At 59.3% G+C, this 84,545-nt stretch carries 65 protein-coding genes, 2 tRNA genes, 2 rRNA genes and 1 pseudogene (1 of these 70 only partly in view); 45 read left to right on the top strand and 25 right to left on the bottom strand.

Going from position 1 to position 84,545, the window contains the following annotated elements:
• The first annotated feature begins 51 nt into the window (after positions 1-51).
• From HKK53_RS16770 to HKK53_RS16725, 10 genes are all read left to right on the top strand, one after another.
• Positions 52-128 (top strand) — tRNA-Ile (locus HKK53_RS16770).
• A 34-nt stretch (positions 129-162) separates the two neighbouring features.
• Positions 163-238, top strand: a tRNA-Ala gene (locus HKK53_RS16765).
• Between the two features lie 234 nt (positions 239-472).
• Positions 473-3,362 (top strand): 23S ribosomal RNA (locus tag HKK53_RS16760).
• A 158-nt stretch (positions 3,363-3,520) separates the two neighbouring features.
• Positions 3,521-3,636: ribosomal RNA gene (gene rrf, locus HKK53_RS16755) — 5S ribosomal RNA — on the top strand.
• Positions 3,637-3,792: 156 nt separating this feature from the next.
• Entirely contained in the window at positions 3,793-7,245 is a 3,453-nt protein-coding gene (recC, locus tag HKK53_RS16750; RefSeq protein WP_169371744.1) for an exodeoxyribonuclease V subunit gamma, read from the top strand.
• A complete protein-coding gene (gene recB / locus HKK53_RS16745) occupies positions 7,242-10,931 on the top strand; it encodes an exodeoxyribonuclease V subunit beta (RefSeq protein ID WP_169371743.1) in 3,690 nt (1,229 codons plus the stop codon). The genes recC and recB overlap by 4 nt, the downstream gene beginning before the upstream one ends.
• Positions 10,928-13,036 (top strand): exodeoxyribonuclease V subunit alpha, encoded by a 2,109-nt coding sequence (gene recD, locus HKK53_RS16740; RefSeq protein ID WP_169371742.1) that lies wholly within the window; start codon positions 10,928-10,930, stop codon positions 13,034-13,036. The genes recB and recD overlap by 4 nt, the downstream gene beginning before the upstream one ends.
• A gap of 120 nt (positions 13,037-13,156) precedes the next feature.
• Positions 13,157-13,732, top strand: coding sequence for a YfiR family protein (locus HKK53_RS16735; protein WP_169371741.1), 576 nt, complete (start codon positions 13,157-13,159; stop codon positions 13,730-13,732).
• On the top strand, positions 13,729-14,997 hold the full coding sequence (locus HKK53_RS16730; RefSeq protein ID WP_169371740.1) for a diguanylate cyclase domain-containing protein: 1,269 nt from the start codon (positions 13,729-13,731) through the stop codon (positions 14,995-14,997). Before HKK53_RS16735 ends, HKK53_RS16730 begins: the two co-directional genes overlap by 4 nt.
• Positions 14,998-15,002: 5 nt before the next feature.
• A complete protein-coding gene (locus tag HKK53_RS16725) occupies positions 15,003-15,506 on the top strand; it encodes an OmpA family protein (protein WP_178117456.1) in 504 nt (167 codons plus the stop codon).
• Here the strand turns inward: HKK53_RS16725 and HKK53_RS16720 are convergent.
• Positions 15,503-16,450, bottom strand: coding sequence for a LysR family transcriptional regulator (locus HKK53_RS16720; RefSeq protein WP_169371739.1), 948 nt, complete (start codon positions 16,448-16,450; stop codon positions 15,503-15,505). The genes HKK53_RS16725 and HKK53_RS16720 overlap by 4 nt on opposite strands.
• A gap of 149 nt (positions 16,451-16,599) precedes the next feature.
• Between HKK53_RS16720 and HKK53_RS16715 the strand changes: the two genes are divergently transcribed.
• Positions 16,600-18,126 (top strand): CoA-acylating methylmalonate-semialdehyde dehydrogenase, encoded by a 1,527-nt coding sequence (locus tag HKK53_RS16715; RefSeq protein ID WP_169371738.1) that lies wholly within the window; start codon positions 16,600-16,602, stop codon positions 18,124-18,126.
• Between the two features lie 10 nt (positions 18,127-18,136).
• On the top strand, positions 18,137-19,024 hold the full coding sequence (gene mmsB / locus HKK53_RS16710) for a 3-hydroxyisobutyrate dehydrogenase (RefSeq protein ID WP_169371737.1): 888 nt from the start codon (positions 18,137-18,139) through the stop codon (positions 19,022-19,024).
• Between the two features lie 139 nt (positions 19,025-19,163).
• On the opposite strand, the gene HKK53_RS16705 is transcribed toward mmsB, so the two are convergent.
• Positions 19,164-19,508 (bottom strand): cupin domain-containing protein, encoded by a 345-nt coding sequence (locus HKK53_RS16705; protein WP_008024653.1) that lies wholly within the window; start codon positions 19,506-19,508, stop codon positions 19,164-19,166.
• Between the two features lie 568 nt (positions 19,509-20,076).
• Between HKK53_RS16705 and HKK53_RS16700 the strand changes: the two genes are divergently transcribed.
• From HKK53_RS16700 to rfbA, 5 genes are read left to right on the top strand one after another with little or no spacing between them, the layout of a single operon-like run.
• On the top strand, positions 20,077-21,048 hold the full coding sequence (locus tag HKK53_RS16700; RefSeq protein ID WP_169371736.1) for an acyltransferase: 972 nt from the start codon (positions 20,077-20,079) through the stop codon (positions 21,046-21,048).
• Positions 21,045-22,292, top strand: coding sequence for a hypothetical protein (locus tag HKK53_RS16695; RefSeq protein ID WP_169371735.1), 1,248 nt, complete (start codon positions 21,045-21,047; stop codon positions 22,290-22,292). Before HKK53_RS16700 ends, HKK53_RS16695 begins: the two co-directional genes overlap by 4 nt.
• Positions 22,293-22,314: 22 nt before the next feature.
• A complete protein-coding gene (locus HKK53_RS16690; RefSeq protein ID WP_169371734.1) occupies positions 22,315-24,492 on the top strand; it encodes a prenyltransferase/squalene oxidase repeat-containing protein in 2,178 nt (725 codons plus the stop codon).
• A gap of 49 nt (positions 24,493-24,541) precedes the next feature.
• Positions 24,542-25,624, top strand: coding sequence for a dTDP-glucose 4,6-dehydratase (gene rfbB, locus HKK53_RS16685; protein ID WP_169371733.1), 1,083 nt, complete (start codon positions 24,542-24,544; stop codon positions 25,622-25,624).
• A gap of 43 nt (positions 25,625-25,667) precedes the next feature.
• Positions 25,668-26,591 (top strand): glucose-1-phosphate thymidylyltransferase RfbA, encoded by a 924-nt coding sequence (gene rfbA, locus HKK53_RS16680; RefSeq protein ID WP_169371732.1) that lies wholly within the window; start codon positions 25,668-25,670, stop codon positions 26,589-26,591.
• A gap of 47 nt (positions 26,592-26,638) precedes the next feature.
• On the opposite strand, the gene HKK53_RS16675 is transcribed toward rfbA, so the two are convergent.
• On the bottom strand, positions 26,639-27,784 hold the full coding sequence (locus HKK53_RS16675) for an LLM class flavin-dependent oxidoreductase (RefSeq protein WP_169371731.1): 1,146 nt from the start codon (positions 27,782-27,784) through the stop codon (positions 26,639-26,641).
• A gap of 157 nt (positions 27,785-27,941) precedes the next feature.
• On the opposite strand from HKK53_RS16675, the gene HKK53_RS16670 reads away from it, so the two are divergent.
• The 7 genes from HKK53_RS16670 (at position 27,942) to HKK53_RS16640 (ending at position 37,068) form a co-directional block, all read left to right on the top strand.
• Positions 27,942-28,817, top strand: coding sequence for an NAD(P)-dependent oxidoreductase (locus tag HKK53_RS16670; protein WP_169371730.1), 876 nt, complete (start codon positions 27,942-27,944; stop codon positions 28,815-28,817).
• A 219-nt stretch (positions 28,818-29,036) separates the two neighbouring features.
• Positions 29,037-30,194, top strand: a complete 1,158-nt coding sequence (locus tag HKK53_RS16665) for an acyl-CoA dehydrogenase family protein (protein WP_169371729.1) — start codon at positions 29,037-29,039, stop codon at positions 30,192-30,194.
• Between the two features lie 133 nt (positions 30,195-30,327).
• Positions 30,328-31,431, top strand: coding sequence for an efflux RND transporter periplasmic adaptor subunit (locus HKK53_RS16660; RefSeq protein WP_169371728.1), 1,104 nt, complete (start codon positions 30,328-30,330; stop codon positions 31,429-31,431).
• Positions 31,428-34,502: a MexW/MexI family multidrug efflux RND transporter permease subunit gene (locus HKK53_RS16655; RefSeq protein ID WP_169371727.1), complete on the top strand. Its 3,075-nt coding sequence runs from the start codon at positions 31,428-31,430 to the stop codon at positions 34,500-34,502. The genes HKK53_RS16660 and HKK53_RS16655 overlap by 4 nt, the downstream gene beginning before the upstream one ends.
• Before the next feature lie 9 nt (positions 34,503-34,511).
• Entirely contained in the window at positions 34,512-35,963 is a 1,452-nt protein-coding gene (locus tag HKK53_RS16650) for an efflux transporter outer membrane subunit (protein ID WP_169371726.1), read from the top strand.
• Positions 35,964-36,092: 129 nt separating this feature from the next.
• A complete protein-coding gene (locus HKK53_RS16645; RefSeq protein ID WP_133838436.1) occupies positions 36,093-36,455 on the top strand; it encodes an ArsR/SmtB family transcription factor in 363 nt (120 codons plus the stop codon).
• 82 nt (positions 36,456-36,537) lie between these two features.
• Complete coding sequence (locus HKK53_RS16640; protein ID WP_169371725.1) at positions 36,538-37,068, top strand: chorismate--pyruvate lyase family protein; 531 nt, start codon at positions 36,538-36,540, stop codon at positions 37,066-37,068.
• 137 nt (positions 37,069-37,205) lie between these two features.
• On the opposite strand, the gene HKK53_RS16635 is transcribed toward HKK53_RS16640, so the two are convergent.
• The 5 genes from HKK53_RS16635 to HKK53_RS16615 form a co-directional block, all read right to left on the bottom strand.
• Positions 37,206-37,481, bottom strand: coding sequence for a helix-turn-helix domain-containing protein (locus tag HKK53_RS16635; protein WP_169371724.1), 276 nt, complete (start codon positions 37,479-37,481; stop codon positions 37,206-37,208).
• An 83-nt stretch (positions 37,482-37,564) separates the two neighbouring features.
• Positions 37,565-38,071 (bottom strand): flavin reductase, encoded by a 507-nt coding sequence (locus HKK53_RS16630; RefSeq protein WP_149657701.1) that lies wholly within the window; start codon positions 38,069-38,071, stop codon positions 37,565-37,567.
• A 181-nt stretch (positions 38,072-38,252) separates the two neighbouring features.
• Positions 38,253-38,624 carry a MerR family transcriptional regulator gene (locus HKK53_RS16625; RefSeq protein WP_169371723.1) on the bottom strand — a complete coding sequence of 124 codons (372 nt, stop codon included), beginning with the start codon at positions 38,622-38,624 and terminating at the stop codon, positions 38,253-38,255.
• Between the two features lie 48 nt (positions 38,625-38,672).
• Positions 38,673-39,248 (bottom strand): NAD(P)H-dependent oxidoreductase, encoded by a 576-nt coding sequence (locus HKK53_RS16620; RefSeq protein WP_169371722.1) that lies wholly within the window; start codon positions 39,246-39,248, stop codon positions 38,673-38,675.
• A gap of 45 nt (positions 39,249-39,293) precedes the next feature.
• Entirely contained in the window at positions 39,294-40,178 is an 885-nt protein-coding gene (locus HKK53_RS16615; RefSeq protein ID WP_169371721.1) for a LysR family transcriptional regulator, read from the bottom strand.
• A gap of 201 nt (positions 40,179-40,379) precedes the next feature.
• Between HKK53_RS16615 and HKK53_RS16610 the strand changes: the two genes are divergently transcribed.
• Positions 40,380-41,144, top strand: coding sequence for a sulfite exporter TauE/SafE family protein (locus HKK53_RS16610; RefSeq protein WP_169371720.1), 765 nt, complete (start codon positions 40,380-40,382; stop codon positions 41,142-41,144).
• Here the strand turns inward: HKK53_RS16610 and HKK53_RS16605 are convergent.
• Positions 41,134-41,448 carry a putative quinol monooxygenase gene (locus tag HKK53_RS16605; RefSeq protein WP_169371719.1) on the bottom strand — a complete coding sequence of 105 codons (315 nt, stop codon included), beginning with the start codon at positions 41,446-41,448 and terminating at the stop codon, positions 41,134-41,136. The genes HKK53_RS16610 and HKK53_RS16605 overlap by 11 nt on opposite strands.
• 161 nt (positions 41,449-41,609) lie before the next feature.
• On the opposite strand from HKK53_RS16605, the gene HKK53_RS16600 reads away from it, so the two are divergent.
• From HKK53_RS16600 to HKK53_RS16560, 9 genes are all read left to right on the top strand, one after another.
• Positions 41,610-42,200, top strand: a complete 591-nt coding sequence (locus HKK53_RS16600) for an NAD(P)H-dependent oxidoreductase (protein WP_169371718.1) — start codon at positions 41,610-41,612, stop codon at positions 42,198-42,200.
• A 156-nt stretch (positions 42,201-42,356) separates the two neighbouring features.
• Positions 42,357-43,268, top strand: coding sequence for a LysR family transcriptional regulator (locus HKK53_RS16595; protein ID WP_169371717.1), 912 nt, complete (start codon positions 42,357-42,359; stop codon positions 43,266-43,268).
• Between the two features lie 103 nt (positions 43,269-43,371).
• The gene (locus tag HKK53_RS16590) at positions 43,372-44,265 is read left to right on the top strand and encodes an NAD-dependent epimerase/dehydratase family protein (RefSeq protein WP_169371716.1); all 894 of its coding nucleotides are present in this window, start codon (positions 43,372-43,374) and stop codon (positions 44,263-44,265) included.
• Positions 44,266-44,661: 396 nt separating this feature from the next.
• The gene (locus HKK53_RS16585; protein WP_169371715.1) at positions 44,662-46,383 is read left to right on the top strand and encodes a carbamoyltransferase family protein; all 1,722 of its coding nucleotides are present in this window, start codon (positions 44,662-44,664) and stop codon (positions 46,381-46,383) included.
• A 61-nt stretch (positions 46,384-46,444) separates the two neighbouring features.
• Positions 46,445-47,620, top strand: coding sequence for an MFS transporter (locus tag HKK53_RS16580; protein ID WP_169371714.1), 1,176 nt, complete (start codon positions 46,445-46,447; stop codon positions 47,618-47,620).
• A 1-nt stretch (position 47,621) separates the two neighbouring features.
• Positions 47,622-48,296, top strand: coding sequence for an HAD family hydrolase (locus HKK53_RS16575; RefSeq protein ID WP_237150574.1), 675 nt, complete (start codon positions 47,622-47,624; stop codon positions 48,294-48,296).
• The gene (locus HKK53_RS16570) at positions 48,293-48,931 is read left to right on the top strand and encodes a YdcF family protein (RefSeq protein WP_169371712.1); all 639 of its coding nucleotides are present in this window, start codon (positions 48,293-48,295) and stop codon (positions 48,929-48,931) included. Before HKK53_RS16575 ends, HKK53_RS16570 begins: the two co-directional genes overlap by 4 nt.
• A 15-nt stretch (positions 48,932-48,946) precedes the next feature.
• Positions 48,947-50,404, top strand: a complete 1,458-nt coding sequence (locus tag HKK53_RS16565) for an N-acyl-D-amino-acid deacylase family protein (RefSeq protein WP_169371711.1) — start codon at positions 48,947-48,949, stop codon at positions 50,402-50,404.
• 117 nt (positions 50,405-50,521) lie between these two features.
• Entirely contained in the window at positions 50,522-50,890 is a 369-nt protein-coding gene (locus HKK53_RS16560) for a glyoxalase superfamily protein (protein ID WP_169371710.1), read from the top strand.
• A gap of 3 nt (positions 50,891-50,893) precedes the next feature.
• Here the strand turns inward: HKK53_RS16560 and gliR are convergent, their stop codons facing one another.
• The gene (gene gliR, locus HKK53_RS16555; protein WP_169371709.1) at positions 50,894-51,922 is read right to left on the bottom strand and encodes an AraC family transcriptional regulator GliR; all 1,029 of its coding nucleotides are present in this window, start codon (positions 51,920-51,922) and stop codon (positions 50,894-50,896) included.
• A 210-nt stretch (positions 51,923-52,132) separates the two neighbouring features.
• Between gliR and HKK53_RS16550 the strand changes: the two genes are divergently transcribed.
• The 6 genes from HKK53_RS16550 (at position 52,133) to HKK53_RS16525 (ending at position 61,982) form a co-directional block, all read left to right on the top strand.
• Positions 52,133-53,728: an FAD-binding oxidoreductase gene (locus tag HKK53_RS16550; protein ID WP_169371708.1), complete on the top strand. Its 1,596-nt coding sequence runs from the start codon at positions 52,133-52,135 to the stop codon at positions 53,726-53,728.
• 5 nt (positions 53,729-53,733) lie between these two features.
• Positions 53,734-55,317, top strand: coding sequence for a glycerol-3-phosphate dehydrogenase/oxidase (locus HKK53_RS16545; protein ID WP_169371707.1), 1,584 nt, complete (start codon positions 53,734-53,736; stop codon positions 55,315-55,317).
• 186 nt (positions 55,318-55,503) lie between these two features.
• On the top strand, positions 55,504-57,072 hold the full coding sequence (locus HKK53_RS16540; RefSeq protein ID WP_169371706.1) for an FGGY-family carbohydrate kinase: 1,569 nt from the start codon (positions 55,504-55,506) through the stop codon (positions 57,070-57,072).
• Between the two features lie 196 nt (positions 57,073-57,268).
• Positions 57,269-58,558 carry a phospholipase gene (locus HKK53_RS16535; RefSeq protein WP_169371705.1) on the top strand — a complete coding sequence of 430 codons (1,290 nt, stop codon included), beginning with the start codon at positions 57,269-57,271 and terminating at the stop codon, positions 58,556-58,558.
• Between the two features lie 60 nt (positions 58,559-58,618).
• Positions 58,619-60,574, top strand: coding sequence for a DUF1302 domain-containing protein (locus tag HKK53_RS16530; protein ID WP_169371704.1), 1,956 nt, complete (start codon positions 58,619-58,621; stop codon positions 60,572-60,574).
• A gap of 37 nt (positions 60,575-60,611) precedes the next feature.
• Complete coding sequence (locus tag HKK53_RS16525; RefSeq protein WP_169371703.1) at positions 60,612-61,982, top strand: DUF1329 domain-containing protein; 1,371 nt, start codon at positions 60,612-60,614, stop codon at positions 61,980-61,982.
• 64 nt (positions 61,983-62,046) lie between these two features.
• Here the strand turns inward: HKK53_RS16525 and HKK53_RS16520 are convergent, their stop codons facing one another.
• The 3 genes and pseudogenes from HKK53_RS16520 to HKK53_RS33005 all read right to left on the bottom strand — a co-directional run.
• Positions 62,047-62,511, bottom strand: a complete 465-nt coding sequence (locus tag HKK53_RS16520; RefSeq protein ID WP_237150787.1) for a hypothetical protein — start codon at positions 62,509-62,511, stop codon at positions 62,047-62,049.
• A 262-nt stretch (positions 62,512-62,773) separates the two neighbouring features.
• Complete coding sequence (locus tag HKK53_RS33010; protein ID WP_429528800.1) at positions 62,774-63,478, bottom strand: methyl-accepting chemotaxis protein; 705 nt, start codon at positions 63,476-63,478, stop codon at positions 62,774-62,776.
• 201 nt (positions 63,479-63,679) lie between these two features.
• Positions 63,680-64,558, bottom strand: a pseudogene (locus tag HKK53_RS33005) (methyl-accepting chemotaxis protein); the annotation flags it as partial.
• A gap of 396 nt (positions 64,559-64,954) precedes the next feature.
• Here HKK53_RS33005 and HKK53_RS16510 point away from each other — a divergent pair.
• Positions 64,955-65,626 carry a histidine phosphatase family protein gene (locus HKK53_RS16510; protein WP_169371700.1) on the top strand — a complete coding sequence of 224 codons (672 nt, stop codon included), beginning with the start codon at positions 64,955-64,957 and terminating at the stop codon, positions 65,624-65,626.
• Positions 65,627-65,648: 22 nt separating this feature from the next.
• Positions 65,649-66,482 (top strand): phosphatase PAP2 family protein, encoded by an 834-nt coding sequence (locus HKK53_RS16505; RefSeq protein WP_169371699.1) that lies wholly within the window; start codon positions 65,649-65,651, stop codon positions 66,480-66,482.
• A 216-nt stretch (positions 66,483-66,698) separates the two neighbouring features.
• Here HKK53_RS16505 and HKK53_RS16500 read toward each other — a convergent pair whose 3' ends face one another.
• The 6 genes from HKK53_RS16500 to HKK53_RS16475 form a co-directional block, all read right to left on the bottom strand.
• A complete protein-coding gene (locus HKK53_RS16500; protein WP_169371698.1) occupies positions 66,699-68,138 on the bottom strand; it encodes an ArnT family glycosyltransferase in 1,440 nt (479 codons plus the stop codon).
• A gap of 81 nt (positions 68,139-68,219) precedes the next feature.
• Entirely contained in the window at positions 68,220-68,807 is a 588-nt protein-coding gene (rimJ, locus tag HKK53_RS16495) for a ribosomal protein S5-alanine N-acetyltransferase (RefSeq protein WP_169371697.1), read from the bottom strand.
• 57 nt (positions 68,808-68,864) lie between these two features.
• Positions 68,865-69,887, bottom strand: coding sequence for a sensor histidine kinase (locus tag HKK53_RS16490; protein ID WP_169371696.1), 1,023 nt, complete (start codon positions 69,885-69,887; stop codon positions 68,865-68,867).
• Positions 69,888-69,896: 9 nt separating this feature from the next.
• A complete protein-coding gene (locus HKK53_RS16485) occupies positions 69,897-71,357 on the bottom strand; it encodes an ATPase domain-containing protein (protein ID WP_169371695.1) in 1,461 nt (486 codons plus the stop codon).
• Positions 71,354-71,788, bottom strand: coding sequence for a hypothetical protein (locus HKK53_RS16480; protein ID WP_237150786.1), 435 nt, complete (start codon positions 71,786-71,788; stop codon positions 71,354-71,356). Before HKK53_RS16480 ends, HKK53_RS16485 begins: the two co-directional genes overlap by 4 nt.
• Positions 71,789-72,037: 249 nt before the next feature.
• Positions 72,038-73,444, bottom strand: coding sequence for a DUF2252 domain-containing protein (locus HKK53_RS16475; protein ID WP_169371694.1), 1,407 nt, complete (start codon positions 73,442-73,444; stop codon positions 72,038-72,040).
• Positions 73,445-73,649: 205 nt separating this feature from the next.
• Between HKK53_RS16475 and HKK53_RS16470 the strand changes: the two genes are divergently transcribed.
• Together HKK53_RS16470 and HKK53_RS16465 are read left to right on the top strand one after the other, a co-directional pair.
• On the top strand, positions 73,650-73,901 hold the full coding sequence (locus tag HKK53_RS16470; RefSeq protein WP_169371693.1) for a helix-turn-helix domain-containing protein: 252 nt from the start codon (positions 73,650-73,652) through the stop codon (positions 73,899-73,901).
• Positions 73,898-75,097 carry a type II toxin-antitoxin system HipA family toxin gene (locus HKK53_RS16465; protein WP_169371692.1) on the top strand — a complete coding sequence of 400 codons (1,200 nt, stop codon included), beginning with the start codon at positions 73,898-73,900 and terminating at the stop codon, positions 75,095-75,097. Before HKK53_RS16470 ends, HKK53_RS16465 begins: the two co-directional genes overlap by 4 nt.
• A gap of 69 nt (positions 75,098-75,166) precedes the next feature.
• On the opposite strand, the gene HKK53_RS16460 is transcribed toward HKK53_RS16465, so the two are convergent.
• From HKK53_RS16460 to HKK53_RS16450, 3 genes are all read right to left on the bottom strand, one after another.
• Positions 75,167-75,535 (bottom strand): DUF6124 family protein, encoded by a 369-nt coding sequence (locus HKK53_RS16460; RefSeq protein WP_169371691.1) that lies wholly within the window; start codon positions 75,533-75,535, stop codon positions 75,167-75,169.
• Positions 75,536-75,744: 209 nt separating this feature from the next.
• Positions 75,745-76,206: a cysteine hydrolase family protein gene (locus HKK53_RS16455; protein ID WP_169371689.1), complete on the bottom strand. Its 462-nt coding sequence runs from the start codon at positions 76,204-76,206 to the stop codon at positions 75,745-75,747.
• A gap of 432 nt (positions 76,207-76,638) precedes the next feature.
• Entirely contained in the window at positions 76,639-77,709 is a 1,071-nt protein-coding gene (locus HKK53_RS16450) for a hypothetical protein (RefSeq protein ID WP_169371688.1), read from the bottom strand.
• 171 nt (positions 77,710-77,880) lie between these two features.
• Between HKK53_RS16450 and HKK53_RS16445 the strand changes: the two genes are divergently transcribed.
• Positions 77,881-78,636 (top strand): hypothetical protein, encoded by a 756-nt coding sequence (locus tag HKK53_RS16445; RefSeq protein ID WP_169371686.1) that lies wholly within the window; start codon positions 77,881-77,883, stop codon positions 78,634-78,636.
• Between the two features lie 204 nt (positions 78,637-78,840).
• Here the strand turns inward: HKK53_RS16445 and HKK53_RS16440 are convergent, their stop codons facing one another.
• The 3 genes from HKK53_RS16440 to HKK53_RS16430 all read right to left on the bottom strand — a co-directional run.
• Positions 78,841-79,542, bottom strand: a complete 702-nt coding sequence (locus HKK53_RS16440) for a M48 family metallopeptidase (protein WP_149657669.1) — start codon at positions 79,540-79,542, stop codon at positions 78,841-78,843.
• Complete coding sequence (locus HKK53_RS16435; protein ID WP_169371685.1) at positions 79,539-82,865, bottom strand: type I restriction endonuclease subunit R; 3,327 nt, start codon at positions 82,863-82,865, stop codon at positions 79,539-79,541. Before HKK53_RS16435 ends, HKK53_RS16440 begins: the two co-directional genes overlap by 4 nt.
• Before the next feature lie 77 nt (positions 82,866-82,942).
• Positions 82,943-84,545: the 3' portion of an ATP-binding protein gene (locus HKK53_RS16430; protein ID WP_169371684.1), read on the bottom strand. Its footprint extends 50 nt past the window's final position; 1,603 of the gene's 1,653 nt are visible here — the last part of the coding sequence; the start codon falls outside the window, past its right edge — the gene reads right to left on this strand; it ends in the stop codon at positions 82,943-82,945.

Genomic DNA, 84,545 nt, shown 5'->3' with positions numbered 1-84,545 from the left:
CACGAATTGCTTGATTCATTGAAGAAGACGATAAAGAAGCAGCCCGAAATTGGGTCTGTAGCTCAGTTGGTTAGAGCGCACCCCTGATAAGGGTGAGGTCGGCAGTTCGAATCTGCCCAGACCCACCAATTTTGCTTGTGTGGGAAACGCCTGTAGAAATACGGGGCCATAGCTCAGCTGGGAGAGCGCCTGCCTTGCACGCAGGAGGTCAACGGTTCGATCCCGTTTGGCTCCACCACTACTGCTTCTGTTTGTTGAAAGCTTAGAAATGAGCATTCCACCAAGACGGTGATGAATGTTGATTTCTAGTCTTTGATTAGATCGTTCTTTAAAAATTTGGGTATGTGATAGAAAGATAGACTGAACGTTACTTTCACTGGTAACGGATCAGGCTAAGGTAAAATTTGTGAGTAATTGCGAATTTTCGGCGAATGTCGTCTTCACAGTATAACCAGATTGCTTGGGGTTATATGGTCAAGTGAAGAAGCGCATACGGTGGATGCCTTGGCAGTCAGAGGCGATGAAAGACGTGGTAGCCTGCGAAAAGCTTCGGGGAGTCGGCAAACAGACTTTGATCCGGAGATGTCTGAATGGGGGAACCCACCTAACATAAGTTAGGTATCTTAAGCTGAATACATAGGCTTAAGAAGCGAACCAGGGGAACTGAAACATCTAAGTACCCTGAGGAAAAGAAATCAACCGAGATTCCCTTAGTAGTGGCGAGCGAACGGGGACTAGCCCTTAAGTGGCTTTGAGATTAGCGGAACGCTCTGGAAAGTGCGGCCATAGTGGGTGATAGCCCTGTACGCGAAAATCTCTTAGTCATGAAATCGAGTAGGACGGAGCACGAGAAACTTTGTCTGAATATGGGGGGACCATCCTCCAAGGCTAAATACTACTGACTGACCGATAGTGAACTAGTACCGTGAGGGAAAGGCGAAAAGAACCCCGGAGAGGGGAGTGAAATAGATCCTGAAACCGTATGCGTACAAGCAGTGGGAGCCCACTTTGTTGGGTGACTGCGTACCTTTTGTATAATGGGTCAGCGACTTATTTTCAGTGGCGAGCTTAACCGAATAGGGAGGCGTAGCGAAAGCGAGTCTTAATAGGGCGTCTAGTCGCTGGGAATAGACCCGAAACCGGGCGATCTATCCATGGGCAGGTTGAAGGTTGGGTAACACTAACTGGAGGACCGAACCGACTACCGTTGAAAAGTTAGCGGATGACCTGTGGATCGGAGTGAAAGGCTAATCAAGCTCGGAGATAGCTGGTTCTCCTCGAAAGCTATTTAGGTAGCGCCTCATGTATCACTGTAGGGGGTAGAGCACTGTTTCGGCTAGGGGGTCATCCCGACTTACCAAACCGATGCAAACTCCGAATACCTACAAGTGCCGAGCATGGGAGACACACGGCGGGTGCTAACGTCCGTCGTGAAAAGGGAAACAACCCAGACCGTCAGCTAAGGTCCCAAAGTTATGGTTAAGTGGGAAACGATGTGGGAAGGCTTAGACAGCTAGGAGGTTGGCTTAGAAGCAGCCACCCTTTAAAGAAAGCGTAATAGCTCACTAGTCGAGTCGGCCTGCGCGGAAGATGTAACGGGGCTCAAACCATACACCGAAGCTACGGGTATCACTTAGGTGATGCGGTAGAGGAGCGTTCTGTAAGCCTGTGAAGGTGAGTTGAGAAGCTTGCTGGAGGTATCAGAAGTGCGAATGCTGACATGAGTAACGACAATGGGTGTGAAAACACCCACGCCGAAAGACCAAGGTTTCCTGCGCAACGTTAATCGACGCAGGGTTAGTCGGTCCCTAAGGCGAGGCTGAAAAGCGTAGTCGATGGAAAACAGGTTAATATTCCTGTACTTCTGGTTATTGCGATGGAGGGACGGAGAAGGCTAGGCCAGCTTGGCGTTGGTTGTCCAAGTTTAAGGTGGTAGGCTGGAATCTTAGGTAAATCCGGGATTCTAAGGCCGAGAGCTGATGACGAGTGTTCTTTTAGAACACGAAGTGGTTGATGCCATGCTTCCAAGAAAAGCTTCTAAGCTTCAGGTAACCAGGAACCGTACCCCAAACCGACACAGGTGGTTGGGTAGAGAATACCAAGGCGCTTGAGAGAACTCGGGTGAAGGAACTAGGCAAAATGGCACCGTAACTTCGGGAGAAGGTGCGCCGGTGAGGGTGAAGCATTTACTGCGTAAGCCCATGCCGGTCGAAGATACCAGGCCGCTGCGACTGTTTATTAAAAACACAGCACTCTGCAAACACGAAAGTGGACGTATAGGGTGTGACGCCTGCCCGGTGCCGGAAGGTTAATTGATGGGGTTAGCTAACGCGAAGCTCTTGATCGAAGCCCCGGTAAACGGCGGCCGTAACTATAACGGTCCTAAGGTAGCGAAATTCCTTGTCGGGTAAGTTCCGACCTGCACGAATGGCGTAACGATGGCGGCGCTGTCTCCACCCGAGACTCAGTGAAATTGAAATCGCTGTGAAGATGCAGTGTATCCGCGGCTAGACGGAAAGACCCCGTGAACCTTTACTATAGCTTTGCACTGGACTTTGAATTTGCTTGTGTAGGATAGGTGGGAGGCTTTGAAGCGTGGACGCCAGTTCGCGTGGAGCCAACCTTGAAATACCACCCTGGCAACTTTGAGGTTCTAACTCAGGTCCGTTATCCGGATCGAGGACAGTGTATGGTGGGTAGTTTGACTGGGGCGGTCTCCTCCTAAAGAGTAACGGAGGAGTACGAAGGTGCGCTCAGACCGGTCGGAAATCGGTCGTAGAGTATAAAGGCAAAAGCGCGCTTGACTGCGAGACAGACACGTCGAGCAGGTACGAAAGTAGGTCTTAGTGATCCGGTGGTTCTGTATGGAAGGGCCATCGCTCAACGGATAAAAGGTACTCCGGGGATAACAGGCTGATACCGCCCAAGAGTTCATATCGACGGCGGTGTTTGGCACCTCGATGTCGGCTCATCACATCCTGGGGCTGAAGCCGGTCCCAAGGGTATGGCTGTTCGCCATTTAAAGTGGTACGCGAGCTGGGTTTAGAACGTCGTGAGACAGTTCGGTCCCTATCTGCCGTGGACGTTTGAGATTTGAGAGGGGCTGCTCCTAGTACGAGAGGACCGGAGTGGACGAACCTCTGGTGTTCCGGTTGTCACGCCAGTGGCATTGCCGGGTAGCTATGTTCGGAATAGATAACCGCTGAAAGCATCTAAGCGGGAAACTAGCCTCAAGATGAGATCTCACTGGGACCTTGAGTCCCCTGAAGGGCCGTCGAAGACTACGACGTTGATAGGTTGGGTGTGTAAGCGCTGTGAGGCGTTGAGCTAACCAATACTAATTGCCCGTGAGGCTTGACCATATAACACCCAAGCAATTTGTGAACTCGAGAGAGACCAGATTGCGGTGTGTGAAGACGCAATGAACCGAAAGTTCGCAGCAAAAAAACACACAAATCTATCGCATACCCATTCGCTGGAGCGTGAACCTGAAAAGGCAAACGAGCTGGCTACCGAATTTCTTGACGACCATAGAGCATTGGAACCACCTGATCCCATCCCGAACTCAGCAGTGAAACGATGCATCGCCGATGGTAGTGTGGGGTTTCCCCATGTGAGAGTAGGTCATCGTCAAGATTAAATTCCGAAACCCCTATCTGCGTATGCAGGTAGGGGTTTTGTTTTGCCCGCGAGAAAGTTCGTACAGCATTCTCGGACGGCTCCCGGCTGTCACAGTCTCTCGACAGTGCTAAGGTTCGGCCCTAGCTTTTGCATTTTTCCAAGGAAGCCTTTATGCCGGACGCCGCGTCCCTCAATGCCGGTTTTATGGTGGTTCAAAGCAACAGTTTGGATGAACTGCGTAGCCTGGTGATCAGCGTAATGCGGCACTATCCGCTGGCTCCCTTGGAAAATGAAATAGCGCTGGTGCAGAGCAACGGCATTGCTCAATGGCTGAAGCTCGCGTTGGCCGAAGATCCTGAAGATGACGATATGGGTGGCTGCGGCATCGCAGCTGCCATCGATGTTCAACTGCCTGGCAGCTTCATGTGGCAGCTCTATCGCATGGTCCTGGGTCGTGATGAAATTCCGGTCAAATCCCTGCTAGATAAAGCACCGCTGACCTGGCGTCTGATGCGCCTGCTGCCGCAGCTAATTGACCAGCCACATTTCGAACCCCTGCAGCGTTTTCTTACCCACGACACCGATTTACGCAAACGCTATCAGTTGTCCGAGCGTCTGGCGGATCTGTTCGACCAATACCAGGTGTACCGTGCCGACTGGCTTGAGGATTGGGCGGAAGGCCGGCATCAACTACGAAATGGTCGAGGCGAATCCAAGGCCCTGACCGCGGCCAATTGCTGGCAGGCAGAGCTGTGGCGTGCGCTGCTACTGGATGTTGGCGAGCAAGGCATGGCACAAAGCCGTGCTGGTGTTCACCAACGATTTATCGAGCGCATCAACAGCCTCGACTTGGCGCCTGCCGGATTACCGTCCCGCGTGATCGTTTTCGGGATTTCTTCACTGCCCGCTCAAGCACTGGAAGCACTCGCCGGCCTGGCTCGATTCAGTCAGGTGCTACTTTGTGTTCACAACCCATGTCGTCACCATTGGGCGGACATCGTCGCCGATAAAGACCTGCTACGGCATCAATACAAACGCCAGGCTCGCAAAAGCGGCATGCCGGTTGTCCTTGATCCGCAAACCCTTCACCAGCATGCGCATCCCCTGTTGGCCGCCTGGGGCAAGCAAGGGCGGGATTACATCAGTCTGCTCGATAGCTACGACGATCCCAGCAGCTATCGCTCGGCATTTCGCGACGGTCGCATCGACCTGTTCAGCGATAGCCAACCGCAAAATATGCTCAATCAGTTGCAGGATGACATCCTGGAGCTGCGTCCTTTAAGCGAAACCCGTGAGCATTGGCCTGCCGTCGACCTGCAGAGCGACAAGTCGATCCGTTTTCACATCGCCCATAGTGCTCAGCGGGAAGTGGAAATTCTTCACGATCAACTGCTCGAACGCTTCAGTGCCAATCCAGACTTAAGACCCCGCGACGTGATCGTGATGGTTCCAGATATCGACAGTTACGCTCCGCATATTCGCGCGGTATTTGGCCAGCTGGAGCGCAACGACCCGCGCTTCATCCCCTTCACGCTGGCGGATCAGGGCCAGCGCGGTCGCGACCCGCTGTTGATCGCTGTCGAACACCTGCTCAAGCTGCCGGACAGTCGCTTCCCGGTCAGCGAGATCCTCGATCTGCTGGACGTACCCGCACTCCGTGCCCGGTTCGGCGTGGAAGAACCCGACCTGCCAACCCTGCACCGCTGGATCGAAGGCGCCGGCATCCGTTGGGGAATGAATGCCGAACAACGAGCGGCCCTCGGTCTGCCGCCAGAGCTGGAGCAAAACAGTTGGCGTTTCGGCCTGCGCCGAATGCTGCTCGGTTATGCAGTCGGCAGCGCGAGTGCCTGTGAAGGTATCGAGCCCTATGACGAAATCGGTGGACTGGATGCCGCGCTCATCGGTCCTTTGGTTGCACTGCTGGACGCGTTGGAGATCGCGCATCAGGAGCTCACGCAACCGGCTCCGCCAAAACAGTGGGGAGTTCGGTTGCAAGGGCTGGTTCAGCTGTTTTTCAAGGCCAGCAACGAGCACGACGACTACTTGCTGGCTCAACTCGAAGAGCTGCGTGAAACCTGGCTCGATACCTGCGAGTCGGTGGGATTGCAGGACGAGTTACCGTTGACCGTAGTCCGCGAAGCCTGGCTAGCCGGTCTCGATCAAGGCCGCTTGTCGCAACGCTTTCTGGCTGGCGCAGTCAATTTCTGCACCTTGATGCCGATGCGAGCGATCCCGTTCAAACTGGTTTGCCTTCTGGGCATGAATGACGGGGACTACCCGAGAGCGCAACCGCCGCTGGACTTCGACCTGATGGGCAGTGATTACCGGCCCGGTGATCGTTCCCGGCGTGAAGATGATCGTTATCTGCTGCTGGAAGCGCTGTTGTCCGCCCGCAATCAACTCTATATCAGCTGGGTAGGCCGCAGTATTCGAGATAACAGCGAGCGCCCGGCCTCGGTATTGATTGGGCAGCTGCGCGATCACCTCGCCAGCGGTTGGCGACTGCATGACGAAGCCGATGAGCTGCTTGAAGCGATGACCCAGGAGCACCCCCTGCAACCGTTCAGTGCCCGCTATTTTCACGAAGGCGATGCGTTGTTCAGCTACGCCACTGAATGGCAGGTACTTCATCAAGCCAACGAACAAGTCACTGATATCGAGATTCTGGAACCCTACATTCAGGACGAACCACTGGGCCTCGGACAATTGCAGGACTTCCTGCGCAATCCCGTACGACATTTTTTCAGCCAGCGGCTCAAGGTGTTCTTTGAAGCGGCCGAAGCCCCTCTGGCGGATGAAGAGCCGTTTGTGCTCGATGCGCTGCAACGCTACAGCCTCAGCGACAGTTTGCTTGCGGCGGCACTGAGTCAACTGGATCACTCCGATCAGGCGTTGGAAGCTCACGCCATACGCCTGCAAAACAGTGGCCTGCTACCCATGGCCGGTTTCGGTGAATGCCTGCAACGAGAATTGATCGAACCGCTGCCGGATCTGCTGCAACGTTATCAACAGCTCCTGGCGCTATGGCCGATGCCCTTGACCAGTGCTTTGCCGGTGAATCTGGAATTGCACGACTTGCGCCTTGAAGGCTGGCTCAGTGGCCTGCATCAACGCGCAGATGGGGGCATGCTGTCGGTTACCACGATTCCCAACAGTATCGGTTCGATCAAGACCCGCAAGTGGCATCGCCTGACGCGACCCTGGGTCAATCACCTGGTGGCGTGCGCCAGCGGCCTGGCGATGACCACAGCGTTGGTCGCCAGTGATGACACCCTGCTGCTGGAACCTCTGGAGAAGGGGGCCGCGTTGCAGATCCTCGGTAACCTGTTGCTGGCCTGGCAAACGGGCATGCGCCAACCGCTGCCAATCGCGGTGAAAACCGCCTTCGCCTGGCTCGGTCAGACTGACCCGCTCAAAGCCGAAGCCGCCGCCCGAAAAGCCTACGAAGGCGATGGCCAGACCACCGATGGAGAGCGGCGCGAAAGTCCTGCGCTCGCCCGGCAATTCGCCGACTACGATAGCTTGATCAGCGATGAAACCTTCCCCGGTTGGTGCGACGCTTTGTATCGGCCACTGCTCGAAGCCTCTTGGCGTTCATTGTCCAGCGAAGGCGCGCGCTCATGACCACAAAAACACCGTTGGCCCTGGCCTTTCCCCTACGCGGCAGCCAACTGATCGAAGCCAGTGCCGGGACCGGCAAGACCTTCACCATCTCCGCACTTTATCTGCGTCTGGTGCTGGGGCACGGCGGCGAGTCGACGGGTTTTGGGCGGGAGCTGTTGCCGCCGCAAATCCTCGTTGTGACTTTCACCGATGCCGCCACCAAAGAACTGCGCGAACGAATTCGTACTCGCCTGGCTGAAGCCGCACGTTTTTTTCGCGATGAGATCCCGGCGCCCGATGGTCTGATTGCCGAGTTGCGAGAGCAATTCCTTCCCGAGCAATGGTCTGGTTGCGCAAACCGCCTCGACATTGCCGCTCAATGGATGGACGAAGCGGCGGTCTCGACTATCCACAGTTGGTGCCAGCGCATGCTGCGGGAGCATGCCTTCGACAGTGGCAGCCTGTTTACCCAGACCCTGGAAACCGATCACAGCGATCTGCTGGGCGAAGTCCTGCGCGATTACTGGCGGCTGTTCTGCTACCCGATGCAAGGCGATGCGCTGAACTGGGTGCGTGGCAATTGGGGCGGCCCCGCAGCTTTGCTGCCGCGAGTGCGCGGGTTGTTCGCCAGCGAGCGTGATAGCGTCGAAGGAAAAGAGCCTGCCGAACTGATTGCCGAGTGCCTGCTCGAGCGCCGCTCAGCGTTGCTCGAACTCAAGACGCCCTGGCGCCAATGGGCGGACGAATTGCTTGCTATCTGTCACCAGGGCGCGGCGAGCAAAAGTGTCGACGGCCGCAAGATGCAGGCGCGCTACTTCGAGCCGTGGTTCGAGAAGATCAAGGCCTGGGCTGAAGACGAGGCCCTCGAACAACTGGACATCGGCACCGGCTTCACTCGGCTGACCCCCGACGGCATGGCAGAAGCCTGGAAGGGTGAAGCGCCCCGTCATCCCGGTCTGGATGCGATGCCTGGCCTCAAGGTCAGCCTCGATGGTTTGCCGACGCCTGATGCTGCGGTTCTGCAACACGCTGCTCAGTGGGTCGGCGCACGCTTCGAAGAGGAAAAGCGTCGCCGCGCGGAAATGGGCTTCGATGACATGTTGCTGCGCCTCGATGCCGCCTTGCAGTCCGATGGCGGCGAGCGCCTGGCGACCCTGATTCGCGAACAATTCCCGGTGGCGTTGATCGACGAATTCCAGGACACCGACCCGGTGCAATACCGCATCTTCGAAAGCATCTATCGCATCGAAGATAATAATCCCGAGTGCGGTCTATTTCTGATCGGCGACCCGAAGCAGGCGATCTATGCTTTTCGCGGCGCTGACATCTACACCTATTTGCGCGCCCGCCAGGCCACCACCGGCCGCCTGCATACGCTGGGCACCAACTTCCGTTCCAGCCACGGCATGGTCGACGCGGTAAACCATGTTTTCGCGCGTGCCGAGTCGCGGGAAGCGGGGCGCGGCGCATTCCTCTTTCGCGAGAAAAACGGCGACAACCCGGTACCGTTCCTGCCCGTCGCATCCCAAGGTCGCAAAGAAGTCCTGCAGGTTGAAGGCCAGAGCGTGCCGGCGCTGAACATCTGGCACCTGTCCGCCGATCAACCACTGTCCGGTGTGGTGTACCGACAACAATTGGCCGCTGCTTGCGCCAGTGAAATCACTGCGTTGCTCAACGGCGGGCAACAAGGTCATGCTGGATTCATACAGGACGGTAAGGATTTCCGGGGGCTGCTACCCGCCGATATCGCGATCCTGGTGCGCGACGGCAAAGAGGCGCAGGCCGTACGCGGCGAACTCTCTGCCCGCGGCGTACGCAGCGTTTATCTCTCGGACAAGGACTCGGTGTTCGCCGCCCAGGAAGCGCATGACCTGCTGACCTGGCTCAAGGCCTGCGCCGAGCCGGACGTCGAGCGTCCGCTGCGCGCCGCGCTGGCCTGCATCACGCTTAACCTCTCGCTGGCTGAGCTCGATCAGTTGAATCGGGACGAATTGGCCTGGGAAGCGCGGGTCATGCAGTTTCGCCGTTATCGCGAGATCTGGCGCAAACAAGGCGTGCTGCCGATGCTGCGGCGATTGCTGCATGACTTCCAGTTGCCCCAGGCATTGATCACCCGCAGTGATGGCGAACGTGTCTTGACCAACCTGCTGCACCTGTCCGAGTTGCTGCAACAGGCGGCCGCCGAGCTCGATGGCGAGCAAGCCCTGATCCGGCATTTGTCCGAGCACCTGGCATTGTCCGGGCAGGCGGGTGAAGAACAGATCCTGCGCCTGGAAAGTGACGAGCAACTGGTCAAGGTTGTGACCATCCACAAGTCCAAGGGCCTGGAGTATCCCTTGGTATTTCTGCCTTTCATCTGCTCGGCGAAACCGGTGGATGGCAGTCGTCTACCGCTTCATTACCACGACGCTACGGGCAAGGCTCAGGTGACCTTGAGGCCGACGCCCGAGTTGATCGCCCAGGCCGACGACGAGCGGCTGGCCGAAGATTTGCGCTTGCTCTATGTGGCGCTGACTCGCGCGCAACATGCTTGCTGGCTCGGCGTGACCGATCTCAAGCGCGGCAATAACAACAGCTCGGTGCTGCACTTGTCGGCATTGGGTTATCTGTTGGGCGGCGGTGCGATGTTGGCCGAGTCCGCCGGACTGAAACGTTGGCTTGAAGATCTGCAACAGGATTGTCCGGCGCTGAGCTACGCAGAGATGCCTGAAGCAACCACCGAGCATTACCATCCTCCGCGTAACGAAGCGACCTTGCTCGCACCGTTGGTGCCCAAGCGCAAGGCCAGCGAAAACTGGTGGATTGCCTCCTATAGCGCCTTGCGCATTGGCGACAGCATGAGCGTGGGCACTGACGAGGCGCCGGAAAGCCCGCAGGCGCAAAAGCTCTTCGACGACGAACGGCTTGACCCCGAAGCGCCACGGGAAGTGGTCACTGGTGGCGCAGATATTCACCGATTCCCCCGCGGTCCGAATCCCGGCACCTTTCTCCATGGATTGCTGGAATGGGCCGGTGACGAAGGCTTCAGCGCGACACCGAAAGCCGTGGAAGACGCTGTCGCCCGTCGCTGCAATCGTCGCGGCTGGGAGGGCTGGATCATCACGTTGAGTGACTGGCTGCAGCACCTGCTCAAATCACCGATGCACATCGGCGGCGGTCAGCCACCGGTGGTCTTCGAGCAACTGACCCAATATCGCGTTGAAATGGAGTTCTGGTTCGCCAGCCACAAGGTCGATGTGCTCAAGCTGGATGAACTGGTGCGCCAATACACTCACAAAGGCGTGGCTCGCGTTGCCGCCGAACCGGTGATGCTCAACGGCATGTTCAAAGGTTTTATCGACTTGACGTTCGAACACGACGGTCGCTATTACGTCGCCGACTACAAATCCAACTGGCTCGGCGTCGACGACGCGGCCTACACCGAGCAGGCCATGGAGCAGTCGATCCTCGATAACCGCTACGACCTGCAATACGTGTTGTACCTGCTGGCTTTGCATCGTCAGCTCAAGGCGCGACTGCCTGACTACGATTACGAGCGGCATATTGGTGGCGCGTTGTACCTGTTCCTGCGCGGCACGCGAGCGTCCAGCCAGGGCGTGTATTTCGCCCGTCCACCACGGGAGTTGATCGAGCGTCTGGATCGTCTGTTTCAGGGCAAGCCGGAACCCAAGGCCGCGCCCGCCTGGGAACAGGGAGTACTGCTATGAGCCGCACCTTCGTCGATCTGTTGCCCACATCACTGGCGGCCGAAAGCCTGACGGACCTGGCGCCGCTGACTCGCGCTGATGATCTTTTACTGCTGCTCACCCGTTGGGTCGAACGTGGTTGGCTGCGTGCACTGGACAAGGCCTTCGTCGCGTTTCTCCACGAACTCGCCCCCGATGATGATCCGTTGGTCTTGCTGGCTGCGGCATTGACCAGCCACCAGCTCGGCCACGGTCATGTGTGCCTGGATCTGTTCGAGACACTCAAGGCGCCGGACTTCGCCCTGTCACTGCCGCCAGAAGGTGATGTGCAAAGTGGCGCGATGTTGCTGCCGTCGCAGTTACTTGAAGCACTGGACGGCGCTCACTGGTGCAAGGTGCTGGCGACCAGCAGTCTGGTGGCACTGGCGGTGGATGGTGGTGAGGCGGCTCAGCATCGGCCCCTGGTGCTGTCGGGCAAGCGCCTGTACCTGCGCCGCTATTGGGCTTACGAGCGACGCATCGATAATGCGTTGCGCCAGCGCCTGTCGGAGCACGAGGCAACACCTGCCGATTTGCTCCAGCGCCTGAGCGGCTTGTTCGGCCCCGCCAAGCCTGGCGAGGTGATCGACTGGCAAAAACTCGCCTGTGCCCTGGCCACCCGCAGTGCGTTCAGCATCGTTACCGGCGGGCCGGGGACCGGCAAGACCACCACGGTCGTGCGGTTGCTGGCGCTGCTTCAGGCGCCTGCCGTGGAGGCCGGAAAACCGCTGCGTATTCGTCTGGCCGCGCCTACTGGCAAGGCCGCCGCTAGGCTGACAGAGTCCATCAGCCAGCAAGTGCAAACCTTGACCGTTTCCGAAGCGGTGCGGGCAAAGATCCCGTTCGACGTCACCACCGTGCACCGTCTGCTGGGCAGCCGCCCCGGCACCCGACATTTCCGCCACCACGCCGGTAACCGCTTGCCGCTGGACGTGCTGGTGGTCGATGAAGCATCGATGATCGACCTGGAGATGATGGCTAATTTGCTCGATGCATTGCCTACCCATGCGCGTCTCGTGCTGCTCGGTGACAAGGACCAGTTGGCCTCCGTGGAAGCGGGCGCGGTGCTGGGTGATCTGTGCCGCGATGCCGAGGCCGGTTGGTACAGCCCGCAAACCCGCCAGTGGCTGGAGGTCGTCAGCGGCGAAAGCCTTGAGGCCAGCGGTTTGCACGAGGATACCGAGGGCACTCATCCGTTGGCCCAGCAAGTGGTGATGCTGCGTCACTCCCGTCGATTTGGCGAAGGCAGCGGCATTGGCCAGTTAGCGCGTTGGGTCAATCAACAACACCCCGAAGAAGCGCGCAAGCTTCTGGCCGAACGCAGCTTTAAGGACGTGTTTTCCCTGCCCCTCAAAGGTGAGCAGGACAAAGCGCTAGAGCGTTTGCTGCTCGATGGTCACAACGACGGCCCACAAGGTTATCGGCATTACCTGAGTCTGCTGCGCAATCAGCGGCCACCGCTGCACAGTACGCTCGATGATCCACGCTGGACCGAGTGGGCGCGGCAAGTGCTGAACGCTTTCGATACCTTCCAGTTATTGTGCGCCGTACGAAAAGGGCCTTGGGGCGTTGAGGGCTTGAATCAGCGCGTGACCGACGCCTTGCTCAAGGCCCGGCTGATCGACAGCGATCAGCAATGGTACGAAGGTCGGCCGGTGTTGATGACTCGCAACGACTACGGCCTGGGCCTGATGAATGGCGACATCGGTATTGCGCTCAAACTGCCGGAACGCGACGGCCTCGAGGCCGGCAAGCACGTATTGCGTGTTGCGTTCCCGCGCAACGACGGTCAGGGCGGCGTGCGATTTGTGCTGCCGAGCCGGCTCAACGATGTCGAGACGGTGTACGCGATGACCGTACATAAATCCCAAGGCTCGGAATTTGCCCACACGGCGTTGATTCTGCCCGACGTCTTGAACCCGGTCCTGACCAAGGAGTTGATCTACACCGGAATCACCCGGGCCAAGGACTGGTTCACCTTGATCGAACCCCGTGCCGGGGTGTTTGAAGAGGCGGTGCAGCGCAAAGTGAAACGCTTGAGCGGGCTGATGCTGGAGCTGGAGGAGGGCGTTGAGTTTAGCCTTTAATATGCCAATCGGTTGACGACGTAAATATGTCCGAAGTGCCGTGTTCTGCGGCCTCGCGGGCATTTCGGTGCTGTGCTATCGTTGCGGCATCATTCCGTTACGACCGAAGAGAATCCCTGCATGAAGTTGGCTGTCCGGGCGACAGAGAGCGTTACTGGCTGCAAGCGAATATTGCTTGTTGGCCTGCTCTGTTTGCTGACCGGCATCGCGTTCGCACAACCCGAAGCCGCCGTCAGCATGGCCGATCAACGAGCCAAAGCGGTGACCCAGGTGGTGCTCGGGATCCTCAGTTATGCCCGCTGGCCGGTGGAGCCTGCACAGCTGCGCCTGTGTGTGGTAGGCCCGACCGAATACACCGACGATCTGGTCAAGGGCTCGACCCAGGCCACCGGTCGCCCTGTCACGGTCCGACGGCTACTGGCTGACAACCCGGCGATTGTCGGTGAGTGCGATGCGGTCTACATCGGTAAATTGACCGCCGAGGAGCGCAGCCGCCTGTTCGCTTCGCTGATTGGCCAACCGGTGTTGAGCATCAGCGAAGGCAGCGATCAGTGCACCGTCGGCAGCCTTTTCTGCCTGCGGGTCAGCGACGATCAAGTGTCCTTCGAGGTCAACCTCGACTCCGTCGCCCGCAGTGGCGTGCGCATTCACCCCAGCGTGTTGCAGTTGTCGCGCCGCAAGCCGGCGGCGCCATGAGTCTATTCGAATCAAAAAATCGTCCCACGTTGCGTTCGGTCATCGGTCGCGGCCATTTGATCGTCGCACTGGTGGGCGTGACCATGGCCAGCGTGTCGCTGACGTTGCTCGGGGTTCTGGCGTTGCGGGTGTATGCCGACCACAACCTGCACCTGATCGCGCGCTCGATCAACTACACCGTGGAAGCCGCGGTGGTGTTCAATGACAAGGCGGCCGCGACGGAAGCGTTGGCGTTGATCGCGTCTACCGAAGAAGTGGCCGATGCCCAGGTTCTCGACAAGCAGGGTGTGGTGCTCGCCCGTTGGCAGCGACCGGAAACCGGGTTGTTTTCCGATCTTGAAGCGCAGATCGCCAAGGCTTTCCTGGAAAAACCCATCAGCATGCCGATCGTCCATCAGGGCCAGGCAATCGGCAGCATCGAGCTTACCGGTCACGGTGGCAGCCTGATGCGCTTCTTGCTCAGTGGTCTGATGGGGATCGTGGTGTGCACGGCAGTCAGTGCCTGGGTCGCGCTGTACCTGGCGCGCCGGCAGCTTCGCGGCATCACCGGTCCGTTGCGCAGCTTGGCGTTCGTGGCTCACGCCGCCCGCAGCGAACGCGCGTTCGACCAGCGCGTACCGCCCGCAGACATCGCCGAACTGGACGACTTCGGCAACGACTTCAATGCACTGCTCGATGAACTCGAATCCTGGCAGACCCACCTGCAAAGCGAGAACGAAACCCTGGCCCACCAGGCCAGCCACGACAGCCTCACCGGGTTGCCGAACCGGGCGTTTTTCGAAGGTCGATTGATTCGTGCGTTGCGCAATGCCAACAAACTCAACGAACGCGTGGCGGTGTTGTTTCTCGACAGCGACCGGTTCAAGGAGATCAACGACAATTTCGGCCATGCCGCCGGCGATGCCGTGCTGGTAGCGGTGGCGACGCGGGTTCGTGCGCAATTGCGCGAAGAGGACCTGGTGGCGCGTCTGGGCGGCGATGAGTTTGCCGTGCTGCTGACGCCGTTGCACAAGACCGAAGATGCCGAGCGGATCGCCGACAAAATCCTTGCCAGCATGGAAGTGCCGATCACCCTGCCGGGCAACACGACGGTGTTGACCTCACTCAGTATCGGCATCGCCGTCTATCCCGATCATGGCGCCACGCCCGGCGCTCTGCTTAACGCTGCCGATGCGGCGATGTACCAAGCCAAGCGCCTGTCCCGAGGCGCACAGCAAACGGCCGGGTCGGAGCATCCGGTCGCCCACATTCAAACCAGGAACTAATTTCCGTGTTCTCAATCCCCCAGCGTTCCCTGCGATTTTTCACCATCACCCTGTTCATGGCTGTATTGGCATTGACGGGGTGCCAGACCGTACCGCAAAAAGGCCTGACCCCGGCGCAGATCACCGTGCTCAAGCAACAAGGCTTCGAGTTGACCGACGAGGGCTGGGCCTTTGGGTTGTCCGGCAAAGTGCTGTTTGGCAGCGATGTCGAAAGCCTGAACGCGCAAAGCACCGAAATCGTCCAGCGCATCGGCAAGGCCCTGACGAGTGTCGGGATCGAGCGGGTACGGGTCGATGGCCACACCGATGGTTCGGGTAAAGAGTCCTACAACCAACAGCTGTCCCTGCGTCGGGCGAAAAGCGTCGGCAAGGTGCTGACGGCTGTCGGGATGAAAGAAGAGAACATCAAGCTGCAAGGGCTTGGCAGCAAAGAGCCGGTAGCGTCCAACGACACACCGGCTGGCCGTACCGAGAATCGTCGAGTCTCGATTGTGGTGAGCGCCGACTAATCGGCAAACACCATCTCCCGGGTTTCCCCCATCAAAAGATTCTGATTCTGCTCAGTCACTTCGCGGATGTAATCCCACAATAGGGTGATCCGCTTGAGCTTGCGCAGGTCCTCCCGGCAGTACATCCAGAACTGTCGGGTGATGTTGATCTCGGCCGGCAATACCGGCAGCAACCGTGGGTCCTGCGCCGCCAGGAAGCACGGCAGAATCGCCAGCGATCGCCCTTGCTGCGCCGCCACGAATTGCGCGATCACGCTGGTGCTGCGCAAGTTGGCGCTGGCGCCGGGCAATACGTTCGCCAGGTACAGCAGCTCCGAGCTGAACGCCAGGTCATCGACATAACTTATGAATGAATGTTTAGCCAGGTCGGCCGGGCGGCGGATCGGTGGGTGTTTGTCCAGATAGTCCTGGGTCGCGTACAGCTGCAATTTGTAGTCGCAGAGTTTGCAGCAGACGTACGGCCCGTGTTCCGGGCGTTCCAGGGCAATGACGATATCGGCCTCGCGCTTGGACAGGCTGATGAAGTGCGGCAGCGGCAGAATGTCCACCGAGATCGCCGGGTAGGCGTCGACGAAGTGGCTCAATTGCGGGGTGATGAAGAAACTGCCGAAGCCTTCGGTGCAGCCCATGCGCACATGCCCGGACAGCGCCACGCCGGAGCCGGAAACTTGCTCGCAGGCCATGTGCAGCGTGCTTTCAATCGACTCCGCATAACCCAATAAACGCTGGCCTTCGGCGGTCAGGACGAAACCGCTGGTCCGGGACTTTTCGAACAGTAATGTACCAAGCGCCGCTTCCAGCGAACTGATGCGCCGTGACACGGTGGTGTAGTCCACCGCCAGGCGCTTGGCCGCGGTGCTGGCCTTGCGGGTGCGGGCGACTTCGAGGAAAAACTTGAGGTCATCCCAGTTCAGCGAACCTAAGGACGTGATGTTTTTTTGCATGTTGGACCGGCTTTTATGTGCGTTCTTATTAGAAGTTTGCACATCTATACTCCAAAAACAGTCCGACAACCAATTCGCGACACACGCCTCATCTCAAGGCGACATACCCGCCTTGGCTCCCTGCATAACAATAAGTATTGGAGACCAGCATGAACGCATCGCTCACGCCCAACGAAACCACCGTCCAGACCGTCAAGCTGTTGATCAACGGCGAGTGGGTCGAGTCCCAGACCACCGAGTGGCACGACATCGTCAACCCGGCGACCCAGCAAGTGCTGGCCAAGGTTCCGTTTGCTACCGCGCAAGAAGTCGACGCCGCCATCAGTGCCGCTCATAGCGCCTTCCAGACCTGGAAGCTGACGCCGATCGGTGCGCGGATGCGCATCATGCTCAAGCTCCAGGCGCTGATTCGCGAACACTCCAAACGCATCGCCGTGGTCCTGAGCGCCGAGCAAGGCAAAACCATTGCCGACGCTGAGGGCGATATTTTCCGTGGCCTGGAAGTGGTCGAGCACGCGTGCTCCATCGGCACACTGCAGATGGGCGAATTTGCCGAAAACGTTGCGGGCGGCGTCGACACTTACACCCTGCGTCAGCCGATCGGCGTCTGCGCCGGCATCACCCCGTTCAACTTCCCGGCAATGATTCCGTTGTGGATGTTCCCGATGGCCATCGCCTGCGGCAACACCTTCGTGCTCAAGCCGTCCGAACAGGATCCGCTGTCAACCATGCTGCTGGTGGAACTGGCGATCGAGGCTGGCGTACCGGCGGGCGTGCTCAACGTCGTTCACGGTGGCAAAGATGTGGTTGATGCGCTGTGCACCCACAAAGACATCAAGGCCGTTTCCTTCGTCGGTTCGACCGCCGTCGGTACTCACGTCTACGACCTGGCTGGCAAACACGGCAAGCGCGTGCAATCGATGATGGGCGCCAAGAACCATGCCGTGGTGCTGCCGGATGCCAATCGCGAACAAACCCTCAATGCTTTGGTCGGTGCCGGTTTCGGTGCCGCCGGTCAGCGTTGCATGGCCACTTCGGTGGTGGTGTTGGTGGGCGCGTCCAAGCAATGGCTGCCTGATCTGAAAGCGCTGGCGCAGAAACTCAAGGTGAACGCGGGTAGCGAAGCGGGTACCGATGTCGGCCCGGTGATTTCGAAAAAGGCCAAGGCGCGGATTCTTGATCTGATCGAAAGCGGCATCAAGGAAGGCGCCAAGCTGGAGCTCGATGGTCGCGAGATCAGCGTTCCGGGCTTCGAGAAGGGCAACTTTGTCGGCCCGACCCTGTTCTCTGGCGTGACCACCGAGATGCAGATCTACACCCAGGAAATCTTCGGCCCGGTGCTGGTGGTGTTGGAAGTCGACACCCTCGATCAGGCGATTGCCCTGGTCAACGCCAACCCGTTCGGTAACGGTACGGGTCTGTTCACCCAGAGCGGTGCTGCGGCGCGTAAATTCCAGAATGAAATCGATGTCGGCCAGGTCGGGATCAACATCCCGATTCCGGTGCCGGTCCCGTTCTTCAGCTTCACCGGTTCCCGTGGTTCGAAACTCGGCGACCTTGGTCCGTATGGCAAGCAAGTGGTGCAGTTCTACACTCAGACCAAGACGGTCACCAGTCGCTGGTTCGATGACGACAGCGTCAACGACGGTGTGAACACCACCATCAACTTGCGTTAAGGAGCCAGGCATGAAAATCGCTTTTATCGGTCTCGGCAACATGGGCGCGCCGATGGCGCGCAACCTGATCAAGGCTGGCCATTCGCTGAACCTGGTCGATCTGAACAAGACTGTTCTGGCCGAGCTGGAGCAACTGGGCGGCAGCATCAGCGCTTCGGCGCGTGAAGCGGCGCAGGGTGCAGAACTGGTGATCACCATGCTGCCAGCCGCTGTGCATGTGCGTAGCGTCTGGCTCGGTGAGGACGGTGTGCTCGCCGGTATCGGCCAGGGTGTGCCGGCCGTTGATTGCAGCACGATCGATCCGCAGACCGCTCGTGACGTAGCCGCGGCCGCCGCCAAGCAAGGCGTGGCCATGGCGGATGCGCCGGTGTCCGGCGGCACGGGTGGCGCAGCGGCCGGGACGCTGACCTTTATGGTCGGCGCCACCCCTGAGCTGTTCGCCACCCTGCAACCGGTGTTGGCGCAGATGGGCCGCAACATCGTCCATTGCGGCGAAGTCGGTACAGGGCAGATCGCCAAGATCTGCAACAACCTGTTGTTGGCGATCTCGATGGTCGGCGTCAGTGAAGCCATGGCGTTGGGCGATGCGTTGGGGATCGACACCGGCGTATTGGCCGGGATCATCAACAGCTCGACCGGGCGTTGCTGGAGTTCGGAGATGTACAACCCGTGGCCGGGCATCGTCGAAACGGCGCCGGCCTCGCGCGGTTATACCGGCGGTTTCGGTGCCGAACTGATGCTCAAGGATCTGGGGCTGGCCACGGAAGCGGCTCGTCAGGCGCACCAACCAGTGGTGCTCGGCGCGGTGGCCCAGCAGTTGTATCAGGCGATGAGTCAGCGCGGGGAGGGTGGCAAGGACTTCTCGGCGATCATCAATAGCTATCGCAAACCTCAATAAGAGGTTTTTCCGGGGGCTGCGTCGGGCAGATCCCCGGTTTTTTATTCGGTGAAAAAAGATCGCAGCCTTCGGCAACTCCTACACGGGAATTTTTACACCCTGTAGGCGCTGCCGAAGGCTGCGATCTTTTGCTTTTTCATCAGGCAAACACAAAATACTTACGCACTGTCTCGACCACTTCCCACGTGCCTTTCATCCCCGGCTCGATGACGAAGATATCCCCGGCGCGCAGGTGGATCGGCTCCTTGCCTTCGGGGGTGATGATGCAGTAGCCCTCGCGGAAATCGCAGTATTCCCACTTCACGTATTCCACATACCACTTGCCCGGCGTGCAGATCCAGGTGCCCATGATCTTGCTGCCGTCTTCGCTGGTGTAGGCATTGAGGTTGACGGTGTGCGGGTCGCCTTCGAGTTTTTCCCATTTGCAGGCGTCGAGGACGGGCAACGGGTGGGTATCGCGAAGGACGGTGATAGGTGCGGACATGACAGCTCCAGGCGAATGACAGGTTTGAAAAGCCACCCTATCGTTCGGCGGCCGCGGCTGGATGTCTGGCTTCGACATCCAGTTACCTGTTAGCGCTGGACACATTCAATAACGCAGGCACTACGAGTTGCACCAATTCTGTGCATATATGACGTAACGGTTACAGCATTGCACCATAAAAGTTCAATATTTTTTTAGACTCAAACGAGATAACCAGTCGGACACCTATTGCAAAACAAAATCGTCTGTACTATAACATTCGTACTAAAGGACATTCCCCCTCAATGGAGTTACATCGTAGTCACGGACTGACTTAATTCAGCAAGCTCTCGTTAATTTCTGACTTGGCCCCGGCACAAGCGTGGACATTTATCTGTCGTTTATGGAAAGCGATGAATTAATGGAACAGTCAGTTAATAAGGTGGCGCAGACGCAACGTCATGCGTACCTAGAGAAGTTTGATTAATCACTAACTAGTTAACAGTTGTGCATAGGCTGACTCAGTCAGCGGGGTTTTTTGCGCGCTGAATTTATTATGTTCCCGGCATCAATGGAATGAGGCTTTATTGTGGACGATATTAATCTGATCGAAGTTTTAACGGCGATTGATTCCGCCAGCGACTTGGGGCGACATGTCTGGATTCGGGCGGCCTGCCGCCTGGAAAGTGCGGAATTGGGCGATGACATTTTTGTCGGGTTCAAGTCGGATTTGCGGCATGTCAGCATCGGCAAGTCGAGCATGCTGGCGACCGGTGTGCAGTGCCTGGGAACGCCTGAGTCCCCGGTTCTGGTCGGCGAGAATGCCTGGCTCGGCGCCAAGGTCACCGTGAGTGCTGGCGTCACCATCGGTGCCGGGGCCGTGATTGCGGCGGGCGCTCTGGTGACCTCGGACATCGCGCCGGACGCCATTGCCGTGGGTCGCCCGGCACGGGTGATCGGCTATCGCAACGTGATCGAGGACGGCACGCCGAGCCCGGCTCATGTGCTGGCCAAAGTGCGGGATAGAGCCCGCCAGGGCTTGCCCTCGCTGATCGACAAAGCGTCGCTGTCCGTGGCCCGGCTCAAGGCGTTGAACCCGGACACCATCACTTGGGACATCAGCGAAGACGCCTTGATTGACGCCGAATTACGTGGCGGCGCGTCGGTGGAAATCGCCCGGGACTGCATCCTTATCGGGCGCAGTCAACGTCAGGGCGGCCTGTCCCAACAAGGCGGCATTGAGCTGGGCACCGGTGCCACGCTGGGTGAAGGCGTGGTGATCGAGGCCGCCGGTGGCGTCACGATCGGAGACTTCACCGAGGTCGGCGCCGGGGTCACGATTGTCGCTTCAACTCATGATTATTCGTTTCGTTCACTGCCTTGGGAGGAAGCTCCGGTCAGGATCGGAAGTCGTTGCATTATTGGCGAAGGTGCCATCTTGGTAGGTCCACTGAATATTGGTGAAGGTGCCGTAATTAAGCCCTATTCCGTGGTTATAAGGGATGTATTGGAAAACACTGTGGTTCATGGCGTTGTTCAACTAATGGAGATTCAAGAATGATTTTATTTGCCCCTAATCCAACCGGTTCCGGTCATAACATGCGCGCGCTGTCCATCGCTCAGGCGATTAAAAAGCAAACGCCGGATATGCCGCTGACGGTAGCACTGGCTTCCTTGCAGCCAACGTTTACACCGCTGTTTGAAAAGGCCGGTGTCGAGGTTGTGGATATTGCCGGCCGGTTGGTCGACTACTCGAAAAAGAGCAACTTGTCGAAAGAACTGGACTGGGCCAATTACATTGGCGGCTATATCGCCAATACGTTCTTGTCCGGCGAGCGAATTCTGTCTTACCTGGCGCTGATCACCGAGTACAAACCTTCGGTGCTGGTATCTGACTACAACATGGCCGCCTGCCTGGCCGCCATTTTCAGCGGCACGCCGCTGGTGTTTGTCACCGAACGCTATGACTTCACCCTCTGCCAACTGGAAGACCATGACCTGGCCGACGGTGGCTTCGAGGTCAATGCGCTGGAAATGGCCCGTGCCCGTGCGGCATTGCACAGCCAGTTCAGCTGGATGATCAACCAAAGCCAACTGGTCTTGACCGATAAACCATATGTGGCGTCCCTCGATCAGGGCACTCCGGTTGCCGAAGCCCTGAGCAACGGCAAGGCTCACTTTGTCGGGCCGATGATTCGCGAGTACGTGCAAAGTGGCCTGGATGTACGTGCCGAACTGAACATCGGCGATTCGCCGTTTATCGTTGCGTCCATCAGCGGCACCACGATGTTCTCGCAAAACAAGGATGCGCTGCTCGCCGCCTACCTGGACAGTTTCAAGACCCTGCGCGAACGCAATCCGGAACTGAAAATGGTGTTGCTGGGACGTCAGGACATCGCGGCCCAGGACGGCGTGATTTGTGTGCCGTACTACCCGGACTGGATGGGCTTGCTGCATGAGGCCAGTCTGCTGATTTCGGCGCCGGGCTGGATCACCGTGACAGAAATTGCCGCGTTGAAGATTCCGACCTTGTTTGTGTTGCCGTCCAAATCGGAATACCACGAACTCGAAGCCTTGCGTCGTCTGGAAATGCTCGGTTTCGCGACGCACCTGGGCCACGACCAGCACCGCATCGTTGAACTGGTCCAGGCCGAGCTCGATAAAGACCCTCAGGCCCTGAACTATTTTGCGCCGCATCAGCAGGTTGCCTCGCCGGATGGCGAAGGTGCCGCACGCGCCGCCAGCCGTATTATCGAGTTGTGCCAGGGCGTCGTGATGCCGTTGGCTGCAAGCCAGGCCGCTTAACCTCAAGGAAGAGGGATACACCATGTCGCTTCATCCGCAGTTCTTTTTTGATCAAGGTCTCGCCGACCTCGAGCACGGTGGCTATTTTGCAATCACCGATGCCAGTGGGCAGGTCGCCATTTCCAGTGACAAGCAGTTGCAGGATCAAGTTGAGGCGACGCTCTACCACGCCGAGCATGGCGACGAAGCACAACTGCGCTTCGCCCATGACGGGTTGATGGGTTTGTACGATGCCCCGAACGCCGGTTTCCATGAACTGGCCGATCAGTTCTGGACGCCCCACGGCTCGGGACGCTGCCGAACCCTGGCGCTGCAACTGGACGCGCTGAGTGCCTTGCTGGCTTACCAGCGCAGGGCGCCACAGAACACGGCGAACCGCGAGATCATCAGCGCGATGCTGGAAAAGATCGAAGCGCTCTACGCCCGGTCCACTGTCGCGGGCGTCTATAGCAGCGATTGGTCGATGCCACTGGAGGTGGCGACGTCCATTGAGCTGGATATCAGCGCGGCCAATCTGCTCACGCAGATTGGTCACGATCCGTTGGGTCAGGGGCTGGTCGGGCACCTGCAAGTGCATACCGAGAACCTGATCGCACGCATCGCCGGCGGCGACAGTGACTCGTGCGTCGACGTGGACTTGAGCCGCTGCGCCGTGCGTGCGCACATCAGCCTTGCACTGGCGCGACTGGCGAACGTTCGCGACGACAACGCACTGTCGAATCTGGCGCGCTCGTTTCTGCTGCAAACCCTGGCGTTGTTTCGCGATCCGGCCTATGGCGGGTATTGGGACCGGGTCTGCATCAACGGCAAAGTGCGGGTCGACTGGCACACCTCGTACAAAAAACACGAGTCGCCTTTCCCGATCAAAACCGCCTACGACGTCGCGTTGCTGTTGCAAGCGATGCAGGCACTCCCGAACGGTTTCGAAGGGCCTGATCGCACCTCGGTGACAGCGGCGTTGCTGGAGTTTCATGACCACAGCAACGGCGGGCTGTTCCTGGGCAAGGGCTACTTCTGGTCCACCCCCGATGACCCGACCGTGCCGTTTATCCGCCAGTTCTGGGCACCGCCGCGTCAACCGGGGATCTTCAGCATCGGTAACCTGACCTACCTGCCGCTGCACTTGAAGAGCCTGAAAACCCAGTTGGCCGCCGCCCACGCCCTGCAGAACCTTGCGCCACCGACCACCGTGCATCATCACGACGATGCGGCGCTGGTTGCGCAGGAACTGATCGCGATCGATGGCAGCGGCGATGTGCAAGACATCCATCCCGCGGCCGTGCCCGCCATCAATGTGGATCTGAAACGCTATCTGGCCTGGCTGTCCAAGGCCCGCGCCTCCAGCGATACGCCTTACGGGCTGACCGCCGAAACCGCGCCGCTGGGCTTTCGGGCGGACAAGACCTGGCAAGTGTTTTCCGGCTTGCATGTAATCTCGGACCTGCACGCGCTGGGCATTCAGATTGAAAACAAGGCGAGCCTGATCGATTGCATCAAGTCTTCACAAAACACCGACGGCGGCTTCGCCGAACAGCCGGGGCACCTGAGCGATGTGTTCGCCAGTTACTGCGCGGTGTTGTCGTTGCGGGTGCTGGGCGCTCTGCCGAACGATATCGACGGCTGCGTGCGTTACTTGCAAGCGTGCCAGAACCCGGACGGCGGTTTCGGTGATGTGCCGGGTTTTGCCTCCGATATCTGGCACACCAACCTGGCGGTGTTGTCGCTGCATGCGCTCGGCGCCAAGGCCCCGGACGAGCAAGCGGTCCTCGCGTTCGCCTTGCGCTGCCGCACCGCCGACGGTGGATTTGCCAACAAACCGGGTTATCCGCCGGACGCGTTTTCGGTGTACCGCGTGGTGTCGACGCTGTTCATCCTCAACAAGCGCATCGTCGATGCCGGGCAAACCGTGGCCTGGCTGCAAAAACTGCAATTGGCCAATGGTTCGTTCCATTACCGGCCGGGCAAAGCGGTGAGCCTGGTCGGCACGTACATGGCCATTGCGGCGATGTACTTGCTCGATGCCCAACCGGTTTATCTGCAGGAATCGAAAGACTGGATTGCCGCGCATCAAAAACAGGACGGCGGATTCGGCCCGCTCAACTCGACCTCGGCGACCACCGATGAAAGCTTTGTCTGCATCCAGACGCTGCTGATTCTGGAGCAGGGCTTGAGCCAGTACTGGGTGGCTTTGCTCAACTGAGCGAACGTTCAAGGATTGTTCAATCATCAATTGGCCAAGGGAGGCGCTGATGAAAATTTTAGTGACGGGAGGCGCGGGTTTTATTGGCTCGGCCGTCGTGCGATATCTGATTAATGAAACCGACTGCGAAGTCGTCAACGTCGACAAGCTGACCTACGCCGGCAACCTGGATTCGCTGGCCGACGTCGCCGATTCACCGCGGTACTCGTTTTACCAGGTGGATATCCGCAGCAAAAATGCGCTGGACGAGATCTTTGCCGCCCAGCAACCGGATGCCGTGATGCACCTGGCTGCCGAGTCCCACGTCGACCGCTCGATCGAAGGCCCGCAGGCGTTTATCGAAACCAATATCGTCGGCACCTACACCTTGCTCGAAGCGGCGCGAAGCTACTGGAACCGACTGGACGCGCCGCGCCAGGCCGCGTTTCGCTTCCATCACATTTCCACCGATGAAGTGTATGGCGACCTTGAACCCCAGGATCCGGCCTTCACCGAAACCACGGCCTACGCGCCGAGTTCGCCGTATTCCGCGAGCAAGGCCAGCTCCGATCACCTGGTGCGTTCATGGCACCGCACCTTCGGATTGCCGGTGGTGTTGAGCAACTGTTCGAACAATTACGGGCCGTTCCATTTCCCGGAAAAGCTGATTCCCCACGTCATTCTCAACGCGCTGCAAGGCCAGCCGTTGCCGGTGTACGGCGATGGCGCGCAGGTTCGCGACTGGCTGTTTGTCGAGGATCACGCCCGGGCCCTGTATGCCGTGGTCAGTCGCGGTGAGGTCGGGCAGACCTATAACATCGGCGGTCATAACGAGAAGACCAACCTGCAAGTGGTGCACACCTTGTGCGATTTGCTGGAGGAACGTGGTGCGGTCAAACCGGAAGGCGTCGCGCACTTTCGCGACCTGATCACCTTCGTCAAGGATCGCCCCGGCCACGACAAGCGCTACGCGGTCGACGCCGGGAAAATCCACGCCCATTTGGGCTGGACGCCGCAGGAAACCTTCGAGACCGGGATGCGCAAAACCGTCGACTGGTACCTGGAAAACAGCCCTTGGTGGGCGCGGGTCCTGTCGGGCGACTACGCCCTGGAACGCATCGGCGAACACGCCACCGAATCGGTTGAAGCCTGAACATTACCCACTTCAAAAAATCTCTGCTTAAAAGGAAAAAAGCATGGCCAAGTACAAAGGAATTCTGTTGGCGGGCGGCGCCGGTTCGCGTCTGCACCCGATCACCCTGGGCGTGTCCAAACAGTCACTGCCGGTGTATGACAAACCGATGATCTACTACCCGCTGTCAGTGCTGATGCTGGCGGAAATTCGCGAAATCCTGATCATTTCCACCCCGGAAGATTTGCCCGGTTTCCAGCGCATGCTCGGTGACGGTAGTCAGTTGGGCCTGAGCCTGAGCTACGCCGTGCAGCCGACCCCGGATGGCCTGGCGCAAGCCTTCATCATCGGCCGTGAATTCGTTGGCGAAGACAATGTGTGCCTGGTCCTGGGCGACAACATTTTCTACGGCGCCGGTTTCGGTGAAACCCTGGTGCAAGCGGCCAGCCGCGAAGAGGGCGCGACGGTGTTCGGCTATTACGTGGCCGACCCCGAGCGCTTTGGTGTGGTCGAGTTCGATGCCGCCGGCAAGGCCTTGAGCATCTGTGAAAAACCGACTGATCCGAAATCCAATTTCGCCGTCACCGGTCTGTATTTCTACGATAACGAAGTGCTGCAGATTGCGGCTGATATCAAGCCGTCGCCACGGGGCGAGCTGGAGATTACCGACGTCAACAATGTCTACCTGCAACGGGGCAAATTGAATGTCTCGGTGATGGGGCGCGGCATGGCCTGGCTCGACACCGGCACCCATGATGCGTTGCTGGAAGCGGGCAATTTCGTGCATGCCATCGAGAAACGCCAGGGCTTGAAAATCGCCTGCCTGGAAGAGATTGCCTACAACAAGGGCTGGATTGATGACGCGCAGTTGCTGGTGCTGGCCGGCAGCATGAGCAAGACCGGTTACGGTCAATACCTCGCGCGGCTGATTACCGATGATGTGCTGACAGTGATGGATGCGCGTCAGCCATTGCGGGGCGCGGCCTGATTGTCGGCAACGGCCCTCGATTGATCGAGGGCTGTCGCCGGGTAGGTTTATCGACCGGTGACGGTGTCGTGGGACGTGGTTTTCAAACCGGGTCGCCGGTCAAGTTCAAGCATCTGTGTTGAATGCAAATGGGCCAGGCGATTGGCGTGGGTGGGGGCTTCGGCCGCCAGCGGCGAACGGCGTTTGCGGGTTTCTTCGCGCAGTACCGGCAGCACTTCGGCGCCGAACATGTCGAGTTGTTCCAGCACGGTTTTCAATGGAATACCGCCATGGTCGAACAGGAACAATTGGCGCTGGTAGTCGCCGAAATGCTCGCGAAAAGTCAGGGTCTTGTCGATGATTTCCTGAGGGCTGCCCACCGACAACGGGGTCATCTCCATGAACTCTTCGAGGGACGGTCCATGGCCGTACACCGGGGCGTTGTCGAAGTAGGGACGAAACTCGCGTCGCGCATCCTGGGAGTTGCGGCGCATGAAGATATGCCCGCCCAGGCCGACGATGGCTTGCTCGCGCGTGCCGTGGCCGTAGTGGGCAAAGCGTTCCCGGTAAAACTCGACGAGGGCAATGAAGTGTTCGCGGGGCCAGAGGATATGGCTGGCGAAAAAACCGTCGCCGTAATACGCCGCTTGTTCGGCGATTTCCGGGGTGCGGATCGAACCGTGCCAGACGAAGGGCGGCAAGTCATCCAGGGGGCGGGGAATCGAGGTGAAGTTCTTCAGCGGTGTGCGGAAACGACCGCTCCAGTTGAGGTCTTCTTCGCGCCACAGTCTGTGCAGCAGCCGATAGTTTTCCATCGCCAGCGGCAGGCCGTCGGCGATGCTTTTGCCGAACCAGGGGTAGACCGGCGCGGTGTTGCCGCGACCCAGCATCAGGTCCATGCGCCCGCCACAGAGGTTTTGCAGCAGCGAGTACTCTTCGGCCAGGCGTACCGGATCGTTGGTGCTGATGAGGGTGGTGGAGGTCGAGAGAATGATGCGTTGGGTCTTCGCCGCGATGTACGCCAGCAGCGTGGTCGGGGAAGAGGTGATGAACGGCGGATTGTGGTGCTCGCCGGTCGCGAACACATCAAGCCCGATGTCCTCGGCTTTTTGCGCGATTTGCACAGTGGCCTGAATGCGCTGAGATTCACTTGGGGTACTGGCGTTGGTCGGGTCTTGCGTGACGTCGCCAACGGTGTAGATCCCGAATTGCATAAAGCCTCCTTGCCTTGCGTATAGGTATGTTTGAAACCAGTGCTCCGAAGGTTAAATACTCGAGGCACTTGAAATGTACGCCTGTACACGTACAATCGCAATTCTGATTCGCCGTGCAACGGACATTCCGGGCACCTGACACCGACAGGAGCAAGACATGGAACTGGGTTTTATTGGTTTGGGCACGATGGGCGCACCGATGGTGCTGAACCTGCTGAAGGCCGGTCATCAGGTCCGCGTGTGGAATCGCTCGCCAGCGCCGCTGGAAGCATTGGTGCAGGCCGGCGCTCAAGCGGTCGACAGCCCGGCACTGGCGGCGCATTCCGAGGTGTTGATCTCGATGCTGGGCGACGATGCCGCCATTCGCTCCGTGTTCATCGATGCCCAAGCGCTGGATGGCCTGGCGCCGGGCAGCGTCCATGTGAACATGTCCACGGTGTCGGTGGCGCTGGCTAAAGAACTGGCGGCCTTGCACGCCGAGCGCGGAGTGGCTTATGTGTCGGCGCCGGTGCTGGGGCGAGTGGATGTCGCCGCGGCCGGCAATCTGAATATTCTGGTGTCCGGGCCTGCCGATGCGTTGGCGCGGGTGCAGCCGTTGTTCGATGTGTTGGGGCGCAAGACCTGGCCGTTCGGCGAGTGTGCAGAACTGGCGTGCGTTGCCAAGCTCTCGGCCAACCTGATGATTGCTGCGGCGATCGAATCCACGGCCGAGGCCTCGACCCTGGCCAGCGGCTACGGCATCAGCCGTGCAGCCTTCATCGAGATGATCACCTCGACGCTGTTTGCGGTGCCGGTCTACCAGGGTTACGGAAAACTGATGGTCGACAAACAGTTCGAGCCGGCGGGGTTCAAATTGTCCCTGGGCTTGAAGGACATTCGCCTGGTGCTGGAGGCGGGGGAAGCGGCGCAGGTGCCGTTGCCATTTGCCAGTGTGTTGAAGGACAACCTGCTGGATGGAATGGCCCACGGCCAGGGCGATCAGGATTGGGCATCGCTGTCGGAGGTGAGCGCACGACGCGCCGGCGCACGCTAATACCTTAATGTTTAAAAGCCGTAACTTCGCTGCAAGTTCGGATGTTTTTTTTCGCCTTTGATTATTGTCAGCGCTTTCTAAAAAATATGTATTGCTCCTGATAATAACGCTTGCCAATGTACGACTGTAGACGTACATTTTTCACGGGGTTTAATAACAATAAAACGTTGTCTGTTTTTTCGTCTGCTGAATGTTAATAAATAATAGCTAGGAGCCGTTATGAAAAATCTAATGCAATGGAATAACCTTCCCACCGAATCCAATGAATGGCTTGAGAAGGTACGTGCACTGAACCCTTTGATCCTTAAACACCGGGATTACAGTGAGCAGACGAATGCGACTCACAAGGATGTGATGTCTGAGCTTTTCAAGGAAGGCTTTGCCCGGACCTCCGTGTCCAGGGCGTTTGGCGGTTCTCAGGTCGATATCCAGACCACCTCGGCCATGCTGCTGGAGTTTGCCCGGCATGATGCTTCCGTCTCCTGGCAACTGGCCGTGCAAGTGGCGATGGGGCGTCTCTCCGACTATTTGCCGGAACACACCTCCGAAGCCATCTACAGCACCTGCAACGGTTTTGTGATCGGTGCAATCCACTCCGGCGGCGAAGCATTGCCCGTGGGCGACGACTACCTGTTGAGCGGCAAATGGGCCTTCGCCAGCGGCTCGGCCCACGCCGACTGGCTGGTGTGCACCGCCACCGTCAAAGGCCCGGCCGACGGCTCTGCACCAGAGGTGCGGATGTTTTTCGTCCCGGCCAGCCAGTGCAAGATCAACCACACCTGGGACACCCTGGGCATGCGCGGCACCGGCAGCAATCACTTTGAATGTTCACAGGTGCTGGTCAACAAGGCGTTCTCCCTGGACGTCGAAACCCTGAAAAAATCCCCGGAAATTCGCAGCTCCCGCGCTTATGCCACGGGCTACTACGAGTTCGGCACGTTGGCGGCGATGTCCACCGTGCTGGGCGTGGCCCGGGCGGCGGTCGATCACTTTCGCAATGACCGCGCGGTGAATACCGACCCGGGCCTGGAAGGGGTGATTTTCGAGAAGACCGGCCGCGCCATTTCCTCGGTGCACACCGCACAGCTGTTGCTCGAAGACGCTATCTGCCAAGTGATCAACCGCGGTGAAACCATCGGTGAACCGGTGGGCGCGCGCGTCGGCCTGGCCGCTTCGGTCCTCACGGAAAACTCGGTGAATGCGGTCAACCAGATCTACGCGCTGGCCGGTTCCAAAGCCGTTTATAAAACCAGTTTCCTGGAACGTTGCTTCCGCGATATCCATACCGGTTCAAAGCACTTCACCTTGTCGCCTTTGAACTTGCACGGTATCGGCAAACTGTACCTGGATAAATCCAACGTACTGATTGCGGCCTGATCCGCTAATAAACAAGTTCGGCGAGTTATGAGTGATTGATCACAGGGATTAATAACTCGCCGGGTTTGTGTCGCATCTTTTTTCTTAATTCTTCAACTTTTGTGCTCGCAGTAAAGAGTCAAGGGAGTGCCACATGCTTGCTCGAAATATAGTTAAAACGCTGGTCTTTATTATCTTCGTCGTGATCATTTCCAGCGCATTGGGCTGGCGTTTCTGGTCACCGGCTCCGGCGGCTGCCGAGCAACGAATCCCCAGTACCCGGGTCGGTCTGGCCCAGGTCAAGAAACAGCCGTACACCTACTACCTGGAAGCGATCGGCAAGCTCGAAGCGCAGCGCCAGGTATTGGTGTCGGCCGAAGTCAGCGGCAAGGTGGTTGATATCGATTTCGAGTCCGGCGATGAAGTGAAGGCCGGGCAAGTATTGCTGACCCTTAACGATGCTCCCGAACAGGGTGAGTTGGTGCGCTTGAAGGGCGAGTTCGAATCCGCCCGGGCACAATTCGCTCGTGTGCAGGAACTGGCCAAGACTGGTGCCGAAAGCCGCCGTGCCTTCGACAGTGCCCGCGCCCAACTGGATGCCGCCAAAGGTGATATGGAGCGCATGCAGGCGCAGATTGCCCAGCGTCATATCCGTGCACCGTTCGCCGGCACCCTGGGCATTCGCCAGGCGCATCTGGGGCAATACCTTGAAGCCGGCGGCGCTGTCGCGACGCTGACCGACCCGGGTGTGCTGCGGGTCAACTTCACCCTGGCCGAGCGCGATGGTTCCCGCGTGGAACTGGGCCAGACCGTGCAGGCCAAGGTCGATGCCTGGGCCGATGTGAAGTTTCAGGGAAAGATCGTGGCGGTCGATCCGCAGATCAACCAGTCCCACACCATTAACGTCCAGGCGGTGATTACCGACACCAAAAAACTGCTGCGTCCAGGCATGTATGCCCGGGTTTCGGTGACGCTGCCGCAGACCGCGGAATTGCTCATCCCGGAAACCGCCATCACCTACAACGCCTACGGCGAAAGCGTGTTCGCGGTGTACCTCGACGAGGCCGGCGTGACCAAGGTCAAGCGTGAAAGCATCAAGGTCGGTGAGCGTCGCGATGGCTGGGCAGTGGTCAACAAAGGCTTGACCGAAGGCGTGCAAGTGGTGACCTCCGGGCAGTTGAAGCTCCATGACGGCGTGGCGGTGGAAGGTGTTCCGGACACGATTGGTCTTAACCTCGCAACCGGGTCGAAACAATGAAATTTACCGACATCTTTCTACGCCGCCCCGTGCTGGCAGTGGTGGTCAGTACGCTGATCCTGCTGTTCGGTGTGCGCGCGTTAATGAACCTGCCGATCCGCCAGTACCCGATGCTGGAGACGTCGACCATCACGGTCACCACCCAGTACCCCGGCGCCTCGTCGGAACTGATGCAAGGCTTTGTCACCCAGCCGATCAGCCAGGCCGTAGCCTCGGTCGAGGGCATCGACTACCTGTCGTCGTCATCGACCCAGGGTCGCAGCCTGGTCACGATCCGCATGGCCCTCAACAGTGACTCCATCTCGGCGTTGACCGAGGTGATGGCCAAGGTCAATCAGATCAAGTATCGCTTGCCCAAGGATGCCTATGACCCGGTGGTGGAACGCACCTCGGGCGGCTTCACCAGCGTGGCCTACGTGGCGTTTGCCAGTTCCAACCTGACCATCCCGGAGATGTCAGATTACATCTCCCGCGTCGTCGAGCCGATGTTCGCCGGTATCGAAGGCGTGGCGAAAATCAACATCATGGGCGAGCAGAAACTCTCGATGCGCCTGTGGCTCGACCCGCAACGCCTGGCCGGTTACGGCATGACCGGGCAAGACGTTTCGAAAGCCATCGAAGGCAATAACTTCCAGGCCGCACCGGGGCAAGTCAAAGGCCTGTACGTGGTCAGCAACCTGCGGGTCAACACCGACCTCAACAGCGTCGAAGATTTCCGCGACATGGTGCTGCGCAACGACAACGGTCGGATCATTCGAGTCCGCGACGTGGGCACGGTCGAGCTGAATGCGGCCGCGACCGACACCAGCGGTTCGATGAGCGATGTTCCGGCGCTGTTCCTTGGCCTCGACGCGGCACCGACCGGCAACCCGCTGGTGATCGTCAAGCGTGTGCGAGAACTGATCCCGCAGATTCAGGAAACCCTGCCGCCGGGTGTGACCGTACAAATCCCGTTCGAAGTGGCGCACTTCATTCAGTCCTCGATTGACGAAGTGTCGTACACGTTGCTCGAAGCGCTGGTGATTGTGGTGCTGGTGATTTACCTGTGCCTGGGGACGTTCCGCACCGTACTGATTCCGTTAGTGACCATTCCGCTGTCGATGCTCGGCGCGGCGATGTTGATGCAGATGTTCGGTTTCAGTTTGAACCTGCTGACCTTATTGGCGATGGTGTTGGCCATCGGCTTGGTGGTGGACGATGCGATCGTGGTGGTGGAAAACGTCCACCGACACATCGAGGAAGGCAAGACCCCGTTCGATGCCGCGTTGATCGGTGCCCGTGAAGTCGCGGGGCCGGTGGTGGCGATGACGTTTACCCTGGCGGCGGTGTACGCGCCGATCGGCTTGATGGGCGGCCTGACCGGCACGCTGTTCAAGGAGTTCGCGTTGACCCTGGCTGGCGCGGTGGTGATTTCCGGCATCGTCGCGCTGACGTTGTCGCCGATCATGAGTACCCGCCTGCTGGATGCGAAAAGCAGCGAAGGCTTCATGGCCGTCAAGGCCGACCGCTTCTTCCAGTACTTGGCCCGGCGTTACGGCGCGTTGCTCGGCGGTTCGCTGGCTCGACGCTGGATCAGCCTGAGCGTGGCCCTGGTGATCTTTTTCAGCCTGCCGTTCCTGTATCGCTCGGCGCAGACCGAACTGGCACCGCTGGAAGACCAGAACATCCTGCTGACCGCCATCAAGGCGCCGCAGCATGCCAACCTCAACTACCTGGAAGCCTACGCCCACAAACTCTACGAGACGTTCAACGAGATTCCCGAGGGTTACAGCAACTGGGTGGCCAACGGTTCCGACGGGCTGTCCAACAGCGTCGGCGGGATCAACCTGGTGGACTGGGAAAAACGCGGTCGCGACGCCAACACCATTCAGCCCGACTTGCAGGCGAAGGTGAACCAGATCGAAGGCACCAGCATCTTTGTGTTCCAGATGCCGCCATTGCCGGGCTCGACCGGCGGATTGCCGGTGCAAATGGTCATTCGCAGCGATCAGGAATACCTGGCGTTGTTCAACGTGATGGACCAACTCAAGCAGGCGGCCCAGGCCAGTGGCTTGTTTGCGGTGGTGGACAGCGACCTGGACTTCAACAACCCGGTGGTGGAAATCCAGATCGACCGCGCCAAGGCCAACGCCCTGGGCATTCGCATGCAGGACATCGGCGAGACCCTCAACAGCCTGATCGGCGAGAAATACGTCAACCGGTTCTCCTTCCACGGGCGTTCCTATGACGTGATTCCGCAGTCGATTTCCGCCGACCGCCTGACCCCGGAAACCCTCAAGCTGTATTACGTGAAAGACCAGAAGGGCAACCCGGTGCCGCTGTCGACACTGGCCACCCTGAGCATGAAGGTCGAGCCTAACCGCATGACCCAGTTCAACCAGCAGAACTCCGCCACGTTCCAGGCCATTCCGGCACCGGGCGTGACCTTGGGCGATGCCGTGGGCTTCCTGCAAAAACAATCGGAAAACTTCCCGGCCGGCTTCAGTTTCGACTGGCAGTCCGATGCGCGTCAGTACGTGCAGGAAGGCAACAGCCTGGTGTTCACCTTCGGCCTGGCCCTGGTGATCATTTACCTGGTGCTGAGCGTGCAATACGAGAGCTTCCGCGACCCGTTCATCATTTTGATCAGCGTGCCGCTGTCGATCTGCGGGGCCTTGGTGCCGCTGGCGCTGGGCATGACCTCGCTGAACATCTACACCCAGATCGGCTTGATCACCTTGATCGGATTGATCAGTAAGCACGGGATCCTGATGGTCGCGTTCGCCAATGAATTGCAGCGCAAGCAAGGCATGGACCGCGTGCAAGCGATTCAACATGCCGCGCAAGTTCGCCTGCGGCCGATTCTGATGACCACCGCTGCGATGGTGGTGGGCCTGGCGCCGCTGTTGTTCGCCAGCGGAGCCGGTGCCAACAGCCGCTTCGGTCTGGGTCTGGTGATTGTGGTGGGGATGCTGATCGGCACGCTGTTCACGCTGTTCATTCTGCCGTCGGTTTACACCTTGCTGAGCTCGATCAAGCAGCCGGCTCGCGCTGTAGAAACTCACTCGGTCAGTGCGCCGCAACCCATCTGAGGAAGTTGTATGTATCGGATTACACGCTTCATGCTGGCGCCGCTGGCCGCTTCGATCCTGTTGACGGCCGGCTGTGTGAACTACGCCGGGATCGATCATCAGGGCCAGATGCTGTCGATTGACCAGGCGTCCTCGAACAGCCTGAAAGACACGCTGCCGCCCGCCAATTGGCCGCGTACCGATTGGTGGTCGTCCCTCGGCGATCCACGCCTGGGGGCCTTGATCGAAGAGGCTTACGCGAGCAACCCGGATTTGCAGGAGGTCTCGGCGCGGGTCGCCAAGGCCAATGCGTTCCTGGATTTGCGCGATGCCGAGCGCTACCCGGAAATAGACGCCTCGGCGGGTGTCACCCGTGGGCGTCTGTCGAAGTTCGAGGACTACAGTGGCGAAGGCCACAAGTACTTCACGGCGCGCAACCTGGCGGTCAATTTCAACTACAACTTTGACCTGTGGGGCGGGCAGCGCGCGGCCTGGGAATCGGCGCTCAACAGCGCCATGGCGGCGGAAGTCGACCTGCAGTCGTCGAAGCTGATTCTGACGGTCAACGTGGTCAAGGCTTACAACCAGCTGGCTTATGCCTGGCAGGTCTCGGAACTTAATCGCCGAGACCTGGCGCGCTTGAGCAAACTGGTGGAGTTGTCGGACTCACGCTACAACTCGGGGCTGGACAACCTGTCGCAACTGAAACAGGTGCAAAGCCTCAAGGCCCGTTCGGAATCGACCCTGATCGGTGCGCTGGACGATATCGAAATTGCGCGGCTGCAATTGTCCGTGCTGGTGGGCAAGGGCGTTGATCGTGCGCAAGGCATCGAGCGTCCTTCGACCTTGCAAGCCAGCGTGGTGGCGCTGCCCGCGCAACTGCCGGCGCAGTTGCTCGGGCGCCGGCCGGACATCGTCGCGGCGCGCTGGCGGGTGGAGGCCGAGAACAAGAATATCGACGCGGTCAAAACCACGTTTTATCCCAACATCAACCTGGTTGCCGCCGCGGGCACGCATGCCTTGTCCGGTGATGCGATTTTCGCCAGCGTCAGCAAGTTCTGGAACATCGCACCGACAATATCCTTGCCGATTTTCGATGCCGGGCGCTTGCGTTCCGACCTCAAGGCCGGCAACGCCGAGCTGGATGTTTCCATCGCGCACTACAACCAGGTGCTGACGTCGGCGCTGCACGAAGTTGCGATCTCGGTGACGCAATTGCGCTCCTTCGAACAGCAGATCGTGGTGCAACAGGATGCGTGCGCGATTGCCCAGTCCTCCTATGACCTTTCGCAATCGCGCTACAAGGCCGGGGAAGATACGTTCCTCGACGCGCTAAATATCGAGCAACAATTGATTCAGGACGAGATGCGCCTGGCTTACCTCAACAGCAAGCACGTCGACAGTTCGATTTCATTGATGGCAGCGCTTGGCGGCGGCTTCCAGGAGCCTGAATCACCCTTGGCGAAGAACACCGAACAGTAGCGTTCAACGGGCTGTAGCGCCCGGGGCGTTTATCGCGGGAGAAGGGATCTTTGTGTATAGTCTTACTGTTCTCGTATAGACGAATTCACGCATGACTTTTCCCGCCTATATCATCAAAGGTACCTACCTATGAACGTCCCGAATCACCCCAATCAGGACCAGATCTTGTTAGAGAATGTTCTGTCCGCGCTGGGGAGCCCGTTGCGCCTGACCGTGTTGAAGGTGTTGGCCGATGGCCAGGAACATCCCTGTGGCCGGATCCTCAAGGGCGCATCGAAGTCGACCATGACCCACCACTGGCGGGTCTTGCGCGACAGCGGCCTGATTTGGCAACGGCCGTACGGTCGGGAAAACCTCTTGTCCCTGCGCCGCGAGGACATGGACCTGCGGTTTCCCGGGCTGCTCGATTCGCTGCTCACCGCGGTCAAGTTCGATGAACAGACCGTTGATGTCATCAGCAAGCATGAAGTCACTGAAGATGCCGACGCTTGAATGCAGTTGATCCGCCGCACGTGAAGGGCAGGGCCCTTCACGGCAACCAACCGATTCACGATCACCAGGGAGGTGTGTGAGCATGGGAACGAATCATTATTGGTCATCTGGACCGTTGTCGGAGTTGACCGCGCCTGAGCATCACTGGCTGTTTTTGCCCGGCGCGCTGACCCCGCGCTTGAAAGCCATGGGCGACTATTCCATCGAAGTGCTCGAGCAGTCGCATACGCTGCTCAACCATGACGAAGCGGAAGCGCTTGATGTACCGCCGGCGTCCACCGGCTGGGTGCGCGAAGTGGTGATGAAGATCGACGGCGAGGCCTGTGTCACGGCGCGCAGCCTGACCAGTGTGCCGGCCCTGAGCGCCGATTGGGCGGAGTTGAACGGGTACGGTGGCCGACCGCTGGCGGAGATTCTCTACCGCTCCGAGCAGACCCTGCGCGAACCGTTCCAGTGTGCCTTGCTGACCCCCGGCGCGCCGTTGGCGGCGCTGTCCTATCGTTACGCGCCACACGCCAAACGGCTGCTGGCCAGACGCTCACGCTTTACGCGCAACGGCTCGGCCTTGTTGGTCAGCGAGTGTTTTCTGCCGGCGTTCTGGGCGCGGGTCTAGTTCAACATCAGGCTCGGCAACCGAGCTGGAAAAACCACCAAAACATCATCCCCCAAAAGATCATTTCCCGGCCGCTATTCATCGGGCGGCGAACCCTTGGCCGTTGGCCGGCCAAAGGGTTGTCTGCCTGAAAAGTCTCAGAGGCTGATCACCGCTTCAATCTGGCTGATGGCGGGGGTGAGAGCCAGGGCCAGTCTTTCCGCTTTCGACGTCGGGCGCATCGTGTTGCACGAGCGCAGGAACAGCGGGTCATCAAACTTCTTGCGCAAGCGCGCCAACGAACCACTGATTGCCGGTTGTTTGACGTGCAGGCGTTCGGCCGTGCGCGAAACACTTCGCTCGCGAAACAACACCAGGAAAATGATGATCAGGTTCAGGTCCAGATCCGCGAAGTTGTCTTCATTGAATAACATGGTTTCATCCCTGTCATGACCCGGTTGCGGACGAGCTGCCGGCCAGCAAAAACCGGCGGCAGTCACGCAAGTCGGGGCATCGGTTACTGATCGGGGGCCAAGCGCATTTCGTCGTTGAGACGGTAGTAATTGCGATTGAAATAGACCAGGCCTTCCTTGGCTTCGCTGTGTTTGAGTTCGAGGATTTCACAGTAAAAAATGCTGTGGGTGCCGACCTCGTCAATCTTGCTGACGCGGCAGTCCAGATTGACCAGCGCTTCTTCGATGGCCGGCGAGCCGGTGACCAGGGTCTGGCAGTTAACGCTGGAGAAGCGTTCCTGCATGGTCAGCTGACGGTTGGCGAACGCACCGGAGGTGGATTGATGGCCCCCGGTCAGCACGTTCACACAGAGCACGCCGTTGGTTTTGAAATGCTCGTGGTTGGCCGAGGCGCGATTGACGCACACCAGCAGCGTCGGCGGTGAATCCGTCACGCTGCACACGGCAGAAGCGGTGAAGCCGAAACGGCCCGCGGGGCCATCCGTTGTGACGATAGTGACGGCGCTGCCCAGCATCGCCATTGCGTTACGAAACTCCGATGAATCAACCATAGCGTCCCCTTCATTCCTTGTAGGTTATTGGAGCTGATCCGTTCTTCCTTGACCGCTGTCGCTGTGCGAAAACGGCTATCGGACAACACGTTCGCTCCGCAGCTATAGTACGTATGTTGTCGTACCTTGCAAGTTATTCCTTGTGCTTATTTTGCATTGATTAACGTACGGACAATGGCGTTCAAATTCCCTCTAAAGGGCAGTGTTTCCAGGCGTTTTGCAGGCTGTCTTCAAACTCGACCAATTGTGCGTGCCGCTGGGTCAGCGCCGCGATCTGGTCGTGGACCTCGCGCTTCTTGTCCGTGATCGCCTGCTGCGCGTCGGTCCATGCCAGCGGCTGGCCGGATTGGCCGGCGAAAATCGCCTGCAACTCCTTGAGCTTGAAACCCAGTTGCTGGGCGCACTTGATGATGCTCAGCAGATCGACGCTCTGTTGGTCATAAACCCGGTAGTTGCCCTGACGCCTCGCGGGCGGCAACAGGCCGATGGCCTCGTAGTGACGGATGCTCTTGATGGTGGTTCCCGAACGCTGCGCAGCCTGGCCGATGTACATGGAAAGTCCTTTTTTGCCGTGGGTAAACCGGGCCCATTATCGGCAGACTTATTGACTGGCGATAGCCTGGGCTCGCAACAGCCAGGCTTCGCGCTGACCGGCGCTGGAGCCCAGGATCGGGCCGAAGGTGAGCGTGCGCCGGGGTTCTATGCCACAAAACGCCAGGGTGGTTTTACGGATCTGGTGCAGCCCCGGCATGCGATAGACCCAACGGTAATACCAGGGAGGCGTGTCCATCGTCACCAGCAAATGCGCGCTGCGACCGTGCAGGAGTTTGTCGGGAAACGCCTTGCCTGCGCGGTACTTGAAGGCAAATCCGGGCAAGAACACCCGGTCGAAAAAGCCCTTGAGCAACGCCGGAATCCCGCCCCACCAGATCGGATATACCAGCGTCAGGTGTTCGGCCCACAGAATGTCAGCCTGAGCCCGGCGCAGATCGGCTTCCAGCGGTTGGACCTGTTGATAGCCTTCACGCAGCACCGGGTCGAAATCCAGCTGGCCGAGAAACAACTGCCGCACTTCGTGTCCGGCGCGCAACGCCGATTGCGCATACCGCTCGGCAAGCGCGCCGCAAAAGCTGTTGCTCGAAGGATGACCGAGAATCACCAGAATCTTCTTGCCCATCGTCTGCGTCCTTGAAGATCAAACCTCAAGGGTAAAGTCTGCCCCTCAGGGGAGAGTCAAGGCGTGCAGCAAGGCGTTGGCATAACCGGGCAACGCAGCGAAGTCCCGGGCGCACAGCAGCAGTTTGCGCTGGGCCCAGGGCTCGGTGAGGGCGATGCTTTTGAACGATTGATGCGCTGCCCCGCGTTCGACGGCGGCCAAAGGCACGATCGCCAGTCCAGCCCCTCGGGCGACCATGCGCATCACGCCATCGAAGCCGTCGGCGCGGATGCGGATCTGCATCCGCGAACCGGTATGCAGCGCCTGTTCCTCCAGGTAAACCGCCAGCGCGCTGTTGGCACTCAGTCCTACGTAATCGTGGCGCAAGGTGTCGCTGAAACTGACTTCGCCAGCGTCGGCCAAAGGGTGATTGCGGGGCAGGATCAAGACCAGCGGGTCATCGCGAAAGGGCCGGGTTTGCAGGTCGTCGGTGTCTATAGCGTCGGAGACGATACCGAGGTCTGCCGCCCCTTGGCGCACGGCGTGGGTAATGCGGGCACTGGGCAGTTCCTGCAAGTCGATGTCGAGGTTGGGATGCTCGCGCAGAAAGTCCGCAAGCAACTCCGGCAGGTATTCAGTGATCGCCGTGGTGTTGCACAAAAGCCGCACCTGGCCTTTGACCCCTTTGGCGTAGTCGGCGAGATCCTGTTGCATGCGCTCGGCCTGTTGCAGCAGCACCCTGGCGTGTTGCGCCAGTGCCTTGCCGGCGGGCGTGGGCGTGACGCCGCGGCGATTCCTTTGGAGAAACGCGATACCCAGCGAGGCCTCCATGGCGCGGATGCGGGCACTGGCGGCAGCCAGGGACAGATGCGTGCGGCCGGCGCCGGCGGTGATGTTGCCGGTGTCGAGGATGTTCAGGTAAAGGTGCAGGTCGGTGAGGTCGAAGTGCATAGGGATTCCACAAGATCGTTCCCACGTTCCGCGTGGGAATGCCTCACTGGACGCTCCGCATCCGCTTCGGCAAGTGACGCGGTGCGTCACGGGCTGCGTTCCCGCGCAGAGCGTGGGAGCGATCGAGCCTCCGTCATATCAAGAGGCACCCTCAGTATATGGCAGATTTTCAAGCCAACCGTTCAGGCGCAGGATTGCCCCATGAATACTCTCGCCGCGTTCTACCAAAACCTCGGTCTGGCCTTGTCTGTGCTGGTCATCGCCACCTTCCTGCTCGCCGGCATGATCAAGGGCGTGATCGGCCTCGGCCTGCCGACCATCGCCATGGGCTTGCTCGGTCTGGCTATGGCGCCGTCGCAGGCTGCCGCGCTGCTGATCATTCCGGCGACCCTGACCAACGTCTGGCAACTGGCCTTCGGCGGGCATTTGCAAGGACTGATCAAACGCTTGTGGCCGATGCTGCTGGCGATTTTCATCGGCACTGGCGCCGGCACGTTGTGGATCGGCATGGCCGGTGGGCATTGGGTGGTGCGGGGATTGGGGGCGGCGTTGTTGCTGTACGCCTTGAGCGGACTGTTCCTGCCAACGTTGCGCGTGGGCAGTCGCACCGAGCGTTGGCTCGGCCCGGTCTGCGGCGTACTGACGGGAGTCATCACCTCGGCCACCGGCGTGTTTGTGATTCCGGCGGTGCCTTATCTGCAAGCACTGGGCTTGAACAAGGATGAACTGGTGCAGGCGCTGGGGCTGTCGTTCACCGTCTCGACCCTGGCGCTGGCTGCCGGCCTGTTCTGGCGCGGTGCCCTCGGCGGTGGCGAGTTGAGTGCCTCGCTGTTGGCGCTGATCCCGGCGGTGCTCGGCATGTTGCTCGGGCAATGGTTGCGTCAGCGGATCAGCGCCGTGCTATTCAAGCGGGTGTTCTTCATCGGCCTCGGTGTACTCGGCGGCCACTTGCTGATCAGCGGCTAGCCGACGACGGGCTGAGCATGTTGATGGCGCGGATATCGAAATCCCGCTCCAGGTAGTCCATGCGCTGATCGCGGAACTGCTTCATGTGCGGCAGGTTCGAGTGCACGTCCAGATGCGCCTGGGATTCCCAGATTTCATAAAAGATAAACAGCGTCGGGTCCTGCTGGTCGCGCAGCATGTGGTATTCGATGCAACCGGGTTCGGCGCGGCTCGGCTCGACATAGGCGCGAAACAGCGCTTCAAAGGCCTCGGCTTTTTCCGGGCGGGTCTTGGCGTGCAGGATGAAGCCTTGTACATCACTCATCGAAAAAATCCCTCGAATTAACAATCGGCGCAAGTCTATGGCAACAATCGCCTGTCGATTCGTGCGTTTTGGTCAAATGAATTTTGTGAGTTTGGCGCTTATTCCGCGCGAGGCGGATCGTTACTCTGCCGCCATCGAATTCCAACCTTCCGAGACCTCCCATGAAAAAAGTGCTCTTGCTCAATGGCGGCAAAAAGTTCGCCCACTCCGATGGCCGCTACAACGCCACCCTGCACGATGCCGCGCTGAGCGTGCTGGATCGCGGTGGCCTGGACGTGAAGACCACGTTTATCGACGAGGGCTATGACCTCGCGGAAGAAGTCGCCAAGTTTGTCTGGGCCGACGTGATCATTTATCAGATGCCGGGCTGGTGGATGGGCGCGCCGTGGACCGTGAAAAAGTACATCGACGAAGTCTTCACTGAAGGCCACGGCAGCCTCTACGCCAGCGACGGTCGCACCCGTTCCGATGCGTCGCAAAAGTACGGCAGCGGTGGTTTGTTGCAGGGCAAGCAATACATGTTGTCCCTGACCTGGAACGCGCCGCAGCAAGCCTTCGACGACCCGACCGACTTCTTCGAAGCCAAGGGCGTGGACGCGGTGTACTTCCCGTTCCACAAGGCCAACACCTTCCTCGGCATGACCGGTTTGCCGACCTTCCTGTGCGTGGATGTGATGAAACGCCCGGACATCGAAGGGGATGTGAAGCGCTATGAGCAGCATTTGGCTGAGGTGTTTGGCCTGTCTGTTTAAGTTTTCCGGCTACTATCCGTCGCAACGGCGGGAAAGATCGCAGCTCGCGGCAGATCGCGTACACCCGGTGGTTCAGGGGGACGCAATCCTTGTAGGAGCTGCCGAAGGCTGCGATCTTGGCGATTCATGCCACGCCGATTCGCAAAGAGGACCCACGTGAAAGCCAGATCCGATGAATTGCAGATCTTCGTCTGCGTGATTGAATGCGGGTCGATTTCCGCTGCGGCCGAGCAGGTCGGGCAAACGCCTTCGGCAGTCAGCCGCACGTTGTCGCGCCTGGAAGCCAAGCTCGACACCACGCTGATCAACCGCACCACCCGGCGCATGGACCTGACCGAGGAGGGCAAGTATTTCTTCGAACACGCCAAGCTGATTCTCGATCAGATGGACGAACTCGAAGAACGCCTCAACTCCCGCCAGCAAACCCCGTCCGGACGCCTGCGCATCAATGCCGCATCACCGTTCATGCTGCACGCCATCGTGCCGTACATCGATGAGTTCCGCCGGCTCTACCCGGACATCCAGCTCGAACTCAACAGCAACGACCTGATCATTGACCTGCTGGAACAAAGCACCGACATCGCCATCCGCATCGGCGCGCTGGCCGACTCGACCTTGCACGCGCGTTCCCTGGGTTGCAGTCCGCTGCACATCGTCGCCAGCCCGGCGTATCTCGAGCAACACGGCATACCCGTTGCCGTTGCCGAACTCAACGACCACACGCTGCTCGGCTTTACCCAGAATGAAGGCCTCAACCAGTGGCCGCTGCGCCATGTGCACGGTGATCGCTGGCCGATCAATGCGGCGATCAACGCCTCCAGCGGCGAGACCGTGCGGCAGCTGGCGCTGGAAGGCCAAGGCATCGCCTGTCTGTCGGATTTCATGACTCATGCGGACATCCGCGCCGGGCGCCTGAAGGAAGTGCTGGCGGATTTCAACAGCGGTTATCGCCAGCCAATCAACGCCGTGTACTACCGCAACTCGCAACTGGCCCTGCGCATCCAGTGCTTCCTGGACTTCATCCAGAGCAAATTGGCGGTGTATGCGAATTCTGATTTCAAAGGCTGATTCGTGATCCCTGCGCAAGAGTGAATTGGGCCAGCGGGGATTTTTCGACACGGATCGGTCGTTGATACTCGTTGCATCACTTATTCACGCAGGGAGTTTCTCCATGAACGTATTCGTTACCGGCGCTGCCGGTTTTATCGGCGGCTCCATCGCCACGGGTCTGGTCCAGGCCGGCCATCACGTTACCGGTTTGGTACGCAGTGCCGAACAAGCCAATGAACTGACCGCGCTGGGCATTACGCCAGTGATCGGCACCCTCGATGACAGCGCCTTGCTGGCCGAGCAGGCCCGTGCCGCCGACGCCGTGATCAACGCCGCCAGCAGCGACCATCGCGCCGCAGTAGAAGCCCTGCTCGATGCATTGCGCGGTTCCAACAAAGTGTTCCTGCACACCAGCGGTTCGAGCATCGTCGGCGATGCGTCGGGCGGCAAATCCAGCGACGTCATCTACTACGAAGACAGCCTGCCGGCACCCACCGTCGACAAGGCCGCCCGCGTGGCCATCGACAACCTGATCCTCGCCGCCGCGAAGGACGGGGTGAACTCGGCCGTCATCTGCAACACCCTGATCTACGGCCACAGCCTGGGCGTCAAGCGCGACAGCGTGCAGTTGCCGCGCCTGCTCAAACAAGCGCAAAAAAGTGGTGTGGTGCGCCACGTCGGCACTGGCCAGAACATCTGGTCCAACGTGCACATCGAAGACGTCGTAGCGCTGTACCTGCTGGCGCTGACCAACAACGTCCCGGGCACGTTCTACTTCGTCGAAAGCGGCGAGTCTTCGTTCATCGACATGACCACCGCCATGGCACAAGCGCTGAATTTGGGCCAGCCGCAAGATTGGCCGCTCAAGGATGCCGAGGCCGAGTGGGGTTATGAAATGGCCAACTATGGCCTGGGTTCGAACAGCCGGGTGCGCGGCAAACATGCCCGTGAACAGCTGGGCTGGGCGCCGAAACGGACTTCGGTGACCGAGTGGATCCTCCACGAAATGGTCTGATCTAACTGCTGGCTAATACATGGCCCGCCGACGAGCAATACGCTTGTCGGCGGGTTTTTTGTGTCTGGCTAATCAAACTATTTTTCTGCTGCTGAAATCCCCGTAAACAGGGGAGTTCACGAAGGTATTTAATTTTTAGTTTATATCTCATGAGGTCATTCAGATATTTCTTACTAGGCTGTCACCCGGATAAACATAATTAAAGCCAATGGCAATAAATAATCTCTTTGCCTTCTCGTAAAGGCATATCCCGAGCGAATCGTCTGACTTCGCCGCTTCAAAATTTATGACGTTCGGCATTGATGCCTTAATCCGTTCATAAGCCCAGGCTAGAGCGCTGCGCTCATCGAGCGTAGGCACAGTCATCACTGAAATTGGCAAGAACAAGGAGCAGTTATGATCATTTTAGGCATTACTAACAATGATTTGTCGGGCGCCTGCCTGGTACGTGATGGCCTGATTCTTTCGGCGGTCAGTGAAGAGCGATTCACTCGCATAAAAGATCACAAGGTATGGCCGACCAAGTCCATAGAGTTTGTACTTGGCCAGGCGGGGCTATCACTCGAAGATGTCAATTATGTTGCCTATGGATGGAATGCCGGTTTCAGTGCCGATAAACACCTTGAGTTGTACTTTGATCGCATCGTTGAAGAAGTCAGGAATAATCCGCAAGGGCTGGCACAATTCCGACAACGTATAACGGATGAAGTAAAAAACGATAAAGAAAAAAGAACCGAGTTTGACGAATTTATTACCGCCAATGATTTGACCGGCAAGGCTTATTATATTGACCATCATGAATGCCATGCCCTCGGCGCCTATGTCTGCTCACCGTTTGACGAGGCGTTGACCCTGACCTGCGACGGCCGCGGTGATTTCCAGTCCTTGACCGTGACCTGGTACAGCCCCAGCGAAACCAGCGTGTTACAGCGCGAAACCAGCGTCGACAGCTTGGGTTATTTCTACGGTCGGATCACCCACTTGCTCGGTTACAAACCCAATCGACATGAAGGCAAAGTCACGGGCCTCGCTGCCTTTGGCGATCCGCAAAAGCTGCTGGGGGTGATGCAGCAAATGATCCGTTTCGAAGACGGGCGCATCAAGGCCTGCTGCGGCGACCTGTTCCTGCCTTCCTACAACCACTACAGCGAACCGTTGGAAACCCTGTTCGCCCGGGAAACCCCCGAAGACATCGCCGCCGCTGTGCAACGCCACACCGAAGACCTGCTGGTGGCGACGGTTACCCATCACCTCGCGCAAAAAGGCAGCACCAATCTGTGCCTGGCCGGTGGCGTGTTCGGTAATGTGAAACTCAATCAGCGCCTGCGCGAAATTCCCGGGGTGAAAAACGTCTACGTGTTGCCGTGCATGGGCGACGGTGGCCTGGCATTGGCGGCGGCGGTCGGGGCGGCGTACCTGGAAAACGGCACTCGCTTCAAGAACCCGGCGATGACCCTCGGGCCGGAATCGCGCAGTGTTTCGCAGAACATCAACCTGATCACTCGCGACTACCCCGAACTCGGCTACCACACGCCGTCGAACATCATCGAGGTCCTGACCGAGGCGCTGCTGGAGAATCAGGTGCTGGGCATGTTCAAGGGCAAGATGGAATTCGGCCCGCGTTCGCTGTGCAACCGCAGCATCGTCTATCACGCCCAGGATGCCGAGGTGAACGATTGGCTGAACAAGCGCATGCACCGCACCGAATTCATGCCGTTCGGCCCGGTCACGGCCATTGAGCAGGCCGCAGCGTGCTACGTCGGCTGGGATGAGGAGCAGGTCGCGGCAGACACCATGACCATGACCTACGATTGTCATCCGCAGTTTCGCGAGGCCAGCCCAGCGGTGGTGCACATCGACGGCACCGCGCGACCGCAGATCATCCGCCCGCAAGGCGACGGGTTCATGCATCGCCTGTTGAACGCCTGGCATGACAAGACCGGCCAGGCCGCCCTGATCAACACCTCGTTCAACCGGCATGAAGAACCGATAGTGTGTTCATCCCAAGACGCACTGGATGCGTTGAAAGACGGCATGGTCGATCTGGTGGTGATGAGTGAAGCGCTGATTGTCTGGCGCAAAGGCAAAAACAGCTTCACCCAACAACGCTTCGAATAAGGGATCGTTTTCAGGGCTCCAGTGGAGCCCTGCTCTGGAGCATTGAGCGTATGGTTGACGAATGTATTTGATCTTTTTCGGGTTCTTTGCGGCAGAGGGGATTATCTATCCGTTCTGGCCGACCTGGCTGGATTCCCTGGGATTCAGCGCCAGCCAGATAGGCCTGCTGATTGCGGCGGCTTATTGGCCCCAGGTGTTTACCGGGGTATTTATCACTTACGTGGCCGACTGGCGCGTGGACCAACTGCGTCTCGCGGCTTTTCTCGGTTTCTCGGCGGCGTTCTGTACGTTGCTGTTCTATTTCATGCCGGCGCACCTGTGGATATTCGTGTGCCTGAGCGTGCTGTTTGGCGGGCTGTGGATGGTGGTGTTGCCCCTGTCCGAGTCCTATCTGCTCAAGCGTGACAAGCAAGCCTTGCAGAACTACGGCTGGGTGCGGGCGGTGGGTTCTTCGGCCTTTATCCTGACCTCGACCCTCGGCGGTTTGTTGTTCGCGCACTACAGCCAGTCCTGGGTGCCGATCGTGATTGCGGCGAGCATGTTGTTCACCGCGCTGGCGTGTTTGCGCTTGAAGCATCAAGTGTCCAGGGCGCATTTGCAGCCGGCCAGCCGCACGATTAAACGACCGGACTGGAAGGCGCTGTTTGCACATAAAAGTCTGCTGATCGCGATTGCCGCCGCCAGTTTTATCCAACTGAGCCACACCTTGTACTTTTCCACAGCGTCGATTGGCTGGGGCGTGAAAGGCTACTCTTCGGCCTACATCGGCGCGTTCTGGTCGGTGGCGGTGCTGGCGGAAATCACCTATTTCGCGCTCTCCAATAAAGTCCTGTCGTTCTGTTCGCCGTTGTCGATCGTGATCTTTTCCAGCGTCTGTGCAGCGTTACGCTGGGCGTTGTTTTCCAACAGTGATGCGGTGTCGGTAATTCTGCTGGGGCAGTGTCTGCACGCCCTGAGTTTTGCCGCGTATCACTCGGCGATCATGCGGTTTATCCGTGACCATGCGCCGCAAGACATTCAGGTCTTTACTCAGGGCGTCTATTACTCCCTGGCGGTTGCGCTGCCCATGGGCCTGGCCACGCCTTTTGCCGGCTATCTGTACGAAACGCAGCCGCAGTGGTCCTACTACGTGATGGCGCTGTTTGCCTTGATCGGCACAGTGCTGGCGTTTATTGCTCATCAGAAGATGCGAAGTTCAACTCATGACACAACGAACGTTTACAGCCGTCTGCTTTGATATGGATGGCGTGCTTATCCAGTCCCGCGACGTCATCGAATTCGCCTGGACCAGCGTCGCGGGGCGCTACGGCGTGGCCGTGGACCCGGCGTTTATCACCGAACACATTCACGGCCGCCCGGGCGGTCATACCATGCAGGCGCTGTTCGGTCAGTTTGACGAGGAACAGCGCGTGGCGATCAAGCAGGAAGTGGATGCCGTCGAGCAGGTGTCAACCTGTGCGCTGGTGCCGGGAGTGGCCACGTTTATCGCCCAACTGAAGGAGTGCGCGGTGCCCATGGCCCTGGTCACCAGCAGTTGGCGTGCGCGAGTCGACAACGTCTTGCAGCAACATAATCTGACCGCAGTGTTCGACAGCATCATCTGCCGCGACGACGTGCGCAGTGGCAAGCCGGCGCCAGATGCCTATCGTTTGGCGGCGGCACAACTGGAGCGCCAAAGCGATGAATGCCTGGTGTTCGAAGACTCGGTCAGCGGCGTGCAGTCGGCGATCAGCAGCGGTGCGCTGTGTGTCGGCATCGGCGATGATTCGACGTTGACCGATCACGGCGCGGCGCGGGTGTATGCGGATTTCACCGCGCTGCCGGTCGCGCTGACCGATCTGGGGCCTCACGTCTTTGGCAATAGCGGTCTGTTCATCAGTGGGCGGGTTGCCCAGAGGTTCGCCCGCTCATGACGCCGACCCTGCAGCACGCCACTGTCCTGTGGGACTTCCTCGGGGCCGGGCGCCAGCACCAGGCTTGCGAACTGATCGTGGTCTGTGGCTCCTACGATTTGCGGGTTTGCGATTACGCCTGCGAACTGCTGAAAAAAGGCATCGCCCCGCATCTGCTGTTCACCGGCAATACCGGCAACTGGACGAAGCATTTGTGGGAGCGCACCGAAGCCGATATTTTTGCGCAACGGGCCCTGGCGCTTGGGGTGACGACGGATCAATTCACCCTGGAACCGCGCGCCACCAACTTTGCCGAGAACATCGCATTCGCCAAGGCGCTGTTTCCTCAGGTGCGTCGCGCGACGTTCCTGACCAAGCCGAATTCGATCCGCCGTGTGGCCTTGACCTTGCCTGTCCAATGGCCCGAACTGCAGGCTTGGGTGGATGCGCCGTCGTTCAGTTTTCCGGGGGAGATCAGCAACCTGATCGGGGTGCTGGGGCTGATCGACGAAATGGTCGGGGATGTGCACCGCATCATGGTTTACCCTGCGCTGGGCTTCCAGGCCGAGCAGGTGATTCCCGACGAGGTCCAGGTCGCCTGGCGTTACCTGGTGGAGCAAGGGTTCGATCACCATTTGATCAAGGGCAGGAGTTGAGGCCTGGAGACTGACATGCTGTACGACACGCTGATTCGCAACGCCCTGGTTATCGACGGCAGCAACACGCCCGGTTATCCCGCTGACGTGGCGATCCTGAACGGCCGCATCGAGCGCATCGGCGACTTGCACGACGCGCGCGCCGCGGATGAAATTGACGCCGCTGGCCGGGTGCTCGCGCCGGGTTTTATCGATGTGCACACCCACGACGACACCGTGGTGATCCGCCAGCCGCAGATGCTGCCCAAGCTCAGCCAGGGCGTGACCACGGTGATCGTCGGCAACTGCGGGATCAGTGCCTCGCCGGTCAGTTTGCGCGGCGATCCGCCGGACCCGATGAACCTGCTCGGCACACGTGCTGCGTTTGTTTATCCGACGTTCCGCGACTACCGCGCCGCTGTCGAAGCAGCGAACACCACGCTGAATGTGGCGGCGCTGGTTGGCCACACCGCGCTGCGCAGCAATCACCTTGATGACTTGTTTCGTACTGCCACTGCGCAGGAAATCAGCGCGATGCGCGAGCAATTGCGCGAGAGCCTGGAGGCGGGCGCACTGGGGTTATCCACCGGCCTGGCCTATGCCAGCGCGTTTTCGGCGTCCACTGACGAAGTGATGCAACTGACCGAAGAGCTGAGCGCTTTCGGCGCGGTCTACACCACCCATTTGCGCAGTGAATTCGAACCGGTGCTGGAGGCCATGGACGAAGCGTTCCAGATCGGCCGACACGCGAAAGCCCCGGTCATCGTGTCCCACCTCAAATGTGCCGGTGTCGGCAACTGGGGTCGCAGTCCGCAACTGTTGGCGTCCCTTGAGCACGCGGCAAAAACCCATCCGGTGGGCTGCGATTGTTATCCCTACGCGGCGAGTTCCTCGACCCTGGACCTCAAGCAAGTCACCGATGCCCACCGCATCACCATCACCTGGTCCACGCCGCATCCTGAAGTGAGCGGCCGCGATCTGCTCGACATCGCCGCCGAGTGGGGCATGCCACTGCTCGACGCCGCCCGCCGCCTGCAACCGGCCGGTGCGGTGTATTACGGGATGGACGAGGCGGATGTGCGGCGGATCCTCGCCCATCCGTTGTCGATGGTCGGCTCCGACGGATTGCCGGAAGACCCGTTTCCCCATCCGCGTTTGTGGGGCGCATTCCCGCGGGTGCTCGGGCATTTCAGTCGTGATGTCGGACTGTTTGCGCTGCACACCGCCGTGCACAAGATGACCGGGTTGTCGGCGGCGCGTTTCGGCTTGAAGGAACGCGGTGAAATTCGTGAAGGGCATTGGGCGGATCTGGTGTTGTTTGATCCATTGACCATTCGCGACGTGGCGGATTTCCATGACCCGCAGCGGGCGGCGGAAGGGATTGATGGGGTTTGGGTCAATGGTGTGTTGAGTTACAGCGAAGGCCAGGCGAACGGTAAAAGGGAAGGGCGGTTTCTGGCGCGGGAAGGGGATTTGCGCGACGGTTTCCGGTAAACATTCCGAGAGCCGTATCACAGTGATGGCACTGTGCAATTAAAGAATCCTCGCGCCAAGCCGAAGCGCTGACATCCAGCCCAGCTACACTGGGCCTTTTCAACCAGGGAGCAACCCATGAGCTTCGGCAAAACTACACCGATCCTGCGGATTTTCGACGAGCGCAAAGCCGTGGAGTTTTACGTCGACTTCCTGGGCTTCAAGATCGACTGGCAGCATCGTTTCGAAGCCAATTTCCCGTTGTACCTGCAAGTCTCCCGGGGCGAATGCGTGCTGCACCTGTCCGAGCATCATGGCGATGCCACGCCGGGTTCGGCATTGCGCATCGAGACCGATGAACTGGAAGCCTTCCAGCAGCAACTGAGCGCCAAGGACTACACCTACGCCAAACCGCAGATCCAGGCGACGCCATGGGGCAGTCAGGACCTGACCGTGACCGATCCGTTCGGCAATCGGTTGGTGTTTACCAATGCGATTTGTGTGTGAGTTTCAGCCTTCGTCCGGCGCGCGGTGGGTCTGGCGAAACTCGCCGGGCGGCATCCCGCGCCGGCTCTTGAACGTACGGTGAAACGAGCGCGGTTCGGTGAAGCCCAAGTACTGGGCAATGTCCTGAATCGGCAAGGTGCTGTTGAGCAAATAATGCTCGGCCAGCTCCTGGCGCAGGTCATCGAGGATCTGCTGGTAAGACGTGCCAGCCTGATGCAACTGGCGTTGCAGGGTTCGCACAGACACGGCGCACTGCTCGGCCACCTGCTCTTTGCGCGGCAACCCTTCCTTGAGCAACTGGCGCAGGATGCTTTTGACCCGCTGCTCCAGTGACGCGTCCTCCAGCGTGGCCATTAATCCCAGGGCATGTTCTTCCAGGGTGCGCAGCAATTGCGGATCGGCCTGGCGCAACGGCAGCTGCAAATACGGCAACGGCACAATCAGGGCCGAATAAGGCTGGTCGAACAGCACCGGGCAGTCGAAGAACTGTTCATATTGCGCCTGCGTCGTGTCGGCCGGTCGCGAATGTTCGAACCAGACGGCAGCCGGCGACAGCTGGGTATCGGCAATCCAGCGCGCGTATTGCAGCCAGGAACCGAGCACGTTTTCCACCAGGTGCCGGCGGATTCGCGGCCGTTGATGACGGCAGGTCCAGATCAGGTGTACATGGCTGTCCTGCACCTCGGCGCGGCTGACCCCCATGTCCCCCACCAGTTTTTCGAACGGCATGATGCGGCTCATGGCATCGCCCAGGGTCGCGCAGTTCATGGTGATGTAACCCAGCACGCTCCAGGAGTTGGGCAACACAAAACGCGCGGCGTTGAGGCCGAATAACGGATCGCCCGAATGTTCGCAGAAATAATCGAGCAATCGTTCATGGGTTTCGCCCGGCAATCGCAGGCTGTTGTCGCTCAACTGCTGCGCCTGCAACCCGGCCGCCGCCAACGCCGGCTCGATGGCCACGCCCAGTTGTTCGGCATGGCGCACGTATTTGAGCAGCGGAGGGACCGAGGTGAAGCCCAGGGATTGCATGATCGTAGTCCTTTGATCAAAGCCCGCGTGCGCGGATCAATGCGCTGAAAGGTAAGTTGAAACCACAGCTAAAGTAAATGGCTGAGGTTTACGCGACGTTTGACTCAATTGGCTACTCGAACTGGCCGGATGCGACCGTGACACTTTTCGGCAGCTGACTAGTATGGGCTCCTGAAATATCACTGATCAGAACCGCAAAAGGACACACGCATGCGACGCTGGAACGGCTGGGGAGATGCAACCACGGTGGTCGAGCTGCCGGCTCAGGGCGCGGGATTTCTCGCGCAACGGCTCGGTGCCGGTCGCGCGCTGCCCGATGCAACGCTCGAGACGGCATTGGCCCGCGTGCCGGCCTCACGGTTGGCGGAACACCCCTCGTACAGCGTGACGGCGCAGGATCGTCTGTTGCATGCGCGGGGTCAGAGCCTGCCCGACTGGCTGGCGTTGCGTGAAGGGGCGCCGGGGATTTATCCCGACGCCGTGGCCTTCCCCGAAAGCGCGGAACAGATTCGTCAGTTGCTGGCGCTGGCCCAAGCGCAGGACCTGTGCCTGATTCCCTATGGTGGCGGCACCTCGGTGGCCGGGCACATCAATCCACCGAGTTCCACGCGGCCGGTGGTGACGGTGTCCCTGGCGCGCATGAATCGCCTGCTGGACCTCGACGAACAGAGCCTGCTGGCAACCTTCGGGCCGGGCGCGACGGGGCCGCAGGTGGAAAGTCAGCTGCGCGCCCGTGGTTTCACCCTCGGCCATTTCCCGCAGTCGTGGGAACTGTCGACTTTGGGCGGTTGGGTGGCCAGCCGCTCCAGCGGCCAGCAATCGCTGCGTTATGGACGAATCGAGCAATTGTTCGCCGGTGGCACCCTGGAAACCTTTGCCGGACCTTTGGAAATTCCCACGTTCCCGGCCTCGGCCGCCGGTCCCGATCTGCGTGAAGTAGTGCTGGGTTGTGAAGGCCGATTCGGGATCATTTCCGAGGTCAAGGTGCGGGTCAGCGCACTGCCGGCCGATGAGCGTTTCTATGGGGTGTTTCTGCCCGATTGGCCGCAGGCGCTGCGCGCTATCCGCCAGTTGGCCCAGGCCCGCGTGCCGCTGTCGATGCTGCGCTTGTCCAACGCCGTGGAAACTGAAACCCAGTTGGCGCTGGCCGGTCATCCACAGCAGATTGCCTGGCTGGAAAAGTACCTGGCCCTGCGTGGCGCCGGGGTAGGCAAATGCCTGCTGACGTTCGGCGTGACCGGCAATCGCCGGCAAAATGCGCTGTCCCTGAGCCAGGCCCGGCAGCACCTGAAAGCCTTCGGCGGCGTGTTCACCGGCACCTTGCTCGGCAAGAAGTGGGCGCAGAACCGCTTCCGTTTTCCCTACCTGCGCGAGAACCTGTGGAACGCCGGTTACGTGGTCGACACCCTGGAAACCGCCACCGACTGGAGCAACGTCGACAACCTGCTGAGCCTGGTTGAAAACAGCCTGCGCGACGCCTTGGCCGCGGAAGGCGAGAAGGTGCATGTGTTCACGCACCTGTCCCATGTCTATGGCGAAGGGTCGAGCATCTACACCACGTACGTGTTCCGTCCAGCAGCGGACTACGCCGCCACCCTCACTCGCTGGCAGGCGCTCAAACAGGCGGCCAGCCAGACCATCGTCGACAACCACGGCACCATCAGTCACCAACATGGCGTCGGCAAGGACCATGCGCCGTACCTGCTGCGGGAAAAGGGCGCGCTGGCGATGGACACCTTGCACGCGCTGAGCCGGCATTTCGATCCGGCCGGGCGCTTGAACCCCGGCACGCTGTTGCAGGAGTGACGGCCATGAGCCTCGACTGGAACGCGGCGTGGCGCCAGCAGATATTACCGACGCTGGCGGCTGAAACCTGGGACCTGATCGTCATCGGCGGCGGCATCAGCGGCGCCGGCATTCTGCGCGAAGCGGCACGGCGGGGCTGGCGTTGCCTGCTGCTGGAGCAGCGCGATTTTGCCTGGGGCACGTCCAGCCGTTCCTCGAAAATGGTCCATGGCGGCTTGCGTTACATCGCCAAGGGCCAGTGGCGCCTGACCCGCGATTCGGTCCGCGAACGCCAGCGCCTGCTCGACGAAGCGCCGGGCCTGGTGGAGCCGATGAGTTTCCTGATGCCGCATTACCGTGGCGGCTTTCCCGGCCCACGCGTGCTGGACGGTTTGTTGAGCGTCTATGACGCACTGGCCGGGCGACGCAGTCATCGCTTCCATGACCCGCAAGAGCTGGGGTATCTCGCGCCGGGGCTGAAGCAAAATGACCTGCTGGGCGGCACCTGTTTTGTCGATGCCCTGACCGATGACGCGCGCCTGGTGATGCGGGTTTTGGGCGAGGCGCGGGCCGACGGCGCCGTGGTGCTCAACGGCATGCGTGTGCAGCAATTGCTGCGGGAAGAGGGGCGGGTATGCGGGGTTGATGTCGAGGACGGCGAGGGCGGTGCGTCGCTGCGCTTGCGTTGTGCGGTGTTGGCCGTGGCCACTGGCGCCTGGGCCGAACGCTTGCGCCCGTCCGCTGCCCCGCGTCAGTTGCGCCCGTTGCGCGGCAGTCATTTGTTGCTGCCGGGCTGGCGACTGCCCGTGGCGCAGGCCTTCACCTTCCTGCACGAGCGCGACCGTCGGCCGGTGTTTGTTTTCCCTTGGGAAGGCGCCACGGTGGTCGGCACCACGGACCTCGATCACCAGGACGATCTGGACCAGAGCGCGAGCATCAGTGCCGAGGAACTGGACTATCTGCTGGCCGCTTGCGCCCAGCAGTTCCCCGATGCCGGCGTGGTCGCCGCCGATGTGTTGTCGACCTGGTCGGGCGTACGTCCGGTGGTCGGAAGCGCTGCGGGTGAGCACCAGGGCAAACCGTCCAGTGAAACCCGCGAGCATGTGCTGTGGCTGGAACCCGGCTGCGTGACCCTGGCCGGCGGCAAGCTGACGACCTTTCGCCCGCAGGCCATCGAAGTGCTCAAGGCCTGCGCGAGCATGCTCGGGCGCGCCTTCAATGATGACGGCGCGCCGGTGTTTGCCGCCGTGCCGCCACTGGCGATTGCCGGGCTCACTGGCAGCCAATGGCGGCGCCTGGCCGGACGCCATGGCCGTGACCTGCCGAGGCTGGCGCAACTGATCGCCGAATTGGGCCATGACCGCGTTGGCGCCACGGACACCTTGTGGGCGGAACTGGCCTTTGCCTGCGACACGGAAATGGTCCTGCACCTGGATGACCTGCTGCTGCGGCGCACCCGTCTGGGGTTGTTGCTGCCGCATGGCGGCGAGAATTATTTTGCGGCCATACGCCGACTGTGCCAGCCGCGCCTGGGCTGGGACGATGCGCATTGGCAGCAGGAACAACAGCGTTACCAAGCGTTGTGGCAGCGCCATCATGGTTTGCCATAGATCTCGCTTGTCGCCGTTGTAGCAGCCGTAGCAGCTGTCGAGTGAAACGAGGCTGCGTCTGTCCCCGCCCGGACGATTACGAGGACTTCGTCCTCAAACGCTGCCTCGCTCCGCTCGACAGCTGCTACAGGTTTCTAGTGTGTTTTTCAGATTGAAGATAAGCGCCGTCCCATTGAAGAGAGCTCCATGGATAACCACCCGAACAAGCGTTACCTGCTGGCGATCGACAATGGCACCCAGAGCGTGCGTGCGCTGCTCTTCGACTTGCAGGGCAATCTGCTGGGCAAAGGCAAGGTCGAGTTGCAGGCCTATTACTCGACACAACCTGGCTGGGCCGAGCAGGATCCTGAATATTACTGGGCGAAACTGGGGGAGGCCTGTCAGCAGTTATGGCAGCAAACCGGCATTGACCGTGCACAGATTGCCGGCGTGTCCCTGACCACCCAGCGCGGCACCGTGATCAACGTCGATGCCCAGGGCAAGCCGCTGCGCCCGGCGATCCTGTGGCTCGATCAACGCCAGGCCGAAGTCGAAGGCCGGATCAAGGGACCGTGGGGCTGGCTGTTCAAACTGGTCGGCGCGAAAGCTACCGTGGATTATTTTCGCGCGCAGGCCGAGGCCAACTGGATTGCGCGTCACCAGCCTGAAGTGTGGGCGGCGACCGACAAGTTCTTGCTGCTCTCGGGGTTCCTGACCCATCGCCTGTGCGGGCGTTTTGTCGACTCGGTGGGTTGTTGCGTCGGCTACTTGCCGTTCGACTTCAAACGGCTGCGTTGGGCCGCTCGCTCCGACTGGAAATGGCAGGCGCTGGCCGTGCGTCCCGAGCAATTGCCTACGCTGCACAAACCCGGTGAAACCCTGGGCCACATCAGCGCCGAAGCCAGCCGCCACACCGGCATTCCCGAGGGCTTGCCGCTGATCGCCGCCGGTGCTGACAAAGCCTGCGAAGTTGTGGGTTCCGGCGTGGTCGACGCCGACACGGTGTGCCTGTCCTACGGCACCACGGCGACGATCACCAGCACCCGCTCGCGTTACCTGGAAATCGTCCCGTTGATTCCGCCGTACCCGTCTGCGGTGCCGGATCAATACAACTGCGAGGTGATGATTTATCGCGGCTACTGGATGGTCAGCTGGTTCAAGAACGAGTTCGGCCTGCGGGAAATGCAGCAGGCCAAAGCGCAGGGCATTGAGCCCGAGCAGCTGTTTGATGCGCTGGTCAATGCGGTGCCGCCGGGCTCCATGGGACTGATGCTGCAACCCTACTGGTCGCCTGGTATCCGCGAGCCGGGCGTGGAGGCCAAAGGCGCGATGATCGGCTTTGGCGACGTGCATACCCGCGCGCATATTTATCGGGCGATCCTCGAAGGTTTGGCGTATGCCTTGCGCCAGGGTTTGCAGAGTATCGAGCTGCGTTCGAAGGTCTCGATCAAGCGCTTGCGCGTCGCCGGTGGTGGCTCCCAGAGCGATGCGGCGATGCAGCTTACGGCGGACATTTTCGGCCTGCCGGCCGAGCGTCCGCATGTCTACGAAGCGTCCGGTCTGGGCGCGGCCATTTGCTGCGCGGTGGGGCTTGGGTTGTACGCGGATTTTCCTGCGGCGATCGCCGCCATGACCCGGGTCGGCGCGGTGTTCATGCCGCAGCCCGAGGCGCAGCAGGTCTATGAGCGACTGTACAAGGAGGTCTACCTGCGCATGTATCGCCAGCTCAAGCCGTTGTACCAAAGCATTCGCAAAATCACCGGTTACCCGGCCTGACGTTTGCTTCGCGTACAACGCCAATCTTTTGTGTACGACGCCGCTCCGGGCTCGTGAAAACCGTGGGTGAACACACGAGGACGCGCTCTTGGCGTGGCGCTATCGGAGAACTTTTCTGGTGAGATTGGACAGTGTCAGCGGCGGGGTCGGTTGTTAGGCTCAACCCCCACTGCACCTCCAATAAGAACTAGAAGCAATGAAGCTGACATTCCTCCTGCTGCTGTTGTGTGGAACGATCCCGACAGCCTGGGGCTGGTCCAACCATACGGTGGGCAGTTACCTGGCCTTGCAGGATCTGCCGGTTTTGCGCGATGCCTCCCAGGTCGACGTCGAACCGCTGGAGCAGTTTCTCGCCCAGCAATACGACGCCGTGCGCGCATTGCTGGATGAGCAGGAAACGTACGCCCGTCAGCACTTCGCCCAATACCCGTCACGCCCCGACAACCTGCAACTGTCCGACCTGCCGGGGGACAACCTGCGCCACGATTTCCTCACCGCGTTGCGCATCAATCCCCTGATTCATCTGGCCATGGTCATCCAGCCGATGCCGGGCAAGGATTTGCCCGAGCGTGAACACCTCAAGGCCGAGCAGGTGATGGTCGAACAGACCCTCTCGCCATGGAATCGCCAGCGCTTTATCCACGTGGTCGATGGCGAAAAAGTCGCGCCCCTGGCCGTGCTCGCCAGCGCCGCCGATGAACCCGATTACGGCCACGACATCAACCTGTTCAGCGACAACCCGGGCGAGGTCGGCGCGTTGTACGGCTTCGGTCCGCAGCCGTTCGGCGATGCGCGGTTTCAGTACAGCTCCCAGGCGCCGTTCCACATGGGCTTCTTCCATGAAAGCGCGGTGGTGTATGCCGCGGCCGGATTTCTCCAGCGCAGTTGGCCGGACTGGCGCGCCTACCAGTACATGGGCTTGGCGCGACTAGCCTTCGCCAGTGGCCATCCCTACTGGGGTTATCGTTTTCTCGGCTGGGGTCTGCACCACATTCAGGACCTGACCCAGCCTTATCACGCCAAACCGCTGCCCGGCGTCGAGCTGGCCAACCTGCTGCTGCTCGAAGGCAAGGCACTGGCCGGGTATGAGGCCGACAAGCACGCAGCCATCGAGCGAGTCGCCACCCGGCACATGGAAGTGGAGAAATATCAGTCGACCTGGCTGCGTCGCCTGCTACGCGCCGGTCAGCTACATCCGATGCTCCAGGCTTACGCCGACTTTGCACAAGACGCCAGTTACCCGCCGTACTCGGTGGCTTACCTGCGCGACGTCGTGAGTGCCGAATCCGCCGACGCATCCGCCGCCTTTGATGAAGCGATCGGGCAATGGCTGGAGACGGCGCCGATCACCCGCGATTTCAGCGCCGGCAACCAAGTGCAGCGTGAACGTTACGACCATCCGGCCTTGAACCAACAGCTGTTCAAGCTGCTGGGGCATTTCGGCGCGCACAGCCGGATTTATGTCAGTGCGGGCCTGGCGCCGTAGCCATCGCAACAACGTTGGCCGGATACAAAAACAAAAAAAACAGACAAGGAGGAACAGACCATGAGGATTCGATTGCGCCTGTCTGGCGCGGCGCTACCCGGAGTCGGCCTGGCGGGGCTGCTGCAATTGTGCGCGGTCGACGGGGTGCAGGCCGTGGAGTTCAGCGTGCTGGACAAACAGGTCACCGGCTCGTTCGACAGTACCTTGTCCTATGGCCGCTTGTGGCGGGTTCAGGGCCGGGACAAGAGCAACGATGACGTCAACACCAACGACGGCAATCGCAACTTCGATACCGGGCTGGTTTCCGAGGTGTACAAAATCACCTCGGAGCTTGAAGCCAACTATCAGAACTACGGGTTGTTCATGCGCGGCACCGCGTTCTATGACACCCAGTTAATGGACAAGCGCAACGATTACTACCGCAACAACAGCCCGTCGCAACCGAGCCAGAGTTACCCACAGGACGACCGTTTTACCGGCCAGACCCGCGACATCGCCGGCAGCCGGATCGAGATGCTCGACGCCTACGTCCATGGCAGTTGGGACGTTGCCCAGATGCCGGTCACTGCTCGTCTCGGGCGTCAGGTGTTCAACTGGGGCGAGGGGATTTTCTACCGTGGCGGGATCAACACCACCAACCCGGTGGACGCCGCCAAGTACCGATTGCCCGGCGCTGAGGTCAAGGAAGTGCTGGTACCGGTGGAAGCGCTCAGCTTCAACGTCGGCCTGACCGATACCCTGACCATGGAAAGTTTCTACCAGATGAACTGGAAGGAAACCCGCATCGATCCGGTCGGCACCTTCTACTCGCAGACCGACCTGTTCGCCGACGGCGGCAACACCGCCTACAACGACTTCACCGGCACCGCGCTGGACACCCCGGTGCCCGGCTTCGGCAACGTGATCGATCTGTACAGCGCGCTGGGCAACAACCCGCTGCTCAAACAGGCCCTCGGCAGCACCGGGCTGTACGCCAACGGCGTGACCCCGGCCTTCGGCAACACGCTCAAGGTGGCCTCGGTCGGCAAGGATTACAACGCGCGCAACGACGGCCAGTTCGGCTTCGCCTTTCGATACATTGCCGAAGCACTCAACAGCACCGAATTCGGGCTGTACATGGTCAATTACCACGCCAAGGAGCCGACCGTCTCCGCCGATCTCGGGGGTTACAAGGGCATCGACATGAACGCCCTGACCAACCTGTTGACCGGTGTCGCTGGCAGTCAGGCGGGGCAACTGGCCAACGGTCTGGCGACCGCGGATGTGCTGGGCAACATTCAGGCGCACCGGCGCTACGCCGAAGACATCCGCATGTACGGCTTCAGCTTCAACACCACCCTGGGCCAGGCGTCGGTGTTCGGTGAAGTGGCCTATCGGCCGAACCTGCCCATCGGCGTCGCCGCCACCAACGACCTGATCGGCGACCTGGCCAACGGCGCTGCCGCTGCGGCGGCCGGCAAGACCATCAACATCGGCGGGCAGAGCGTCACCCTCGACAGCCAGATCAACAACGGCGAACGGGTGGAAGCGTTCAACACGTCCCTGGGCAGCATCTACAACTTTGGCCCGAGCCTGTCATTCGACTCGATGTTCGGCGTGTTCGAACTGGCGTCCGAGCACCTGCGCGGCAGCAGCCTGCAATACACCGCGTATGACGGCAGCACCCGTTATTACGCCGGCACCGGTAACTATTCCTATGTGTCCGGCGGCGAACGCAGCGACCAGGTCGACCGCAATTCCTACAGCTACACCGCGATGTTCAATGGCACCTGGAACGACGTGTATGCCGGGGTCAACGTTTCGCCCTACGTCGTCTACAAGGACGACTTCAAGGGCAACAGCTACCAGGCCGGCAACACCATCGAGGGCCGCAAGGCCTACACCCTGGGGGTCAAGGCCAACTACCAGAACAAGCTGGAGGCCGAGCTGCAATACACCAATTTCTACGGCGGCGGGCAGGACAACGGTCTTCGCGATCGGGACAACGTCGGCTTCAACCTCAAGTACTTCTTGTGAGTGCCCCTAACCGCGGGTTTTATTTCGGAGAACGTCCATGTTCACACCTCGACTGACCAAGACCACGCTGGCGCTGGTCCTGAGCCTGGCGGCCGGCAGCGCGCTGGCCGCCATCACGCCCCAGCAAGCCCAGCAACTGAAAACCACGCTGACGCCGCTGGGCGCTGAACGTGCAGGTAACGCGGCCGGCACCATTCCGGCGTGGGACGGCGGTATCACCCAGGCTCCGGCGGGCTACAAGCCAGGTCAACATCACCCCGACCCTTACGTGGCGGACAAGCCGCAGTTCACCATCACCAAGGCCAACCTCGAACAGTACAAGGCCCACCTCAGCCCGGGTCAGATGGCGCTGTTCAACAGCTACCCCGATACGTTCCAGATGCCGGTGTACACCAGCCGTCGCTCGGGCTCGGCGCCGCAATGGCTGTATGACAACACCTTCAAAAATGCGACCTCGGCGAAGTTGCTCGACGGCGGCACCGGATTTGCCGATGCCTATGGCGGCGTGCCGTTCCCGGTGCCCAAGGATGGGATCGAGGCGCTGTGGAACCACATCACCCGTTATCGCGGCACCTATGTGGTCCGTCGTGCGTCCGAAGCGCCGGTACAGCGCAACGGCAGCTTCGCGCTGGTGACTTCGCAGCAGGAAGGGCTCTTCAACTATTACCGGCCGGGCGGGCAGTTTGCCGACCTGAAAAACATCCTGTTCTACTACCTGGCGTTCGTGAAAAGCCCGGCCCGGCTGGCCGGCGGCGCAGCGTTGATCCACGAGACCCTCGACCAGCTCAAGGACCCGCGCCAGGCCTGGGTCTACGACGCCGGCCAACGCCGGGTGCGTCGCGCGCCGAACCTGGCGTATGACACGCCAATCGCCTCGTCCGACGGCCTGCGCACGGCGGACGATACCGACCTGTTCAACGGCTCGCCGGACCGCTACGACTGGAAGCTCAAGGGCAAGCAGGAAATCTACATTCCCTACAACAGCTACAAGGTCGGCAGCCCTGATGTGAAGTACGCGCAGTTACTCACACCGGGCCACCTCAACCCGCAATACACCCGTTATGAGCTGCATCGGGTCTGGGTGGTCGAAGGCACACTCAAGCCCGGCTCGCGGCATATCTATTCCAAGCGCGTGCTGTTTCTGGACGAGGACAGCTGGGGCGCCGCGCTGGTCGATCAATATGACGGGCGAGGGGAGCTGTGGCGGGTGTCGATGGCCTACCTGAAAAACTTCTACGACCTGCCCACCACCTGGAGCGCGCTGGACGTCTTCCACGATTTGCAGGCGCGCCGCTACTACGTGCAAAACCTGGACAACGAAGAACCCGCCACCGTGGACTTCACCCAGCCGGTGCCGGAAGACGCGTATTTCATGCCGTCGGCATTGCGTCAGCGCGGGACGCGGTGAGTGGGGCACAATCGCCAGCGGCGCCGTTTTAGCTCAGTAGGGGGATTGGCTCGCGTTGGCGGCGTTACTCCGGCATCGAACGAAGAATGTCCGCCAAATCGCCCCGGGTGATTTGATTGGCTTTTACGGCGGCGGCGATATCTTCCTTGGACAGGGGGAAGCGTTTGAACAGGTCCTTCAACGTATCGGCGTCGATATTCGAGAGCCAAAGCGGATCAATCAAAGCGCCACCGTATTCCGGCTTCATCGGCACTTCTTCGTGGGCGATAACGCCTTTGTGATTCAAATAAACCCAATAACGATCGAATCCTTCGGGGTAGCTTTTATCGTAATAGAGCGTTGTTCCAATGGGCAGCACGTAGTCATGTTCATCGCCGTTGCGCCCTTCGATCAGAAGCGGTTCTGTGGTTTTGATCATGTGCCGGCCATAGGCGCTTGAGACGTTACTCAGTACGACGGCTGCCAGGACGGCGGCGTTTACCAGTACCAACAGGGCCAGGCCCAGGTAGATTCGCTTCTTGGTAGACATTCTGTTTGTCATGTAGCGCCTCGGGATTTTCTTCGAGCTTAGCGCGGGCGGGGTGCTGGGAGGGGAATCAGTTGGGTTTGATGTTGGCGGGTCGGGCCTCTTCGCGGGCAAGCCTTGCTCCTACAGGGGTCCACCATTTGATCGTTCCCACGCTCTGCGTGGGAATGCAGCCCGTGACGCTCCGCGTCACATTCAACAGCGGACGCGGAGCGTCCATTGAGGCATTCCCACGCAGAGCGTGGGAACGATCTGGTCTGAGGTGTCAGACCCGGAAGTGGCTGACCATCTGCTGCAACTGACCACCCAGGCGTGCCAGTTCAACACTGGACGCGGCGGTTTCGTCGCTGGCGGCGGCGGTCTGTTCGGAGACGTCGCGCACGTTGATGATGCTGCGGCTGATCTCTTCGGCCACGGCGCTTTGCTGTTCGGCAGCGGCGGCGATCTGCTGGTTCATCGACTGGATGTTGGACACCGTGCGGGTGATGTTTTCCAGGGACACGCCAGCCTTGCGAGTCAGGGCGACGCTGCTGTCGGTCAGGGCACGGCTGTTGTTCATCACCGCGGACACTTGTTGCGTGCCGTTCTGCAAGCCAGCCACCAGGCCTTCGATTTCCTCGGTGGATTTCTGCGTACGCTGGGCCAGGCCACGGACTTCGTCGGCAACCACGGCAAAACCACGACCGGCTTCACCGGCACGGGCGGCTTCAATCGCGGCGTTGAGTGCCAGCAGGTTGGTCTGTTCGGCCACAGCCTTGATCACGTCCATGACGCTGCCGATCTTGTCGCTTTCCTGTTGCAGCACGCTCATGGCTTCAGTGGAACGCGCCACTTCGGTGGCCAGGCGTTCGATTTGGGCGATGGCTTCGTTGACCACCTTGTCGCCGGCGCGGGCTTCGCCGTCAGCGGCGGCAGCTGCCAGGGATGCTTCTTCGGCGTTGCGCGCGACTTCCTGCACGGTGGCGGTCATCTCGTGCATCGCGGTAGCCACCTGATCGGTTTCGATCTTCTGGCTATTGACCCCGGCGCTGGTTTGTTCGGTCACGGCGGACAACTCTTCGGCGGCGCTGGCAATCTGGGTGACGCCATCGCGGATGCCGCTGATCAAGTCGCGCAGGGTCACGCCCATGCGGCCGATGCCTTGTTGCAACACACCGAGTTCATCGCGGCGGGTGACTTTGACGTCCTGGGACAGATCGCCGCTGGCAATGCGGTCGACCACGGTCATGGTTTCGCGCAGCGGGCCGGTGATCTGACGGGTGATGACCACGGCGGCAATCACGCCCACCAGCAATGCCAGCAAGGTGCTGATCAATTGCAGGGTGCGGGCCTGGGCACTTTCGATGTCACGACGGTCGATCTGGAATTGGTAGAGCTTGTCGCTCAGGTCGACGATGGCGGCGCCCTGCTCGGTCATGTCCTTGCGCACACGCACGGCGTCGGCGGTGGCGGTTTTAAACGCCAGCAAGGCGCTGCGGTAATTGGTCAGTGCGGTGTCCAGCTGACGCAGGGCGTCTTGCTGGGTGTCGGCGAAATGCACGTTCAGTGGCTTCAGGCTGGCGATGGCCGCGTCCAGTTGGCCGACGGCTTTTTGCTCGGTCTCGGCGTTGGTCGTGGCGGTGTAGCCGCGCACTTCGTAGCGGGCCAGCATGAACGCTTCCTTGGCTGCCGTAACGGCCTGGAACTGCTCGAAACGCTGATCGCTCAGGGGCATTTCCTGAACACGCTTGCTGATCGTATTGATCAGCGTGTTGGCGGCTTCGGCATTCGCGCCCATGGCATCGCGGGCGCTGTTACCGGTGCGGTAAGCGCTGCGCATTTCCTTGAGCGAGGCCTGATAAGCAGCGATGACGCCCGCCTGCTCCTTGAGCATTTTCAGGTTGGCGACATTTTTGAAACTGCCCAGCAGCGCGGTTTGTTGCGCCTCAAAACTGTCGAGGGTGGTCTGTACGTTCTGCGCGGCGGTTTCGTCGCCGTTGGTCAGCATGTATTGCAGGCGCACTACCCGCAGTTTGGTCAGGCCGGCATTGAGCTGGGTGATGTCGCTCATCCAGTTGCTGCGGTCGATCAAGCCGCCCAGGCTCGTCCAGCCGGTGATGGCCAGGACGCAGGTCAGTGCCAGGACCAGGCCGAATCCCAGCCCCAGTTTCATATTCACGCTGATGTTGCCGAACCAGCTATTCATCACAATTCCTCCAGGAACGTTGCATTTCTCTATCGTCAGTTGGCTGGAAGATTGTTGTTTTTAGGTGCCAGCAAGGTGTGTTGCAGACCTGTATCGGCAGCAATCCCGAGAGCTGAAAGGATTTTGTCGGACAGAACCTGTAACAAGGTATTGGGTGGGTTTCAGCTTTTTTTCACATGGGTTTCACTCGCCGGGGACGCTTGCCTCTCTACCCTCGCGGCATCGAATGACAGGTGCGGCATGCCGGCGAGGCGGCTTGATGTGGAATTGAGACTGAGTCTATTCGGGATTAAACGCTCGATTGATCTGAGCCGTTTGGCCCGTTATCGCAACACATTGGTGGTGCTCGCCTCGGCGCTGTTGGTCATTCCGCTGACCTTCTGGCTGCTGTCGCCCGCCGCCGTGCCGGACCTGGCCCATGGCAACGTGGCCGGTGCCAAGGCGCTGATGTCCGGCTGGGCCAAGGGCGACATGATCGTGCTGGTGCGCCACGTCGAGCGCTGCGATCACTCCCGGGCGGCGTGCCTGAGCGGCAACGATGGCATCACCGATCGCTCCCGCGGCGTTGCGGTGGCCGTCGGTTCGCATTTCGAACGCCTGGGCCTGGCCAAGGCTGACATCTACAACAGCCCGATGGTGCGCACGGCGCAGACCGCCGGCTACATGTTCAATTCGGTCAGCGCCGGTGAAGACTGGTTGATCAGTTGCAAGGGCAGCATGCTGCGCGACGCCCTGGCGCACAAAGTGCCGGGCCGCAACCTGATCCTGGTGACCCACAGCGAGTGCATGACGGCACTGGAAAAAAGCATGAACGTGTCGACGTCCACCCTGGGTTACGGCGCCTCGCTGTTCGTGTCTACCGAAACACCGCAAGCGCCCACCATTCTCGGTTACATCGAAGCCTCTGACTGGCGTTCGGTGACGACTCGATAATTTCCCTGACTCAGGATTTACGATGCAGACGGCTTCCCCTTCCCGTTTTTACTGGGTGAACTTCGGTATTCCACTGGCCTGCGCGGCGGTAGTGTTCCTGATGTTCGACATGACCAAAATCGACATCGCCTTCAGCAATCTGTTGTTTGACCCGGTCGCCCAGATATTCCCGCTGGACAAGGTGCACTTCTTTGAAAAGCTCACCCACAAATGGGCGCGGATCATTCCGAACTGGACCGCTGAAATCGCGCTGATCGGGGCGATGCTGTCGTTTGTCTGGCCGCTGGTCCATCCACAGAAGCATCCACGACTCGGCGGTTTTCTGCAGCGTAGTAAAGCCGCCCCGGTGCTGCGCTTTGCCAACGAACATCGTCGGGACTTTCTGTTCGTGGTGTTCGCGTTTGCCATTTGCACCGGCGTGATCCATTTCCTCAAGGCCCACACCAGCGTGTATTGCCCGATTGAAACGACCCTCTACGGCGGCAAACTTGCCCACGTGGAGTGGTACAACAACTTCCAGCTGTTCAAGGAGGCGGGCGATGGTCGGTGCTGGCCGGGTGGGCATGCCTCGGGTGGCTTCACCATGCTCGCGTTGTACTTCGTGGCGCGCCGCTACCGCTGGCGCTTTTCGAAAGCCGTGCTGTGGGGCTCGTTGCTGCTTGGCTTCATCTACGGCACCGCGCGGGTCCTGCAGGGCTGGCACTACATGTCCCACACCTTCTGGGCCGGGATCTTTGTGTGGCTGGCGTGTTTGCTGACGGCGCTGGCGTTTTATGGCCGGGCGCGATTGGAGGTGCCGGTGTTGCAAAGGCATGAGCGGGCTGTTCGGGTTACGCAGCCGCAAACCGTCAGCTGACGACTGCCCTGAACGACAAAACCCGCCAGCCTCTGATTGAGGGTGGCGGATTTTTTGTTGTCTGGCTTAGGGGCTGGTGGTGGCTGGGAGATTGCTTTCGCGGGCAAGCCTCGCTCCTACAGGGGGCGAGGTCGATCATAAAAATTGTGTGCGACACAAACCCTGTAGGAGCAAGGCTTGCCCGCGAAGAACGATAACGCGGTCTATCTGACAGACTCACTCCCCGACAAAATAATACGGCTGCCGCCCAACCATCATGATCGTCAGCACCTTCAACGGCGCCACAGGCTCTCCCTCACCAGCCATGACCGCCACATTGCCCGGCGCGGCCTGCAAAAACTCATGCAACTGCGCCTCGGTGTCCAACCCCTTGAGCACGCGCTGGGTATAAAACACGCTGGCGCCGCCCACCCGCTCATCCGCCTGGAACAGCGCCACCTGCTGCCCGTTGGCCTGCAAGGTCTGGATTTGCTCAACCAAAGGCACAAACGACAGCTTGCGATCAGCGTGGGGCAGCAGCCATTGGGCGGTGATCAGGTAGCAGCCAATTACCACGGCCAACATCCCTGCGATCAAACCCTGGCGGTGATGGGCGATGCGGCCGATCAGGCCGGAGTTGCCTTCACGGGTTTTCAACTGTTCGTACAGCACCCGAGCATATTCAGCGGCGATAACGGCGGCGGCTGGCGCCAGGCACATCAGGTACACCGTGCGCTTGCTCGACGCCAGGGTCAGCATCAGGAACTGCGCCAGAATCCACACGCTAAAAAACAGCAAATACCGGTTGGCCATCAGGCTTTTGCGAAAGTGCCACAACCCCAGGTACACCAGAATGTTCCACGGCAGAAACGCCTGGGGCAGTTTGAGCAGGTAGTAATAGAACGGCTCGTAATGCCCGGCCTCGACGAAGGAACCGCTGAAGCGCCCGACACTGTTGGTCAGCAGCACTTCCGTGACAGCGTGAACGCCGCCGCGCTGATACAGCACGACGAGCCAGATCAGCAGCGGAATCAAACCCAGCAGCGTCAACAGGCCAGGACGCAGCCAATCGGCGATCTTCAGACGTTTGTCCATCAGGCTCTCCGCCAGCAGAAACGCGAAGATCACCACCCCCGGCATCGCCAGGCCCAGCACGCCTTTGCTCAGGGTGGCGATGCTGATCCCGGCGATAAACAGCAACCCGTTGCCGACGGTCGATTGCCGTTGCCCCTGGAAAAACGCCAACAGCGCCATGGTCACGCCGAAGGTGAGCAAGCCGTCTTCGCCGACGCCTCGGGTGTTGCTCCAGTAACTGGCCATGGTCGCCAACATGAACCCGGCAGTCCAGGCCACGGCTTTGGGCCGGCCGAACCGGCGCAGCATCGCGTAGAGCACCATCACACTGAACAACCCGGCAAACGCCGACGCCAGCCGCACTGCCCACGGCGTGCCGCCAAAGGCGCGGATCGCCCCGGCATCGAGCCACAGGCTCAGGGGTGGTTTCTCCAGGAAGGGTTCGCCGAACAGGCGCGGGGTCACCCAGTCGTTGTCGACGTGCATCTGCATGGCGATCCCGGCGACCCGGGCTTCGGTAGAGCCTTGCAGTTGATGATTGCCCAGAGCGAAGAAAAACAGCAGGACGGCCAGCAGAAACAGGGAAGAGGCGGCACGCGACATAGGCTTCTGTTACCGGACAAGGGAACGGGAAGCCCGAGCATACGGGGTGAATACTTAACGAATTGTGAACGGATATGACTATTACGCCAGCGGTCGGGACCAGCGCTGTTCCAGGGCTTCAAAGCGCTCGTTGATCAGCGCGGTCAGCACATGATCCTGCCAGCGCCCGGCGATGCTCAGGTAGGCCTTGGCGTAGCCCTCACGCTCAAATCCCAGGCGTTCGAGCAAGCGCGCACTGCGTTCATTGCCCGGGATGTAATTGGCCATGATCCGATGCAGTTGCTGTTCTTCGAACATGTAGCGGATGCCCGCTTCCAGCGCCTCTTGCATCAAGCCCTGGCCCTGATGGGCTTCGTCGATGTGGTAACCGAGATAACAGGCCTGGAATGCCCCGCGGGTGATGCCGCTGAAATTGCAGGCGCCGATCATCTGGCCGTTGTCCGGATCCAGCAGCGCGAAATGCACCGCCAGGCCGGCGGCAAAAGCGCTGGCTTGCACTTCAAGGCGCGGGCGGATGCGTTCAGGGCTGTGGTAATCGGCGGGACGGATCGGTGACCAGCGGGCGAGGTGCCTTTGATTGCGCCGGTAGAAGTCGCTTTCCAGTGTCGCCTGTTCAGGGTCGAGCACCGCCAGCGTCAGGCGTTTGCAGGGCAGGGACAACAGCGGCATAGGGCGCTCCGGTTCGCGGGGATCATCACGCAAGCATTACGTGGCGAGCGGAAAAACTCAAACCACCAGCGGCAATGTCACGATAAAAGTACTGCCCAAGCCATCGCCGTCGCTCATGCCAACCACCTTGCCGCCATGGGCTTCGACCAGTTCGCGAACCACCGTCAGGCCAATGCCCAGACCGGCGCCGTTGAAGCCGATGGCATGCACATCTTGCACAAACGGTTCGAAGATAAACGGCAAGGCCTGGGCGGAAATGCCGATGCCGTCATCGTAGATACTCATCTCCAGCACATCGGCTGTGGCCGTGACCGACAGCGTGACATGACCTCCGGCAGGGGTGTACTTGGCCGCGTTACCCAGAAGATTGCCGAGGATTTGCGTCAGGCGCACCGGGTCGCCGTCCACCGACAGCGCGCACGCGGGCAGTTCGGCGTTGAAGTGCAGGTGACGGGTGTTCATCACCGGGCTGCACACTTCGATGGCGCCCTGGATGATTTCCACCATGTCGACGATTTGGCGATCAAGGCGCAGCTTGCCGGTGCTGGCGCGGGATACGTCGAGCAAGTCGTCCACCAGCCGCGACATGTGCTGCACCTGGCTTTCGATCAGCGCCTGCATGCGTGGCAGCTCGGCGGCGGGCACCCGCACCAGGCGACCAGCGATCATGCTGATGGGCGTCAGCGGGTTGCGCAGTTCATGGGCGACCAAGGTGAGGATGTTGCGTTGCTGCGCCAGCGTGTGTTCCGCCGAGGCTTGCAGGTTTTGCGCGCTGAGGGCGGCGATCACCAATTGTGCATTGGCCTCGCGCATCTCCAGGAACAGCCGTTGCTCTTCTTTCGAGCGCTGGGGTTTTTCCGCATCGGTTTGCGCCAATAGCACCGCCAGCACCAATTGCTGATTGGCTTCGACCAGGTGCTCGATTTGCTGGGCATCCACCAGTCGATTGTTGGTGTCGTTCAGTTCTTTTTGCAGCGCCGTCAGCACCGCACGTGCTTCGACGGTTTTCTGGCCGAGCAGGAACAACTCACGCGCGGCGGTCGCCATCGCTTGTGCGTTCGTGCCAGTGGCCTCAGTCATGGTCCTTGTTTACACCTTGTCCTGGAGGGCGGGCCGACGGGTTGGCCGGCCGCCGAGCAAACCTTCCTGATCCGGCAACATCTCGCCGATCTGCAGGCCGTCATCGTCGATGCGGTACAGGCGCAGCTCATCGGAGTGTGCGCTGGCACGGACCTTGACCACGGCCATGATGCGCAGCAAGCGGCTCTGCACTTCGATGTAGCGCTGGACGATGATCGCGTCGGTGAGGAACGCCGTGCCGTAAGGGCTGAAACGCAGGTCGGTGTAACGGTCTTCCAGCTCCGAGGTCATCAATACGCTGACCCCGGCACTGGTCAGCGCGGTGACCATGCGCGACAGCGACTCGCGAAAATCCTCGCGGAAGGTCGGCGCCAGCGCCAGCTCGAAGCCCGACAGCGAATCGATCACCACGCGAGTGGCTTTGAGTCGGTCGATCTCGCTGAGCAGCAACTGGACGATTTCGTCGATGGACAGGTCCGGCGCGCGGCTGTCGACCAAACCGATCTGGCCGCTCTGGATAAGCCCGGCCAGCGTAGCGTTTTGCGAGTGATTGGGCCGTTGCTCGAACACCGCGATCACGCCGGTCTCGCCATTGCGCGCGCCTTCGGCGAGGAAGGTCGCGGCCAGAATGCTTTTGCCCGAACCCGATGGCCCGGCCACCAGCAACGAATAACCCCGGGGCAGACCGCCACCGAGCATGTCATCGAGCTGCGGCACGCCCATTTTCAGGCGTTTGATCGGGAACTCCAGCGGCGCTTCAATCGGGTTCAGTGGCGCGGGGGCGAAGACCTTGATCCCCGAGGTGGCGATGCGGAAGGTGTGCAGCCCCGGCAAGGTCGGCTGGCCGCGCATCTTCATGATTTCCATCTTGCGCACCATCGAGTTGCGCTCGACGCTTTGGCGCAGCCAGATCAGGCCATCGGCCACGGTGAAAATCGGGTTGGTGTCGGTTTCGGTGAAATATTCGCCAATCAGGAAGGTCGTCGCCTGCCAGGTGGTCATCAACATGCCCAGTTGCTGGATGAACTGCGGCAGGTTGTTGTTCGGGTTGTCTTCGGTCTGGCTGGCCAGCACCACGGAGCGGAACGAGTCGACAAACACCAGCGCCGGGGCGTGGGTTTCGACTTCGCTGACGATGCGGCGCAGGACCTGGTCCAGATCCCCGGCCAGGGTGTCGTCGGCCAGGTTAATGTAGCGGATCGACTGGTTGATCGCTTCGGCATCGAAAAAGTCGAATTGCTGCTGGTAGCGCAGCATCTTCAGCGGCGGCTCGCCCAGTACGGTAAAGAACAACGCCGGGCGTTCAGGCGTTGCCAGGGCAAACATCATCTGATGCGCCAGGGTGGTTTTGCCGCAGCCCGGAGGGCCGGCAATCATGTTGAACGAAAATTCCGGCAAACCTCCGCCCAGCACCTCGTCCAGTCCTGGCACGCCGGTGGCCAGACGGTTGATAGTTACTTTGGTGCTCATGGCGAATTTTCCTGCGAAGGGGTGTCGCTCAAAGAAGGTTCCCACATGCCACGAAGCAAACGTGCGGTGAGCGAAGGCCCGATCAGCGTAGTCAGTAACTCGTAAAACGTGGTCAGCAGCACTTCACCGAAAAACAGTGCATCGACTTCGCTTTGCTCGACGAGTACGGATTTGAGAGCAATCAGATCCAGCGCGGCCTGCACACTGTTATAGGTGCCGGCAAGACGCGGATGAGTGGAGGCGCAGAGGTGGAGGCTGCGACGATAGAGCGCGACAACCCCTTGCTGGCCGATGATGGGCGTGAGGGCTGCGTTCATATCCTGCAAGGTGGTAACGATCGCCTGGGCGATTCCTGCAGTGTCAGCGTTGGGACCAACACGGTGCGCCAGAGAAGCTACGATCTGGCGGCTCTCTTCGCTTAGCGTGGACATGGCTAACTGATATCTGATTGACCGGTGTTGATGGTACACCCTATGGAGGATGGGGAGTGATTTGCATCAAGGGATCGCCCAAAGCCCGGAAACCGGGCGCTCGCACACTTTTCGATCAATCGCCAGGCAAAAAAAAGCCCGCGGGAGGGCGGGCAAACCGTAGTTTCTTGAATGAGCGAGGGCACTGTACCGGTTGGCGCGGGGCGATTGGGTGAAGAAAAATTCATCTGCTAGGGCCCATCGCGCTGTTTATGGCAAATGATCCGCCGCAAAGTCCGCTTCAGAGCGCGCCTGCAAGCGGCCCTTGCGACAGGCCTTCTGAAACAGCTCGAAGTCTTGCTCATTCTGCCGGGTATAGTCTTTGGCATACTTGAGCAGCGCATCGGCCAACGCCTCGCTTTTGCCGATGTAACCGCTGATCTGCGCGGCGTGCCCTGACGATTTGGCGTGAGCCCGGGCCAGGGCGCGGCCACAGGTCCGTGCGTAGGCGGCGAAAGTTTCTGCATCGAACGTCTCGATTTCCGCCGAGACTTTCATGTCCCGCAGTTGGCGCACATAAAAGTGCCGACCACTGGGCCCGGTGGTCCAGCCGAGGAACAGATCGCTGGCCGATTGCATCAAGCGTTGGCCATTCACCACACGCTGACCCTCGTGCTGCACCCGCGGCCGGGTCTTGACGTAACCGGCGAGCACCGAGCGTCGCGCTTCCTTGAATTGCAGGAACAGCGGGTTCTCCTGTTCGTCAGTCAACAGCGCCACCAGGCAACGCGTGCCGACACTGCCCACGCCCACCACTTTGAACGCCATATCGTGGGCATGAAACCGCGACAACAGTTCACGTCGATCCGCTTGCAGGGTGCCTCGGTAGTCGCCCATGAACGTCTCGTAAAGCGGCTTCCAGTCGGAGAGACGCAGCCAGTCATCATCGGCATCCAGCAGCGTGGTGTTTTTATGCAGGTGGAAGATTTCCGGCAAGTCATCGCGAATCGTCAGACGGCCATGGGCGTCACGCTCACAGATTTTCGGCAGCAACTCGGCGTGGGTGCGTCGCTCGGCTTTCTCGAGGGCCCGCTCCACATGTTCCAGCGTGGCTTTGCTCGCTTGCTCCAGCAAATCGTCGTAGCGGATGGACTCGTACCAGGTCTCCATGGCGCTCTGTTCGGCGCACTCGACCATGGTTTTTTGATAGGCCGCGACCACCTGGCGGCAGACCTCTTCCTCGACTGTCTCGCCGTGCCGCAGGTCCTTCGCCGCTATCAGGAAACTCGCCACCAACCTCTTGAGGTCCCACTCCCAAGGCCCGGGGTGCGCTTCGTCGAAGTCATTGAGGCTGAACAGCAGATTACGTTCGGGCGTGGCGAAACCGCCGAAGTTCATCAAATGACTGTCGCCGCAAATGGGCGATATCAGCCCCATGCTGGACGTGCCAGCCAGGTCATGGGCCTGGAGCAGGGCGTTGCCACGATAAAACGTGAAAGGAGAGACCAGCATCCGGCCGTAGCGCAACTCGACCAGCGACTTTATACGGCCCTCGCTGGACGCCTTGATCAGTGGCAGCGGGTCGCGGTCGATGTTGCCGAGGGACGACTGGGTGTTGCGGGGGCAGGTCTTACGAGCATCCTTGCCTTGCTTCAGGCGGTTTTTGAGGGAGGTCATGGGGGCTCGACTAGTGGGTTTTTGGAGGCGGCGAGATGAGTGTAGAAGGGCGCTCGGGTTCAGGTGTTGTGTTCATGGGACAAAAAGCTTTGCTTTGAGAGGGTTGTATTGGTGTTGATTGGGGAATATTTAAATGACCCTCGCGGGGGCCGCACTTATGTTACGTATATGCTACATTTAGTTGTAAATGTCACGGTAACGGAACATGGACTACCACTTATTGATTTTGCGACTTGCTGCTCAGATACGCGAAAAGCGTATGAATCGCGGCCTGACGCAGGCAAATCTCGCCGAACTCGCCGGGCTGACTCGCCAAAAGGTCATTGCTGTGGAGAAGGGCAGTCCTTCCATAGGGATGATCGCCTACGCGCGAGTTTTGGGCGCTCTGGATTGTGAGCTGGCTGTCATCCCGGCAGCCATGCCGACACTTGAAGAGCTTGGAGATTTGTTCGAATGAAAATGACTTCTCTCAAAGTCAGCACGCCTGAGGGCAGCAGCGGCAGCATTCTGACAAGCCGCGAGGATTTCATTTTCCGCTATCACGACGATGCATTTCCCAACATGGCCATCAGCCTGTCGATGCCCGTTCGAGCTGACGAGTTTCGTCGCCGAGACCTGCACCCGATCTTTCAGATGAATCTGCCGGAAGGGTATGTGCTGGAACAATTGCGTAATCGTCTGGCTAAAACCGTAAACGTCGATCCGATGTTGCTGCTGGCTCTTTCTGGTAGCAGCTCGCCTATTGGCAGGGTTCAGGTGCGTTCCGAAGCGGTCGATGTTTTGCTTGGCGGACAGCGATTTCCAGGTGAAAAACTCGAAGAGATCCTGAGCTGGGATGGGACGGAAGATATCTTCGCCGGCCTTCTTGATCGCTACATCCTGCGGGCTGGTATTTCGGGTGTTCAGCCCAAGGTACTGGTGCCGGAGCAGCAGGAAACCGAGTTGCCAAGGGTGACCTCGAAAACCTCGGACTTAATCATAAAAAGTGGTCGGGACGAGTTCCCCGGACTGGCGATCAATGAGTTCCTGTGCATGTCCATCGCCAAGGACGCCGGCATTCCCGTGCCAGAGTTTTACCTCTCTGATAACACCAGGCTGTTTGTCATGCGTCGCTTTGACCGAGACGAGCAGCTCAATCCAATTGGCTTTGAAGACATGGCGGCGCTGATGGGGCTTTCGGCTGATCAGAAGTACAGCAAAAGTTATGCGGCAATTGCTAAAGCAATCCGGTTGTTTTGTCCGGCGCAGCATCATCGATCCTCGCTTGATCAACTCTTCGATAGCGTGGCCCTGAGTTGCATCATTGGAAACGGTGATGCTCATTTGAAGAATTTCGGTTTGCTCTATTCGGATCCTACGCAACGCGATGCGCGGCTGGCGCCGGCTTACGACATCGTCAATACCACGGCTTACATCCCCGAGGATGTTCTGGCATTGGATCTGGCGGGTAACAAGTCAATGTTTGCCTCGCGCCAAGGGCTACTGGAGTTCGCACAGAGTTGTGAGGTTGAACGACCCAAAGAACGTATTCAGCGGTTGCTTACTTCTCTTGAGCGAGTGCTTGAGCGTTATCCTCAGCATAGGGATCAGGCACCCCACGTAGTGAGTGCCATTCAACAGTCAGCTGCGCCCTTTGCTTTGACTTTTGGGTAGTTTTGATCCCAAAGCCGTGGAAGCGGCAGCAGTAAAAAAGGACGACCTCGGTGAGGCCGCCCACTCAGTTCAGACCGGTTTGATCCTGGATTCACGCGAGCTGATATTTTTCAGCGCTTGATTGACCAGCAACTCGGTCAAAACAGCCAGCCGCTGAATCGCCAATGCCTTGTTGCGATGGGGACCTTCGAGCTGAGCGACCAGATCGGTGGACATGGCCTTCACAGAGGCCAGGTTTTGACTGGCGTAAGCGAGCAGGGTAGGTGCGTCGATGTCCGGGTTAACAGCGAAAATACTTCCTGTTGGAACAGATCGTTTCGGGTCGCGCAGGCGAGCGCTGACGCGGCGTTCAATTTCTTCAGACATCTGGGTCAGATCGAGAGCGTCCGATATTGGAGGGTTCGGATTTTTAATCAAGGTCAGGCGGGGCTTTTTCATGGAAGAACTCCGGAAGGTTGGGGGTCCCTACGCTTTACGGCTTGTCAAAACCGTTCGCCGGGTTGCAACACAAATGGGAGGTTATCTACTCGGATCGTTACTCGATACTTCATGGAGTTCGACAGAACTCGAGGGAAATGTCCTAGGACGTGGTGAGTAGATCCCATCCTCAGTGGTGGAAAAGCAGCCCGATGGCAACTCGACGTTGACTACAACTCACTCGATTTCACCGTGTGCCCGAAATGATGCTCCCAAAGCCGCGCCCCTAACCCACCCGTCCGGTCCAGCGACGACCCCATCGTCAAATCCGTAATCAATGTCGGCTGCAACCCCGCATCGAACAACGCAAACCCCGCCGCCAGGCAACAGGTATCGGTTTGTAATCCACAGACCAATACCCGATCCACTTTCAGGCTTTTCAAATACTCGATGGTTTCCGGTGACGGCGCATAACCGTGTTTGATGAAAATGCGATCAGCCTGGATCAGGCTGTCGTCGTCCGGTGCCGGGTGCCAGCCGAGTTGTTTCTGGAACGGGGTTCTGGATTCGTCGTGGCGTTCGACGGTGGCGACGCTGGGCAAGGTGCCGATGAGTGTCTGGATGCCGTCGATGAGCCATTGGGGTGGGGCGAAACTGGGTTGGACGTCGATGATGAGGAGGGCTTGTTGCATTGGCTTCTCCGAGGGGGCGGCGGTGATGGTTTGTCATACCCCAGATGCAACAAAACCCGCGCTTGGCGGGTTTTGGTTTGCTTCGTTTGGTGGGCCGGGGTGAGCTGAAATGATTTGCTAAACCTATGAAAAATATGAAGTTGGTTAGTTGAGCTTTCTTCGTGGAATACTATTTGGAATGCGCTGCACAGGATTGAGGCGGAATGCTGAAGCGTGTTCCTCCTGAGTCAATTGCCAGGAGTCATTCCGCTGTGGCCAATCACGTGGTTGTCAGCCCCTTTTTCTTTCCTGTGTTGGATGAGGATAGGGTACAGGTATCAGCTTTAAATGAAGGGACCTAATTGGCTTTGATTACTCATCGTTAGCATCCGGGTACTAAGAGTACAGGTGCGTGGTTGAGCAGTATCTTGTACTTGTACCCTGCTCGGCGGACTATGTGGGCTTGAAAACGGCGAAAAATTCCTTGAAGCCCTTTGTGGTTAATGTGTTATGTATGCGTGGCAATCCTGTTTCATCTAAAGGGGCGGTTCCTTTGCCATTTCGGCTTCTCTCGTGCTGGAGTTGCTCTTGCAGTTTATCCACTGATAGCCAATAGTTGCATGTCTGCTGATCATGTGATCGATTGATGCTGAAGTATTTTCCGTCTCGCTCACCTGCGACTGGGTAATGATGAATGGACTCACTCAGCCAGTATAACTTGGAGTCCAATGTGGCTATCCATGTGTCCTGAAGCTTGCCATAAAAGAGCTCTTTGGAAAACTCCAGGGCGCCTTTTATGTATTTAAGGTCTTGAACGCCATTGAAGATATTTTTGAAGCGCTGCGCTGGCTTGTTGCTCCCACTCATGAAGTTGTTCTTGATGTCTTCGATTTTGGCGTTAAGCTCGTCGGAATAGTTGGGCTTTTTCTCACAGAAGCAGTACTTGGCAATTTCGGCTTCAACAGCACTGAGCATATCAATGTCATCACAGACACGGCTCATATATGTTTTGAATTTTTCAATGCCTGTCAAGTTCGGTTTCGTGGCGTTGATAATATGTATCTGCATGAGCGAAAAAAACGGCACGCTGTAGAGGTGCTGCTCTTCTATGCTGAGTTCTGAAAACTCATACGGTCGGGTTCTTTCCGCTTCATTTGGGGTGTTTCGTGTCGCGGTTGGATGATCGACCATCTGCGGGCAGAATATCGAAAGAAACAATTCATACATCTCAAAGCTTAGCTTCTTGAATTTCGGGTGGACCTCGTTAAGGGCAAGCCCAGGCGTTATGCACAGACTTTGTGGTGGGCAAGAATTTATGAAGTTTATAAGTCTAGTTAAGTCAAAATCGTTCGGGCTGTGGCGGCGAAGAATTACATCTTCCATTCTCACCAGAATGTTAAGGTCGAGAATCAAGGTCGTTTCTATGCCGTTCCGCTTGTTCTCGGCCACCATGCTTGGGGTGAGCCGCGGGGAACTGTCGGTTTTGCGGCAAGGCTTTATGAAATGTAGGGTATGTGTGGGCATTGTGATTTACCTAACTCCTATCTGATTAGACTGCGTCCTTAGATCGTGTGCTGCTTACTGCGTAGAGCCTGCATTGCCTGCTGGGGCAGCGTCAAGTAGATAGTCAGATATTGCTTCTAATGATCCTTTAGTGGTGATAAATTTATGCTACTAATCTATGGCGTGGGTTGTATGAAGAAAACTAGGCAGGAAAACGTAATTCAAGCTGCAATTACCGGTGCATTGGAAGCCTACTGCAGAGATAGTCGGACTTCGCTCAAAACCTTCCCCCCATATGCTGTCCAGCAAGGCGACGGAATGCGGCTGTATTGTGGTGATCTAGTCGCTATGTTGGAAAACGCTAAAATACTGCTTTTGGAAATTAAAGAGCTTAATTGTAAAAGCGGGGTTTTTGACCAGTTTGATGGCGAGCAATTCAAAAGCTGCCTTGCTTATGAGAAACTTGGCGTTCCCATTGCATATTCATATAATACTATATCTCTTCCTGATTATGATGATCGCTCGGATGTTGAGCGGTGGCCTGAGTTAATTTTGGGTAGGACGAAACGGGCAGTGCCGAGTAAGCTACCAAACAAAAAGCCAGATAAGTTAAATCATTCATCGCTGCTGGATTGGCTTCGTGATGATCAGGGCGGCGACATGACTGCGGGCTTTGGCCGGGTGCTCGGTGCGCTTGAGCGTCCGGAAACGCTAAAGAATGGTGCGTTGGTCCTTCTGTACGGCGTAGCTGAGCAAACGCTTGCAATGCTAGATCGTGAACAGGTTCTGCTCGTTTTGAACTATTTGGACAAGGAAAGTAAATTGCGTCCGGGTCATTATAAGAAGATAGAAAGTGTACTGGGTGCCGCAGCTGAGGTATTTAAAGGTTACATAAAGCCTATGATTAGTAGAGACAACTCTGGTGGGGCGACGCCAGGGCAGCCGTGAATTATTTTATTGATTTTCTGCAGGGTATGGTTGTTCAAAGAGTTCTAGGCGCGTGGTGATCCTAATGTCTGGCTCGAAGGTTAAATGCAGAAATTTATCCGATCGCTGGAATCCTGGTGCTTGTAAGCCATCCTCAGAGTCAAGTTGGTTGGTTCTGACCAGTACCTATGCCGCGGGTGCTGGTGAAATAGTCAGCCATGGTACTCAGAGGCCTTCAACATCAATTCCATGTTCTGCCAGCCATGTCTTGCGCTGTGCGTAGTCAGGCATGACGCGTTCAAGGCGGAGCCAAAATTCTGGGGTGTGATGTGGCTCTTGCAGGTGCACCATCTCATGCACAACCACATACTCCGCAATGGGCTTGGGCAGCAGGATTGTTTTCCAATGAAAATAGAGCTGTGCGCCCTTGCCACAGGAGCCCCAGCGATAGCCCAGATCCTGCACACGCACACCGCTGGGGGTCAGGTCCATTCGCGCTTGGTGGTTCTCGACTCGTAAGGCCAGCCAGCTGCGGGCATGTTCGCTATACCAACGGATGAAATGTTCGCGGGCTCGTGGCAGTTCGCTACGCAGCAGGCGGAAGCGACCAGCAGAAAGTTTTAGCGGCCCATCCTGCTCATCGACCAGTTTGAGGCGATAACTTCGCCCCAAGTACAGAAATCCCTCTCCGTCGACGTATTGCTTGATAGGGATTGAGCGCTGCAGGCGCTCCTTTTCGGCAAGACGCGAATAAATCCAGAAGCTTTTTTCCGCTACGAATTGACGCAGCGCTTGCTCCTTCACCTCTGGCGGAGCGGACAGGATAAGGGCGCCGTCACGCTCGACAGTGATCTCTAGCGTCTTACGCCGCGCGCTGCGGCGCAGTGTGAATTGTAGGTCATTGATGGTGAGCGTTTCGTTGCTCACAGCTGCATCAACCGTTCATGGCTGGCTCTGGCCTGATCCATCAAACGGTCAGACAGCACCCCCGCCGTATCGCTATCCACCAAGGGTGGACGCAGTCTCATCAAGTAATCAAATAGCTGTCCGGCCAGCTCCTCCTGTGCCGCTCGCTTGCGCGGGCTCCAGATATCGCGGTGGCTCTGGAGTTCGCCCACGAACAGATCGACCAGTTCCACTGTGACATCCTTCAAACGCAGCAGATCGGCGGGCTGTGGAGTGGCGTCGGCACACAGCACATCCAGGAGGGTGCGAAGGAAGGGGGCATAGTGTTCGGGCAAATCCAGAGGGCTGTAGTCATCGCTCATTTGACCGCTGCGCAGCTCGTTTATGATCTTTTGCATCTGCTCAACCAATTGATCCCACTGCTCGCCCAGCGACTTGAGCAACTCGTTCAGGCGTTCGGACAGCTTGCGATAGAGCACCGGATCTTCATCAGTATGCTTGCGCACATGCGAGCGAATGGCGTGCTCCATCTCTGATGCCTTGGCGCGGTCGTTGACGCTTCGCGACAACTGTTTCTCGAAGTCTGCATCGGTGAGCTGGATCGGCGGAATCTTCGGGTCGATGCCCAGTGAGATAACATGATCGTCGATCAGTTTGCGCACCTTGGCACCGACATCCTTGCCCAATTGCGGCAGGTCCTTGTAGCGCCCACGTGCCCGCGCGTGGATATAGGCCAGGCGCTTGGCATCCTTGACGAAGGGCAGGCCCTCGGGGCGTGGCAGCACAGTGTCCAATGAGTTGAGGAACGCTTTGAGTTTTACCGCAAATTCGGCGCGCACCTTTTCCGACTCCAGTGCGGCAATGCAGGTTTCGGCATCTTCCAGCGACTCGATGCCCTGGCGACGCAGCACATCCACTACACGAAGATGACGATCGCGCAGCACCGGCACCTCGTCCTTGATGCTGCTCAGCGCACCTTCGATATCCTCGTCGGCATAGGCTGCCAGCGCTTCGCGCAGGTGGTTGGCGACCCCGTAGTAATCGACCACGATACCGCAGCGCTTGCCGAAACCAGTACGGTTGACCCGCGCAATGGCTTGCAGCAGCTCGGCTTCCTTGATTGGCCGGTCAAGGTACATGACCCCTTCGATGGGGGCGTCAAAGCCGGTGAGCAACATAGACTTAACGATCAGGAAAGCCAACGGGTCGGTCTTGCCTGGCTGCTCATGATTCAGGGGCTTCTTGAAACGCTGGATCAGCAGCTCGTGCTTGCTGCCATCCGTCCAGGTTTTCCACTCGGCCGGATCGTTATTTGAGCCGGAAATAATCGGTGCGAATTCCAGGCTGCGTAGCCTGTCGCGATAGCGCCACGCCTGCACGCGCGCCTGCAGCTTGGGTGGACGCTGGCACAGTGCTTCATCGTCGAGGTCCTTGTCGGCTGCTGGCAACGCTTCGGCCTCGGCCAACAACTGATCGCGGGCGGCCTGCAGTGCGTGGAAATAGCGGATTGCCGCAATCCGGCTATAGGCTACCACCTGCGCCTTGTAGCCATTGGGCAGGATATTGGTGACGTAATGTCTGAGGATGTCGCGCGCCTTATCTGCAATCAGCGCGGGGGCATCAAAGATATGGCCTTTGGTGGCGTATTTTTTCTTGATCAGCTCCAGCTCGTCCTGACTGTGCTCGCGGAACAAATCCTCGAACAGTTCATCCAGGCTCGCTCCATCTTTTAATGCGCCCTGGGCAGTGCGTCCTTCGTAAAGCACCGGCACTGTAGCGCCATCTGCCTCGGCTTCCTTGATGGTGTATTTGTCGATGAACGCGCCGAAAATTTCGTGGGTGCGTTTCTTATCGCCCATGATGATCGGTGTACCGGTAAAGCCGATGCGCACGCAGTTGGGTAGGCCCGCCAGCAGGTTTGCCTGCAGATCGCCGGCCTGGGTGCGGTGCGCCTCATCGATCAATACCAGAATGCTCTCGTCGTGGTTGAGCACCTCGAATGGTTTGCTTACCAGGTAGGGCGCGCGCTTTTCTGCGGCTTTGAGGGGTGCAGTAGCTTGCGTAGGGATCGACGCCTCCCCATCTTCTTCCTGTTCGGGATTGCGATACTTCTGGATGGTGGCGAATACCAAGCCGGGGCCCTGGCGACGTGCCAAGGCTTTAACACCCTCGATATTGGAGGCCACCTCCGGCAGTTCACCGCTCAGCGTGGCGGTGGCGGAAAGCTGGTTTTGCAGGTCTTTACGGTCAGTGACCACGATGATTTTGAAGCGGCGCAGTTGTGTATCCGTGCGCATCTTGCGCACCAGAAATACCATGGTCAGGCTCTTGCCTGAGCCTTGAGTGTGCCAAACGATGCCGCCGCGCTGGTCGCTCTCGCCGTGCTCAAGGCGTGTCTGCCCGCGTTTCATGCGGATCACCGTGCGGTTCACCGCGCGGTACTGCTGGTAGCGGCAGACCGTCTTGATGGTCTGCCCGCCAACCGGCATGAACAGCATGAAATGCCGGATCAGATCGAGCAGGTGGGCCGGCGTCAGCATGCCTGCCACCAGGCGCTCCTGCTCGGACAGTTTGGCTTTGCCCAACTGCTCGGCTACTGACTGCTCGCTGCCGCTACCCTCCGGGCCGACCACGGTTTTCCATTGGGAGAAATGCCCGAAGCCGGCCCCAATGCAGCCCACCCGTGCTTCGTCGTAGCTACTGGCGACCAACAGCTGCACGCTAGCGAACAGTGTTTCGTTGCCCTCGTTGTCCTCGACTTCGAAGGCCGCCTTGCGCTGGTTGCTGTAGCGGCGCAATTGATCGACAGCTTCGGCCAGCGGTTCTGGGATGGATGGGCTCTTGCATTCCACCACCACCAGTGGGATGCCGTTCACCAGCAACACCAGATCCGGGACGATAAATTTCTTGCCGCTGTTGTACCCCGGTGGGCAATCCACTCGGAACTGGTTGATCACGCGGAAGTGGTTATTGGCCGGGTTGGCCCAATCGATGTACTGGATGGTCTGACCACGTCCGCCTTCCCAGCCCTGAAGGCCATCGACCGTGATGCCTTTGAGCAGCAGCTCAGTGACTGTCTGGTTGGCTTCCATCAGCTTGCCGGCGCCCACGCGGGTAATGGCCGCCAGTGCTTCGGCAATGCGCTGCTCATCCAGCCAGGGCTGACCGTCGCGCAGGTTGATGGCAAGCAAGCGTTCGGCCAGTGCAGCTCGCTGAATCACTTCACTGAAACTGCTGCGACCAGTGATGGCCGGGTCGTCGAGGCTGCCCTCGATATGCTTCCAGTTCAGCCCCTGTAACTGAGCCACAAAGGGTTTTTCGACGTCATCCAATTCCCAGCCCACGGTTACTCCTTTAATCCAGTTCAGGCGTGTATGGGCTCATACAGGCTCATAGCGGCTCATAGCGGCTCATAGAATTTTTAGCCGAGCTTATAGACCGACCAGCGTCGTTCACCTTGCTGTATCAGTGTGCCCTTGTCTTTCATGCGCTTGAGCAGTTTTGCCGCTTGATCAGGCGAGAGCCGACAAAGATCCATTACTTCAGCGCGCTGAATCTGCCCATGCTGCTGCACGTAGTTCAACACCATCTGCTCATGTTGAATGGGTGTGAAGCCTGCCTGGCGGGTATAACCGGCCTTGTCGCCCACGGCCTGGTACAGACTGGCTGACAGAGTGTAGCTGCGCCCTCGGGTAGAACCGTGGGCCTCGACCAAGCCGGCTTCGGTCAGGGCTTCCAGGGTGCGTTTGGCACTGGCGGTGTCGCGCTGGATCTGTACGGCCAGTTCGTCGGCCGTGACGCGCTTGGTCTCACGCAGGGCGGCCAGGGCGATCAGGCTGTCGATGGGCAGCTCGGCGTTGGTGGCGCGCTCGTGCTCGACTACTAGGCGGCGGAAGTCAAGGTCGGCCTCTGCGGTGGGTAAGCGCAGCACCACGCTCTGCGCGGTGGTGTAACTGTAGTCCGGGGCCGGCCGGCCGAATTTGAGCATGCCGCGGAAAATCTTGTCCACGCCTCGGCCGGAGCGTTCGACTACGCCGACGCGCTTCATGGCGTCGGCCAGGGCCGGGTTGCGCGGGCGCGGTTCGGTCACCAGCAGGTTGGCCAGGGTCACGCCATCGACTAAGCCACCGGGGTTGCTGACCACCAGGGCATCGTCTTCAAGACGCACATGCACCGCGCCCCGGCCGTGGTAGTCACGGTGGACCAGGGCATTGGCCACGGCTTCTCGGAAGGCGCCGAGGTCCACCTTGGGCACCGGCACGCGGAACAGGCCGACCTGCAGTTCTTCCTCGGGGTTGTAGGGACGGAAGTTGGTTTCCAGCCAGTCCAGTGCCTTGAGCAATGGGAAGCGGCGAAACTCATTGAAGCGCACTGCCTGCTGGGCCAGCACCTGGAAAGCGAACTCGTGGGTGGGCACCAGTTGGCGCAGGGAGGTTTCCCGGCCGATCAGTAGCAGGCCGGTAAGGGTCGGCACGCGTATACCGTCCGGCTGGCGCGCAGTGAGCAGCAGTGCGCCGTCCAGGGCTTCGTCGTCCAGTTCCAGCAGCACGCGGTCGCCGCCGTATTGCTGCACCGCCTGGCGCAGGCGCTCACGCTCCAATGGGTCGAGGTCGGCCAAGGTGGCACCGGCCACCGGCTGGGCGGAGACATCGAGCAGGCCAAAGCTGCTTGCGCGGCTGCTGCGCTCATGGGGCAGCATGGCTATGCATTCGGGCGTGCCGTCGTGCTTCAAGCGGCGGCGTAGATAGACGCCGCTGGTGGTGGCCACTTCGCTCTGGGCTTTGGGCACATGGATGTGCGCTACGGTCACGCCATCCAGGTCGATCGCCTCGGCCTGTACGTTCAGCGAAGGCGAGGTGCGCGCTGCGACCATGCCAGACAATCCCTCTAGCAGGCGGTGCTCGGCATGCAGGCCGGTAGGCGTGCCGTCGTCCTCGACGCCCAGCCATAGCTCGCCGCCCTCTGCATTGGCCAGGCAGACAAGTGCCTCAATTAGCTCGCGGTCGGGAAGCTTGCTGCGATCG

It is taken from the genome of Pseudomonas sp. ADAK7, from assembly GCF_012935675.1.
Classification (GTDB): domain Bacteria; phylum Pseudomonadota; class Gammaproteobacteria; order Pseudomonadales; family Pseudomonadaceae; genus Aquipseudomonas.
This window is presented reverse-complemented; position numbering and strand designations above follow the sequence as displayed.

Excerpts from the sequence above, each read along its gene's own strand:
- recC (WP_169371744.1), top strand. The coding sequence starts at position 3,793 with ATGCCGGACGCCGCGTCCCTCAATGCCGGTTTTATGGTGGTTCAAAGC.
- recB (WP_169371743.1), top strand. The coding sequence starts at position 7,242 with ATGACCACAAAAACACCGTTGGCCCTGGCCTTTCCCCTACGCGGCAGC.
- recD (WP_169371742.1), top strand. The coding sequence starts at position 10,928 with ATGAGCCGCACCTTCGTCGATCTGTTGCCCACATCACTGGCGGCCGAA.
- HKK53_RS16735 (WP_169371741.1), top strand. The coding sequence starts at position 13,157 with ATGAAGTTGGCTGTCCGGGCGACAGAGAGCGTTACTGGCTGCAAGCGA.
- HKK53_RS16730 (WP_169371740.1), top strand. The coding sequence starts at position 13,729 with ATGAGTCTATTCGAATCAAAAAATCGTCCCACGTTGCGTTCGGTCATC.
- HKK53_RS16720 (WP_169371739.1), bottom strand. The coding sequence starts at position 16,450 with ATGCAAAAAAACATCACGTCCTTAGGTTCGCTGAACTGGGATGACCTC.
- HKK53_RS16715 (WP_169371738.1), top strand. The coding sequence starts at position 16,600 with ATGAACGCATCGCTCACGCCCAACGAAACCACCGTCCAGACCGTCAAG.
- mmsB (WP_169371737.1), top strand. The coding sequence starts at position 18,137 with ATGAAAATCGCTTTTATCGGTCTCGGCAACATGGGCGCGCCGATGGCG.
- HKK53_RS16705 (WP_008024653.1), bottom strand. The coding sequence starts at position 19,508 with ATGTCCGCACCTATCACCGTCCTTCGCGATACCCACCCGTTGCCCGTC.
- HKK53_RS16695 (WP_169371735.1), top strand. The coding sequence starts at position 21,045 with ATGATTTTATTTGCCCCTAATCCAACCGGTTCCGGTCATAACATGCGC.
- HKK53_RS16690 (WP_169371734.1), top strand. The coding sequence starts at position 22,315 with ATGTCGCTTCATCCGCAGTTCTTTTTTGATCAAGGTCTCGCCGACCTC.
- rfbB (WP_169371733.1), top strand. The coding sequence starts at position 24,542 with ATGAAAATTTTAGTGACGGGAGGCGCGGGTTTTATTGGCTCGGCCGTC.
- rfbA (WP_169371732.1), top strand. The coding sequence starts at position 25,668 with ATGGCCAAGTACAAAGGAATTCTGTTGGCGGGCGGCGCCGGTTCGCGT.
- HKK53_RS16675 (WP_169371731.1), bottom strand. The coding sequence starts at position 27,784 with ATGCAATTCGGGATCTACACCGTTGGCGACGTCACGCAAGACCCGACC.
- HKK53_RS16670 (WP_169371730.1), top strand. The coding sequence starts at position 27,942 with ATGGAACTGGGTTTTATTGGTTTGGGCACGATGGGCGCACCGATGGTG.
- HKK53_RS16665 (WP_169371729.1), top strand. The coding sequence starts at position 29,037 with ATGAAAAATCTAATGCAATGGAATAACCTTCCCACCGAATCCAATGAA.
- HKK53_RS16660 (WP_169371728.1), top strand. The coding sequence starts at position 30,328 with ATGCTTGCTCGAAATATAGTTAAAACGCTGGTCTTTATTATCTTCGTC.
- HKK53_RS16655 (WP_169371727.1), top strand. The coding sequence starts at position 31,428 with ATGAAATTTACCGACATCTTTCTACGCCGCCCCGTGCTGGCAGTGGTG.
- HKK53_RS16650 (WP_169371726.1), top strand. The coding sequence starts at position 34,512 with ATGTATCGGATTACACGCTTCATGCTGGCGCCGCTGGCCGCTTCGATC.
- HKK53_RS16645 (WP_133838436.1), top strand. The coding sequence starts at position 36,093 with ATGAACGTCCCGAATCACCCCAATCAGGACCAGATCTTGTTAGAGAAT.
- HKK53_RS16640 (WP_169371725.1), top strand. The coding sequence starts at position 36,538 with ATGGGAACGAATCATTATTGGTCATCTGGACCGTTGTCGGAGTTGACC.
- HKK53_RS16635 (WP_169371724.1), bottom strand. The coding sequence starts at position 37,481 with ATGTTATTCAATGAAGACAACTTCGCGGATCTGGACCTGAACCTGATC.
- HKK53_RS16630 (WP_149657701.1), bottom strand. The coding sequence starts at position 38,071 with ATGGTTGATTCATCGGAGTTTCGTAACGCAATGGCGATGCTGGGCAGC.
- HKK53_RS16625 (WP_169371723.1), bottom strand. The coding sequence starts at position 38,624 with ATGTACATCGGCCAGGCTGCGCAGCGTTCGGGAACCACCATCAAGAGC.
- HKK53_RS16620 (WP_169371722.1), bottom strand. The coding sequence starts at position 39,248 with ATGGGCAAGAAGATTCTGGTGATTCTCGGTCATCCTTCGAGCAACAGC.
- HKK53_RS16615 (WP_169371721.1), bottom strand. The coding sequence starts at position 40,178 with ATGCACTTCGACCTCACCGACCTGCACCTTTACCTGAACATCCTCGAC.
- HKK53_RS16610 (WP_169371720.1), top strand. The coding sequence starts at position 40,380 with ATGAATACTCTCGCCGCGTTCTACCAAAACCTCGGTCTGGCCTTGTCT.
- HKK53_RS16605 (WP_169371719.1), bottom strand. The coding sequence starts at position 41,448 with ATGAGTGATGTACAAGGCTTCATCCTGCACGCCAAGACCCGCCCGGAA.
- HKK53_RS16600 (WP_169371718.1), top strand. The coding sequence starts at position 41,610 with ATGAAAAAAGTGCTCTTGCTCAATGGCGGCAAAAAGTTCGCCCACTCC.
- HKK53_RS16590 (WP_169371716.1), top strand. The coding sequence starts at position 43,372 with ATGAACGTATTCGTTACCGGCGCTGCCGGTTTTATCGGCGGCTCCATC.
- HKK53_RS16585 (WP_169371715.1), top strand. The coding sequence starts at position 44,662 with ATGATCATTTTAGGCATTACTAACAATGATTTGTCGGGCGCCTGCCTG.
- HKK53_RS16580 (WP_169371714.1), top strand. The coding sequence starts at position 46,445 with ATGTATTTGATCTTTTTCGGGTTCTTTGCGGCAGAGGGGATTATCTAT.
- HKK53_RS16575 (WP_237150574.1), top strand. The coding sequence starts at position 47,622 with ATGGATGGCGTGCTTATCCAGTCCCGCGACGTCATCGAATTCGCCTGG.
- HKK53_RS16570 (WP_169371712.1), top strand. The coding sequence starts at position 48,293 with ATGACGCCGACCCTGCAGCACGCCACTGTCCTGTGGGACTTCCTCGGG.
- HKK53_RS16565 (WP_169371711.1), top strand. The coding sequence starts at position 48,947 with ATGCTGTACGACACGCTGATTCGCAACGCCCTGGTTATCGACGGCAGC.
- HKK53_RS16560 (WP_169371710.1), top strand. The coding sequence starts at position 50,522 with ATGAGCTTCGGCAAAACTACACCGATCCTGCGGATTTTCGACGAGCGC.
- gliR (WP_169371709.1), bottom strand. The coding sequence starts at position 51,922 with ATGCAATCCCTGGGCTTCACCTCGGTCCCTCCGCTGCTCAAATACGTG.
- HKK53_RS16550 (WP_169371708.1), top strand. The coding sequence starts at position 52,133 with ATGCGACGCTGGAACGGCTGGGGAGATGCAACCACGGTGGTCGAGCTG.
- HKK53_RS16545 (WP_169371707.1), top strand. The coding sequence starts at position 53,734 with ATGAGCCTCGACTGGAACGCGGCGTGGCGCCAGCAGATATTACCGACG.
- HKK53_RS16540 (WP_169371706.1), top strand. The coding sequence starts at position 55,504 with ATGGATAACCACCCGAACAAGCGTTACCTGCTGGCGATCGACAATGGC.
- HKK53_RS16535 (WP_169371705.1), top strand. The coding sequence starts at position 57,269 with ATGAAGCTGACATTCCTCCTGCTGCTGTTGTGTGGAACGATCCCGACA.
- HKK53_RS16530 (WP_169371704.1), top strand. The coding sequence starts at position 58,619 with ATGAGGATTCGATTGCGCCTGTCTGGCGCGGCGCTACCCGGAGTCGGC.
- HKK53_RS16525 (WP_169371703.1), top strand. The coding sequence starts at position 60,612 with ATGTTCACACCTCGACTGACCAAGACCACGCTGGCGCTGGTCCTGAGC.
- HKK53_RS16520 (WP_237150787.1), bottom strand. The coding sequence starts at position 62,511 with ATGTCTACCAAGAAGCGAATCTACCTGGGCCTGGCCCTGTTGGTACTG.
- HKK53_RS33010 (WP_429528800.1), bottom strand. The coding sequence starts at position 63,478 with ATGACCGCCACCGTGCAGGAAGTCGCGCGCAACGCCGAAGAAGCATCC.
- HKK53_RS16505 (WP_169371699.1), top strand. The coding sequence starts at position 65,649 with ATGCAGACGGCTTCCCCTTCCCGTTTTTACTGGGTGAACTTCGGTATT.
- HKK53_RS16500 (WP_169371698.1), bottom strand. The coding sequence starts at position 68,138 with ATGTCGCGTGCCGCCTCTTCCCTGTTTCTGCTGGCCGTCCTGCTGTTT.
- rimJ (WP_169371697.1), bottom strand. The coding sequence starts at position 68,807 with ATGCCGCTGTTGTCCCTGCCCTGCAAACGCCTGACGCTGGCGGTGCTC.
- HKK53_RS16490 (WP_169371696.1), bottom strand. The coding sequence starts at position 69,887 with ATGACTGAGGCCACTGGCACGAACGCACAAGCGATGGCGACCGCCGCG.
- HKK53_RS16485 (WP_169371695.1), bottom strand. The coding sequence starts at position 71,357 with ATGAGCACCAAAGTAACTATCAACCGTCTGGCCACCGGCGTGCCAGGA.
- HKK53_RS16480 (WP_237150786.1), bottom strand. The coding sequence starts at position 71,788 with ATGTCCACGCTAAGCGAAGAGAGCCGCCAGATCGTAGCTTCTCTGGCG.
- HKK53_RS16475 (WP_169371694.1), bottom strand. The coding sequence starts at position 73,444 with ATGACCTCCCTCAAAAACCGCCTGAAGCAAGGCAAGGATGCTCGTAAG.
- HKK53_RS16470 (WP_169371693.1), top strand. The coding sequence starts at position 73,650 with ATGGACTACCACTTATTGATTTTGCGACTTGCTGCTCAGATACGCGAA.
- HKK53_RS16465 (WP_169371692.1), top strand. The coding sequence starts at position 73,898 with ATGAAAATGACTTCTCTCAAAGTCAGCACGCCTGAGGGCAGCAGCGGC.
- HKK53_RS16460 (WP_169371691.1), bottom strand. The coding sequence starts at position 75,535 with ATGAAAAAGCCCCGCCTGACCTTGATTAAAAATCCGAACCCTCCAATA.
- HKK53_RS16455 (WP_169371689.1), bottom strand. The coding sequence starts at position 76,206 with ATGCAACAAGCCCTCCTCATCATCGACGTCCAACCCAGTTTCGCCCCA.
- HKK53_RS16450 (WP_169371688.1), bottom strand. The coding sequence starts at position 77,709 with ATGCCCACACATACCCTACATTTCATAAAGCCTTGCCGCAAAACCGAC.
- HKK53_RS16445 (WP_169371686.1), top strand. The coding sequence starts at position 77,881 with ATGAAGAAAACTAGGCAGGAAAACGTAATTCAAGCTGCAATTACCGGT.